Source organism: Acidicapsa borealis, assembly GCF_059115245.1.
This window is the reverse complement of the sequence record NZ_JCACNY010000001.1, coordinates 2070740-2186082: the sequence shown is the minus strand read 5'-3', so window position 1 is coordinate 2186082 and position 115343 is coordinate 2070740. Positions and strand designations below refer to the sequence as shown.

At 58.2% G+C, this 115343-nt stretch carries 104 protein-coding genes (2 of these 104 running past the window's edge); 48 read left to right on the top strand and 56 right to left on the bottom strand.

What is annotated here, in order from left to right:
• A protein-coding gene (locus AC5S27_RS09050) for a hypothetical protein (RefSeq protein ID WP_493934239.1) crosses the window boundary here: on the bottom strand, window positions 1-504 show its start. The gene continues 696 nt to the left of window position 1, outside the view; 504 of the gene's 1200 nt are visible here — the first part of the coding sequence; the start codon lies at window positions 502-504; its stop codon lies beyond the left edge, outside the window.
• A gap of 345 nt (window positions 505-849) precedes the next feature.
• Here AC5S27_RS09050 and AC5S27_RS09045 point away from each other — a divergent pair, with 345 nt between their 5' ends.
• The 3 genes from AC5S27_RS09045 (at window position 850) to pyrF (ending at window position 2954) form a co-directional block, all read left to right on the top strand.
• Complete coding sequence (locus AC5S27_RS09045) at window positions 850-1290, top strand: hypothetical protein (RefSeq protein WP_493934238.1); 441 nt, start codon at window positions 850-852, stop codon at window positions 1288-1290.
• 291 nt (window positions 1291-1581) lie between these two features.
• The gene (locus AC5S27_RS09040; RefSeq protein WP_493934237.1) at window positions 1582-2091 is read left to right on the top strand and encodes a septal ring lytic transglycosylase RlpA family protein; all 510 of its coding nucleotides are present in this window, start codon (window positions 1582-1584) and stop codon (window positions 2089-2091) included.
• 98 nt (window positions 2092-2189) lie between these two features.
• A complete protein-coding gene (gene pyrF / locus AC5S27_RS09035; protein ID WP_493934236.1) occupies window positions 2190-2954 on the top strand; it encodes an orotidine-5'-phosphate decarboxylase in 765 nt (254 codons plus the stop codon).
• Between the two features lie 40 nt (window positions 2955-2994).
• Here the strand turns inward: pyrF and AC5S27_RS09030 are convergent, their stop codons facing one another.
• On the bottom strand, window positions 2995-4488 hold the full coding sequence (locus tag AC5S27_RS09030; protein WP_493934235.1) for a sugar transferase: 1494 nt from the start codon (window positions 4486-4488) through the stop codon (window positions 2995-2997).
• 463 nt (window positions 4489-4951) lie between these two features.
• Between AC5S27_RS09030 and AC5S27_RS09025 the strand changes: the two genes are divergently transcribed.
• Window positions 4952-5425, top strand: coding sequence for a hypothetical protein (locus AC5S27_RS09025; RefSeq protein ID WP_493934234.1), 474 nt, complete (start codon window positions 4952-4954; stop codon window positions 5423-5425).
• A gap of 6 nt (window positions 5426-5431) precedes the next feature.
• Here the strand turns inward: AC5S27_RS09025 and priA are convergent, their stop codons facing one another.
• Window positions 5432-7912: a replication restart helicase PriA gene (gene priA / locus AC5S27_RS09020; protein WP_493934233.1), complete on the bottom strand. Its 2481-nt coding sequence runs from the start codon at window positions 7910-7912 to the stop codon at window positions 5432-5434.
• A 107-nt stretch (window positions 7913-8019) separates the two neighbouring features.
• Between priA and AC5S27_RS09015 the strand changes: the two genes are divergently transcribed.
• The 3 genes from AC5S27_RS09015 to AC5S27_RS09005 all read left to right on the top strand — a co-directional run bounded on the left by AC5S27_RS09015 (window position 8020) and on the right by AC5S27_RS09005 (window position 12520).
• Window positions 8020-8811: an ROK family protein gene (locus tag AC5S27_RS09015; protein WP_493934232.1), complete on the top strand. Its 792-nt coding sequence runs from the start codon at window positions 8020-8022 to the stop codon at window positions 8809-8811.
• Window positions 8812-8899: 88 nt separating this feature from the next.
• A complete protein-coding gene (locus tag AC5S27_RS09010) occupies window positions 8900-10672 on the top strand; it encodes a serine hydrolase domain-containing protein (RefSeq protein ID WP_493934231.1) in 1773 nt (590 codons plus the stop codon).
• A gap of 177 nt (window positions 10673-10849) precedes the next feature.
• On the top strand, window positions 10850-12520 hold the full coding sequence (locus tag AC5S27_RS09005) for a serine hydrolase domain-containing protein (protein ID WP_493934230.1): 1671 nt from the start codon (window positions 10850-10852) through the stop codon (window positions 12518-12520).
• Window positions 12521-12640: 120 nt separating this feature from the next.
• Here AC5S27_RS09005 and AC5S27_RS09000 read toward each other — a convergent pair whose 3' ends face one another.
• The 12 genes from AC5S27_RS09000 to AC5S27_RS08945 form a co-directional block, all read right to left on the bottom strand.
• Window positions 12641-13543 carry a uracil-DNA glycosylase gene (locus AC5S27_RS09000; protein WP_493934229.1) on the bottom strand — a complete coding sequence of 301 codons (903 nt, stop codon included), beginning with the start codon at window positions 13541-13543 and terminating at the stop codon, window positions 12641-12643.
• Window positions 13544-13552: 9 nt separating this feature from the next.
• Window positions 13553-14860, bottom strand: coding sequence for a bifunctional phosphopantothenoylcysteine decarboxylase/phosphopantothenate--cysteine ligase CoaBC (gene coaBC / locus AC5S27_RS08995; RefSeq protein ID WP_493934228.1), 1308 nt, complete (start codon window positions 14858-14860; stop codon window positions 13553-13555).
• Window positions 14861-14930: 70 nt separating this feature from the next.
• Window positions 14931-16706, bottom strand: a complete 1776-nt coding sequence (locus AC5S27_RS08990; protein WP_493934227.1) for a peptide-N4-asparagine amidase — start codon at window positions 16704-16706, stop codon at window positions 14931-14933.
• Between the two features lie 206 nt (window positions 16707-16912).
• The gene (gene rpoZ / locus AC5S27_RS08985; RefSeq protein WP_493934226.1) at window positions 16913-17161 is read right to left on the bottom strand and encodes a DNA-directed RNA polymerase subunit omega; all 249 of its coding nucleotides are present in this window, start codon (window positions 17159-17161) and stop codon (window positions 16913-16915) included.
• Window positions 17133-17897 carry a guanylate kinase gene (gmk, locus tag AC5S27_RS08980; protein WP_493934225.1) on the bottom strand — a complete coding sequence of 255 codons (765 nt, stop codon included), beginning with the start codon at window positions 17895-17897 and terminating at the stop codon, window positions 17133-17135. The genes rpoZ and gmk overlap by 29 nt, the downstream gene beginning before the upstream one ends.
• 56 nt (window positions 17898-17953) lie before the next feature.
• Window positions 17954-18919 (bottom strand): YicC/YloC family endoribonuclease, encoded by a 966-nt coding sequence (locus AC5S27_RS08975; protein WP_493934224.1) that lies wholly within the window; start codon window positions 18917-18919, stop codon window positions 17954-17956.
• 8 nt (window positions 18920-18927) lie between these two features.
• Window positions 18928-20802, bottom strand: a complete 1875-nt coding sequence (locus AC5S27_RS08970; RefSeq protein ID WP_493934223.1) for an ABC transporter ATP-binding protein — start codon at window positions 20800-20802, stop codon at window positions 18928-18930.
• 135 nt (window positions 20803-20937) lie between these two features.
• The gene (locus AC5S27_RS08965; protein ID WP_493934222.1) at window positions 20938-21360 is read right to left on the bottom strand and encodes a VanZ family protein; all 423 of its coding nucleotides are present in this window, start codon (window positions 21358-21360) and stop codon (window positions 20938-20940) included.
• A gap of 82 nt (window positions 21361-21442) precedes the next feature.
• Window positions 21443-22402 (bottom strand): RNase adapter RapZ, encoded by a 960-nt coding sequence (gene rapZ, locus AC5S27_RS08960; protein ID WP_493934221.1) that lies wholly within the window; start codon window positions 22400-22402, stop codon window positions 21443-21445.
• 68 nt (window positions 22403-22470) lie between these two features.
• A complete protein-coding gene (locus AC5S27_RS08955) occupies window positions 22471-23142 on the bottom strand; it encodes an HPF/RaiA family ribosome-associated protein (RefSeq protein ID WP_493934220.1) in 672 nt (223 codons plus the stop codon).
• 146 nt (window positions 23143-23288) lie between these two features.
• On the bottom strand, window positions 23289-23543 hold the full coding sequence (locus AC5S27_RS08950) for a hypothetical protein (protein ID WP_493934219.1): 255 nt from the start codon (window positions 23541-23543) through the stop codon (window positions 23289-23291).
• A gap of 88 nt (window positions 23544-23631) precedes the next feature.
• Window positions 23632-25425, bottom strand: a complete 1794-nt coding sequence (locus AC5S27_RS08945; RefSeq protein ID WP_493937292.1) for a sodium:solute symporter family protein — start codon at window positions 25423-25425, stop codon at window positions 23632-23634.
• A gap of 283 nt (window positions 25426-25708) precedes the next feature.
• Here AC5S27_RS08945 and mtnA point away from each other — a divergent pair, with 283 nt between their 5' ends.
• A complete protein-coding gene (gene mtnA, locus AC5S27_RS08940; protein WP_493934218.1) occupies window positions 25709-26758 on the top strand; it encodes an S-methyl-5-thioribose-1-phosphate isomerase in 1050 nt (349 codons plus the stop codon).
• 18 nt (window positions 26759-26776) lie between these two features.
• Here the strand turns inward: mtnA and AC5S27_RS08935 are convergent, their stop codons facing one another.
• Window positions 26777-31342, bottom strand: a complete 4566-nt coding sequence (locus tag AC5S27_RS08935; protein WP_493934217.1) for an MBG domain-containing protein — start codon at window positions 31340-31342, stop codon at window positions 26777-26779.
• A gap of 892 nt (window positions 31343-32234) precedes the next feature.
• Between AC5S27_RS08935 and mscL the strand changes: the two genes are divergently transcribed.
• Together mscL and AC5S27_RS08925 are read left to right on the top strand one after the other, a co-directional pair.
• Window positions 32235-32702: a large conductance mechanosensitive channel protein MscL gene (gene mscL / locus AC5S27_RS08930; RefSeq protein WP_493934216.1), complete on the top strand. Its 468-nt coding sequence runs from the start codon at window positions 32235-32237 to the stop codon at window positions 32700-32702.
• 225 nt (window positions 32703-32927) lie between these two features.
• Window positions 32928-33449, top strand: a complete 522-nt coding sequence (locus tag AC5S27_RS08925; RefSeq protein ID WP_493934215.1) for a cytochrome P460 family protein — start codon at window positions 32928-32930, stop codon at window positions 33447-33449.
• Between the two features lie 61 nt (window positions 33450-33510).
• On the opposite strand, the gene AC5S27_RS08920 is transcribed toward AC5S27_RS08925, so the two are convergent.
• Complete coding sequence (locus AC5S27_RS08920) at window positions 33511-34152, bottom strand: hypothetical protein (protein WP_493934214.1); 642 nt, start codon at window positions 34150-34152, stop codon at window positions 33511-33513.
• Between the two features lie 180 nt (window positions 34153-34332).
• Window positions 34333-35745 (bottom strand): MFS transporter, encoded by a 1413-nt coding sequence (locus tag AC5S27_RS08915; protein WP_493934213.1) that lies wholly within the window; start codon window positions 35743-35745, stop codon window positions 34333-34335.
• A gap of 87 nt (window positions 35746-35832) precedes the next feature.
• On the opposite strand from AC5S27_RS08915, the gene AC5S27_RS08910 reads away from it, so the two are divergent.
• Complete coding sequence (locus tag AC5S27_RS08910) at window positions 35833-36477, top strand: hypothetical protein (protein WP_493934212.1); 645 nt, start codon at window positions 35833-35835, stop codon at window positions 36475-36477.
• Window positions 36478-36608: 131 nt separating this feature from the next.
• The gene (locus AC5S27_RS08905; RefSeq protein ID WP_493934211.1) at window positions 36609-38762 is read left to right on the top strand and encodes a M28 family metallopeptidase; all 2154 of its coding nucleotides are present in this window, start codon (window positions 36609-36611) and stop codon (window positions 38760-38762) included.
• A gap of 106 nt (window positions 38763-38868) precedes the next feature.
• Here AC5S27_RS08905 and AC5S27_RS08900 read toward each other — a convergent pair whose 3' ends face one another.
• A complete protein-coding gene (locus AC5S27_RS08900; RefSeq protein WP_493934210.1) occupies window positions 38869-39165 on the bottom strand; it encodes a hypothetical protein in 297 nt (98 codons plus the stop codon).
• A 188-nt stretch (window positions 39166-39353) separates the two neighbouring features.
• On the opposite strand from AC5S27_RS08900, the gene AC5S27_RS08895 reads away from it, so the two are divergent.
• The 4 genes from AC5S27_RS08895 to AC5S27_RS08880 all read left to right on the top strand — a co-directional run bounded on the left by AC5S27_RS08895 (window position 39354) and on the right by AC5S27_RS08880 (window position 42453).
• The gene (locus tag AC5S27_RS08895; protein ID WP_493934209.1) at window positions 39354-39845 is read left to right on the top strand and encodes a cytochrome c maturation protein CcmE; all 492 of its coding nucleotides are present in this window, start codon (window positions 39354-39356) and stop codon (window positions 39843-39845) included.
• Between the two features lie 18 nt (window positions 39846-39863).
• Window positions 39864-40511: a heme ABC exporter ATP-binding protein CcmA gene (gene ccmA / locus AC5S27_RS08890; RefSeq protein WP_493934208.1), complete on the top strand. Its 648-nt coding sequence runs from the start codon at window positions 39864-39866 to the stop codon at window positions 40509-40511.
• Window positions 40512-40652: 141 nt separating this feature from the next.
• On the top strand, window positions 40653-41945 hold the full coding sequence (locus tag AC5S27_RS08885; RefSeq protein ID WP_493934207.1) for an alpha/beta hydrolase family protein: 1293 nt from the start codon (window positions 40653-40655) through the stop codon (window positions 41943-41945).
• Between the two features lie 7 nt (window positions 41946-41952).
• Window positions 41953-42453 carry an aminoacyl-tRNA deacylase gene (locus AC5S27_RS08880; RefSeq protein WP_493934206.1) on the top strand — a complete coding sequence of 167 codons (501 nt, stop codon included), beginning with the start codon at window positions 41953-41955 and terminating at the stop codon, window positions 42451-42453.
• A gap of 18 nt (window positions 42454-42471) precedes the next feature.
• On the opposite strand, the gene AC5S27_RS08875 is transcribed toward AC5S27_RS08880, so the two are convergent.
• Complete coding sequence (locus tag AC5S27_RS08875; RefSeq protein ID WP_493934205.1) at window positions 42472-43035, bottom strand: DinB family protein; 564 nt, start codon at window positions 43033-43035, stop codon at window positions 42472-42474.
• A gap of 72 nt (window positions 43036-43107) precedes the next feature.
• On the opposite strand from AC5S27_RS08875, the gene AC5S27_RS08870 reads away from it, so the two are divergent.
• Genes AC5S27_RS08870 through AC5S27_RS08860 form a run of 3 tightly spaced genes read left to right on the top strand, consistent with a single transcriptional unit; the run spans window position 43108 to window position 44740 of the window.
• On the top strand, window positions 43108-43821 hold the full coding sequence (locus AC5S27_RS08870; protein WP_493934204.1) for a heme exporter protein CcmB: 714 nt from the start codon (window positions 43108-43110) through the stop codon (window positions 43819-43821).
• 50 nt (window positions 43822-43871) lie between these two features.
• Entirely contained in the window at window positions 43872-44594 is a 723-nt protein-coding gene (locus AC5S27_RS08865) for a cytochrome c biogenesis protein (RefSeq protein WP_493934203.1), read from the top strand.
• A 20-nt stretch (window positions 44595-44614) separates the two neighbouring features.
• A complete protein-coding gene (locus AC5S27_RS08860) occupies window positions 44615-44740 on the top strand; it encodes a hypothetical protein (protein WP_493934202.1) in 126 nt (41 codons plus the stop codon).
• A 377-nt stretch (window positions 44741-45117) separates the two neighbouring features.
• Here the strand turns inward: AC5S27_RS08860 and AC5S27_RS08855 are convergent, their stop codons facing one another.
• Complete coding sequence (locus AC5S27_RS08855; protein WP_493934201.1) at window positions 45118-45690, bottom strand: response regulator; 573 nt, start codon at window positions 45688-45690, stop codon at window positions 45118-45120.
• A 96-nt stretch (window positions 45691-45786) separates the two neighbouring features.
• Complete coding sequence (locus AC5S27_RS08850) at window positions 45787-46470, bottom strand: Crp/Fnr family transcriptional regulator (RefSeq protein ID WP_493934200.1); 684 nt, start codon at window positions 46468-46470, stop codon at window positions 45787-45789.
• A gap of 1261 nt (window positions 46471-47731) precedes the next feature.
• Between AC5S27_RS08850 and aroF the strand changes: the two genes are divergently transcribed.
• Entirely contained in the window at window positions 47732-48787 is a 1056-nt protein-coding gene (aroF, locus tag AC5S27_RS08845) for a 3-deoxy-7-phosphoheptulonate synthase (protein ID WP_493934199.1), read from the top strand.
• Window positions 48784-49938, top strand: a complete 1155-nt coding sequence (locus AC5S27_RS08840) for a YncE family protein (RefSeq protein ID WP_493934198.1) — start codon at window positions 48784-48786, stop codon at window positions 49936-49938. Before aroF ends, AC5S27_RS08840 begins: the two co-directional genes overlap by 4 nt.
• Here AC5S27_RS08840 and AC5S27_RS08835 read toward each other — a convergent pair whose 3' ends face one another.
• Window positions 49939-50907 carry a YihY/virulence factor BrkB family protein gene (locus tag AC5S27_RS08835; RefSeq protein ID WP_493934197.1) on the bottom strand — a complete coding sequence of 323 codons (969 nt, stop codon included), beginning with the start codon at window positions 50905-50907 and terminating at the stop codon, window positions 49939-49941.
• Between the two features lie 317 nt (window positions 50908-51224).
• Between AC5S27_RS08835 and AC5S27_RS08830 the strand changes: the two genes are divergently transcribed.
• Window positions 51225-51431, top strand: a complete 207-nt coding sequence (locus AC5S27_RS08830) for a cold-shock protein (RefSeq protein ID WP_493934196.1) — start codon at window positions 51225-51227, stop codon at window positions 51429-51431.
• A gap of 63 nt (window positions 51432-51494) precedes the next feature.
• Here the strand turns inward: AC5S27_RS08830 and queG are convergent, their stop codons facing one another.
• Window positions 51495-52691 carry a tRNA epoxyqueuosine(34) reductase QueG gene (queG, locus tag AC5S27_RS08825; protein ID WP_493934195.1) on the bottom strand — a complete coding sequence of 399 codons (1197 nt, stop codon included), beginning with the start codon at window positions 52689-52691 and terminating at the stop codon, window positions 51495-51497.
• Window positions 52692-52766: 75 nt separating this feature from the next.
• Here queG and AC5S27_RS08820 point away from each other — a divergent pair, with 75 nt between their 5' ends.
• Window positions 52767-53147, top strand: a complete 381-nt coding sequence (locus tag AC5S27_RS08820) for an STAS domain-containing protein (protein WP_493934194.1) — start codon at window positions 52767-52769, stop codon at window positions 53145-53147.
• Here the strand turns inward: AC5S27_RS08820 and AC5S27_RS08815 are convergent.
• A complete protein-coding gene (locus AC5S27_RS08815; protein ID WP_493934193.1) occupies window positions 53132-54301 on the bottom strand; it encodes a VWA domain-containing protein in 1170 nt (389 codons plus the stop codon). The two genes, AC5S27_RS08820 and AC5S27_RS08815, sit on opposite strands and share 16 nt — an antisense overlap.
• A 186-nt stretch (window positions 54302-54487) precedes the next feature.
• On the opposite strand from AC5S27_RS08815, the gene AC5S27_RS08810 reads away from it, so the two are divergent.
• Complete coding sequence (locus AC5S27_RS08810) at window positions 54488-55042, top strand: hypothetical protein (RefSeq protein WP_493934192.1); 555 nt, start codon at window positions 54488-54490, stop codon at window positions 55040-55042.
• Window positions 55043-55046: 4 nt separating this feature from the next.
• On the opposite strand, the gene AC5S27_RS08805 is transcribed toward AC5S27_RS08810, so the two are convergent.
• Together AC5S27_RS08805 and AC5S27_RS08800 are read right to left on the bottom strand one after the other, a co-directional pair.
• Window positions 55047-56207 carry a glycosyltransferase family 2 protein gene (locus AC5S27_RS08805; RefSeq protein ID WP_493937291.1) on the bottom strand — a complete coding sequence of 387 codons (1161 nt, stop codon included), beginning with the start codon at window positions 56205-56207 and terminating at the stop codon, window positions 55047-55049.
• Between the two features lie 133 nt (window positions 56208-56340).
• Entirely contained in the window at window positions 56341-57168 is an 828-nt protein-coding gene (locus tag AC5S27_RS08800) for a hypothetical protein (protein ID WP_493934191.1), read from the bottom strand.
• Between the two features lie 109 nt (window positions 57169-57277).
• Here AC5S27_RS08800 and AC5S27_RS08795 point away from each other — a divergent pair, with 109 nt between their 5' ends.
• The 5 genes from AC5S27_RS08795 (at window position 57278) to AC5S27_RS08775 (ending at window position 60563) form a co-directional block, all read left to right on the top strand.
• On the top strand, window positions 57278-58360 hold the full coding sequence (locus AC5S27_RS08795) for a hypothetical protein (protein ID WP_493934190.1): 1083 nt from the start codon (window positions 57278-57280) through the stop codon (window positions 58358-58360).
• Window positions 58361-58394: 34 nt separating this feature from the next.
• The gene (locus AC5S27_RS08790; protein ID WP_493934189.1) at window positions 58395-58883 is read left to right on the top strand and encodes an NUDIX hydrolase; all 489 of its coding nucleotides are present in this window, start codon (window positions 58395-58397) and stop codon (window positions 58881-58883) included.
• Window positions 58867-59829, top strand: a complete 963-nt coding sequence (locus AC5S27_RS08785; RefSeq protein ID WP_493934188.1) for an alpha/beta fold hydrolase — start codon at window positions 58867-58869, stop codon at window positions 59827-59829. Before AC5S27_RS08790 ends, AC5S27_RS08785 begins: the two co-directional genes overlap by 17 nt.
• A gap of 66 nt (window positions 59830-59895) precedes the next feature.
• Window positions 59896-60144 (top strand): type II toxin-antitoxin system prevent-host-death family antitoxin, encoded by a 249-nt coding sequence (locus AC5S27_RS08780; RefSeq protein WP_493934187.1) that lies wholly within the window; start codon window positions 59896-59898, stop codon window positions 60142-60144.
• Window positions 60144-60563, top strand: coding sequence for a type II toxin-antitoxin system VapC family toxin (locus AC5S27_RS08775; RefSeq protein WP_493934186.1), 420 nt, complete (start codon window positions 60144-60146; stop codon window positions 60561-60563). The genes AC5S27_RS08780 and AC5S27_RS08775 overlap by 1 nt, the downstream gene beginning before the upstream one ends.
• Window positions 60564-60572: 9 nt before the next feature.
• Here AC5S27_RS08775 and AC5S27_RS08770 read toward each other — a convergent pair whose 3' ends face one another.
• From AC5S27_RS08770 to AC5S27_RS08755, 4 genes are all read right to left on the bottom strand, one after another.
• Window positions 60573-61163: a UbiX family flavin prenyltransferase gene (locus AC5S27_RS08770; RefSeq protein WP_493934185.1), complete on the bottom strand. Its 591-nt coding sequence runs from the start codon at window positions 61161-61163 to the stop codon at window positions 60573-60575.
• Window positions 61160-61717, bottom strand: a complete 558-nt coding sequence (locus tag AC5S27_RS08765; RefSeq protein WP_493934184.1) for a hypothetical protein — start codon at window positions 61715-61717, stop codon at window positions 61160-61162. Before AC5S27_RS08765 ends, AC5S27_RS08770 begins: the two co-directional genes overlap by 4 nt.
• Before the next feature lies 1 nt (window position 61718).
• A complete protein-coding gene (gene purB, locus AC5S27_RS08760; RefSeq protein ID WP_493934183.1) occupies window positions 61719-63029 on the bottom strand; it encodes an adenylosuccinate lyase in 1311 nt (436 codons plus the stop codon).
• Between the two features lie 77 nt (window positions 63030-63106).
• Window positions 63107-63367: a glutaredoxin family protein gene (locus tag AC5S27_RS08755; protein ID WP_493934182.1), complete on the bottom strand. Its 261-nt coding sequence runs from the start codon at window positions 63365-63367 to the stop codon at window positions 63107-63109.
• 47 nt (window positions 63368-63414) lie between these two features.
• Here AC5S27_RS08755 and AC5S27_RS08750 point away from each other — a divergent pair, with 47 nt between their 5' ends.
• Complete coding sequence (locus AC5S27_RS08750; protein WP_493934181.1) at window positions 63415-63900, top strand: cupin domain-containing protein; 486 nt, start codon at window positions 63415-63417, stop codon at window positions 63898-63900.
• Here AC5S27_RS08750 and tadA read toward each other — a convergent pair.
• The 3 genes from tadA to AC5S27_RS08735 are packed head-to-tail and all read right to left on the bottom strand — an operon-like array spanning window position 63887 to window position 66460.
• Window positions 63887-64405, bottom strand: a complete 519-nt coding sequence (tadA, locus tag AC5S27_RS08745) for a tRNA adenosine(34) deaminase TadA (RefSeq protein WP_493934180.1) — start codon at window positions 64403-64405, stop codon at window positions 63887-63889. The genes AC5S27_RS08750 and tadA overlap by 14 nt on opposite strands.
• 40 nt (window positions 64406-64445) lie before the next feature.
• Complete coding sequence (locus AC5S27_RS08740; RefSeq protein WP_493934179.1) at window positions 64446-65510, bottom strand: agmatine deiminase family protein; 1065 nt, start codon at window positions 65508-65510, stop codon at window positions 64446-64448.
• A 2-nt stretch (window positions 65511-65512) separates the two neighbouring features.
• Window positions 65513-66460, bottom strand: coding sequence for a carbon-nitrogen hydrolase (locus AC5S27_RS08735; protein WP_493934178.1), 948 nt, complete (start codon window positions 66458-66460; stop codon window positions 65513-65515).
• A gap of 283 nt (window positions 66461-66743) precedes the next feature.
• Here AC5S27_RS08735 and AC5S27_RS08730 point away from each other — a divergent pair, with 283 nt between their 5' ends.
• Together AC5S27_RS08730 and mdh are read left to right on the top strand one after the other, a co-directional pair.
• Window positions 66744-68159, top strand: a complete 1416-nt coding sequence (locus AC5S27_RS08730) for an NADP-dependent isocitrate dehydrogenase (RefSeq protein WP_493934177.1) — start codon at window positions 66744-66746, stop codon at window positions 68157-68159.
• Window positions 68160-68257: 98 nt separating this feature from the next.
• On the top strand, window positions 68258-69184 hold the full coding sequence (mdh, locus tag AC5S27_RS08725; protein ID WP_493934176.1) for a malate dehydrogenase: 927 nt from the start codon (window positions 68258-68260) through the stop codon (window positions 69182-69184).
• A gap of 88 nt (window positions 69185-69272) precedes the next feature.
• On the opposite strand, the gene AC5S27_RS08720 is transcribed toward mdh, so the two are convergent.
• From AC5S27_RS08720 to AC5S27_RS08695, 6 genes are all read right to left on the bottom strand, one after another.
• Window positions 69273-72536 carry a TonB-dependent receptor gene (locus tag AC5S27_RS08720; protein WP_493934175.1) on the bottom strand — a complete coding sequence of 1088 codons (3264 nt, stop codon included), beginning with the start codon at window positions 72534-72536 and terminating at the stop codon, window positions 69273-69275.
• A 198-nt stretch (window positions 72537-72734) separates the two neighbouring features.
• Complete coding sequence (locus tag AC5S27_RS08715; RefSeq protein WP_493934174.1) at window positions 72735-73265, bottom strand: peptidylprolyl isomerase; 531 nt, start codon at window positions 73263-73265, stop codon at window positions 72735-72737.
• An 86-nt stretch (window positions 73266-73351) separates the two neighbouring features.
• Window positions 73352-74164 carry a peptidylprolyl isomerase gene (locus AC5S27_RS08710; protein ID WP_493934173.1) on the bottom strand — a complete coding sequence of 271 codons (813 nt, stop codon included), beginning with the start codon at window positions 74162-74164 and terminating at the stop codon, window positions 73352-73354.
• A gap of 70 nt (window positions 74165-74234) precedes the next feature.
• Window positions 74235-75146, bottom strand: coding sequence for a sugar phosphate isomerase/epimerase family protein (locus AC5S27_RS08705; RefSeq protein ID WP_493934172.1), 912 nt, complete (start codon window positions 75144-75146; stop codon window positions 74235-74237).
• A 24-nt stretch (window positions 75147-75170) separates the two neighbouring features.
• Entirely contained in the window at window positions 75171-76742 is a 1572-nt protein-coding gene (locus AC5S27_RS08700; protein WP_493934171.1) for a GMC oxidoreductase, read from the bottom strand.
• A gap of 96 nt (window positions 76743-76838) precedes the next feature.
• Entirely contained in the window at window positions 76839-77585 is a 747-nt protein-coding gene (locus AC5S27_RS08695) for a gluconate 2-dehydrogenase subunit 3 family protein (RefSeq protein WP_493934170.1), read from the bottom strand.
• Window positions 77586-77995: 410 nt separating this feature from the next.
• Between AC5S27_RS08695 and AC5S27_RS08690 the strand changes: the two genes are divergently transcribed.
• Window positions 77996-80308 carry a protease pro-enzyme activation domain-containing protein gene (locus AC5S27_RS08690; protein ID WP_493934169.1) on the top strand — a complete coding sequence of 771 codons (2313 nt, stop codon included), beginning with the start codon at window positions 77996-77998 and terminating at the stop codon, window positions 80306-80308.
• Window positions 80309-80391: 83 nt separating this feature from the next.
• Here AC5S27_RS08690 and AC5S27_RS08685 read toward each other — a convergent pair whose 3' ends face one another.
• Window positions 80392-81045 (bottom strand): zinc-ribbon domain-containing protein, encoded by a 654-nt coding sequence (locus tag AC5S27_RS08685; protein WP_493934168.1) that lies wholly within the window; start codon window positions 81043-81045, stop codon window positions 80392-80394.
• A 166-nt stretch (window positions 81046-81211) separates the two neighbouring features.
• On the opposite strand from AC5S27_RS08685, the gene AC5S27_RS08680 reads away from it, so the two are divergent.
• Window positions 81212-81418: a hypothetical protein gene (locus AC5S27_RS08680; RefSeq protein WP_493934167.1), complete on the top strand. Its 207-nt coding sequence runs from the start codon at window positions 81212-81214 to the stop codon at window positions 81416-81418.
• 95 nt (window positions 81419-81513) lie between these two features.
• Here the strand turns inward: AC5S27_RS08680 and AC5S27_RS08675 are convergent, their stop codons facing one another.
• Window positions 81514-81711, bottom strand: coding sequence for a hypothetical protein (locus AC5S27_RS08675; protein WP_493934166.1), 198 nt, complete (start codon window positions 81709-81711; stop codon window positions 81514-81516).
• 233 nt (window positions 81712-81944) lie between these two features.
• Here AC5S27_RS08675 and AC5S27_RS08670 point away from each other — a divergent pair, with 233 nt between their 5' ends.
• Entirely contained in the window at window positions 81945-82631 is a 687-nt protein-coding gene (locus AC5S27_RS08670; protein WP_493934165.1) for a hypothetical protein, read from the top strand.
• Window positions 82632-82635: 4 nt separating this feature from the next.
• Here AC5S27_RS08670 and acs read toward each other — a convergent pair whose 3' ends face one another.
• The 3 genes from acs to AC5S27_RS08655 form a co-directional block, all read right to left on the bottom strand.
• Window positions 82636-84678 (bottom strand): acetate--CoA ligase, encoded by a 2043-nt coding sequence (gene acs, locus AC5S27_RS08665; RefSeq protein ID WP_493934164.1) that lies wholly within the window; start codon window positions 84676-84678, stop codon window positions 82636-82638.
• Between the two features lie 127 nt (window positions 84679-84805).
• Window positions 84806-85594: a hypothetical protein gene (locus AC5S27_RS08660; RefSeq protein WP_493934163.1), complete on the bottom strand. Its 789-nt coding sequence runs from the start codon at window positions 85592-85594 to the stop codon at window positions 84806-84808.
• Window positions 85595-85726: 132 nt separating this feature from the next.
• Entirely contained in the window at window positions 85727-86431 is a 705-nt protein-coding gene (locus AC5S27_RS08655; protein ID WP_493934162.1) for a hypothetical protein, read from the bottom strand.
• A 347-nt stretch (window positions 86432-86778) separates the two neighbouring features.
• Here AC5S27_RS08655 and serB point away from each other — a divergent pair, with 347 nt between their 5' ends.
• On the top strand, window positions 86779-87765 hold the full coding sequence (gene serB / locus AC5S27_RS08650) for a phosphoserine phosphatase SerB (RefSeq protein ID WP_493934161.1): 987 nt from the start codon (window positions 86779-86781) through the stop codon (window positions 87763-87765).
• A gap of 8 nt (window positions 87766-87773) precedes the next feature.
• On the opposite strand, the gene galE is transcribed toward serB, so the two are convergent.
• The gene (gene galE / locus AC5S27_RS08645; RefSeq protein WP_493934160.1) at window positions 87774-88799 is read right to left on the bottom strand and encodes a UDP-glucose 4-epimerase GalE; all 1026 of its coding nucleotides are present in this window, start codon (window positions 88797-88799) and stop codon (window positions 87774-87776) included.
• Window positions 88800-89335: 536 nt separating this feature from the next.
• Here galE and AC5S27_RS08640 point away from each other — a divergent pair.
• From AC5S27_RS08640 to AC5S27_RS08630, 3 genes are all read left to right on the top strand, one after another.
• Complete coding sequence (locus AC5S27_RS08640) at window positions 89336-90412, top strand: energy transducer TonB (protein WP_493934159.1); 1077 nt, start codon at window positions 89336-89338, stop codon at window positions 90410-90412.
• Window positions 90413-90544: 132 nt separating this feature from the next.
• Entirely contained in the window at window positions 90545-92287 is a 1743-nt protein-coding gene (locus AC5S27_RS08635; RefSeq protein ID WP_493934158.1) for a M48 family metalloprotease, read from the top strand.
• Between the two features lie 118 nt (window positions 92288-92405).
• Complete coding sequence (locus AC5S27_RS08630) at window positions 92406-92957, top strand: outer membrane protein (protein ID WP_493937290.1); 552 nt, start codon at window positions 92406-92408, stop codon at window positions 92955-92957.
• Between the two features lie 38 nt (window positions 92958-92995).
• Here the strand turns inward: AC5S27_RS08630 and AC5S27_RS08625 are convergent, their stop codons facing one another.
• Together AC5S27_RS08625 and AC5S27_RS08620 are read right to left on the bottom strand one after the other, a co-directional pair.
• Entirely contained in the window at window positions 92996-93394 is a 399-nt protein-coding gene (locus AC5S27_RS08625) for a protein-disulfide reductase DsbD domain-containing protein (RefSeq protein WP_493934157.1), read from the bottom strand.
• A 123-nt stretch (window positions 93395-93517) separates the two neighbouring features.
• Window positions 93518-94150, bottom strand: a complete 633-nt coding sequence (locus AC5S27_RS08620) for a TlpA family protein disulfide reductase (protein WP_493934156.1) — start codon at window positions 94148-94150, stop codon at window positions 93518-93520.
• Window positions 94151-94264: 114 nt separating this feature from the next.
• On the opposite strand from AC5S27_RS08620, the gene AC5S27_RS08615 reads away from it, so the two are divergent.
• From AC5S27_RS08615 to AC5S27_RS08595, 5 genes are all read left to right on the top strand, one after another.
• Window positions 94265-95266, top strand: coding sequence for a KpsF/GutQ family sugar-phosphate isomerase (locus AC5S27_RS08615; RefSeq protein ID WP_493934155.1), 1002 nt, complete (start codon window positions 94265-94267; stop codon window positions 95264-95266).
• Window positions 95267-95305: 39 nt separating this feature from the next.
• Window positions 95306-95860 carry a hypothetical protein gene (locus AC5S27_RS08610; protein ID WP_493934154.1) on the top strand — a complete coding sequence of 185 codons (555 nt, stop codon included), beginning with the start codon at window positions 95306-95308 and terminating at the stop codon, window positions 95858-95860.
• 70 nt (window positions 95861-95930) lie between these two features.
• Window positions 95931-97694: a proline--tRNA ligase gene (locus AC5S27_RS08605; RefSeq protein WP_493934153.1), complete on the top strand. Its 1764-nt coding sequence runs from the start codon at window positions 95931-95933 to the stop codon at window positions 97692-97694.
• A gap of 34 nt (window positions 97695-97728) precedes the next feature.
• The gene (locus AC5S27_RS08600; RefSeq protein WP_493934152.1) at window positions 97729-100134 is read left to right on the top strand and encodes a transglycosylase domain-containing protein; all 2406 of its coding nucleotides are present in this window, start codon (window positions 97729-97731) and stop codon (window positions 100132-100134) included.
• 105 nt (window positions 100135-100239) lie between these two features.
• Window positions 100240-100635, top strand: a complete 396-nt coding sequence (locus tag AC5S27_RS08595; protein ID WP_493934151.1) for a GlcG/HbpS family heme-binding protein — start codon at window positions 100240-100242, stop codon at window positions 100633-100635.
• Window positions 100636-100679: 44 nt separating this feature from the next.
• Here AC5S27_RS08595 and AC5S27_RS08590 read toward each other — a convergent pair whose 3' ends face one another.
• The 3 genes from AC5S27_RS08590 to AC5S27_RS08580 form a co-directional block, all read right to left on the bottom strand.
• On the bottom strand, window positions 100680-101375 hold the full coding sequence (locus AC5S27_RS08590; protein ID WP_493934150.1) for a GIY-YIG nuclease family protein: 696 nt from the start codon (window positions 101373-101375) through the stop codon (window positions 100680-100682).
• A gap of 118 nt (window positions 101376-101493) precedes the next feature.
• Entirely contained in the window at window positions 101494-102348 is an 855-nt protein-coding gene (locus AC5S27_RS08585; RefSeq protein WP_493934149.1) for a DNA-formamidopyrimidine glycosylase family protein, read from the bottom strand.
• 3 nt (window positions 102349-102351) lie between these two features.
• A complete protein-coding gene (locus tag AC5S27_RS08580) occupies window positions 102352-107514 on the bottom strand; it encodes an Lhr family helicase (protein ID WP_493934148.1) in 5163 nt (1720 codons plus the stop codon).
• Window positions 107515-107673: 159 nt separating this feature from the next.
• Between AC5S27_RS08580 and AC5S27_RS08575 the strand changes: the two genes are divergently transcribed.
• Window positions 107674-108180, top strand: a complete 507-nt coding sequence (locus AC5S27_RS08575) for a DinB family protein (RefSeq protein WP_493934147.1) — start codon at window positions 107674-107676, stop codon at window positions 108178-108180.
• A gap of 3 nt (window positions 108181-108183) precedes the next feature.
• Here AC5S27_RS08575 and AC5S27_RS08570 read toward each other — a convergent pair whose 3' ends face one another.
• From AC5S27_RS08570 to AC5S27_RS08550, 5 genes are read right to left on the bottom strand one after another with little or no spacing between them, the layout of a single operon-like run.
• Window positions 108184-109083, bottom strand: coding sequence for a CheR family methyltransferase (locus AC5S27_RS08570; protein ID WP_493934146.1), 900 nt, complete (start codon window positions 109081-109083; stop codon window positions 108184-108186).
• A 4-nt stretch (window positions 109084-109087) separates the two neighbouring features.
• Window positions 109088-110257, bottom strand: coding sequence for a protein-glutamate methylesterase/protein-glutamine glutaminase (locus tag AC5S27_RS08565; protein WP_493934145.1), 1170 nt, complete (start codon window positions 110255-110257; stop codon window positions 109088-109090).
• An 18-nt stretch (window positions 110258-110275) separates the two neighbouring features.
• The gene (locus AC5S27_RS08560) at window positions 110276-110644 is read right to left on the bottom strand and encodes a response regulator (RefSeq protein ID WP_493934144.1); all 369 of its coding nucleotides are present in this window, start codon (window positions 110642-110644) and stop codon (window positions 110276-110278) included.
• A 45-nt stretch (window positions 110645-110689) separates the two neighbouring features.
• Window positions 110690-111175: a chemotaxis protein CheW gene (locus AC5S27_RS08555; protein WP_493934143.1), complete on the bottom strand. Its 486-nt coding sequence runs from the start codon at window positions 111173-111175 to the stop codon at window positions 110690-110692.
• Window positions 111172-113463: a chemotaxis protein CheW gene (locus AC5S27_RS08550; protein ID WP_493934142.1), complete on the bottom strand. Its 2292-nt coding sequence runs from the start codon at window positions 113461-113463 to the stop codon at window positions 111172-111174. The genes AC5S27_RS08555 and AC5S27_RS08550 overlap by 4 nt, the downstream gene beginning before the upstream one ends.
• 223 nt (window positions 113464-113686) lie before the next feature.
• Here AC5S27_RS08550 and AC5S27_RS08545 point away from each other — a divergent pair, with 223 nt between their 5' ends.
• The 3 genes from AC5S27_RS08545 to AC5S27_RS08535 form a co-directional block, all read left to right on the top strand.
• Entirely contained in the window at window positions 113687-114112 is a 426-nt protein-coding gene (locus tag AC5S27_RS08545; protein WP_493934141.1) for a cytidine deaminase, read from the top strand.
• Between the two features lie 135 nt (window positions 114113-114247).
• A complete protein-coding gene (locus tag AC5S27_RS08540) occupies window positions 114248-114808 on the top strand; it encodes a GNAT family N-acetyltransferase (RefSeq protein WP_493934140.1) in 561 nt (186 codons plus the stop codon).
• 97 nt (window positions 114809-114905) lie between these two features.
• Window positions 114906-115343 carry the 5' end (the start) of a thymidine phosphorylase gene (locus AC5S27_RS08535; protein ID WP_493934139.1) on the top strand. The gene runs 954 nt beyond the window's last position, so the window shows 438 of its 1392 coding nt (coding positions 1-438); the start codon lies at window positions 114906-114908; the stop codon falls past the right edge of the window.

The following is a 115343-nucleotide window of genomic DNA, read 5'->3' as shown; positions in this document are numbered from 1 at the left end:
CTGAAGAGCGATGTGGAAGGCGGCGCTGAAGCTGCGCTCGACCATTGCCATGTAGGAAGAGCGGAGGCTCTTTGCCCAGCCGCGGGCATAGAGCGCGTCGACGTCGCGGCCGTTATGACTGAGGCGAGCATCTGCTTCGCGGACGGCCTGATCGGCGAGGGAGAAGATGCGGTCGCGGACAGCGGTGTCCTCCGGCATGGGGTGCTTGCCGGTGAGGAAGCCGTCGTTGGCGTAGAAGGTGGTGTCGAGGAGGTCCTGCCGGTAGAGTTCCTGGAAGACGCAGGCTTCGAGGAGGAAGGCTGTTGCGCCGGGGTCACCGGGATGGGCGGACTGAACCTTTTCGAGGATGGAGACGGCTGCGGGGTAGTCGAGGATGTAGAAGTGCTGGTAGGCCTCGCGTACTTGCGGATCCTGGTGCAACGGATAAGCGTGGACTGGATTCGGCTGAGCCTGGCTGGTTGCCGCTTGGCTTGCACAAGAAACTGTCAGCAGGGTGGCGGTCAACGCGACTGCGAAAATGAGCGCAATTGTCTGAAGGGTCGGACGACGTCTGCCTTCTGACCTACCTTCCAGATGAATTTGATTTCGAGCTTGCACTTTTTATGACCCCTTTTCCCATGTTTGAACGCTCTCATAAGCAGGGGTAAAAATCCCTGCGAAGAAAGATTGACTCCGAAAAGGAATCCAGCCTACGTTTGACGTTAATAGATGGCAGAGGGTGGTCTGTTTCAAAACGGACCACAATCGTTCCTTTTTGCCAGACAGTGAACCTGTCGGAAGGCGTAGGAAAAATTGACTCGCAAAGCCGTGAATTCGAAACCCACGACTCGCACTTACAGGAAAGGTCGTATGACGCGCTCCGAGACTCTGCTCATTCTCATTCGACAGGCCCATGCCAACGGCTTTGAGTTTCGCCGTTGGTATCAATCTAATATTTCCCCCGACTGGCCGGGAGCCGAAGAGGCTGTCGAGCTGCTTACCAACGAAGGCCGCTACTTTGCATTAATTTTTTCTCACGATTTTGCCCGCGCTTTCTGGAAGAAAGGGGCGCAGATGAACTTCATCGTTCCTTCGGCGACCTACTCCCGGATGAACGGCAAGGGTGAGGTAGTGACGATCAACCGGAAGCCGTTTACGCGGCGGACGATCAAGGCGGATGTGTGGAAATACCACCTGCGACAGATGGCGACGACGGAAGATCCGATGCGCTATCTGAAGAGGTTTTTGCCCACACACGAAGACCTGCAAAACCAGCATGAAGCAGCAGAGAGCTTCTCTGCGGCGGGCTGAGACTCAAAATTATTGCCTGGTTCTCTCCGGCGTGGATTCTCGATGGAGTTCCCGCCGGAGTTGTTCGAGTCTTTCCTGTTGCAGGATTAGGCAACATGCAAAGCTCCTCTGATCAAAGGACTTAGCTGGAAAGATACGGCTATTTACTTTCTTGCTAATACATACGATATAAATATCAGTGGAATCCTTTCCATAAAAAGCAGCCTTGATTTTTCTGTGCAAAACAGCCCATAAACGTTCTCAAATCTTTGACTTGACGCTAGGTACCCGTTATCCTTTGATGAGTCAACTATGCGGATATTCACATCATGCAATGCACACACTCGTAAACGCACTTTTACCACTGCTGCTCTTGCGGTATTGGTGACGGTAGCCGGTGTCGCGGCAAACGCTACCGCGACTTCGCATGAGCAAGCCGACCCTCACGCGCCGAAGGTGGCCAAGAAGTGGTTCCAGATCGGGAAGGCTTCGTGGTACGGCCGACGATTCCAGGGCCATCGCACGGCGAGCGGCGAAGCGTTCGATCTGCACATGCTGACATGCGCTCACCGCACGCTTCCGATTGGTACGCTGCTTCGGGTGACGAACCTGAGCAATCGCCGCTCTATTATGGTGCGCGTCAACGACCGCGGACCTATCGCACAAGGGTTGGTTGCTGATCTTTCGTTCGCTGCTGCTAAGTCTCTGGGATTTGGGGGCAAGGGCGAAACCCGTGTGAAGTTGGAACGCGTGGAAGGTGCTGAAGCCGCTCAGTTAAATTGGCCTAATCTGGGTCGTCCCGAGAGCTTTGCGTCCCGCTAATTCCCCGGCTGCCGTTCTCCCGGCGCGTTTTGCCGTTTGCCTATAAGCTGAACTTACGCTCGACTTGAACTAGAGTCGACGAGAGGATTCACGCCCCGATGACGACGCCTGATCCGAACCCAACCGCGCTCTCACCCTTTGAAATTGCCAAGCAGCACTTGATTGTGGCGCTGGATGTACCGACAGCGCATGCCGCTCTGGAGCTAGCGGGTCGACTCGAGGACCAGTGCAAGTGGTTCAAGGTGGGGTTGGAGCTGTATATCGCGGCGGGTCCGGCGATTGTCGAGATGCTGGTGAAGCGCGGCCATTCTGTCTTTCTTGACCTGAAATTACACGACATTCCAAACACAGTTGCCGCGGCGGTGCGGTCAGCCGGTGCGCTTGGGGCCGGGTTGCTGACGATTCATGCGTCGGGAGGACCGGCAATGCTGACCGCTGCCAGGGAAGCTGCGGCCTCTTTGGCGAACCCGCCGGAACTGCTTGCGGTGACGCTGCTGACCAGCATGGACCAGGCGCAGCTTTCTGCGGCTGGGGTGGAGCGTTCCCCGGCGGATCAGGTGGAGTTGCTGGCGAAGCTGGGATTAGCTTCAGGGATTCGCGGGTTTGTCTGCTCGCCGCAAGAGGTAGCCGCGCTGCGTGCGCTGACCGGGGCGGAGGGCGTGCTGGTGACGCCGGGCATTCGGCCATCAGGCGCGGATAAGGGCGATCAAGCCCGGATTGCTACGCCGACACAGGCAATCGATCATGGGGCAAGTTATCTTGTGGTTGGGCGGCCAATTACGCAGGCGGCGGACCCGGCGCTGGCTGCTGAGGCAATTTTATTCGAGATTGCCGAGGCGCTGGATGTAGCTTCAACACAATAAGTTGAGTTCGTTTCTTGCTTAACTCAACTTACTGGTTGAATTACATTGCGCCTTTGCCCCAGAGTACCGCGGGGACTGTGCCGATAAGTATCTTGATATCTAGCATGAGAGACCAGTTATCAATGTACTCCAGATCCTGACGAATCCAATTGGCGAAGTCGGTATTGTTACGGCCGCTCATCTGCCAGATGCAGGTAATGCCAGGCAGTACGCTGAAGCGGCGGAGTTGCGCTGAGTCTTCGATCTTGAGTACGTCGCGGACTGCGAGCGGGCGCGGGCCTACGAGCGACATATCGCCCATGAGCACGTTCCAGAGCTGAGGTAGCTCGTCAATCGAGGTCTTGCGCAGGAAGGCGCCTACCTTCGTGATGCGGGGGTCTTCCTTGATCTTGAAGACAGGGCCACCGAGCTCATTCTGATGCTCGAGTTGAGACTGAAGAACCTCTGCGTTAACGACCATGGTGCGCATCTTGAAAATGCGGAAGCGGCGGCGATGAAGGCCGTAGCGATCCTGCGAGAAAAAGACCGGGCCGTGGCTGGTGAGCTTGATCGCGATGCCTGCTGCGATGATGATGGGCAGAGTAAAGAGAAGCAGCCCGCCGGCGCCGATGATGTCGAAGGCGCGCTTGGCGTAGCGCGTGGAATCGTCGCGAACCATGCTGAGAATCGAGTAGTTCGAGCCGGTCTTGCGGCCTAGCTTGGCAATCGTCGTCTGGAAGAGATGGGATGAGTGGCGCACTTCCACGCCAAACTGTTCGCAGACCGCGATGACCTGCTGAATGGGTTCGTACATGGACTTGACTGGCAGCGAGCAGTAGACGACCGAGACTGGGTTCTCCTTGAGAAGTGTGTCCAGCAGATCCAGGCCACCGAGGTAGCGTTCGCGCATGGCGCCGTTGCCGACGAAGGCATCATCGAGGACGCCTACTACGTTGTAGACGGGGGAGTCGACCATCTCTTCAAAAGCTGCCTGACCGCCGCGCCCAGAGCCGATGATGAGGACTTCGCGCTTGGGAATGATGGTGTCGATGGAGACCCATCCGATAAAGCAGGCGACGGCGAGGATGACGAGATTGAAGAGCGAAGTTACGAGGAAGAAGGCAGAGTCAACCCGGAGCGCCTGTTCCCAATCGAGCTTAGCGAGCAGGCCCGGATAGATGACTAAAGCGCACAGTAATGCCGCGAGAAAGCTGGAGGCCATTTCCTTGTGCAGTAGTTCCTGGCTTGCGCCTCGGCCCCGACCGGTGACTGCGCGAGATACAAGAGTGACTGCGCCTAACATGCCGAGTTCGAGAAGACTTACTCTTGGGACATACCACCAGGCTGAACCGAGAAACATCAGGCCGGGATGCATTAGAAACCAATAGCCGCCGAGTACGATGGCCGGAGCGAGATCGCGAACCAAGCGGTAAATGCTGGTGTGCAGGGTGCCGATCTCCTGCAGATGCTGCTCGAGTTTTGTCCAGTCCAACTTATGCTTTTCAGCTTTGGCTGCAATCGTTCGGGGAGTTGCGTCGACTGTCCAGTTACCCATAGCCTCACTCACTTCCCTGGTATGCCCAGGGGATTCTCGTAGCGAACCATTACGAACCCGCATCCGACCAACCTATCGTGCTTCGTGTTTGCTCTTGAAGACAGGGATTTCCCGTTCGTTCCAGGAATATCCAATGAGGATCAGGAAGTCGATTGCGTTTTCGATTCCATTTACTCATCGGCTAAGGATAGGAAATATGAGACCCAACTAACATCCCCCGAAAGCCGTATCCGCCTGCAACCTTGCACTCAGGTCACTTCCCTCTTGAAGAGTCTGTACTGTTTTCAGACAGACGAATGTACACCCCAAAATACTTTTGTGGGAACAATTTCTGAAATGTGACGGGCCTTGAAGTGCCCACTGCGTGCCGTACCGAGCCCGCGCGCGATATCCGTGTCCAAAATGGGGCTGCAAATGGTTGCCTGAAGGACGAGGATGATGAGAAGGATTCGGAGGGTGTGCGATGGCAGCGACAGCGGTGGGACTTTTCGTGAGTTCTAGTGTCGCAGAGGCGGTGGTGGACGCTCTGCGCGCCCACGGCATGCCATCGCGGGGGATACGAACCATTGGGCAGGTGGCCAATTTCCCGATGCCGACGGCGTCGAGCACTCCAGGAAATGATCCCGCTGCAGGCCTAGCCAGGGATTTGCGGTCGATGGGCGCGACGGATCATGAAATCGAGGCGTACCTAGACGGGGTCCGGCGAGGAAATGTGCTGGTGCTCTCAACCGGAACACTGCAGCAGGCGGATGCTGCCTCGGCAATCATGAACCAGTTCACTGCACTTGAGGTCGAAGAGTACACGAACGCGTCTGGTGCAATTCGACCTGAGGGTAATGATGGGATTCACGCGGGGCTTTCGGATGGACACGCCGGCAATTTGAAGGCAGACCGAATGCAGGCGCGGGGTGACGGCGCGAAGCTGTTTTCCTGGTAAGTTCCGTTACATCAGACGCAAAGCGTCGACATCGACTACGAGGTTTCGACGGGGAATTCCCTGCTCTTCAGCGTGGACGAGCGCGCCGCGCAGGGCTGCGTTCAGGGACTGGCGCGACGCTGCTTTCAGGATCAGGTGGAAGCGGTAGACCTCTTTGATGCGGGCGATGGGGGCAGTACACGGGCCGAGGACGCGAACGCCTTCGGGGGCGGCTTTCTCGAACCATTTGCCTAGAATCGCGGACCAGCGAGCGGCTTCTTCCGTTTTCTTTGACGTGACGAGCAAGTTGGCTAGGACGCCGAAGGGTGGGTAGTGCATCCAGCGGCGGTACTTGAGTTCGCGCTCGACGAAGGTGCTGTAGTCGTGCGTCCGGGCGGCGAGGATGGCGTAGTGGTCAGGATGGTAGGTTTGGACGACGACGCGGCCTTTGAGTTCGCCCCGGCCGGCGCGGCCAGAGACCTGGGTCATGAGCTGGAAGACGCGCTCGGCGGCGCGGAAATCCGGCATCGACAGGGCGTGGTCGCAGCCTACGACGCCGACGAGCGTTACGCCGTGAACATCGTGGCCTTTGGCGATCATCTGAGTGCCGACGAGGAGGTTGATTTCGCCAGAATGGAGGCGGGCAAGCAGGCGCTCCATGTCATGGCGACCTCGGACGGTGTCGCGGTCCATGCGGCCGATGCGGGCGGTGGGGAAGATTTGCTGGAGCCGCTCTTCGCCCTGTTGCGAGCCGGCACCAAGGTAATAGAGGTGTTCGCTGTCGCACTTGGGACAGTGTTTCGGAACGGTGCGCCGGTAGCCGCAGTAGTGGCATTCGAGGCGCTGGCCTGCGGTGGCCATACCTTCTTCTGAGTCAACTGGTTTGTGGTGCGTCAGGGAGATGGCGCAGTTCACGCATTCCAGCTTTTCTCCACAGCTGCGGCACATGGCTACGAAAGAGTAACCGCGGCGGTTGAGGAGGATCATGGCCTGTTCGCCGCGGTCGAGGGCTGCCTGGGTTTCGGTGATGAGGAGGCGAGAGAAGATTTCTTCCTTGCCGGTCTGCTGGAACTCGGTGCGCATGTCGACCAATTCGACGATGGGGAGCGGGCGGTTGTTGACGCGCTCGGCCATGGTGATGCGCTGGTACTTCCCTGCTGCTGAGTTTTGCCAGCTTTCGAGCGAGGGAGTGGCGGAGCCGAGGACTACGGGGGCGTCGGCTAGCTTGGCGCGCATGACGGCGACATCGCGGGCGTTGTAGCGCGGGGTTTCTTCCTGCTTGTAGCTCTGATCGTGCTCTTCGTCGACGAGGATGAGGCCGAGATTGGGCACGGGAGCGAAGATGGCGGAGCGGGTGCCGACGACGATGGGCGCTTCTCCGCGGCGGATACGGTGCCACTGCTCGGAGCGCTCCTGCGGGGTGAGGGCGGAGTGCAGGAGTGCGACGCGGGTGCCGAAGGTGGCGTCGAGCTGCGCCGCGGCTGCGGGGGTGAGGCCAATCTCCGGCACGAGGAGGATGGCGCCCTGACCGCGGTCGAGGATGCGCTGCATGGCAGCGAGATAGACGGCGGTTTTGCCGGAGCCGGTTACGCCGTGGAGCAGGAAAGGCTGGAAGCCGGTGGCGGTGGTGATCGAGGCGAGGGCTTCCATCTGCGGCTCGTTGAGGGCGTGCTGCGGGTTGACGTGGCCGATGCTGCTGAGGCGGAAGCTGGCGGGGCGCTCGTCGATGCGGACGAGGCCGTGGCGGACGAGGGTTTGCAGGCTGCTGTTGGACGTACCTTTTTCGCGCAGGGCGACGAGCGGGAGTTCTCCGTTACAGGCGGCGAGTTCGGCGAGGATGGTCTGCTGCTGCGGGTTGAGCCTGGGCAGGCGGGCCTCGGGGATGAGGACGGCGAATTTCTCGATGCGGCGGGCGTCTCGCTCTTCGGTTTCGTTGACGCGGGCGATCCACTTCTTGCGAGTCATCGAGACGAGCTGTGCGACACTGGCGCCGGTGGCGGTGCGCAGCGGGCCTAGCTTTACTGGCTCGCCGTCGGCGAGGCGGTTGAGGACTTTTTGCTCGGTTTCCTGTTCGTCTGCTGAGAGTTTGCTGCGCTTATTGGGGGATGATTCGCCGTCATACGCGATGGCCAGGGCGTCGCGGCCTGCGTCGGTGATTTTGTAATACACGGTGCGGCGGACTTCCGCGGTGAGGGGGAGCATCCCGCGCAGGACTTCGCCAACGGGGGCGAGGTAATACTGGGCCATCCAGGAGGCAAGCGAAAGGAGTTGGGGTGAGAGGAGCGGCTCGGGGTCGAGGAGGGTTTCGATGGGCTTGGCTTCGAAATCGGTGGGAGGATTCGAGTGCAGCTCCATGACGACGCCGACGAGCTTTTCGTTGCGGAAGGGGACGATGACGCGCGCGCCGATCTGCGGCTCTTCTGCGGAGTCAAACATGCCGGAACCCACTGCGTAGGTGAAGGTGCGATCAAGTGGGATGGGCAGTGCGACTTCGCAGTAAGTGGGCATGACGGCCAGCTTCCAGTTTAGGGCAAGAGGCTTTGTTGAGCGGTCCCGGCTGATTGACCCGATCGTGGTTTCACAAAGGCGGCCTCTGCCTCTACAATTCAGTGCTGATGATGACTCCTTCAACCCAAAAGCCCAAGCCCTCGCGTAAGACAGCCGCTTCATCCACAGTTTCCACTACCGCCTCGAAGGCACCGGAGCGTATTACGCTGTCGGTGGATATCGGCGGGACAGGCATCAAGATGATGGTGTTGAACGGGGAGGGCCATCCGCTTACGGACCGAATGCGGGCGCTGACACCGGAAAATCCGACTCCGGATCGGGTGCTGAAGGTACTAGATGACCTGCGCGCGCAATTGCCGGATTTCGATCGGGTGTCTGTTGGCTTTCCCGGTGTGGTGAAGCATGGTGTGACGCTGGAGGCGCATAACCTTTCGCCGAAGTGGAGGGAGTATCCGCTGCAGGAGGCGATCACGCATCTCTGGAAGAAGCCTACGATTGTGGCGAATGACGCTTCGGTGCAGGGCTATGGGGCGATCTTCGGCAAGGGCGTTGAGCTTTGTCTTACGCTGGGGACCGGGTTGGGCTCTTCGCTCTTCACGAATGGGCATCTTTGCCCCGGGCTGGAGCTGGCGCATCATCCCTGGCGCAAGGGGAAGACGTACGAGGACTTCGTGGGGCTGCGCGGGTTTGAGAAGTACGGGAAAAAGAAATGGAACAAGCTGGTGCAGGAGGCGATTGCGCAGACTTCGCAGCTCTTCAACTGGGACTATCTACACCTGGGCGGTGGCAACGCGAAGCACATCAAGTTTGCGTTGGCGAAGAATGTGCGCATTGTGTCGAACGAAGAGGGGCTGCTTGGCGGCGTGGCGCTCTGGCGGAACGAACCGCAGCCCGAATAAAGAACTGAAATGTTTGTTGCATCCCCCTGGAGTGCTCGTGCGATGCTGGTGGCACGCATTGCCATGATTTTTTGTGCCGGGGGATTGGATGGAACTTTCTGCAATCAATCGTAGGGTCTTCTTGTTGCGTGCCGGGGCGATTGCCGCTGCTTCGCAAGTAATGGCTGTCTCTGGTTCTGCTGCTCTCGCGCGGCCTACGGCGAATGGCGGTGGGGTATTGGGCGCTGAGGCAGATTCGGTCGCGGGTGCCTTAGACGCCTTTGTGCCGAAGTATATTCAGGCTATGAATGCGCCCGGGCTGACGCTCGGATATACAGACAAGCATGGCGTCGGCAAGAGCAGTTGCTACGGGTTTTCGAATCTGGATAAGCATGAGGCCGTTGCGCCGGAGATGCTCTTCCAGATCGGGTCGATCTCGAAGTCGTTTCTTGCCGTGATCATGCTGCAGTTGCGAGAAGAGGGCAAGCTGGACTTTGACCGGCCGGTGCTGGAGTACATGCCCTGGCTGCCCATCGAGACTCCGTTCGGCACCGTCACTCTGCATCATATGTTGACGCATACGACCGGGCTGCCGGGGGATGGTGAGGTCTTCCCTTCGAACCCGACACGGCGTGCGCGGCAGAGCTGGAAGCCGGGGGAGCGATTCCACTACAGCAACTTCTGCTTTGACTCGATGGGCAAGCTGGTGAGCCTGCTGGAGAACCGGCCGTTTGGCGAGTGTTTACAGGCTCGCATTCTCGATCCTCTGGGGATGACGGCGACTTCGCCGCGGCTGAATGAGCTGATTCGTGCGCGTACCGCGGAGAGCTATACGCCGGAGTTGCGGGACCGGCCATTTCCGCGGCATGGGAAGCTGGCTTCCGCGCCGAAGATTGATTCGGATTCTTCGGCTGGTTCGATTGCTTCGACGCCAGACGATATGCGGAAGTACATGCAGATGTTGCTCAATCGTGGGCAGGGGCCGCACAAGCGAATTTTGAAGGACGAGAGCTTTGCGCTGATGTCGCATCCGCATGTCAAGGCGGAGGAGTTTGGGCCTACGGCTTCCTATGGGTACGGTATCGCTGTCGATACGCTTGATGGGCACACGATCCTGCGGCATACGGGCGGCATGGTTTCGTTCATGTCGGCGATGCATCTGGACATTGACGGTGGGTACGGGGCGTTTGCTTCGATCAACGCAATGCTTGGCTATCGGCCGAACCCGGTGGCGCAATTTGCAATTCAGTGTTTACGTGCGCAGGCGGAGTCGAAGCCGCTGCCAGCTGAACCGGCGCTCGATGATCCTTCGGTGGTGAAAGATCCTAGGCAGTACGAGGGTACTTACCATTCCGCGGATGGAAAGAGCTGCAAGGTGACTGCGGCGGATCACTCTATTTCGCTGAAGCTTGATGATCGAGACATTCCGCTGGAAGCTGCGGGTGGCGATCACTTTCTTGCTGCTCTGCCTGAGTATTCGCAGTTTGCATTTGTCTTTCACCGCGAGGATGCAAAGGCTGGTGAGACTGCGCCTAAGGATGGTGCCCCTGTTCCCATAGCCGAGTTGACGCATGGGGGACGGTGGTTTGCGCGCGCGGGTAAGCCTGCGGCAGTTGCGACCCCGGATCGATATGCAGCGTATGTCGGCATGTACAGCAGTGACAGTCCGTGGCTGGGCAACTTTCGCGTGGTGGCGCGCAAGGGGCAGCTTTGGATTGAGGGCGAGGTACCGTTGATCGAGATGGGCGAAGGGGTCTTTCGATTGGGTGACGAGCCTGACAGCCCGGAGACGATGGAGTTTTACCATATTGCCGGCGGATATGCTCACCTGGTGAAGATGGGTGGATCGGACTTCTGGCGGACCACGATCGAAACGATGTGATCGAAACGATGTGATCGAGACGATGTGATCGAAAGGATGTAAACAATTGATCGCGGAACCCGTTGTACTTGATAAGAACTTATGCCTTAAGACTGAACGATTCAGATAGAGTGCATGTGGGGTATCGTCATGAAGATAGCTCGGCTTGCTTTGAATGTATCCATTGGATGTTTCGGCTTGGCCAGAGTTGCCGCGGCACAGACGCCAGCTTCGTCGCTTTCACCGGAGATGGCCGCGAAGGTTGACCAGGTCTTCGCCAAGTGGAACCGCACAGATTCGCCAGGCTGTGCGCTCGGTGTCTATCAGGACGGCAAGATTATCTACAAGCATGGCTACGGCATGGCGAACCTGAATGACGATGTTGCCATTACGCCTGAGACGGTCTTTCATGTCGCGTCGATGTCGAAGCAGTTCACGGCGGCCTCGATCCTGTTGCTGGCACAGCAGGGCAAGCTCTTGATTGATGACGACGTACACAAGTACATCCCCGAGCTGCCCGACTTTGGCGAGAAGATCACGCTGCGCCAGATGATGCACCACACCAGCGGACTTCGCGATCAGTGGGCGTTGCTGGAACTGGCGGGTTGGCGCTATTCGCAGGATCTGATCACGGACGACGATGTGATGTCCGTGGTCACGCGGCAGAAGGAGTTGAACTTCAAGCCGGGTGAGAAATTCCTGTACAGCAATACTGGTTTCACTCTTTTGGCGATTGTGGTGAAGCGGGTGAGTGGGATGTCTTTCCGTGAGTTCACAACGAAGAATATCTTCGAGCCGCTGGGTATGACGCATACGCATTTTCGCGACGATCATGAAGAGGTGATCAAGCACGATGCGCTGGGCTATGGGCAGGACGGCGAGCATAAGCCGTGGCGCATGAACCTCACCAACTTCGACACGACCGGCGCTACGAGCCTGCATACGACGGTTGAAGATATGCAGCTTTGGGATGAGAATTTCTATCATCCGCGGGTAGGTGGAGCGGCGTTGATTGAGCAGATGCTGCATCAGGACAAGCTCAACAACGGCGAGTTACATGAGTACGCCATGGGGCTGGTGGTCGGCAAATACAAGGGCCTTCCCACGGTGGATCATAGCGGTGGCGATGCCGGGTATCGCTCGGACATGACACGCTTTCCAGAGCAGCATTTTTCGGCGACCGTGCTCTGCAATTCGGCGGATACAAATCCGCCGAAGCTGGTGCGCGAGGTGGCGGATGTCGTGCTGGCTAAGGACTTCAAGGCTGAGCCCGCGCGTGCGGCCAAGACTCCGGAGAATGCACCTGTAACACCGCCGACAGTTGCAGAGATGCATGCGATGGCGGGGACCTACTGGAGCAAGCCGGAGGACGACTTCAATATTTTTCAGGTGAAGGATGGCAAGCTGCAAATCGATACGGGGCTGAATGATTTCCATGAACTGAAGGCATTTGCGCCGGGCCATTTTCATGTTGCCGATGTGCCCTGGGGCAACGACATCGATTTTCACTTCATCGCGGCTGAAGGGGGCAAGGCGAAGGGCCTGGAGCAGAGTTTTGGTGATGGCAAGCCCGAGGTCTTCGAGCCGGTTGCGTCGTTTGAACCTAACGCGGCGCAGTTAACCGAGTTTGCAGGGGCTTACGTGAGCGAAGAGATCGATCCGGTCTATCGCGTGACTCTCAAGGATGGAAAGCTGTTCATGAATCGACTCAAGCATGAGCCGGATAGCCTCCGGCCGGTGATGCTGGATACATTTTCGGGTGACTTTGGCACAGTGCATTTCACTCGCGACACCAAGCACAAGGTAAATGGGTTTGTTCTGAACGCGGGACGCATTCAAAACTTCAAATTCATGCGGAAGGACAACTGATGTTTCGCATTGGCAGACCGAATACGCCGGGTCAGTGGATTGGCCACCTGGTCTTGGCGATAGTGGCGCTCTTTCTGATCTGGTGGCTGTTGCTGGTCTACGTTCACTGACCAGTGCTTGCTACTTTTTGGCCGGGAGTTCCAGGCCCAGTTCGCGCATGGCAATCTGCAGGTCGGCCCAGGCGTGCTTCTTCTGGTTGGGATCGCGCAGCAGGTAGGCAGGGTGGTAGGTCACGATGAGCTTGGTGCCGCGCAGTGGATGCACGGCGCCGCGCCATCCTGAGAGTGGGCGCTTCTCGCCGGTGAGGTAGGTGACGGCAGTCTGGCCGAGGGCGACGATGACCTTGGGGCGGACGACGTCGATCTGCTTGAACAGAAACGGCGAGCAGGTGAGGGCTTCGTCCGGCTCAGGGGTGCGGTTGGCAGGAGGGCGGCACTTGACGATGTTGGCTATGTAGACCTGTTCGCGCTTGATGCCCATGGCCTGGATCATGTTGTTGAGGAGCTGGCCGCCCCGGCCTACGAAGGGAATGCCGGAGGCGTCTTCGTCCGCGCCGGGACCCTCCCCGACGAACATGAGCTTGGCATTTGGGTCGCCGTCGCCGAAGACGAGCTTGGTGCGTCCTGCTGCGAGTGCGCAGCGGGTGCAGTCGCCGATCTCTTCGCGAATCAGCTTGAGCGCGGCGAAGTGCTGCTCGGGCGGGAGTGGTGGAGCTTGCGGCGGCGGGGCGGGAAAGGGCTTGCGGGTTGCGATTTCGGACTCCTGTGGCTGAAGATCGATATTGGGGAAAAAGCCGGGGGCTGCAGGTGGTTTCGGCACGGCATGATTCGCAGACATGTGTGGAGTTTGCGGAGCTGCCTGGGTTGTTGGGCGGGGCTGTGCCTGGACAGGCTCTGCCTGCTGGAGCGTCCACTCTGCGGGGTCGACTTCGCGCTGATACAGTTCGCCGATGCCGAGTTCGCGATAGAAGCGAACGCGGGCTCGCAAAGCTTCCTGTGCGGCGGTGTCGAGTGAGTTCGGCAAGCTGATTCCCTACTCGATGATAATCTGGCGGCGCGGTCCAGAGCCGGCTACGAACACTTCCTGCTCCGCCTGGCCTGTGGAATCTTCCTGATCCATGTTGGCCAGTTCTACCAGCAGCGATTGCGGGCGGCGCAGACTTACAACTTCGTCGAGAATGCGGTCGGCCATTTTGCGCTTGGACATTTCTGGCATGTCGATGGCGGTGGTGGCAGTGAGGAAAGTTGCGCCATTCTGGTCGGAGTCAAAGCCGATGCCTGCACGAGAGACATCATTGACGACGATCGCGTCTACGCCTTTGCGGAGGAGCTTGGCGCGGCCGTTTTCGAGGGGATTTTCCGTCTCCGCTGCGAAGCCGACGATGAGCTGGCCGGGTTTGCGCTGGCGGACGACTTCGGCGAGGATGTCTTCGGTCGGAAGAAACTCGACGGTCAGGGGGCCGGTGCGCTTGAGCTTTTGGCCGGCGACGATGCTGGGGCGGTAGTCGGCGACTGCGGCTGATTTGATGACTAGGGTGGCCTCCGGCATGCGGCTCAGGACGGCGTCGCGCATTTCGTCAGCGGTGGTGACCTTGACCAGTTCGCAGTGGGCTGGCGGGTAAAGCGCGGATGGGGCGGAGACGAGGATGACCTTGGCACCGCGGCTCTGGGCTGCTTCGGCGAGTGCATAGCCCATCTTGCCGCTGGAACGGTTGCCGAGGAAGCGGACGGGGTCGAGGGCTTCGCGGGTGCCTCCTGCGGTAATCAGGACTGTCTCACCGGCGAGGTCGTGACTACGACCGAGGGCGTTGAGGACGGCTGTGGCGATGTATTCGGGATCGGCCATGCGACCGGGTCCGACCATGCCGCAGGCGAGATGTCCGGAGTCGGGCTCGACGACGCGAACGCCACGCTGACGGAGGATTTCAAGATTGGCCTGGGTGGCAGGGTGGTCCCACATGTTTACGTTCATTGCGGGAGCGAGAACGACAGGCGCCAGGGTGGCCAGATACATGGTGGTGAGGAAGTCATCGGCTATGCCGTGGGCTAATTTTGCGATGGTATTGGCCGTGGCTGGGGCTATAACAAGCGCGTCAGCCCATTGGGCTTCAGCTATATGCTCGATGCTTGCGTCAGCGGATGCGGAATCGTCGCTGGCGGGCCAGAGGCTTGTGATGACTTTGTGGCCGGTGAGGGCGGCGAAGGTGAGCGGCTGGATAAATTGCTGGGCCGAGTCTGTCATCGTAACGCGGACTTCCAGAGCGTGGCGCTGCAGAGCGCGCACCAGTTCAGCGGCCTTGTATGCCGCGATTCCGCCAGAGACACCAACCATGACCTTCATAGAAGGATTGTAACGCGTAAACGAAATGCCCGGTCCTAAGAGGGTAAGAACCGGGCGTGGTTGCAAAGAGTTACTGCTTAGGCGCCGCGGATGGAGCGGTGCATCCGGCGCCATCGGTATAACCGGTGATACTCAGGTTCTTGGATGTAACGGAACGGCTGAAGCAATAGCCTGTGGAGTCATTGGTGAGGTAGTTCTGTGAACTGTTGCCGGCGTGACCGGTGAAGTTGAAGTTCGAGTCGTAGAAGAGGGTGTCAGTGGACTTCACTTCATTGCTGACATTCTGCACATAGGCATTGGGCGAGCTGATGGTCGTGCTGCTCCACTTCGCGGGAGGCGTGAAGGACTTGGCGGTGACGATGTACTTCTGGTCGGAGGTGTTGGCGACGGCAACTGAGCCGTCGTTCTTCACGACCTGGTCATAGACAAAGGTGAAGGGGTAGGAAAACAGCTGCTCGCTTACGACGGTCGTGCCATCGCCTGTGGTGGTGGTTGAGACGTTGCCTGAGGTTGACTGGGTCAGGGCTTGCTTATACTCAGACTGGTTGATGATGAAGCTCTGAGAGTTGGAGAAGTTGATCGTGTTATCGACCCTGGTATAGACGAAGCCGTGCGACGTGTGGACGGCGCCGTAGATCGAGTATTGCCTTCTCGAAGCCACGGTTACAGATCCGCCTACATTGCCGCTGTCGTCAGTACTGATCTTGTTCGTAATCACAGGAGTTGGCTCTGCGGCCAAGGTGTTCGACAGCACCAGGCCGGTAACTTGCGTTGCTCCTTTGTCGGTGTAGGCGAGTAGGGTGCCGGTGGCGGCGAAGTAGCTGTCCGCGTTGTAGACGCTAAGTGCGATGGTGTGCGGCTTGCCGTTGGATAGGGTGCCCGCGAACGGGGTCAGGTCGACGCGGTATGGCTTGAAATTGAGTGTCTGGACGCCAGGTATCGGCTCCCACAGGTATGGGTCGATGCCACCAGTGAAAACCCACGGATAGACGGGAGCTACTCCAGCGGGTGTGCCGTCGATGCTGATTTCTGTCTCGCGATAACCGGTACCTCCGCAGCTTTGCAACTCGGTGGCCAGGTCGTCCGGAACGCAGAGGTACCAGAATTCGTCGTTGGACTGGCTCTGGGCGATGACGTCAAGGTAGGCTCTCTCGACATTTTTCGGCAGATTGACTACCTGAGTCAGTTGACTGCCGGTGTCGTTCAGGGTGGCTGCACCGCCGTTGCCGGGTAAGCCGATGACGACATCGGGAGTCTTGGCTGACGGATAGGCATCCGAAGCCGGGAAGAAGACGAGAGTCGCCGTAGAGTAGATGATGCCATCGTAGGTGACACCGTCGTATACGCCGACAAAGTTGCCGAGGATTGCGGTGCCGTCCTGCGGTGTGGTGAACAGGGCGCTCAGGTCGGTTACGTCGCGCTCAACGTGCCAGTTCGGGCTAAGAGCGGACCGAGGTTCGGAGGTTGTGCCGAAGTAGATGTTTGCTCCGCCGAGGAAGAACTGCGCGGTGCGGTCATATTGCCGGCCCGCGGTGACGACGAAGTCAGCCTTGAAGACAACCTTTGACCATGGGCCGGGGCAGTTCTTGGGTGGTGTAAAGGTGAAGTTCTTGGTGTTAAAGTCGGCAAATTCCAGATTGCTGAAGAGGGTGACGCCGCACGGCGGAGTCTTAGGGCGAGGTACCGGGGGATCGGCGGTGTAGGTATTGCTGCGCCCGATGATGGGGTAGGGGGAAACGATGGGTACCTGGCCGTAGGCGATGGTTGCGAGGCCCAAACTCGCAAGGATGAGCGCGAAGCTGGCGAAGGCGGAACTGAGTCTGCCTGAGCGGGACAAGGTGTTCATGATTCGATTCCTCTGATTACCGACGGTGGGATTTTGGATGAACGTGCAGAGTTGTGCCAGAAAAGCACACGAGTGAGTGTGCGCACAAGCGCACACTCGTCGAGGCGACTGATCAACGGCGCAGGGATGTAAAGGAGCGGGCCGTCGGGCTTAACCGGCCTTTGTGCTTACAACGTTCTTGAAGCGGATGGGGAGTCCGCTTGCATTTAGACAGCGAGAATCGGAATGCCGGGGTCTTCGAGAGTGGGCTTTTCGGGTGGGGGACCGGTGTGGACGTAGGCGATCTTACCGGCGCGGATTTCTTCTACCGCGAGCCGGCAGGCCTTGTTGGAGAGACTGTGGATGAGCGGGCTGGCTCCGCTCTGGATCTGACGGGCGCGACGAGCGGCGACCATGACTTTGCGGTAGTTGGAGTCGAACTTGGTTTCAATCGGTAGGTTCGTTGTCGGTTCCATGATGATCTGCGTCCTCCAATAAACTGTACTGCTGTGGATGAGGCCCCGGAAGTATTCCAAATGCTTCAAGAACAGGTTGCAGTCTTTCACGGGAGTTCACTTCTCGACAGCCTTCTGCGATCTCGAAGTCTCGTCTTGTACGCTGGTCGATCGGCTTGCCTTCCTGCCGCATCCGCTCCACCACCACAACTGCTTCCAGTTGTGCGACGGCTCGTTCCAGTACGTCATTGACCAGAATATAACGATACTGGCTGTAATTCTCAATTTCCTTGCGGGCTTCGTTCAAACGGCGCTGGAGAACTGCCTCGTCTACGTAGCCTTCGGCGCGGCTGCGGTTGCGCAGGCGGGTGCGTAAGACCTTTGGAGTCGGGGGCATAACGAAGATGCTGACCGCTTCCGGGATACTCTTGCGGACCTGCTGCGCGCCTTGGACATCGATGTCGAGGAGCAGGTCGCGGCCGGCGGCGGTGGCTTCGTCGAGCGAGCGGCGAGCGGTGCCGTAGTAGTTGCCGAAGACTTCGGCGTATTCCAGGAATTCGCCGGCGGCGATCATGCGTTCGAACTCTTCGCGCGTGGTGAAGTGATATTCGCGGCCGGTTTGTTCGGAGCCGCGCGGCTGGCGCGTCGTCCAAGAAATAGAAAAATCGATGCCGCCGACCTGCGAACGCAGTGCATTCACCAGCGTGCTCTTGCCTGAACCTGACGGCGCCGAAATGATAAAAAGAATGCCTGCCACAATCCCCCGGTGTTTCTTTGTTCTCTTGTTATGGTGCTTGTTTTATTCGAAATGCCTTATTCGAGATTCATGATCTGCTCGCGGGCCTTTTCGATCTCGGCCTTCATGGCGAGTCCCAGTTCGGTGATCTGAGTTCCCTTACCTGCTACGCCTGCAGTCTTGGATAGCAGCGTGTTGGCTTCGCGATTCATCTCCTGCAGGAGAAAATCCAGTTTCTTGCCGGTTTCGCCGCCTGCGGAGAGAACATCGCGGAAGTGCTGGATGTGGGTTTCCATGCGAGCGATCTCTTCGGAGACGTCGCTGCGCTCGACGAGTACCGCTACCTCTTCGAGGATGCGCTGGCGGTTTACACCGAGGACTTCGCCGTTTGCGCCGACGGCGGATTCTAGTCGCTGCGTCAAGCGTTCCTGATAACGCTGTTCGATCTGCGGGCGAAGCTCTGTAACAGAGCGGACGGCTTCGGCGAGGCGGTCGAGCGTGGCGTGAAGGATGGCAGTGAGTGCGCTGCCCTCGCGCTGGCGCATGGTTTTCAGTTCGGCGATGAGTGGGACGACGGTTTCGAGAATGCTCGCGGAAAGCTGTGCGTAATCTTCTTCGCTGGAGCGGGGCTCGGCTTGCAGGACGCCGGGCATGCGCAGGATGACGTTTAGGTCGGGTTGACCCTGGAGTTCGAACTCTTCGGCGGCGGCCTGAAAGGCTTCTACATAGCTGGCGACTACGTCCCGGTTGAAGCCGCCGCGCTGCTGGGTGGTGCGCTCGACTTGCAGCGACAGCTCGATATGGCCGCGGAGAAGGTGTTCCTTCAGGATGCGGCGGAGGTCCATCTCTAGCGCATCGAAGGCAGTGCCGGAGGGCAGGCGCAGGTGCAGGTCGAGGAAGCGGTGGTTGACGCTCTTGAGCGCGAGAATGTAGCTGAGCTGCGGGGTGACTTCGACGGCGGTGCGCGCGAAGCCAGTCATGCTGGAGACCGAGCTCGAGACTTGCGCGGCGGCTGGCGCCGGGTTGCTGGGGGAGATGGTCATGGGGGTGGCTATCGTCCTGCCTCTATCGTAATTGGTGGTTCCGGTACGGTGGTTTCCAGAACCGTTTCGGGGACGTCGGCGAACTGAAGTGAGTAGAGACGCTGGTAGGTGGGTGAGGTGTTGAGCAGCTCGTCATGCGGGCCGATGGCGGTAATGCGGCCGTGTTCGAGAACTACCGTGCGTGTGGCCCTTCGGACTGTAGACAGGCGGTGGGCGATCACGACGACTGTGCGTCCCTGCATGAGGTTGCTGAGCGCGGCCTGGACTAGCGATTCGCTTTCGGCGTCGAGGGCGGACGTGGCTTCGTCGAGGATGAGGATGGGGGCGTTCTTGAGGATCGCGCGGGCGATGGCGATGCGCTGCTTTTCGCCGCCGGAGAGGCGCGTTCCTTTTTCGCCGATGATGGTGTCATAGCCCTGCGGCAGGCGCAAGATGAAGTCGTGGGCGAGGGCGTTTTTGGCGGCCTGCTCGACGAGTTCCTTCGCTGTTTCCGGCTGGCCGTAGGCAATGTTGTTGCGAACGGTGTCATTGAAGAGGATCGTTTCCTGCGTGACCTGGGCTACCTGTTTGCGGAGCGAGTCGAGCGTCAGCGAGCGGACGTCGAGGCCGTCGATGGTGATGCGTCCGCTGCTGACGTCGTAGAAGCGCGGGATGAGGTTGACCAACGTGCTCTTGCCGGCGCCGCTGGGACCGACGAGCGCGAGCATTTCGCCCTGGCGGACTTCTACGTTGATTTCATGGAGAATCTGGTGTTCGCCTTCTTCGGTGGAATAGGCGAATCCAACGTTTTCGAAAGCGATCTTCTTTTCGAACTTCTTCAGGACGTGGGCGCGCGGTTTTTCCTGGATGTCGTCTTCTACGTCGAGGAAATTGAAGATGCTAACCGACGCGCCGAGGGCTTGCTGGAAGCTGTTGTAGAACGAGGCGAATTTGCGGACCGGGTCGTACAGCTTGAAGAGCGCGATGATGAAGACGACGAAGGTGCCGAGGTCCATGCGGCCGGCTTTGATCTCATTGCGGCCGATGGCGAGCAGGAGCGCAACGGCGATGGAGCCGATGACGTCCATGAGCGGCGAGCTGATGGACTGAACGCGAACGCTGCGGAGGTTGGCGCGGAAGAGGCGGCGGGCGGCCTTGCGGAAACGGAGGATTTCCCAGACTTCGGTGGAAAAGGCTTTGACGATGCGGTTGCCGGTGATGGTTTCGTGAAGGATGTTCTGGATTTCGGCGACGCGGTCCTGGCCGGTGCGCGTTCGGACCCTGACTGACCGGCCGATGCGGCGCGCGGAACTGATGACGACTGGCACGAAGAGCAGGAGGGCCCAGCTCATTCGTCCGCCGAGCGCGATGACGGCGGCCATGGTGAAGATGAAGGTGAAGATTTGCTGAAGGAATTCGCCGAGGACGGCACTGACGGCGGTCTGGACGCGCTCCACGTCGTTGATGAGCGTGGAGAGGATGGTGCCGGTGGCATGCTTGTGGAAGAAGCTTGCCGAACTCTTCATGATGGTTTCGTATAGGTCGTTGCGCAGGTCGGTGATCATGCCGTAGCCGGCGTAATTGACCATGTACGTGCCGACGTAGTCGCAGATGCCTTTGAGCAGCGTGGAGGCGATTAGAGCGAAAGCTACGACGCCGAGGACGTTGTGGAAGTGCGATGGGACGATGCGCAGCAGGTCGAACTGGTAGGGCGGCGGGAGTTTGGGGAAGAGCGGAATGCTTTCGGTATGGGCCGAGGGATTCAGAACGGCGCTCAGAACCGGGCCGAGGATCAGGAGTCGCAGCGCCTCTAAAAGGCCAACGGCGGCGAGCAGGACCACTCCGAGCAGCGACTGGAGCCAGTACGGGGCTGCGTAGGCTGCCAGACGGAAGAATCGCTTCATGCCGCGCCGCCTGTTTCGCCGCGGTTAGGCGGGAGCGGTGCTGGCTGGGGCGGTGGGGTGTGCTGCATCTTGTAATTGTAGCTGGCGGGCGTTTGAATTTAGAGAACGGGGCGGATTGGCGGCAAGAGTCGAGGGTCAGGCGCTTTTTTTCGATGGCGTAATCAGAACGGCTAAGGTGGTGCCGGCGACTACGCCGATGGTATCGACGAGCACGTCTTTCCATTCGATTGGGTTGAGGAAAATGGCGTGTTCGCCGAATTCGATCAGGAAGCCGAAGAGGATGGCTCCAAGAGCAAAGAGGATTCGCCTGGTGCGCGTGGCGGGGATTCTGACTACAGTGAACGACACTGCAAAGAAGGCCAGCAGATGTCCCCAGGAATGCGCGTGAAAACGGCCCCTGGTATGAAGCATACGTTTGCCACTGCCGGGAAGAAAAGAGACTACCGCCACCCCGGCTATCACGAGGATGGCCAAAGCTGTTGAGAGGATTGCTCGCCTGCGGCGGGCGTAAATTTCCCGTCTGCGCCGGGCATGGTTGATGGCAGATTTTAGGCTCACGCTTTCATCGTAACCGCAACTGATTCTCCGGATGTCCCAAAAAGAACGCTGGCTGGTGCGGGCTGATCCGCTTCAAAGCGCCTTATCGCGGCATATCGCGGTGGACGGCTTTGACTTTGAAACCGGCTTTGCCGAGGCGTTTGGCCATCTCTTCCGCCATCATGACGGAGCGGTGCTGACCGCCGGTGCAGCCAAATGCGACCGTCAGATAGCTCTTCCCTTCCTTGATGTAGTGCGGGAGGAGGAAGAGCATCATTTCCGTGACCTTGGTCAGGAATTCGGTGGTTTGGGGGAAGCTGCGGACGAATTTCGCGACCTTGGGATTGCGGCCGGTGAGTTTGCGGAATTCTGGAACGAAGTGGGGGTTGGGCAGGAAGCGGACGTCGAAGACGAGATCGGCGTCGAGCGGAACGCCATTCTTGAAGCCGAAGCTCAGGCAGGAGACGAGGAGCTGGTTGCCGGGGGTCACATCGCCGTTTTGCGGGCCGAATTTCGCCTGCATATAGGCGCGCAGCTCATGGACATTGAAGCCGGAGCTGTCGACGATGAAGTCGGCGAGGTTGCGGACTTCGTCCAGAAGCTGGCGCTCGGAGGTGATGGAGCGAGCGACCATTTCTGACCGGCTGAGCGGGTGCGGGCGGCGCGTCTCGGAATAGCGGCGGACGAGGACGGCGTCGCTGGCGTCGAGGAAGACGACGCTGGTGGGTAGGGTTTTCTTGACTTTGAGCAGGATGGTGGGCAGACGTTCCAGGGTGGGGCCTTCGCGAACGTCGACCACGATGACTGCTTTGTTGATTTCCGGAGAGGTCTGGATCAGGGTGGCGAAATCGGGCAGCAGCTCGAGCGGCAGATTGTCGACAGCGTAGTAGCTCAGGTCTTCGAGCGCCTTGAGAGCCGAGCCTTTGCCAGACCCTGAAACACCGGTGATGATCACCAGTTCTTTCGAGCCTGACGGGGGCGATGTGTGCTTCTTCGTCAGGATTTTCGTGGACGGCTTCACCTGGCGGGCCGTTTTGTCGTTCGATTTTTCGGAACGGGGCATGGCCTCATCGTAACCCGGAACAGGTGCGATCAGGATGCCCCATTCGTAGCAGAGGTCACAGAGAGAGCCTACTCTGGGACTTCGACAATCTCCATCTTGCCGTCGCGGCGGCGGTGAAGTACGAAGAGGTCGCCTGCGGGGTTGCGAAAAATGAGCAGGTCGCGGTCGCGAAATTCGGCTTCTTTTACAGCTTCCTCCACGCGCATGGGACGGATCGCTACTGCATCTGCTGCGACGAGGATGTGCGGCTCGACCACGGCGGGCTTGCCAGGGAAGGAGTGCACTGTAATGGCAGCCTTGGTCTGCTTGCCCGGTGGACGGGCGATCGGCGGTTTGTGGCCGTTGCCGTTGAGATTGGCGTCGGGCTCTGCGGCAGCGGCTTCAATGGCTGCACGGCTGGTTTTTCTGGGTGCGCGCGCCTCTGCTGTTGGAACTACGCGCGGAAGGCGCTTCTTGGTACGTGCCTTTTCGCGGTAGCGATGGGCCTGGTGTTCGGCATGGGCGAGGGCCTCGCGGACAGCGGTTTCCTGGCTGTCCGACTCACCCTTTGCGATGATGCTGTGATGGCGGCTTTGCAGGGCTATTTCTACGATTTGCAGGTGCCGCTCAGCCCAGAATGTAAATTTCGCGGAAGTAATCTTGCCGAGCACAAGGGCGATGCGAACAATGCCCTCGGTGGCGCCGTCTTTCATTGCTTTGGAAATCTTGACCTGACGTGCGGTGAACTCAACGTCCATCATTCCTCCCAGGAACAGCGTTGGCCAGCCGTCAGCAACTCGCAGATTCGAACTGCTGCGCAAAGCTGGTTTGGCGATAGTAAACCCGCCGACCCCTCGGCGTCTGGCTGCTTGTTCCCAATTAGACTCGTCTGGCCGGAAAGAGGATTCTAGTGGCCGCGGCGGATTGTGCCTTCGGCGACTGGCGCGGGAGGCGCGCTATCGGCTTTTTTCTGGCCTAGGCGGCCAAGAGTAAACATGGCCGAACCGAAGACCAGGAGGACGATGCCCCAATCAAGATTGGCGTTCAGGCCGAGTGATTTTACGTACATCGGATCGCCCATCGTCGAAAGGCCAAAGACGGTAAGGATCAAGCCGACGAGCGTAAACATGAGGCCCATGGGAATGCGGAGATCGAGATTCATTGCGTGCTCCTTGAGTACCCAGTGTGAGTGTGAAGTGTGAGTGTGAAAGACAGACCACACTCACACTTCACACTCACACCGGCCTTTGTTAGCGGAAGATGACGTTCAGTGTCACAACCATGATGATCAGTACGACGGCCAGGGCTTCGGGACGGCGCCACCAGGGCAGGTGCCCCATCTCCGGCTTGGGTGTGAGCGAGTGGACGAGGCCGACCAGTTCCGACTCCGGCTTTGGCTTGCCGAAAAGGCTGACGACGATGGTCACAATGAAGTTGATGCAGAAAGCCCAGATGGCAGTCCAGAAGTTTTGCGCCATGTCGCTGGGATAGTGGTGGACAATGGCGATCCATCCGCCATGCATGCCGGGATGTGCTTCGAGGGGCAGCGTCATGCCGTGGTGGATGATCGCGGCACAGGTGCCGGAGATGAGGCCGATAAATGCGCCGTTGCCGGTGGCGCGCTTCCAGAACATACCCAGCAGGAAGGTCGCGAAGAGAGGCGCGTTCACGAAGGAGAACACCAGCTGCAGCGTGTCCATGATGTTGTTGAAGCCGGTCGCTGCGTAGGCCGTGGCCATCGATAAGAGAATGCCGCCGACTGTTGCCCAGCGACCCATAGCCAGGTAGTGGGCATCGCTCGCGCCCTTCTTGATGTACGACTGATAGAGGTCGTAGGTCCAAACGGTGTTGAAGGCGGTGACGTTGCCGGCCATGCCGCTCATGAAGCTGGCAAGCAGCGCTGTCAAGCCGAGGCCGAGGATGCCGGTTGGGAAGTAGTGCAGCAACATCGACGGGATGGCGAGGTCATAGTCGAGGAGTGGCTTGCCGCTGGCGTCCAGCATGATCTTACCGGTGAGCGGGTTGGTCTTGGCGGGAACGAGTCCCTGGCCCTTGCCTTCGGCTTCGGTGGGGACAGTAGTTTCGCGGTAGATGGCGCCGCTGGCGTCATGGCGCTCGATGGTGACCGGCTTCGGCGTGGTCGCGGCGATGGCGAGCAGGCCGGGCAGGATCACGAGGAATGGGAAGAACATCTTGGGGATGGCCGCGATGAGGGGAACGCGGCGCGCGTTCTCCTGCGTGTCGGTGGCCATGGCGGTCTGGATGACGAGGAAGTCTGTGCACCAGTAGCCGAAGCTGAGGACGAAGCCGAGGCCCATGGCCAGTCCGAAAACTTCAACGCCTAGCGGATTGGTATTGGCGTGGGTCATGCCCTGCCAGGAGTGCGTGTAGGCCGACGGTAGCGAGGCCTTAAGGCCGCTCCAACCACCCACGTTCTTGAGGCCGATGATGACCAGTGGAAGGAAGCCGGCGATGATGAGGAAGAACTGCAGGACTTCGTTATAAATGGCGCTGGTGAGGCCGCCCAGGAAGATGTATCCGAGGACGATGATAGCCGAGAGCAGGATGGAGAAGTGGAAGATCCAACCCAGGGGCAAACCGGCGGAGATGAAGAGGTAATCGAAGACATGCAGCGTCTGGATGAGCCGCGCCATGGCGTACATCGAGATGCCGGAGGAAAACACGGTCATTACGGCGAACGAGCAGGCATTGAGTGCGCGGGTCTTTTCATCGAAGCGAAGGCGGAGGAACTCTGGGACCGAACGCGCTTTAGATCCGTAGTAGAAAGGCATCATAAAGATGCCGACGAAGATCATCGCGGGGATGGCGCCGATCCAGTAGAAGTGGCTGGTGGCGATGCCGTACTTGGCGCCAGAAGCGCCCATGCCGATCACTTCCTGCGCGCCGAGGTTGGCACTGATGAAGGCCAGGCCGCAGATCCAGGCGGGCAAGGCGCGACCGGCCTGAAAGAAGTCCTTGCTGGTCTTCATGTAGCGCTTGAGGGCAAAGCCGATGCCCAGCACAAATACGAAGTACAGCAGCATGATGAGCCAGTCGACGGCAGTCAAATTTGTATGTGTCAAAGCGGAGACCCTCTACAGCGCGAAAGCACGCGCAGCCCTTCACTCTAACCAGAGAGCGGGCAGGTCGTCTACTGGAAAATGAAAACCTTTCCAAAAAGCCCATGAATATCTCCCCGTATGTGTTGTAACCACTGTATTGCGCGTCCTTTACAACGCGTTCATCTTAAAACTGTCGCGTCTCTTACAGGTTCCGTTATGGGCCGCCTCCGTATTCGGTCCTCCCAGCGTTTAAACTGGAAGAGCGATGATTCTTACCCTCGAATGGACCTCCGAAGGCGTCCGGTTTATTGACCAGACCAAGCTCCCACTGGAAGAAACTTATGTTCTGGCCACCAGCTACCAACAGGTTGCGGACGTGATTGTGACGATGGTGGTCCGCGGTGCGCCCGCCATCGGCGTTTCAGCCGCAATGGGAGTGGCTCTTGGCGCGAAGCAGACAAAAGCGACGACAACCGAGGAATTTGTACCTGAGTTCGAACAGATTTGCGCGCTACTCGCAGGAACCCGGCCGACGGCGGTCAATCTTTTCTGGGCAATCGACCGAATGAAAGCCATCTTCGCCGGACTGCACGCTGCTGGCGCAGACCTGCCGACGGTGCAACAGGCTTTGCTTGATGAAGCCTTCCGCATGTACGACCAGGACATTGCCGACTGCAAGGCTATTGGAGCCCATGGTGCGGACCTGATGCCCGACGAGGGCGGCGTCTTGACCCACTGCAACGCCGGCGCTCTGGCCACCTGCGGGTACGGAACGGCTCTCGGCGTAATTCGCGGTGCGGTAGAGAACGGGAAACAAATTCATGTCTATGCTGATGAGACGCGGCCATTCCTTCAAGGAGCACGCCTCACCGCGTGGGAATTGATGGCCGATGGGATTCCGACGACCGTGCTGTGTGACAACATGGCGGCTGTCCTCATGCGCCAGGGCAAGATTCAGGCCGTCGTGGTAGGAGCAGACCGCATAGCCGCCAATGGCGACGCCGCTAACAAGATCGGCACTTACTCCGTCGCAATTTTAGCCAAGGAGCATGGAATACCGTTCTATGTTGCCGCGCCATGGTCTACGATCGACCGCGCTACCACAACCGGCGATCTTATCCCGATAGAAGAGCGATCGTCAATCGAGGTGACACATCACGGAGGGAAGCAACTTACTCCTCACGGTGTGGGGATTTACAATCCGGCATTCGATGTGACGCCAGCAAAGTACATCACCGGCATCATCACGGAGCGAGGGGTGTTAAGCGCTCCCTATTCCGAATCACTTGAAGCAATGGAAGCAGTGGTCAGATAACTGTTACGGCTTGGTAGCCTATTGTGTCACTGTCATCTTCCCATTCGCTAAGGACAGGATGTAATTAGCAGCCGTAACGCTCCCAGCGACAATGGTTATGGGATAACTGCCTGCCTTCGATGCTGCGGATGCCGTGGTGGCGAGGACAGGGGCCCCCTTGAGGGCTGTGGAACTAGTGTCTCCATTCACAAACCCTGTTGCAGTCCAAGTCAAGGCAGGGACTGCACTACCTGCCTTCATTGATAAATTATTCGCGGTCAGAGTAAGGTTGGCCTTGTTTACAGTTGCGGTCCCATTCGCAAAGGTAAAACTATAATTCGCGGCGGTCAAAGTGCCAATCTGCATCTGAAACGAATACGTGCCGGCAGGAGACGCCTTTGAAACTGCATTCTCATACTGAGGCACGCCTGTAATCACAGACGTTGGATCGCCGTTGAGTAGCCCGCTGACACTATATGTCAATGGCGGCGTCTGTCCGCCGTAAGTCATGATGACCGCGTTGGGTGTAAGTACTAGAGGTGCCTTCGTCACCGTCAACTTGCCATTACTTGTTGAAAAGGTATAGTTCGTAGCCACCAGGTTGCCTACCGAAGCCGTAATTGCGTAGGTACCGACCACAGAAGCTTTCGTTGCTCCAGCGATCAATGTCGGCTGACCTGAAATGACAGTGGCTGTGTCACCGTTCATGAGCCCCGAAACAGTGTACGTCAACTTCGGAATATCAGCTCCGTAGGTCATGGATGCAGGATTTGCCTGCACAGTAAGGATGGCCTTATTCACGATAAGGGTTCCGTTGACAAAGGTAAATCCATACAGATCTGAAGTCAGACCTCCCGCACTGCAGAGAATCGCATATTTTCCAGCTGCCGAGGAGGAAGACGCCTGACTCGAACATGCAGGAGTGCCGTGCAACGAAGTCGCGTTATCCCCGTTGACGAATCCGGAATACTGCGGCACGATCGCTGGGACTGATCCGCCATAAGTCATGGACGCGGATGCTGCAGCCACCGCGAGTTGAGCCTTCCCCACTGCAAGATTTCCAGGCTGATAGGCGAAAGTGTAATTATTCGCCGCCAAAGAGCCTGATGAAACTACGAGTGCGAAGTTACCTGGCTTCGTGCTCGATGTCACTGCCGTTGTAAACGCGGGGGAGCCAGTCACAGCCGACGCTTGCGTATCGCTATATACGAAACCTGTCATCGAATAAGACGGCAAGGGTACCTTTCCACCGTATGACATCGTCATATCGTTCGCCTTCACCGTTAATAATGCCTTCGTAATTTGCAACGTTCCCTGAACAAAGCGGAAAGTATAGTTCGATGATTTCAAAGATCCCTGGGATATCGTGATTGCGTAGAGTCCGACGTTCGGAGACGACGAGCATTTCGCTGAAATAGAGGCAATTCCGCTTATTGCGTTGTCTGCTGAGTCCCCGGAAACGAAGCCGCTCACCGCATATGCAAAAGTTGGAAGGGCCGATCCATAGATCGCACTCTGATTGACGGCTGTAACTGCCAACACGGCGGGCTGGACGGATATAGCTCCGGCATTGAAAGAAAAGCTGTAATTGAGGGCGTTCAATGTGCCAAGCTTCGCTGTCACTGGATAAGTCCCAACCGGGGATTTCGCGTTTGCAACAGTGACTAATGCTGGCGCACCAGAGAGAGAAGCTGCGTTATCTCCATTGACAAATCCGCTCACGCTCCAAGATAGCGACGGCACTACGCAACCGTATGTCACAGACAATGATCCCGCTCTCACCTGTAGCACGGCTTTGTTTACCGTCAACGTGCCGGTCTTGAATACGAACGTATAGTTGACGGCAGACAAACTTCCCTGCGAGGCCACAAGGGTATACGTTCCCGCATTGATTGGACTGACCGCTTGCACGGATATGGCAGCCTGACCGGTTACAACCTGCGAGGCTGACTGACCAGCGACAAAGCCAACTATCGAATAGCCAAATGCCTGGGGAATAGATCCGTAAATGGCTGTTGCGTTCCCTGGAACTACGGACAGGACAGCAGGCGCAATGCGAAAGCTGATATTTACAGACTGCGCAGGGCCGTAACTGGAGTTACCCACCTGCGTAGCCTGGATAACGACTGTGCCTGCGCCAGTGATATTGATCCATCGTCCATCACTACTCAGCATTGCCGGACCACTCAGAATCTGATACCTGACCGAGAGGCCGGAGGATGCTGTAGCCGTAAGTGCGATCGGCGCTGCCCCAAATACAGTGTCTGAAATTTGAGGAAAGTTGATCGTCTGAACGAGTCTACTCATCCCCATTCCCTGAACGCTGAAGGATGTCCAAGTCTCAGGGCTTTGGTCAAAGCCTATGCCGACGGTAACCTCTTCGCTGATCTCTCCCCGTGCATTCAGTGGGACAAAATCAATTGGAAGCTGGCACGAGTTGCCAGGCAGAAGCGTTGTCGCTGATGTGCAGGCGGACGAAGCACCTGAGTCCTCGGGGAAGTCGGCGGGATAACTCAGGTCAAGCAGAGTCAAGGGCTGATTGCCTATGTTTTCAACCAAAGCTATCTGTGCACTATCAGCACTCATCGACCCAAGATAGGTGTTAGCGAAATTGATCGTTCCTGGCTGAGACAGGTTGAGTTTAACCACCTGGTTGTTGCCTGTATCAGCTACGTAAATATTCCCTTTTGCATCGATCGCCAGGCCACTGGGAGCATTGAACCCGCTGGCGACAGTTATCTGGGCACCAAAGCCTGAACCAGTCGAGGGAAGCATGACCAGCGCTCCGCTGGCAGCATCCAAGACGTACAGGTTTGAGTTGGCGTCGACGGCGATAGCTGACGGAAAGGAGACTCCTTTGAGTGGCAATATAATTTGGTCGAGATACTGTGTTCCCGACCATGGAATCTTGACCAGAGTGTTTTGGTAGGGCATTGTGAAGTACACGTTGCCGTTGGCATCTACAGCTATACCTACCGGAAATTTGCGATAATTTCCAAGGGACTTGGCCTCTGTATAGGTATTACAGGTCCATGAAACTTTGTCCAGATTATTGTCCAAGGTATCGGTAATGTAAAGATTACCAACACCATCCACGGTGACGCCCGACGGCCCGTAAAGACTGTTTGCTACTTTCATTTGGGGGCCGAACGAAGTACCTGTCCAGGGGAGTTTGACTACTTTGTCATTTCCATTTGAGACGATGTACAGGTTCCCTGCCCCATCCACCGTGATGCCCATGGGACTGCTCAGGCCCGTCACTGGCATGACACTCGCCAGGCCGTAACTACTTCCTGTCCAGGGTATCTCGACTACCCTGTTGTTCCCGGTGTCAGAGATAAACAAGTTGCCGCTTCCATCCACTGCCACCCCGGCGGGTCCGCTGAGTTGGGAGCCTAGCTGAGTTATAGTTGCGGGTAAGTATGCTGCCTGTGGAGCAATTCCAATTCCGGAAATATAAGCGGATGCAAGCGCGTTCCCTTGTCCGTCATACAATGTAATCGCTCCGCTTCGAAGTCCTGAAGCGAGAGGTGTAAAACCAACCTGAACCGAACAACTTGATGCCACTGAGTAGGTTTGAATTGTGCAAGTACTTCCACCTGCGTCTTTAAAGTCACGGCCAGATATCCCTTGGGAGAATATGCCCACTGCACCAACCGTCGTGCCGGAGGCGATACGAAAACTGTAGGTCTGGATTACTGGCGCGGCATTCAGATACGCCGGCATAAAGCCCACGCTAGGTGCAACTACTTCCTGGACCTGATTTGTTGCCCCATCTGCAACATAGAGACTACCGCTCCAATCGACGCCTACGGCCAATGGAGAGGCAAAGTTACTTCCTGCTGTCGTCACCGTATTGAATCGTTTGGCCCCACTATTCCAAGGGTCTTCTACGATCCGGCCTTCCCCGTTATCGGCGATATAGACGTTCCCGGACTTATCGACGGCGATGCTCATGGGAGCCATCAATGCCCGAGTCAGCAGCTGCTGGGTTGTATAGCCGGCTGGGGAGGCAGGTATCTTGATCGCGCGGTTGTTGCCGGTGTCAGCGACATACAGTGCAAGGGCAGCGTCCACAGCAACGCCCATTGGACTACTGAAGCCTGTAGCGAGGATGATTGGCGAGCCATAGCTAGTGCCAATGCGCGGCAACTGCACGATACGATTGTTGCCTGAGTCTGCAATATAAACGTTGTCCGCCGGATCCACGGCCACTCCAGCTGGGTTGCTTAGCGACGAGCCTAAGGTCACCGGTGATCCGTATCCGTTGGCCGTGACGGGCAGCATGACGATGCGGTTGTTGCCTGTGTCCGCCACAAAAACATTGCCACTCCAATCAGATGCCACGCCCCCAGGCGCTGAAAGTTCGCTCAGAATGACGGACGGGGTTCCAAAACCTGATGGCGTGGCCGGCACGCGTAGGAGAAGATTATTGACGCGGTCCGTGATGAAAACATTTCCCTTGCCATCGAGAGCGACACCTGACGGAGAGCCGATCGACGTGCTTGACACGTTGATCTGTGTACCGGCGAACGTGACCTGCGCTCGCCCTTCCGGCGCGAAGACACAGATTGCTATGCTGCATACATACGCCAGGATGCTCACTTCTGCCCCAGCAAACCGCTTCCATCGCCCTACTTCCAGACAACGTCGAATCATAGACGGCCTCGCGCCGACGGCGACAGTTCCGGGCACGCGCTGCTACCCCTTCCGCTCCGCAGCTGAATGATTTCTTTTGCTTGCCTCATCGACGGTTTCTAAGGTTGTCTTTAGCTCTTAATCTGTTAGAGGTGCTTACGCTCGACATGCTGACTGGAGCGGCCGGCATGGATCATCTAGTTGAATATGAAATACTTAGCAACTGATTAAAGGCCAAGAGCGGAGACGCCACTCCTCGGTAACATGACGGAAGTGTTGTTCTGGTCGCTGAGTTGGGGGGCGTAGATTGGTGATTTCTCATAGAAGTGGAACATGTGACCTCGAGATCGAGCAGGAGGATTTGGTGCTACGAACAAGCACAGGTTTCCCTACCGTCAGACCGAGTGTGTGACCTCGCAAAGTTCGCGTTAAGCTTCCGGGTGCCGTAAAGTTAGAGTCTGTGATGCGCCGTCTTGCCATCTTTCGCCTGCAAAGAAAGTCCCTCATTCGTGGAACTGTTCTGGCTCTTGCTTCCCTTTTGTTCAGTTTTCGACTCTCAGGTTTCCCCCAGGTTCATATTTGTGCATGGCTCGTCGTCCCGCTGCTGATTGCCTCTGCAGCCACGTGGGACACAGCGCGTTGCCTCCAGAAACGATGGAATTTTTACCATGGCGGAGTTCTGTTACTGCTGTACGTGGACTTGATGGTGCTGTTGATGATCTCCTTTCTTCTCCTGGCGCCCTTCTCAGGGGTACTGCTTTAATCGAGGAGAAAACGCCTCCTTCTTTGCTTCCCATGGGTCGCCTCAGCCTGTAGGATGGGCGAGCAAGACATCCCGGCTGCAAAGGAGAAGTGGTACATGCTCAAAGGGTTTAAGGACTTTATTCTTCGTGGGAACGTAGTCGATCTGGCCGTCGCTGTGATTATCGGTGCCGCATTCGGAGCGATCACAGCTTCTGTTACGGCGGATGTAATCACGCCGGTGATTTCCGCCCTGGTTGGCGCGCCCGACTTCTCCACGCTGGTGATCCACGTCCCTGTGCTGCATGCCGTTCCGCCGCCGCCCCATCCGCTTCCGGCGAATTACGTTGCTCCCGGCGAAATCCACATCGGTAAACTGCTTAACGCGTTGATCAACTTCGTGCTGGTCGCAGCCGCTGTCTATTTTGCGGTGATCGTTCCCATGCAGTACATGCTCAAGAAGTTTGCCGCACCTGCGCCTGCAGCTGCAGCGCCGGCAACCAAGGTTTGCCCGGAATGCCTGAGCGAGATTCCACTCGCTGCCAAGCGTTGCGCTCACTGTGTCCAAGTGCAACCAGCAGCCTGATTTCCTGTAGAAGTTACGGGAGGGGAACTTTGATTGTTCCCCTCCCGTAACTCTTGCAGACCGGAGGTTGTTTTGACCCTAAGAACAGTTGTGCTTAGTTTCCTCTCATTAACCTGCATCCTGGCATTCTGTCTGGCAGCTATTTCGCGAAAGCCTATCGCAGTCTCCGCATCCGTTCTTTCGAGACCTGCAACCTTACCAGAGCCATCATCTCCAGTTCCTTACGTGCTCGCCTACACCAAGGATGGTGACCTTGTGCCTCCGGTGGGTCAGTATCGGGAGTGGGTGTACCTTACCAGCGGCCTCGGCATGAGCTATGCAGCTGGTAATTCCGATGATGCTCCCTCGTTCGACAATGTCTTCGTCAATCCCGAAGCATATCGCAGCTTCCTCGCCAACGGCACCTGGCCGGATAAGACTGTGCTGGTGCTCGAAGGACGCAGATCGGGCAGCAAAAGTTCAATCAACAAGACAGGCCATTTTCAGAGCGGCGAGGTCTCGGGGATGGAAGTACATGTCAAGGATGAGGCTCGTTTTCCCGGCAAGTGGGCGTTCTTTGACGTTTCAAGCGAGACGAAGGCCACGCTGTTTCCGAAAACGGCGAACTGCTACTCGTGTCACGCTGAACACGCGGCGGTGGACACGACTTTCGTCCAGTTTTACCCAACGCTTTTGCCCGTTGCTCAGAAGAAGGGCACGCTCAGCTCCAATTATCTGAGGGAAATGGCAGCTGAGGCGAAAAAGTAATGACGCAAAACATGATGGGCCAGGGACAATCCCAGCCCATCATGTTTCGCGTGAGACAGAACTACTTGGCTAGCGTTGAAAGCTCCAGCCCGAAACCCTGGAACAGAATATAGAGGTAGCAGGCCAGGCTAAGCGCCGGTGGAAGCCAGAGTGCGAGGTGCTTGCGGATCAGGTACTTGACCACCTTCAAGTTTGGATTTTCTTCAGGAAGGTGGATCTCGCGGTCGCGCCGAGAAGCGATGCGCGCGGCGTTCAAGTTCAGTTCGGTCTTCAGGATCGCGAAGTGCGCTTTATTAGGAAACCGCATGATGCCGCGCAGCAAGTGATCGGAGTCGATGCGATACTCGCGGTCACGGTCAGCTTCCATGACGGCAAAGGCCAGAGCACGACGGGCTTCCAAGTCAAACTCAGGCGTCTGGAAGGCAACTGGAGCGACTTCGCGTGCCGGCAACGCAGGAAGTCCCGAAAGCCAGCGAAGATAGAAGGCGTTTGCTTTCAACGCGCCAATCCGTTCAGCGCGTGTTTCTTCATCCACGCTGAGGCCGGCCAAAATATCCGCTACACCAATTTCAGATGATCCTCGGTGATCTGCTTCTTCGCGCGCAAACTGCAATGCGCGTCTCGTTGCTTCTGTGTAACGCTCAAACAGCGACTGGCTGCTGGCGACTTTCCCCGTTAAAATCCCGGTTTCTGTGTGGCTCATTGTGTCCATCTGCCCCGTGTATTCCATATGCGTGCGCCTACCTTTAAAGAAATAAGATAACTGTGAGAAATTACCAATCCCACGATAGGCCTGTCAACACTCCACCAATGGGCCATTACCTGGGTAAGAGATCTCACAGAAACCGCGTCCCAGTTAGTGAAAAGCTATCTCAACCGGAGACTAATCGAGTTCTCGCAGGGAGTGGGAAAAGGCGAAGAAACTAAGGTAAGCGATGGAGGAGAGACCAGACATGGCCGCGAGCGCGTGGCCGGTCGGAATGTGTCGCGACAGCTCTCCGGCCAATAGGGCTCCGAGCGGCGGCAACCCCAGGAAAGCGGTTCCGTAGATGCTCATCACCCTGCCTCGCATGGCGTCCGAGGATAGATGCTGCATGGCGACGTTGACTGCGGAGATGGTCAGAATCATCAGGTAGCCCTCGAAGAACATACATACGAGGGAGAGCGCGAAACTCTGCGAATAGCAAAAGAGCACAACAATGGCCATGACCAGGGCCCCGCAGAAGGCGATAATTCTTCCCCGATGGCGCATCTTGCCCTGCCAGGCTACGGTGATCGCGCCCAGCACTGCGCCAGTGCCGGAACAGGCCAGCAGCAGGCCCAGACCGCTCTCGCCGACCTTGAGCTGGTTGCGCGCGAAGAAGGGGATGAAAGTCAGGAACGGAATGCTGAGAAAGCTCGAAATGGCGATCATCCAGGTGAGCACGTACATCTGCGGTATGCTACGGACATACTTGAATCCGGAGATGAGGCTGTCGTAAAGACCCTCGTGACGGACCAACACTTCTTCCGGGTAGCGGATCTTCATCAGCGAAAAGAGCACTGCCAGGAAGCTGAGACCATTGAGAAAGAAATTTCCGGCCATTCCGAAGACGACCATCGCGTATCCGCCGAGCGTAGGCCCGAGGATTCGAGACATATTAAACTGGGCAGAGTTGAGAGCGATAGCGTTGGTCAGGTCTTCGCGTTTCACCAGCCTTGGGACCATCGCCTGGTAGCTCGGATTATTGATTGCGAGTGCTGTGCCATTCAGGAAAGCCAGCACAGCTACACCCCAGACAGCGATGTGATGGAAATAAGTCAGCGCGGCCAGAATAAAGGCCAGCACCATCATTACCGTTTGAGTTGCCAACAGCAGCCGGCGCTTATCCACACGGTCGGCAATCACGCCTCCAAAAAGCATGAAGATGAGGAACGGTATCGCTCCGGTGAAGCCGACTACACCCAGCCAAAATGCGGAGTTGGTGAGGGTGAGGACCAGCCATCCCTGCGCAACGTTCTGCATCCAGGTGCCGATATTGGAAAGCAGGTTTCCCGAGATAAAAAGACGGTAGTTCTGATTACGCAGCGCGCGAACAACCGCCGGCCACTCTTCTTCTGGCTTGTCAGCTGCGCCACGCAAGACTTCGCCGGACAGCGCTCCTGGTGACTGCTCCATGCCGGCAACGTCGAGCGGCTCGCGCAGGCCGACGGAACTCTCTTGCTCAGAACCTTTCAGAACTCCCTCACGATGTGTCTCCTCGATCTTACGTGGGGATTCGTCGCAGCGTCCTCGATGCCGCGTTTCAATCCGCAAGAATTGCTCTCAAAAGCGAATCATTCGGAACAGTTCTGTCCAAGGCAGATCCACTCTTCTGCATCCAATCAAACTGGGAGAATTTTCATGCGAACGAACTCTGGAGTTGCTATTTCGGTAAGCGCTGCGCTCTGTATCGCTATGCTCGGTGCGGCGGGATGCCGCAAAACCAACGCTGTCGACAAGATGGCGTTTAAGTCTGCAATTAACGACTCTCTCAGCCCAATCCAAGAATGCGTATGGAGCACCGCGAAGAAATTTCCCGCGCAGGCTGACACTTCGAATGATGAACAGACGAAGGGCTACGATGCTCTGACCGATGCGGGATTTCTCGTCCGCAAATCTGCCGAGAAGAAGCGCTTTCTGATCGGTTCCAAACAGGTCAACGACTACGATCTATCCGACAAGGGCCGTTCCACCTGGATCGCCGACCCTTCACAGCCGGGATATGGCAACTTCTGCGTCGGGCACCGTGAAGTCACGACGATTGACAACTTTTCGCCGGCGGATAACCCGGACGCAACGCAGTTCCTCGTGAACTACCACTACGACATTGCCGGCGTTCCCGGTTGGGCGAAGACGGCCGAGATGCAGACTGCTTTCCCGAAGATTGCCGCCGATACGTCGGGTGCGCAGGCAGCTGCCGCCACCTTGGTCAAATCGAGCAATGGCTGGCAAGTTTCGACCCCTGCCGGCGTAGCTACTGGCGACGACAAACCCGTGCAGCCCTAACCACAACTGGCGCCGGGCGAAGCTATGGAGTAATCCTGCGTCGAGCCCGGCAGCCTTCCCGGTCATTCATCGTGATGTAATCTGGTCCTTCAGAACTCTTTGCACCCCGCTCAAAAAGAGGAAGGATCTTCATGCCCTTGCGCCCCGCCGCTGTAACCACTTCCCTGATACTGACGTTTTCCCTCTCACTGTCTCCCTCGATCGCACAAAGTCCTGCTCCAACGCAGGTTTTTGGTTACACCGACTTTACTGCGCAGGCGAAGATCGACGCCGAGTTTCTTGCCGTTCCTGACGCTAAGCTGGCCGGGCAGCATTTGAAGATTCTCACCGCGAAGCCTCATATTGCGAGCTCAAAGGAAGACTACGAAACGGCGCAGTACGTTGCCGCGAAGTTTAAAGCTGCGGGTCTCGAGACTGAGATCGTTCCCTATCGCGTCCTGCTCAACCAGCCGCGGAAAGTCAGCTTTGAAGCGACCTCGGATGCCGGAGCGGCGCTCGCCAAGGGTCCAACTCCGGAGCATGTCTCCAACGACCCTTTTCAAGATGACCCCCGCGTTGTTATGCCCTTCAATGGCTCTTCCGGTTCAGGAGATGTGACCGGCGAAGTGGTCTACGCCAACTACGGCCGGCTGGAGGATTTCCAACAGCTCGATGCGGATCACGTCGATCTCCACGGCAAGATTGTCCTGGTACGCTACGGGGCTAACTTCCGGGGCGTTAAGGTCTATCTGGCGGAGCAACGTGGCGCGGTCGGCGTCCTCATCTATTCCGATCCGCAGGACGATGGCTACTACAAGGGCGATGCCTATCCGAACGGCCCATGGCGACCGGAGACGGGCGTGCAGCGCGGCAGTGTGCAATATCTTTTTAAGTATCCGGGCGATCCTCAAACCCCCGGCGTCGCATCGACCATCGATCTGCCAGACTCCGCTCGCCAGAACCCGGCCCACACCGGAAACCAGCCCAACATTATCGCGGTGCCCATCAGCTACCACGATGCTGCGCCAATCCTCAAAGAACTTAAAGGACCAGCAGTACCCAAGGGCTGGCAAGGAGCTCTCCCTTTCAGTTACCACACGGGAGGAACCGCGGCGCAGACGGGGGTCAAGATTCACCTGATCTCCGACCAGGATTACCAGGTGCGGACGATCTGGGACGTCATTGGAAAAATTAAAGGAAGCGAGCAGCCCGACAATTGGGTTGTCGTTGGTAACCACCGCGATGCCTGGGTCTATGGCGCGGTCGATCCAAATAGCGGAACTGCGGCAATGCTCGAATCGGTGCACGGCTTTGGCACTCTGCTGAAGTCTGGTTGGAAGCCGAAGCGCACCATCGTCGTCGCCAGCTGGGATGCTGAAGAAGAAGGTCTGATCGGTTCGACAGAGTGGGTCGAGCAGCATGCCCAGACGCTGCAGAAGGCTGTCGCTTACTTCAATGTGGACGTTGCCGTCGCCGGTTCCGAGTTCGGTGCCGAAGCTGTGCCCTCGCTCAAGCAGTTTCTCCGCGAAGTCACCAAGGAAGTGTCCAGCCCGAAGGGCAGCACGGTTTATTTTCAGTGGAAGCAGGCTTCGATCGGAGCTGGTGGTCAAGGCGATGCCAACACCGGCCACATAACTCATGCAAACGCGGCCAGCGAAGACGTTCCGGTCGGCGATCTCGGCTCCGGTTCGGACTTCACTCCGTTCCTGCAGCATGTCGGCGTGCCCTCGACGGACATTGGCTCGCATGGCGACTATGGTGTATACCACTCCGTTTTTGACAACTATGCCTGGTTCACCATGAATGCCGACCCGAGCTTCGTGTATCTGCAGCAGATGGCGCGCATTCTTGGCCTGGAAGCTTTGCATATGGCGGATACCGACGTGCTTCCCTACGACTACGTGACGTACGGGAAGGAAATCGCAAGCTATTTGGATGGTGCGAAGGGCAAGGCCAGCGCCAAGTCGCTCGATTTCGGGCCTGCGCAGGCGGCGGTTGCTCGTTTTATCAAGGCCGCTGAAGCCGTTCACGTCAAGCAGGCGAGCCCCGGGGCAAACCCAGTCGAGCTTAATCAGACGCTGCGGGCCACGGAAGCCGCATTTATCGTCGATGCCGGCCTGCCTAACCGCCCTTGGTACAAGCACGACATCTACGCACCTGGCGAATATACGGGCTATGCTGCGGTCGTGGTTCCGGGCGTCAATGAGGCCCTGGACGCTAAGAACTCCGCACTTGCAGCGCATCAGTTGGTTACCCTGACGACCTCGCTTAACCAGGCCGCACAGACCCTCGAAGCTGCGAAATAAATCCGGGACATTTCAGTTCAGCCCCGTCCATGCAAATCGCACGGATGGGGCTTATTTCTTTCTAATCAAAGCAGTTATCCACATATCTATTCAAGCCTGTGCTCGGCTACAACTTAAGTGGTATTAATTCACAAAACTTTTTCTGGACACGGATCAAAAAAGATGGGAAAGTAACATTACTAAAGAACTCCAAAAGCGCTTGGCGGATGTTACCAAGGACTACCTTGATCGGTAGCCTGCTCAATGGAGCCGAATTGAGGTTTTGGATGCACGACTTTTTAATTGCCCTGGTCTTCGTTGCGATGGTTGCCGCTCCAGCAGTAATTGCTGCGTCGCCCAAAGCTGCAACCGAAGAAGAGCGATAAGTTTCTCCCGCGCAGATAGCGGGAACACGATGTTTCACCCTAAGGTTGGGCTTCCCTCCCCCGGATCTTCCAACCTTAGGCATTGATTTCACAACACTTTACTTCCCTCCCCCTGGCTGCATCAGAGCAAAACTCCGGTGTGGCCAGCCCTTTTTTCATCCCTGTCATATGAAAACCTCCCGCAGCGGTTGACCCTGCGCTTCGCGGCTCGTAGACTCATACCTAGATGAAGCTCACACCCCAGCAACTTCGGATCACCATCGCTTCAGTGATCGTGCTTGGCACCATCGGCTATCTGGCGGTTACCGGAGCTGCGGGCAGCAAGAGCTACTACGTTACAGTGCCCGAGATGCAGGCGATGGGCGACAAGGCCCACCACTCCAATCTGCGCGTTGAAGGCTACGTGAAGCCCAAGACCATTCAGCAGAACGGCGGCAACGTCGACTTCATCCTTACCGAGTTCGAAAGCCACAATCCCAAGGCTACTGGTCCCGCGCGTGCACTTCGCGTTGTATATCAGGGCACCGAGCCGCCGCCCGACACCTTCAAGGGTGACGCGCAGGCCCTGGCGATCGGCACCCTGGGACAGGACGGCGTGTTCCACGCCACGCAGCTTCAGGCCAAATGCGCCTCAAAGTACGCACCGGCTGCCAAGCCCGGCGAAACACCAGCCACCAAGGCAGCGAACGCACCCGCTACCTCCCGCCCCACAACGTAAGCAGTGCAGGTTCAGCCGGTGCTCGCACAGCTCAACTCAGTCTCTCGCCTCTTTGGATCCTTTGCAGCGTTGCGGCAGGTTTCCGTAGCCTTCGAGCCAGGCCAATGTTATGTGCTGCTCGGCGAAAACGGTGCGGGAAAATCGACCTTGTTGCGTATTCTTGCAGGACTTTTGCAGCCTTCCGCTGGAACGGTCACAGTTTTTGGCGACCAGCGGCCTATCTCGGCCAGGCATCGCATTGGCTACATGAGCCACGCACCGATGCTTTACGAAGAGCTGACCGGATTGGAAAATCTCAACTACTTCGGCAGTCTCTATAGCTCGGGGCAATGCCTTGCCGCTGACGAAGCGCTGCGCCAGGTAGGGCTGAACCCGGCGATGCCGCGCACGGTTGGGCAATATTCGCAGGGAATGCGCCAGCGCGCTTCCCTTGCCCGAGTGCTGTTTTCGCAGCCCGAGTTGCTGCTGCTCGACGAGCCATTCTCAAACATGGATGTGGAAAGCGTAAGCCAGATGATCCAGCTGCTTGCCAGGTTCAAATCGGAAAGCAGGACGATACTGCTCACGACCCACCAGCGGGAGTTGGCCGCTCCTATCGCCGATCAGATTCTCACCCTGAAAGCCGGACGTGTCCTTTCGCTCGAGGCGACGAGGACTGCTGGCTAGAGCCGGACATCCCTCCCAACTGCTATGCTTCCCGACGGCATTTCCCTTCAGTGAAATGCCCCGAGGAGCAGCATAACGATGTGGTCAAAGCGGTCGATACAGTTCAGCCTAACCCTTGCTTTCCTGGCTTTGTTCCATGCAATGCTATTGCCGGCCCAGCCTGACACCCGCGCCGACTACCCCGAACTCGCCCAGCGCGGCCCAAACCCAGTCGGCTTCCGCCAGATTGAGGTCATCGATCCGCACCGAATCGACTTTCTGCATTCAAATGTAGCTTCGGGCAAAATGACGCTCTATGACCGGCACATCTTCGTGACCGTTTGGTATCCCGCTTCGGGCGGTGACGCCAAGACGATTGCCCACTACGACCGCCATCCCGGCGCTGGTCCCGGCTCGCCCTACGCGGACTCAGCGCAGTTCCCGCAAACCGGACTGGCCATTCGCGATGCAGGTCCCAAAAAGGGCGGCGCACCCCTGGTTATCTTTTCCCACGGGTTCACCAACTGGGCGACCTACTTCGTCAGCACAGCAGAAATCCTCGCCTCGCGGGGCTACGTTGTAGCTTCTATCGATCATGACGACATTCCATTCAAAGAGGGTGCTCGCGCAGGGCTTGCATTTGCCGATACGGCATCGGGCCGCGCCCGCGATCAGCGCGCCGTCGCTGCAGAGTTGCGTAAACTCGCCAACGATCCGGCCTTCGTGCTCTCCGGCGCATACGATCCCGATAACCTGGCGCTCGTTGGCTACTCCATGGGTGGCTTCGGCCTGCTCGAAAGCGGCGGTGCCGGATACGATGCAAATGGTCCGCTCTTCAAGGCACTGCCGAAGGCGATCTTCGATGGGATCCTTGAGGAATCGGGGAAGGAGCCGGTCAAGCCGATCCCAGGCCTGAAGGCCATGGTACTGATGGCGCCTTGGGGAGGCCAGCCCGCGAATCGTGCCTGGTCCGCCGCCGGTCTCGCATCGATTAAGGTACCGACGCTCACGATCGATGGCGACAATGACGATATCGCCGGCTTTGACGAAGGCGTGCGATGGATTTACGACAGTCTCAAGTCCTCCGATCGCTACTTGCTGGTCTTTGAGAACGCCCGCCACAATATCGTCGGCGCCGACGCTCCGGCCGCCGCACAGGATTCTTTCGCGCTTATCGAGAAGTGGGATGAGCCGGTCTGGCGCAAGGATCGTATTCGCGCAATCGACGCGCATTTCGTCGTCGCCTTTCTCGACCGCTATCTGCGCAATGACACGTCGATGGACAGCTTTCTGAATCCGCCTACGCCACACTCGTCTGACGGCACATGGCCACTACAGCGAGGACAGAACGCGGACAACCAATATGGTGGCCACGATGCTGCCTCCGCAAACTACTGGAAGGGATTTCAGCGGCGCTGGGCTCTTGGCCTCGAACTGCGCCACGACAAGCCATAATGCTGATATGAAGACGAACGGCGCACGTTTCCTAGACTCCCTCGGCATCGCCTACTCATTGCGCGAATACGAAGTCGACCCTGAAGATTTGACCGCGATCTCAGTTGCGAAAAAGATCGGCATGCCTATCGAGCAGGTCTTTAAAACGCTGTTGACAACTGACGGTGCAGGAGGACACTTCTTCGCCGTCATTCCTGGCGATGCTGAACTCGACTTCAAGAAACTTGCCCGCGCCGCCAGAGTGCGAAAGACGGAGATGGTTTCGCTTAAAGAGGTGCAGCCGCTCACCGGCTACATCCGCGGAGGAGTGACCGTCTTCGGTGCGAGAAAAGCGTTCCCGGCATTTGCCGATGAGACGATCGAACTCTTTGACGAAATCAGCGTCTCCGCCGGAGTACGGGGGACGCAGCTCATCTTAGCTCCAGCTGATTACCTGCGCGCAGCCGAGGCCGTCGTCGCCGACCTGACCAAGGACAATATTCGCCTTGAAGAAAAGACCAATCATTAGCACCGAAATGGATTGCGGTTAGCTCTTTTGAGTTTCCCGAGCCCACTTTGTCCAATCCCAAAGACCGTTTGTCACTGCGGCGGGCAGCCGCTGGCCGAGTTCCCGCGCCAGTATCACGATCTGCCCTCGATGGTGTCCCTCATGAGCGATGAAATAGCCCAGAACATGGCCTATATCCAGGGGAAGATTGCGCCAGACATACGCCTTTGCCGGCGGAATGCTCCCGCCGTGTTCACAGCCAAACTCAAGCAACCGCGATATCCCCGCACTACTTTGCTCCAGGGCTGGAACTAGCTCCGCAGCCGTCACTTTGAACCGGTCCACGCGCTCCGGCACCGCGATGCCGAATTCCTTGCCCAGCGTCCTCGTCCAAGCGCACCGCGTGTTGTGGAGATGCGCGGCAATCATGCGGACCGTCTTTCGCGGCGAACCCGGCACTTTCGCATCCCACAAGTCGCCAGGCATCCCCTCGACAAGAAACGCCGTTACCCGCGCATTCGTGCGCCACGCGGCTAGAATCGAATCGCGCAGCAAGTCTGGCGAAGCGTCTTGCACGCTGCGCGAAGAAACAGCCTTCTTCATCCGGCGATTCTAGCGCGAATGGGATCTCTCCGCTGAACGCATCGCTTTGGCCATTTACCCTGAATACATCGAATGTCCAATGCTGTGACAACCCGTTCCGGAGACCTGAGTTGGCCCGCATTGGTCTGGACCCATCTGCGCAAGGATCTGCGCATTGAATGGCGCTCGCGCGAGGCCGTCAATTCGATGCTCTTCTTCGCGCTGCTGGTGGTCGTGCTCTTCAGCATGGCGTTTGACCCGACGGCTGCCACATCGCGCGAAATCGCCGGCGGTGTACTCTGCGTTGCGACGCTTTTTGCCAGCGTCTCGGCGCTGAACCAGGCGTGGGCGCGCGAGATCCGGCACCAGGTGCTGGACGCGTTGCGCATGACCCAGGGTGGCGGCTCTGCGATCTTCTTCGCCAAAGTGCTCGCGAATTTTCTCTTTGTCACTGTCGTTCAGGCCGTGCTAGGGCCCGTCTTCTTCGTCTTTTACAATCTCCACCCGCTGGGCGATGCCCGCCTGTTGGCGCTCGTCATACCCTTGGGAACATGGGCCCTTGTTTCGAACGGCACGTTTTTCGCGGCGCTCTCAATCCGGAGCCGCAACCGGGAACTACTGCTGCCGCTCATCCTCTTTCCGATTTTTCTGCCGGCACTATTGGCCATGGTTCTTTCGGTCAAGACCATCCTCACCGGAGATGCCAGTGACCCAGATCTGCTTTGGATCAAGCTCCTGGCCGGCTATGACATCATCTTCACCACAGTAAGCCTCATGCTTTTTGACGTCGTCCTACAGGCTGAGTAAGACGAACGAACGCGGGCGTAAACTAATGACAGCGTGATACGCAGGAAACTATGAAAAAGTTAATCTTTGGCCTCATTGCGATTTGCACGTTGGCGCTCATGGCGAAGGGTTTTTACCAAGCCATGTACGTCGCTCCTGCAGATGCCGCGCAGGGAGATGTTGGCCGGATCTTCTACTACCACGTGCCCCACGGCATGCTCTGCTACCTCTTCTTCTCCATCAACGTGGTCGCTTCGCTTTGCTACTTGTTTTGGCGGCGCGATTCGCCTGCCCGCGCGCTCGCCGCGGATGCATGGGCACTTGCCGGCGCCGAAGTGGGCGTCGTCTACTGCACGGTCGTGCTGGTTACCGGGCCGCTCTGGGGACGCCCCGTCTGGGGCATCTGGTGGACCTGGGACGCTCGCCTTACGACCACGCTGGTGCTCTGGCTGATCTACGTCAGCTACCTGCTGGCCCGCCGCTTTGCTTCGGGTTCGGATGTTCCGGCGTTAGCCGCCGTTCTCTCCATCTTCGGTGGGCTCGACATGCCCATCAATTACCTGGCGAACCGTCTTTGGCGGACGCAGCACCCATCTCCGGTCTTCGGAGGTGACCCAGATGCCGGGCTCAAAGACCCACAAATGCTGGCTGCCTTCGGATGGAACGTCCTAGCCTGGGCAGTATGGGGACTCGTCATTCTTGGCATTCGCGTCTATGTGCAGCGCCGCCAGCAGGCAATTGATGGAGCAGCCGCGGAAGCCGCACTCTCTGAAGAAACCTACATCGCTCATTAAACTGAAGTGGGAGTCTTGATATGGGACACAATTTTCTGGTAGCCGCCTACAGCGCCGTCTGGATTATCCAACTCGGCTATCTCTCGATCATTGCGGTGAAGTGGTTTGGGCAGCGCGGCAAACTGAAGCACCGGAGCCAAAAGTAACTTTTGCCGTTACTACCTACCACATAGCACGAAGGTGGGTACAAAGGTAACACTGATTTGATTACGGCGTCGTTCTTCGTGGTATTTAAGAATTTTCCAATCCATCCGATGATCAGGGTGTGGAGAGCTTCACACGAACTCCACCAGGAGCGTACGACAGTGCATGACTTGCTTATCGCCCTCGCGTTCATCGGAATGGTAGTCGCACCCGCAGTAGTCATGGCTAAGGCCAGCCCATCCGATGCCAAGCTCGACTGACTCCAGGTTCCGTCTGCGCATCACAGGCATCCCGCCGTATCGGCAAGACATGGCCAGTCGCGGCCAGTTCTGATCGCTGTTGCCGCGCGCTACCTGCCTCGGCAAGATAGGCTTGAAGGCTACACGCAAGTGGTCATCGACTCAACGACAGCATACTGAATCGCAGTTCCGCAATGCGCGCATCCCGTCTCCTCGACGAGCCCATGGCGCAGAAAAGTCTGCGGAAAAGCCCGCATACATTCCGGGCAGCCAATTAGTATCTCCCGCTTCTTAGCGGTATCCGAACGCATCGGCGGTATCCAGATGGGGGTCACCGTGCGGCAGCCGCGCAGGGCAGAGGCCTCGTGTGACACGCCATCTTGAAAATTCTTGAACAGGCCGGCTAGACCTGTTGTTTCTTCGTGGAATCCATCGGCTGCCACTGCATACGGAACCGTCTGGCCGCGGAATGCGCCGCTCATCGCAATGACGTAAATTGCGGGAAACTGGCGTCGCACCACGGACAACAATTCAAATCCCGACATGCCCGGCATATTCAGGTCGGAAAGCAGAATATCCGGGTTCAGTTCCCGGATCTGCTGCAACGCCGAAAAGCCATCTTCGGCAGTCCGCACTTCGTGCCCCATCGACAGGAAAATCTGGCACAAGGAAAAGCGTATTGCGTGGTCATCGTCAACAATCAGGAGCTTCACTGCCGATTCCAGCATAGGACCCCCTCCTAATCCGGTTTCGTTGGAAATTGACGCGAGTATGATCCCCTGCGGGATCGAGGGTCTGTGCAATCCGGCTCACGCTTCCTTGGCTAATTTCCTGATTTTCGAGATTTTCGCTGTTGTGGGGGATTTGTCAACTATGATGGGCCGGGCTGAATTTTCTTCTGGAAGCTGGTCCTTGAGGACCACATTGAGAAGGGTTTTGTTCACGCGAATGCGCCCGTTGTAATCGATGTACCCAAGTTTGCGAAAGCGATTCATGAAAAAGCTGACGCGCGAACGTGTCGTGCCGATCATCTCCGCCAGAGTCTCCTGGGTAATGTACGGAATCATGGGCTCGGGCTCGCCGGGTTGGCCAAAATCGGCCATCAGGAGTAGGGCACGCGCGAGGCGCCGTTCGCTTGAGTTGAAAAGCTGATCGATCAGATCGGCTTGCGTACGCAAGCTACGCGCAAGCATGAATTTTAGAAAGTATTCAGCAAACTCGTGCTCCTCGCGTAGGACACGCAGCATCTCCTCCCGATCGATGCGGAGCGTCGAGCAAGCGGTGATCGCCCGTGCGCTGGCCTTGCGCAGTCTGCCCACGCCGGAGAGAGATTCTTCTCCGACAAAATCGCCAGCACGCAGCAACGTGATCGTCGCTTCCTTGCCGCGTTTGGATACAACGGTAAGCCTGGCGCGCCCGGCGCGGATGAAGAATACGCTGTCCGCGTGGCTGCCTTGAGAGAACAGGAGATGCTTTGCCTTGACGAGAATCACTCTTCGTCCTATGCCTGTGGTAGACAGATATTCGGCTGATTTAAATGAAGCTTGCTTCGTTCCATCCACGAGCTGGCCCTTTATCGAAGGCAGCCCTGACCCTCTGGTAGCGGCGCGTCTGCGTCTTACAGTGAAGCTTCATGCATATCTAAGTCTGTGGTGCGTCTATTCATACCACCTAAGTACCTTCGCATCGACTCCAAAGTCACGTCTGAGCAGTCTAGCTCGTTAACTGGAGATGAAAGTAGATTTATCTATATTAAAATCAACAACTTATCTTATCAAAACACCGCGTGACAGCTATACAACCACCCTTAGCTTCTTTCGGCTATCGAGGAGTTGAAAGTGTGCCTATCTCTCGGCAGGTCTTATTCAGTTGGTCGTATTCATCCGTCACGTTACTCTAAGCATCCTCGCGGTTGTACATGCATCTCTGGTTGCCAGGCCGGGTTGCTAATCCCATCGCCCCTTCGTCCGCTCATCGACCCAAGCTCCGGTTTCCTTCGCGTGCCCCTTCCCGGCATCTGCTGCCTCGTCTCGAATGCCAATGGCCGATGGCCGAACAACGCTGCTCGCGCATCCTGACACATCATCCCGCTCCGCACATCAGCGACCTCCAACGCTCGCTCGGAAGCTTTGACCGCGAGCTTTCGATGACACCTAGGTGGTAACCACAGGTAACACTGTTTCGGTTTGGGACAGCGTCTTGGTGGTATTTCAACTTCAGAGTACTTCAGGCATTCTCATGTTGTGGACAGGTTCTGACGAGCCTGCACAGAGGAGAATCCCCCAATGCATGATCTTCTTATCGGCCTCACCTTCGTAGCCATGGTCATCACCCCAGCCATCGTTGCCGCATACTCAGGCTCTTCTGAGACCAACCCCGAATAAGCTCGCCGACGATTAGTGCAAACCGAGGAAGCAACCGCAGAACTCGGCTGCAACTTTCGTGTGAGTGGCACTACCACTGTCCAGATCAGGACAAAGTAATAGTGGTATTGGGTATCTACGTTACTTCAGGCATGATTACCACATGGACGGACTGAAGCGAAACAAAACAGTCCATACCAAGGAGCATCAACCCAATGCATGACCTTATGATCGGCGCCGCATTCATCCTCATGGTTCTCGCACCAGCAATCGTAGCCGCCTTTTCCGGTTCTTCCGAATCCCAGCCTGACTAGTTCAGTGCAACCGTTTTCACCGCTCCCATTGCCCGGATTCGCAGCAATCGTTACACTTGCTGTTTGAGGTTAAGGCCATGCTGGTAGTGATGAAAGCCCAGGCAACGCCGGAGCAAGTCCAGGCGGTTTGCGAATACATCGAGCAACTCGGATTCCGAGCCCACGCGCTTCCCGGCGCTCAACGCACAGCAATCGGCATCACCGGTAACCAAGGTGAAGTCGACCGCGGCAATATCGAAGAGCTCCCCGGCGTGGCGGAAGTCATCCGCGTCTCCAAAGCCTACAAACTGGCCAGCCGTGACTTGAAGCAGGAAGACACTATCATCCGCTTCCCCGGCACGGACGCCGTCATTGGCGGAGGCCAGAACGTCGCCATCGTTGCCGGCCCCTGCTCGATCGAAACCCGCGATCAGGCGTTCGCTATCGCCGACAAGGTTGCTGCTTCCGGCGCGCAGTTTTTCCGTGGAGGCGCATTCAAGCCGCGCACTTCGCCCTACGCCTTTCAGGGGCTGGGCGAAGAAGCGTTGCAGATCATGGCCGAGATCCGCGAACGCACCGGCATGCGCATCATTACCGAAGCTATCGACAACGAGAGCCTTGAACTCGTCGTCCAGTACGCCGACGTCATCCAAATCGGCGCACGCAACATGCAGAATTACTCCCTGCTGAAGAAAGCCGGACGCACACGCAAGCCCGTGCTGGTCAAGCGTGGCATGTCGGCGACGCTTGATGAGTTCCTGATGTCGGCCGAATACGTAATGAGTGAGGGCAATTACCAGGTTATCCTCTGCGAACGCGGCGTCCGCACCTTCGCCGACCATACCCGCAATACCCTCGACCTCAGCATCGTTCCCGCTGTCCAGCGCCTCAGCCACCTGCCCATCCTGGTTGACCCCAGCCACGGAACAGGAAAACGTAACAAGGTCGTGCCCATGGCCCGCGCAGCAGTCGCTGTCGGAGCCGACGGCATCATGGTCGAAGTGCACCATCAGCCGGAAAAGGCACTCTCCGACGGACCACAGTCGATCTATCCGGAGCAGTTCACGGAAATGATGGATCAGCTCGAGCAAATTGCGGCCGTGCTCCATCGCCAAGTTCCACGCGGTATTCATGTGGAAGCCCATACCGCGTGAATCAGCCTTCCACCAAACTTCTCGTTGGACTGGGTGCAAGCCTCGCGCTCGCGGGAATCTCCGCCTGCCGCAGCCACCACTTCCCACAGCATCCGGCCAACTACCGCGAATTCGCCTATGTTTCGAACGGCGGTAGCAACACCGTATCCATCTACGATGTTGTGAACATGCGCCTGGATCGCGAGCTCCAGGTTGGCAAGAATCCCAGCGGGGTCACGACCAACCCGAAGAGTAACGAGGTCTACGTCGTCAACTCCGGAAGCAGCTCTGAAAACGGATCCGTCTCGGTCATTGACAACGAGAACAACACTGTCGTTGCCACCATTCCGCTCCACGGGCAGCCCTATTTCCTCGATGTAGATGCAGCTGGGGAACGGGCCTACGTCGCCAATTCTGGATCGAACTCCGTCTCCATCCTTGATCTGAAGGCGCGCCGCGAAATCGCGGAGATCCGCACAGGCCAAGGCCCCGGTCTGGCCCGAATTTCACCCGACGGCAAGTCGCTTATTGTCACCAACCGCATCGGCAACAGCGTCACCATCATCGACCCGAAGTCGGGTCAGGTACGCAGGACCATTGATGGTTGCCCCGGCGCAACCGATGCGGTGATCCTGCCGGATTCCTCGAAAGCATTTGCAGCCTGCTCCGCCGGGCACCAGATCATGGCAATTTCCCTGGCAAACTCGGGCAATCGGCAGGATGCCCTGGAAGCCCTTCTTGATGTGGGTCATTCGCCGGTCCATCTTGCGCTTAAACCGGACGGTGGCGAACTCTTCGTCTCGAACTATGACTCAGACTCGATCTCTGAGGTCGTCACCGGCACCGATGATGTTGGCGGAGCGTACATGGTCGGCTCGCGTCCGGTCCGCGGCTTGGTAAGCGCCGACAATTCCCTGCTCTATGTCAGCAATTTCCGCTCGCAGGAACTGACGATTTACTCAATCGATGATGGCAAGCGAACCGGGACCATCCATATTGGAGATGGGCCTGACGCACTCGCTTTTTCCGCCGACGGCTTTCTACTCTTCGCAGTTGATGCGCGCTCCGGAGATGTTGCCGTGATCCGCACCGGCACCAATACGCTCTTCACTTTCCTGCCCACGGGTCGTCAGCCCAATGCGATTGCCCTAAAGGCTTTTGAACTCAAGTGATTATTTCTCTCGCGGCGACACATTCGCGGGATGCAGACTTTTATGGCGCATCGCGCTGAACTGTGCACCGGCGAAGAGCAACAGACCCGTGACATAAGCCCAAAGCAGTAGCCCAACAGACACCGAAAACGGTCCATAGAGAGCGCGCAGATCCAGCTTCGGCAGGAGAGCAACGAACAGATATTTCGCTCCTACCCACAGCAGTCCAGTCACCACAGAAACACGCAGCACCGGCCGCGGCGGCAGCTTGCGATTGGGCAGAAGCCAGTAGATCGAAAAGAAAAAGAGGATCGCCGCCACCGAGGTCGAAAGCGCCAGCCAAGATGCGCTTAGAAATCGAAACACAACGTTGTCGATATGGCCGAAGAGGACCATCGTCAACACCCAACGCTGACCGGCGTTGATGGCGATGCTCACCAGCCCGAGAAAGACCATCCACACCGCCAGCCCCAGTGCCACTAACTGATTCATGAGATAGTTGCGACTCACCGCAACACCCCACGAGCGGTTCAGCGCCACTTCGAGTGGCAGAAAAATCCCGGTGCACGACACCAGGATCATAAGCAGCGAGAACAGCCGCACTCCCTGCCGCGCAGCCACGACAGAGAGTGTGTGCGCAATCCAATCCTGATTGGAAGGCAGTAAGTACTCCACCATATCCCCAATCACATTCACCATCTCCTGCGAGTGGAAGAAGCTGTGTGCGATTGCGTAGAGCATCACGATAAACGGAATGAACGAGAGAATGGCGTTGGCCGAGACGCTGAAGGCGAACGTGTGAACTTCGCTGTCCAGCAGATACTTCAAGAGCACCCTACCATCGCGCCGCCACTGGAAACCATAGATCGGGAGCGGTCCTTCATCCGTCGCGCGAGCAGGCTGCGCTTCTGCCTTTACAACCTTCGTTGGAGTGGGCTGCCTTGGAGATAGAGGTTCCGCCTCAGTCTCGGATGATGAGATAGGTTTCATAGCGGTCGTTCCCCTTGATGTTACCAGAGGCTCTCGAATTCCCGCATGAACACTGAGGAAAATGCACAGAAGCGCGCTCACGCTGGCAGGCAACTCCCGTTTTTTCCCTTGCATTTTTAACCGAATCCTGACATAACCAGAGCACGGAAACCATCTGGGGCCACGATGTAAATACAGCTGAGACGTTATCACCTGTTCGCAGAATTCGCGTACAAAGCCTGCTCACTGGTGCGCCCGGCGGCCCATCATTCTCTACTTACTCATATCAACGAAACACATCCATAAGCGGCAGACACAACAAGCAAGGAGACTTCGGAGTGAAAGAACAAGGCGTCGTCAAGTGGTTTAACGGAGCTAAGGGTTACGGTTTCATTCAGCGGTCGACAGGCGAAGACGTATTTGTACATTTTTCTGCCATCCAGGCAGATGGATACCGCTCCTTGAACGAGGGGGAAGCGGTGGAGTTCGAGTTACAGCAGGGGCCGAAAGGCCTGAACGCAATTGAGGTTACCCGCTCCGCCTGAACTCCGGCAACCTGAGTAACGAGAACAGCTTCGCCTGCTCTCGAATCGGCTGCGTTTGCCACTCTACGGCCTGCGCTCCTGAATCTTGCGCATGGCCCAGCCTGCGGCATCGCGGAGGGCTCCCGTTCCCTCTGATCCCGCCTCATCAGGAACATCGTTCGCCCAACGTTCCAGCCAGGGTAAGAAGCGCGGAAGGCCGCTGTTGCCCATTGCAATCGCCACATTCCTTCGCAATCCGGCGAAGCCCGCCCGGCGCACCGGGGATCCATTGAAGTGCCGCTCGAAATCCGCCATCTCCAACCCGGCCAGCCACTCCAAGTCCGGATTCACCAGTTCTCCACGCATCGCTAAATCAGGCTCGGTCCCAATTGGAGCTTTGCGGTTCCACGGGCAGACATCCTGGCAGATATCGCAGCCGAAGACCTGCCGCCCCATCCCCTCACGTAATTCTTCTGATACCTCTCCGCGATGCTCGATCGTTAGATACGAGATGCAGCGCGTCGCATCCATTTGATACGGCGCAATGAGCGCCCCGGTCGGGCAGGCATCCAGGCAGCGGGTGCAACTGCCACAACGGTCTGGAACAGTCAGCGGGGCCTGATCCACCGATAGCTCCAGCGAAGTCACAAGCACTGCCAGAAAATTCCACGAGCCCAGTTTCGGATGAATAAGGCAGGTATTCTTCCCCGTCCAGCCCATACCGGCCGCTCGTGCAACCGAACGCTCCACTACCGGTCCAGTATCGACGTAAGCCCGGCTCTCGAACTCCCCAAAACTCTCGTGCATCGCCGCCTCGAGCATTCGCAACCGCTTCAACAGCACCTTGTGATAATCGCTGGGTCGAATCTTTCCCTTTTCGTCCCGGCGCCCTGACCACGCGTAGCGAGCTATCCAGCCAGCCTCAGCGGCTGCCGGTGCCGTCGAAAGTGGTGCATCCGCGTTATATCCGGCCAGGCAAACTACTACCGACCGCGCCCATGGAAACGGAACATCCACCCGGCCGCGAACCAGCGCATTCTCGTCGTTGCGCCGAGCCAGATAGGCCATGCTTCCTGCCCGGCCCGCATCGATAAACTCCTCAAAACGCTCGGCATCCCGCTCAACAGCGGAGTGCGGCAGCCCCACAATACCGGCATGCGTGAAGCTGGCTTCAAGCGCCAGCTCGCGAATCCTTTGCTGCATCAGCGGGCCATCGGAACGGGTTTTCGCATCCGAATGCGTCTGAGAGGAATCTAACGGGATGGAACCAGTGGTAGTCATCTTTACGTATTCAATCTCACGAACGGGATTTGCGGCGAAATGAACCCTGCCGCTGGTCCGTTCAGGAGGACAAGTATGACTCTATCGTCTTTTTCTAATTCAACATCGCCCGGAAGCCTGGTCGGTAGCGCAGTTGCTACTACTATTGCCATTGACTTTGAGTTGGTACGCGGCACCGAAGAGCAGATCGTCAACTCTCTCAAACCACGCGTTGCCTCGGAATCTGTGGCCTTGAACCTCGCTGGCGTGGAGCGCATCGACGCTGCCGGCATTGCCGCTCTCATCACGCTGTACTGCACGGCTGTCGAAGCAGGCACGGATTTCTCCGTTGTCTCGCCGTCGGCACACGTGCTTGAACTGCTCCGCATCGTCGGCCTCGAATCGATCCTCGTGGCCGATGGTCGGCCCCGCGGTGCCGAACGCACACGGCTGCACAGGACTCAGTTCGCGGCGTAATACCCTTCACGGGTGACGACGACAAGCTTCTCGTCTTTCGCTTTCAACGCAATCTTGTGGAAACCGTCAGAGTCGTCTTTGGTCGCGGGGTTATCCGGCGTATAGGTGAGGAGATATTGGCCGCGTAGTTCTGCGGTAATCTGGGCGTAGACTTCGTCGAAGCTGTCTCTCTTTTTCGCCTCGAAGAATACCCCACCGGTGCGCTCGGCAATCTTTTCCAGAATCTTTTTCCCATCGATCTTGGGCTCTTCGCCTCCGCCCGGCCTCTGTCCGCCACGACCGCCGCCTGGGTAGCCTCCTCCACCACCGGGATAACCGCCCCCGCCGCCGGGATACCCTCCGCCGCCGCGCCGCCCCTGCCCTAAGCCCGGCATACTACCGTGGTCTGACTCACCCTTGAAGTAGACCGTATACACCGAAACGTTGGCCTTTTCCGCCGCGTCGATCGCATCATTCATCGATTCCTTGCTGCCTCTATCCACGCCATCGGAAAGCACGATGAGCGCTTTCCGCCCTGGCTCCTTCATCATCAGCTCATTCGAGGCAAGGTAGATTGCGTCATACATCTGGGTGCCGCCGCCACGGCGACCGCCGCGACCGCCGCCTGAACCTCCGCGATCGCCGCCGCTCTGATCTCCGCTGTTCTGGCCACCCGATGAAGTCGTCATCTCGTCGAGCTCGTGGTGGAGCTTGCTCTTCGACGACGTAAAGTCCTGTAGCAACTCCACCTCGTGGTCAAAGTGCAGCAAGAAAGCCTTGTCCGCTGGCTGAGCGAGCATCTGGTCGACGAATTTCCCGGTAGCGGACCGCTCAGCCGGAAGTCCAGCCTCAAGACTGCGGCTCGTGTCGACCAAAAGCCCGATCCGGAACGGCAGATTGCTTTCCTTCGCAAAGCTTTTGATCGTCTGCGGACGCGAGTCCTCGGTCAAAATGAAATCGCTCGCCTTCAAATTGGGAACGACCTGGCCTTTCTTGTCTCGCACCGTCACCGGCAGAACGACTTCGCGCGCGTCTACCTTCAGCGTGGTGGCCGTGGCCGGAGTAGATTGTCCGCCTGTCTCTTGGGCATTCCCCGGAAGCGCAACACTGCACACCAACGCCGGGATGAGAAAAATCAAAGACGAATTACGCAAAGTTTGGAGACGAAAATTCAAGGATGTCATCATGGGTTTTGAGAGCAGACGAAAGAGTCAAATACGTCGTCTTTCGGTTAGACGAACGGCACACGAACAAGTTGACGCAATCGACTTCCAAGTCGCCTTCCCTTTCTCCCCCAATGGCGGTAGCCTGCTTGCATTCCTTCGGATTGCAGACTTCAAACGTTGCCGAGGAGCGAATCCATGCCTCATTCGCAGGTCCCGTGCAAGCCGTCCGTGTGGATCTGGCTCGTCATTTTTATGGTCGTACCCGCAACTCTTCCCGCAAGAGCAGCGAGGAAGCCGATCGCCTGCCTCACGGTTGCCCAGGCCGCCCAGCAGCCAAATCAGGACATCTGCGTTACCGCACACGTCTACGACGTAGTCGAGGCCAGCGACGGCACGCGCTTTCTTGACCTCTGCCCGCCGGATCAAGCTGACGCGGAGTGTCATTTCACCATCCTGAGCCTGCCTGCCGACCATGACGATATCGGCGACTTGCGCCGGTACCGCGACCAGGATGTGCAAGTCCGAGGGATCGTCCGCTCGACGCACGGCCGCATGGGAATCGTTCTGAGTCACCTGCGGCAGTTTAGCGGTGGTCCGGAAAAGTTCCGGCCCAACCCGAGGCTGGTACGCGGCTTCAACGGGCAGACCGACCGACCGCCGGTTCGGGATCCAAATCTAGCCCCGACCGGTCGTCACCGCAGCTTCATGGACCATAGAGATGAGGAGCCCCTACCTGCGGCAAAGAAATAGTCGCCTACCAGAACCGTCCAGAGTGCGCGCGCAGGTCTTTGAGTGAATAGAGCGTTCCGCGCCAGACTACTCCTCCGCGCCAAAGCGCCAGGACCATCGACCGAATCATGGCAAAGAGAAACAACCCAGCTGCGAATGGATACAAGATTACGTAACCCACCGGCACTCGCGTCACACGGTAGCTCGCGGCGTACACCAATGCAATCACCGCGAAGTTCGCCACTCCTCCTGCGCGCGCCCAGCCGCCTGTCGCAAGCCCCAACAGTGGCCAAACGATCTGGAAGGCAAGTCCTATGCATGATAGGACGGTCAGCGCCATGTTGTACCGATGCAGTGCGAACAGATTCTTCTCCAGATTTCGCACAACTCCCCAGGCGCCATTTGCCCAGCGCACAGAAACGAGCCCCGGCCCGAGTGCCACCCGCTGACGCAGCCCAGCACGCTTTACCATCCAGCCAAGTCTCAAATCTTCAAGCACTTCCATCTTTAAAGCTCGAAACCCTCCAAGCTTTTCATAAGCGCTTCGGCGAATCAGATTGAAGGCTCCCACTCCAATGAAGTCTTTCGCCTTCGAATCGTTTACCCGCCACAGTCGCATGGTCCAGGTAGTCAAGGCGTGCATCGCGCCATGCATCGCCGCCTCACCAGGCCTTCCAGTGATCCAGTCCGGCATCACGACCAGATGATCCGTATGCTCGGCTATCGCGTACTGGAATGCTCTCGCTAGAGTCTCCGGAGCAAACATGACATCGCCATCCGTAAATAAAATCCACTCTGCTTTGGCCAGAGAAGCGGCTTCGGCCAACGCATGTGGCTTGCCAAGCCATCCAGATGGAAGCCATTTAATATGAATAGTATCGAGAGACAAATCGAGATTTTTATTGACAACCTTGAGAGCCAGCTCCTCCATGCGGGCACCTGTTTCATCGACGGAGCGATCATTGACCGCTATGATCTGCAGTCGAATGCCTTTGGAGGCCAAGAGCGACCCTAAGGTGGCTCCGATTGAAGCCTCTTCGTTGCAGGCGGGCACAACGACCGTGAGCTGAGGATCATTCGCGGAAAGGCTTCGTAAGTCTTTGAAATCAAGTTTATTTAGGTCTGCTATAGAATCAAGGTGACACCACCATTGCAGTCCCTGCCAAAACCATCCAAACGCTAGCATCCAAACCGATGCTGCGAATCCCCAATGCCAGATTAGAGCGAGAGTCACCCTTAAAGTATCGCCCGAAGTAAGACAAAACGACCGATACTCCAGCTAGAAAGCTTGCAGCGGATGGAAATCCATCCAAGCGTAATTATTCGTTTGGAGGCGGAGCTCCCTCCGGAGGCTGCCCTTGCTGCTGTTGCTGTTGCATCTGCCGCTGCTGAATCTCCTGCAATATCTGCTGAGGAGTCTTACCCTGCTGCCCGGGTGGTTGTGGGACCATTCCAGGTGAGCGGTTTAAGTTCGGATCGATCGGTGGCAGCTCCGGCTGCTCCTGATCTTCCTGAGCATCGTCGTCCCCGCCTTGGTTTTGCTGACCGCCGTTCAGCTGCCCCTGCGGAGGGGCGCCGCGCCCGGTCTTAGCCGTCAGAACCAGTTCCCTGGGAGTTCCCTCGCCCTGGTCGCCGACCATCATTACGTTATATCCGGAGCCCTCCAGCAACTGGCCAAGGACCACCCGAGCGGAAGCCGGGCCGTAGCTCCCGTACACCCGCTGGTCACCATGAGGGGCTGTTCCGATGCCTTCCACCTTGACACCGGTGGCCATCGAAACGTCCTGGAGAATCTGCTTCAGGCTCGAGTTCGTGGCGGCAATGCTCAGATCACGACCATTCCAGCCTACTGATGCAGCTTGAGCCTTCGCGTTGGCCGGCCAATCCGGCGGCGGAGGATCCGGCGGTCGCGTCTCTACTACCGGCAGTGCCTCAGCCGCAGCCTTGGCCGCCTTGCGCTTGCCATGCGTGCGCTTGGAAACCGTTTGCGTGCCGGCCTTCGACGTGCCCGGCTTAGCCGCCGCGGGCAGTCCCGAGGTGGCCTGTCCGGCATTGGGTGCTTGTCCGGCCAGCGTAATACCGCCAGCCGCCAGAATCATCGCTAACGTCGCTACCCCGGTTTCCCGCAAAGCGGAAATGAATCTCATGGTCAATTCCCTGACTTGAAGCTAACCGCTAACCAAACACCCACTGTACTAGACTAACAAGAGTAGGGAAACGCTCGCTGTCAGGCATTCGAGCGCGGGAGCCGTACCGATGAATTTGCAGTTCGCGCCTTCAGAATCCGGGATTCAGCCGCTAGCCGGCACGCAATCTCACCCCAGACGCACCCTCGCTCTCATCGCGACCCTATTTGTGGCCGCAACCTGCTCTGCACTTGCTGTGAGTTGCACCACCCAGGGCGCAATGCAACCGGCTGATCGAGATGCCCTCGTGGCCGCTGCAGCGCCCATGGCCGCCAGCCTCGCCTCGCAGGACCTGAACGTACTCCAGTCTTCGCTCCTACCGTCGATCTCGGGTGAGTGGGACGGAATACGGACTGTCGCCCAAGGTGCAGCACCTCTCTTCAAAGGTGGAAATGTTCACTGGCGCAGCATCTATGTGCTCGACGCGACCGAACTGAAAGCTCCTGCAGACACAGAATTTTTCTGCACCAATACCGACAACACCCTGACTGTTACCGTCAATTTGCGCAGCCTCCCTCCAGGCCGCTACGGTCTGATGCTCGGTGACTCAACCAGTACGCCGCTTGCTGGTCAACTCGGCCTGATCCTCGCAACTGACTCGGCAGCATCGAATCAATGGAAGCTCGGTGGACTCTTTGTGCGCGAAGGTGCACTGGATGGCCACGACCCCGTCGCTTATTGGACTCAGGCCCGGTCCCTTGCCGCCAAGAAATCCGCATCGACGTCCTGGGCCGCCTGGTATAGCTACGACTTGGCCCGTTTGCTCGAACTACCTGTCGACTTCATATCAACCCCCAATCTCGAAAAGCTGAACAGGGAGCAGTCTCTGGTCGGTGCCAATCCCGCCGAATCCCTGCCCCTGACAATAGCCGGGAGCACTCAGCCTGAATCGGTCTCAGGCACCGGGAAGTCGTGGAAGATTACAAATCTGCATGTCGACACTACTCTGCACACGGCAGATCTCGGCATCACCTATGAGGGGACTGGCTTGACCGAACCTGTTGCCGCCAAGGCAGAGGCAGTCGCCGTTATGAGCGGCCTCCTCAAGTTGCATCCCGACCTCCGAGATAACTTCCACGGTCTGTGGGCCTACGCTGAAAAGGACGGCAAGCGGACCTACGCTATCGAAGTCGCCATGCGCGACATCCCGTAAATCCTCTGTGCAAAGTTGAGACAGGAGAACTGCTTTGACGCAACGGGAGTTTCCCTCCACCCCGCTCGTCGGTGTTGGCGCCGTCATCGTCGATTCCGCTGGCCGTGTCCTGCTTATTCAGCGGGGAACCGAGCCGATGAAAGGTCACTGGTCGCTTCCCGGCGGACTTGTTGACCTGGGTGAGAGCCTGCTTGAGGGTGTTCAGCGTGAAGTAACCGAAGAAACTGGGTTACTTGTCGCCCCTCAGGCAATCGTTGAGGTGGTAGATCGCATCTATAGAGAGAGTGGCGCTCAAGAAGACGGCAAATCGCGAGTCCGCTACCACTATGTTGTCGTTGATTATTGGTGTCGCGTCGTCGGTGGCCATTTGCAGTCATCATCGGACGCAGCCAATGTTGCCTGGGCGACCCGTGCCGAGTGGCATGATTCTAACCCTTTTTTGTTGGAGACCATCACTATGCAGGTAATTGAAAAAGGCTGGCGGATGGCTCAGGAAGCAGGCATCCATGGCGGCTTGGCCTAAATGGCTTTTGCGTTCTTCTCTGGCTTTCGGGCTCATTATCGCTATGGCCGGCTCGATGTTTGTAGTCAAGCCGACCTGGGTTTTTGACAAGATCCAACACATACAACTGATCGCTTCGGGTGTGGAGAGTCACACCGTCTGGGTGAACGGTTACCGCATCCACTATTACGTGCGAGGGCCAGTGAATGGCCAGCCCGTTGTGTTGGTGCATGGTCTGGGAGGACGCGGCGAGGATTGGGTCAAACTTGCCCCCTACCTGGAGAAATCTGGATTTCGCGTCTACACTCCCGATTTGCTCGGCTTCGGCCAGTCGGAAGAGCCGCGCAACGTGAACTATTCCATCGCGGAACAGGCGCGTGTGATCCGCTTTTTCCTGGATCGCCTCCATCTCCAGCAACCAGACCTGGTCGGCTGGTCCATGGGTGGCTGGATTGTTCAGAAAGTCGCTATCGACCACCCTGGGCGCGTTCGCCGCCTCGTATTAATGGACAGCGCAGGACTCCGGATGGCGCCGGGCCTTGATACGCGCCTGTTCACACCAACCACCCCAGACGAGTTAAGCCGCCTGAACGAATTCCTGACGCCCAATCCGCCCAAGATGCCCGGTTTCGTTGCGCAGGACATCCTCCGCGTCTCCGCCAATACATCCTGGGTGATCAAGCGCGCCCTGGCTTCCATGTTCTCGGCCAAGGACGTGACAGATGACGATTTGCCCAGCCTCAAGATGCCAGTGTTGATCCTCTGGGGCGATCAGGACCGGGTGACGCCTTTGACCGAAGGGCGCGCTATGCACAACCTCATCCCGCAGTCTCGTCTCGCGGTCGCCAAAGGCTGTGGGCACCTTGCCCCAGCTCAGTGCGCCGACCGTTTGGGACCGGAGATGGCCGCTTTCCTGCAAAGCAGCACGGGCCTGCCTGCAGGCGAGAGCCTCCTCGCCGAACGCTGAATCTGGATATCAATAGAAACGTACATAACGTACGCTCAATCATGTACATCGTGCTATATTTCATGCATGGAAGTGACAATCACTCAATTTCGTCGTGAGATATTCGACTTGGTCAATCAAGCCATGAGCGGAGTCGATGTTTGGATTACTCATAAGGGCAACCGGTTCAAGGTCGTTCCGGAGGGTAAGCCCGTTAGCCGATTAAGCCGGCTGACACCCATGGAAATCATGAAACCAGATTCCTCAGAAGAAGATGAGACGAGGATGAAGGAAGAAATGCGTGCGGCGTGGGAGAAGGATTGGGAAGATTTGTGATGACGTCCCATCTGCCCGTTCTCCCACCTCTAACTCTTCCGATTGCGTACCTGGATACGAATGTCGTTCTGTGGCTAACGCAGTCCAAGCTCGAGAGATTCAGTGACAGAGTCTTAGACATTCTGAACACGGCAGAACTTCTGCTCTCCCCTATGGTTCTGATCGAGCTCGAGTATCTATACGAAATTGGACGTACCAAGATTTCTTCCCGCGAAGTCCAAATCAAAATCGAATACGAACTCGATACCCGGGTGTGCGATTTACCCTTTGCAACTGTCGCTGGTGTGATGGTCGGTGAAAAGTGGACAAGGGATCCGTTTGATCGCATGATCGTGGCCCAAGCTAAAGCGAATGGGTTTGCCCACCTCATCACAGCAGATCGCGAGATCGCGAAAGTCTATCCTCGAACAATCTGGTAAGAACTTGCGCTACTCCCCGGGCTTCCAGACGTAAGCGTCTTTCTGCGGCAGACCTATATGCGCCAGCACTCGGCAGACAAATTGCCGCGCCATCTCCGTTGAATCGATGGGGCGATTGTAGAAAGCGGGAATGACCGGGAAGATGACGGCACCTGCATCCGAAGCGAGTTGCATATTACGAAGATGAATACGGTTGAAGGGCGTCTCCCGGACACACAAAATCAGCGGCCGGCGCTCCTTCAAGGTCACGTCCGCAGCCCGCGCAATCAGCGTATCCGCCATGCCGTTCGCAATGGAAGCCAGCGTCCCCATACTGCACGGCAGCACAATCATTCCGTTCGAGGGATAGCTCCCACTGGCAACCGACGCGCCAATATCGCTCTCGGAGAGCTGCACCGTCTTGGTCGCAGCGCATCCAAGTAGCTTTTCGACGAGATTGTTGCGCCCGCTGATCTGGAGTTCCTCAGCGAGAACTCGCAAAGAGTTCTCCGACGGCAGAAAATGCACTCGCGCCACTCGCTCATCGGCTTCCAGAGCTCGCAGCATCTCCTGCGCAAACACGCTGCCGGATGCCCCGGTCATGGCGAGAATCAGGTTCATGGCTTGATCTCACTTGTTCGTTTGCTTGTAGGCTTGTAGACCGACCCGTTGTACTTGAACTTCTGTCTTATCTCGAATGAAGCGCTGGACCAGAACGTTCGTATGTCATGATGACCGTTGGTGGCTTGCGAAAGGATTTCAACACTCAGAGCACCGGTAAAGAGCAATGCTGTAGCCTTATTTTCACGAACTCGCACAATCCAGAACCAGTCATTGTCTGCTCCCGCCATCGGTTTGCTTCCGACCGCGATGAAATCCTTTTCTTCCGCATCTCCCAGATCAACTGGTGCTACACGGAAGACTTTACGTTGAGATTCTCGATCAAGTTCGGTAAGTCTTGTGCCGATGAGTCTGGCTTCACGCGTCGCCAAGAGTGCATTCAAGATGATATCCGTCGGAGGATTAGCATCTTTGAACCCAGCGTTACCATCGTCCGGATAAAAGATAGCCAAAGGCTTACTGCCAGTGCGTGCGGGGCGCTGCTGTGCGCAAATTGACCTCGGTCCCCCGAAGCAGAGCAGCATTGCAGCGACGGCAATAAGAGTGCGCAGCATTCTACTCTCCCAAAACGCGTGCAAAGATCGCATCCACATTGCCCAACTGCCGAGTCATATCGAAAGTCTTCGCCAAATGCTCTTCCGAGAGCAAGGACGAGATTTCAGCATCCATCGCCACTTCGTCGCGGAAAACCAGATCTTCTTTCCACGAACGCATCGCATGTCCTTGCACCAGCCTGTAAGCATCCTCGCGCATCATGCCAGCCTCGGCCAGGTCCAGCAGCAACTGCCCCGAGAAGATCAGCCCGCCCGTGCTCTCGAGGTTGCGCAGCATCCGCGCCGGATAGACCAGAAGCTTGTCGATCAGGTTGGTCGTCTTCGCCAGCAGGTAGTGCGTCAGAATCGTCGAGTCCGGGAAGATGATCCGCTCCACAGACGAATGCGAAATATCCCGCTCATGCCACAGCGGAATGTTCTCAAATGCCGCCTGCGCATTCGACCGCAGAATACGCGCCAGCCCGCTAATCTGTTCGCTGGTAATCGGATTCTTCTTATGCGGCATTGCCGAAGAGCCCTTCTGCTTCTCGCTGAAGTACTCCTGCGCCTCACGTACCTCGGTCCGCTGCAGATGCCGGATTTCGGTCGCGATCTTGTCTAGGGTCGAGCCAATCAGCGCCAGTACCGAGATAAACGCGGCGTGCCGATCGCGTTGAATCACCTGCGTCGCCACCGGCGCCGGCTTCAATCCAAGCCGCGCGCAGATGAGCTCCTCATGGCGTGGGCTCAAATGGCCAAACGTGCCAACCGCTCCTGAAAGCTTACCCACGCGCATATCTTCCGCAGCCGCATCGAAGCGGACAAGATTGCGCTCCATCTCCGCAAACCAGTTCAGCAGCTTCAATCCAAAGGTCGTTGGCTCCGCGTGGATGCCGTGGGTGCGCCCGATGGTCGGCGTGTGCTTGAATTCGATCGCCCGCTTCTTCAGCACCTCAAGGAAGCCCACCAGCGCCACGCGAATCAGCCCGGAAGCTTCCTTCACCTGCAAGGCCTGTGCCGTATCCACAATGTCATTTGAAGTGAGCCCGTAGTGCAGCCAGCGGGACTCTGCATCGAGCCCTTGCGCCTTCAGCGACTCAGCGACAGCCGTAGTGAAGGCAATCACATCATGCTTCACCTCCGCTTCAATGGCTTGAATCCGCGCTACATCGAAGCTGGCCTTCTGCTCGATGGCCTCTGCGGCAGCAACGGGGATCACCCCGTCCTCAGCTAGCACAGTACTTGCCGCAGACTCCACACGGAGCCAGCAGCGATATTTGTTTTCCTCAGTCCAGATTCCGCCCATCGCAGGCAGCGTATAGCGCTCAATCAAGCAGGGTTCTCCCATGCGCCCACATCAGGCAGGCAACCCCTAATTGTAGCGGCTCAGCAGGATTCGGTGGCTATCAGTTACAACCTCGTGTTGATCCCGAACTTTGCATCCAGCTCGTCATACAGAATTCCGCGCCCCGGCTTGTATGGCTGGAACCACTCGCCGTCGAGCACCAGCTGCGGAATCGCCCGCTTACCCACATGCCTCAACACTTCATCGGAAGCCGACGGATCCGCCTCGATATCGATCTCAGTGAAGGCAATACCGTGCGCATCCAGATACCGCTTCGTTTCGCGGCAGTCACGGCACCAGGGGGCGGAGTACATGAGAACCTGCATGGCGCAATTCTACCCTGTCTGTAATGCGGCGCAGTACGATTAAGAACATGACCGCCGCAGAAATCAAGGCCCTGCTCGACCTCGAAGCCCACCCCTACGAAGGCGGCTTCTTCCGCCGCACCTATACGTCATCGTCCAAGGTTCAGCTCGAACGCGGCGAACGCGACAGCGGCACAGCCATCTACTACCTGCTCGAACCCGGCACCTTCAGCGAAATGCACGCCCTCAACTCCGATGAACTCTTCCACTTCTATCTCGGCGATCCGGTAGAAATGGTCCAGCTCTGGCCGGATGGAAGCACTCGCGTTGTGATCCTCGGCCCCGACCTCGCAGCAGGCCAGCAAGTGCAGCATCTGGTTCCAGCAGGGGTTTGGCAGGGCACAAAACTCATCGGCGACGGCAAAGTAGCACTGCTAGGCTGCTCCGTAGTCCCGGGCTTCGACCATGCCGATTACACCAGCGCAGGCTTCGCGGAACTCTCTGCAAAATGGCCGGCGCAAACCGAGCGCATCCGCCAGCTCACTCGGAGCTAAGCTGCTCCGCAGTCGCTTCTTCAATTCTGACTGGGATTTTGGATTGCTCCGCGCTCCCCTTGCGCCGCTCCCGAAAAAAAGCTCTTAGAAGCTCCGCAGACTCCTCGGCAAGCAACCCGGAATCCAGCTGCATCTGGTGATTCAGCCGGGGATGATTAATCACCGAAAGCACCGACCCCGCCGCCCCAGCCTTGGGATCGGCGGTGGCGTACACCACGCGGTCCACCCGCGCATGCACCAAGGCCCCGGCGCACATCGAGCAAGGCTCCAGGGTTACGTAGAGCGTACATCCACCCAGCCGGTGATTGCCCACCAATTGCCCAGCAGCCCGCAGGGCGACAACCTCCGCATGACCGGTCGGATCGTTATCCCGTAGCACTCGATTCTGCGCTCGCACGACGATCTGATCGCCGCGCACAATCACCGCTCCGACAGGCACTTCTCCTGCCTGTCCGGCGGCAATTGCTTCGTCCAGTGCCAGCTGTAGATAATCCAGATCGTTCATTGCTGGTTACTATTCTCGCATCCCTCTACATACAGGCAGACTAAGCAGGCTGCTGCTGCGTCATACAATGCAGCGTTCCCAGCCCCCACACCAAATCCACCGCATGAATCCCGATCACTTCACGGTCCGGGAAAAGCTCTGCCAGAATCCCCAGCGCGATGCGATCGTTGCGGTCATGGAAGGTGGGCACCAGCACAAGCTCGTTCGCAATATAGAAATTGGCATAGCTGGCCGGTAGCCGCTGACCGCGAAAGACCACCGGCTTCGGCAGCGGCAGCTCGACAATCGTCCACTGCCTGCCTTTCGGCGTCCGCGAAGCCTTTAACCGCGCCAGGTTGTCGGCAAGCACTGCGCGGTTATAGTCGCTGGCGTCTGGCTCAATCGCCGTGACAATCGTCGACTCACCCGCAAACCGGGTGATGTCGTCGACGTGCCCATGCGTATCATCACCGGCAATGCCATCGCCTAGCCAGATCACCTGATCGATACCCAGATATTCGCTGAAAGCAAGCTCCAGCTCCTCACGCGAAACTCCAGGATTCCGCTGCTGGACGGTGCTCAGCAGGCATTCTTCCGTGGTTAGCATCGTTCCGGCGCCGTTGACGTCAATACTGCCGCCCTCCAGCACCAGACGCTGCTTGCCGGCGACGGGTTGCCAGCGGTCCATCTTCAAAGACTTTGCTGCATGCGCCGGAACCTGGTCATCCAGCTTCCAGTCGTCATATTTCGCCCAGGCGTTGAACTTCCAATCGGTAATCGTGACTTTGCCCGCCGCATCTTTAACAAAAATCGGTCCTGAATCCCGTAGCCACACCCGGTCCGTAGCCCAGACGTGAAAGACAACATTGTCAAGATTCGCGCCAGCGCGCTTCAGAGCACTCTCCGCACGCCGTCGAACAGACTCGGTGCTCACGAGGATATTCACCCGCTCGCGGTAGGAAAGCAGCCGCACGATCTCGGCATACACCCAGGGAATGGCCGCGAACTTCCCCGGCCAGTCCGCCGGATTCTGCGGCCAGCCCAGCCAGGTCCCCTCATGCCGGTCCCACTCCGCAGGCATGCGGAAACCAAGCTCCCGCGGAGTTCTGTCCTTCAGAATGGCCATGGTTATTTCAACTCCGCCAGCACAGGCATCGGGTCCAGGAACCGCTGCGTGATCCCGCCATACGCATCAATGCGCCGGTCGCGTAGGAACGGCCAGTTCCGCCGCGTATCTTCGAGCAGCGTTGGATCGATCTCCGCAATGAGAATCTCCTCATCCGTATGCGAAGCCTTGGCGATGATCCGTCCAAACGGATCGGCCAGAAATGACCCGCCCCAGAACTCCAGCCCCTTGCCCTCGACCTTATTTCCCAGCACGTCACCCTCTTCGTGCCCCACGCGGTTTACACCCGCGACGTACACTCCGTTGGCAATCGCATGCCCGCGCTGGATCGTCTGCCACGCGTCATACTGCGCCTCGCCAAACTCTTCCTTCTCCGCCGGATGCCAGCCAATCGCTGTTGGGTAAAACAGCGTTTCCGCTCCCTGCAGCGCCGTCAGACGTGCACCTTCCGGATACCACTGGTCCCAGCAAACCAGCGTCCCGATGCGGCCAAACGCAGTATCAAGAGCCTGAAATCCGCGATCCCCCGGCGTAAAGTAGAACTTCTCGTAATACAGCGGATCGTCCGGAATGTGCATCTTGCGATACACGCTGGCAATGTTGCCGTCGGTATGAAACGTCACGGCGGTGTTGTGATACAGCCCCGCAGCGCGCCTCTCAAAGAGCGAAGCAATTACTACCGTCCGCGTCTCCCGCGCAACCTCTGCGATAGCAGCAGTGCTCGGCCCCGGAATCGCCTCTGCCAGATCAAAGAGCTTGATATCTTCCCGCTGGCAGAAATACTGCGCCTGAAAGAGTTCCGGCAGGCAGATCACCTGCGCGCCCTTCGCCGCCGCCTCACGCACCTTGTCGAGCGCATGCGCCAAATTCGCCGCCGGGTCCGCACCCATGCTCATCTGAATCAAACCGACCTTGTACTTACGCGACTTTGCGCCAGCTGCCTGTGACATTTCTCAATTTCTCCAATCGGCGACTGCGGTCTAACGGCTAATCAACCCTCGCTCCAAACCCTAAGTTTATCGCATGGGGATTTTGCAGGACCTCAAATTGGATGCGCCAACCGCAGGATTGATGCATCGTTCATAATTACTGGCGTTGAGGTGAGCCTACGCGCATTGCCACCTTCAATTTCAGAATGATAGCCTCTAGTTTCGGCTTCGCACGCGCACGTAAACCCCATCCAAAGCTGAAGAGAACGAATTCTGAACTGTCGAAAGGAACACAGGCACAGCAATGCAAACCACCTATAACGGATTGGCCCTACCCGCCGATGGCACCCCGATCGAATACTCCGATGGCAAGTTCACCGTTCCCGACAACCCGATCATCCCGTTCATCGAGGGCGACGGCACGGGCCGCGACATCTGGAAGGCGTCGCAGCGCGTTTTCGACGCAGCCGTGGAGAAGGCCTACGGTGGCAAGCGCGCCATCAAGTGGTTCGAAATCTTCGCCGGCGAGAAGGCTTATCGCCAATTCCAGACGTGGCTACCTGACGACAGCGTCAACGCCGCCCGCGACCTGCGCGTCTCCATCAAGGGACCTCTCACCACGCCCGTAGGCGGTGGCATCCGCTCGCTCAACGTGGCCCTGCGCCAGATCCTCGACCTGTACAGCTGCGTTCGCCCGGTCAAGTACTACAACGGCGTTCCCTCGCCCGTGAAGCACCCTGAGCGCTGCGACATCCTCCTGTATCGCGAAAACACCGAGGACGTCTACTCCGGCATCGAGTTCAAGCAGGGGTCCTCCGACGCAGCCAGGCTGATCGACTTCCTCAACAACGATCTGCTCCAGGAAAAGAGAAACGGCGGCGGCAAGAAGCAGGTTCGCCTCGACTCCGGCGTCGGCATCAAGCCGATTTCCATCTTTGGCACCAAGCGCCTCGTACGCGCTGCCATCAAGGGCGCGCTTGAAACCGGCCGCAAGACCGTCACCCTCGTCCACAAGGGCAACATCCAGAAGTTCACCGAAGGCGCCTTCCGCGAGTGGGGCTACGAAGTAGCCGTGCAGGAGTTCCGCGACCAGACCGTCACCGAACGCGAAAGCTGGATCCTCGGCAACGTCGAAGCCAACCCCAGCATCACGGTAGAAGAGAACGCCGCGCTCATCGAGCCAGGCATTGAATTCGGCACCGACGCCTTCCGCGAAGAGCTCTACGCCGAGGTGAAAGCCGTACTCGCTTCCATCGGCGAATCACACGGCGGCGGCAAGTGGAAGAGCAAGATTCTCGTCAACGACCGCATCGCGGACAGCATCTTCCAGCAGATCATCATCCGCCCGGAAGACTACAGCGTCCTTGCCACCTCAAACCTCAACGGCGATTACATCTCAGACGCTGCAGCAGCGCAGGTCGGCGGCCTCGGCATCGCCCCCGGAGCCAATATCGGCGACGGCTATGCGGTCTTCGAAGCTACTCACGGGACGGCTCCCAAGTACGCCGATAAGGACATGATCAACCCCGGATCGGTCATCCTGTCCGGCGTCATGCTGCTCGAGTTCATTGGCTGGAAAGAAGCCGCCAAGCTGGTCGAAGACTCGCTCGAAAAGACCATCACGCAGAAGACCGTAACCTACGACTTCGCCCGCCAGCTCGAAGGTGCAACGAAGGTCGGTACCAGCGAATTTGCCACGAAGATCATCGCGAACATGTAAGAACGAGTGTGAGTGTGGAGTGTGAGTGCGCAGCACATTCCGTTCATGCTTCTCACACTCACGCTTCACACTCACACTAGCTTTCAAGAAGGAGCACAATGCGCAAGAAAGTCAGCATCGTAGGCGCCGGCAACGTAGGCGCAACCGCAGCACACTGGATCGCGGCCAAGGAACTCGCCGACGTAGTCCTCATCGACATCGCCGAAGGCATTCCACAAGGCAAGGCTCTCGACCTGCTCGAAGCCATGCCCATCGAAAAGCGCGATGTCAGCGTCATCGGCGCGAACGATTACGCCGCCACAGCAAATTCCGATATCGTCGTTATCACCGCAGGCCTGCCTCGAAAGCCTGGCATGAGCCGCGATGACCTGCTGCACACCAACTACAAGATCATGTCTGACGTAGTCGCGAAGGTCGTAGCGCAATCGCCCGAGTCGATCCTCATCATCGTCTCAAACCCGCTCGACGCCATGGCCCAGGCCGCCTACAAGCAGTCCGGTTTCAACCGCGAGCGCGTTATCGGCATGGCCGGCATCCTCGACTCCGCCCGCTTCCGTACGTTCATCGCAGAAGAGCTCAAGGTCTCCGTTGAAAACGTCACCGCCTTCGTCCTTGGCGGCCACGGGGACACCATGGTTCCCCTGCCCCGCTACTCGACAGTCGCAGGCATTCCTATCACCGAACTGATCCCTGCCGATCGCCTAGCAGCAATCGTCCAGCGCACCCGCGACGGCGGCGCCGAAATCGTCAAGCACCTCAAGACCGGCTCAGCCTACTATGCGCCATCGGCAGCTGCAGTCGAGATGGTAGAAGCCATCCTCAAGGACAAGAAAAAGATCGTTCCCTGCGCCGTTTACCTGCAAGGCGAGTACGGCATCGATGGCTACTATATCGGCGTGCCCTGCAAGCTCGGAGCAGCCGGCCTCGAAGAGATCATCCAGATCAAACTCACCCCGGAAGAACAAGCCGAACTCAACAAGAGTGCAGCAGCCGTCAAGGAACTCTGCGCTGTCATAGGAGTTTAAGCAGGAAAGAACGAACGCATTCTCTAAGACGATAAAGGCTGCCCAATTCTCCCGGGCAGCCTTTGTTTTTGTCTTCCTGCATACCAGCTTATCGTTGAAATTTCAGGGCGAACTGAAAGATACGCGGTGCCTGAGCCTCAGTGATCTGGCCGAAAACGGGTGAGTTAATGTCGTCCACGGGCAGGATCAGGTTGACGTGGTTGGTGACGTTGAAGGCCTCGGCGCGGAATTGTACGTTTGCCCTTTCGCCAATCGCAAAGGTCTTGTTGAGCGATGCGTCCAGGCTACCGAATGCGGGGCCATCAATGCTGTTTCTCTGCTCATTGCCAAATTGTCCGGCGTTTGCCACCGGGTCAAGCCGTTGAAATGCTGAGCGAGAGATCCACTGCGATTTGGTATGGGGCGCTCCGCTGTTCGGATTCCCAACGACATTCGGCCGGTCACCGAACATTCCTGAAACTCCGGGGTGTGGGGCCTGCAGGGAGACATTGGCCGAGTCATAGACGGTAAACGGCGTGCTGGAGTTAATGGCAAGCAGAGCATTGAACTGCCAGCCATCGAGAAGCAGGCGCGTTGCGCCGGTTAAGTTGCGGGCAAAAGGAATCGCGTAGATCACGCTGCCGGCAAAACGGTGGCGCGAATCGAAAAGCGAGCGTCCGTATTCTGCTTTCAGGTCCTGGTTGTTCTGCGGGACATCGAGTTCTCCGAGATTGAGCCAGGGCGCCGGGCCGGACATATGAAGACTGGAGGAGTAGTCCAGGTCTTTGGAGAATGTATAGGCCAGCGTGTAGTTTAGGTTTGGCGTGCCGCGACGCGTGAGTGAGACCTGCCCTGAGTGGAAGGTTGAGTTGGCATTGCCTTCCACCAGCCCTGCTGTGCCCAGTGAGCATGTGCCAGAGGTCAGCGTGCAGCCGGAGTAGAGGCGGCGGCGGCCAGAGTTGGCCAGCGTGGCGCCCGGCTCATAGATCGCTGGGTTGGCCTCAACCAGGCGCGGCAGACGGGTTCCCTTCGCGCCGATGTATCCGATCGACAGTACCTGGCTCCCTAATGCCTGGTCGACCGTGAGATTCCAGTCCTGCGTGTACGGCGGCAGCAGCTTGCGGTCGATAGTGAAGGTGGAAGCAGGGAGAGCGAACTGGCCCGGCGTGAAGGGATTCGTCACGGTCGAGGTTGGATTGACGTAGTTGATCTTGCCGGTGAGGGTGCGAACCACGACCTGCGGCAGCGCGGCGCTGGCGGCACGCATCGGCATGCCGACACCGTTCAGAAGCTCATCGTAGAAAATTCCATAAGCTGACCGAATTACCGTCCGGCCGTTTCCGCGCGGATCCCAGGCAAAGCCGACGCGAGGCGCAAAGTCCTTCTTGAAGACTGGAGCGATGGTGTTGGGTACGCCGGCATCCCCAGGGAATAGCAGGCCCTTCGGAGCGGTTGGAATCGCGGTGGATTGCACACCGGGCGTAAAGGCCATTAGGCGATTGCGAATGTCGTTGAAGGGCGTCGTGATTTCGTAGCGCACACCGTAGTTCAGTGTCAGTTTTGGCCCAAGGCGGTATTCATCTTGAGCATAGGCGCCCAGCTCCCAGCCGCGCAGGGCGCGCGTGAAATCACCACCCGCCTGGGTGAAGATATCCGGCTTGCCGAGCAGGAAGTTGGCCAGGGAATTATTGGTATATCCCTGGACGGTGAAGGAGAATGCGCCGGAAGCGAAGTTGGCCTGATAACCGTTCAGCTGCGTACGGCGAAACTGCGCTCCGAAACTCGTGACGTGTTTGCCCTGCGTATGAGCGACGTTGGTGCTGACGGCGTAATCGTTCTGGAAGGTGTCACGCGGGTTGATAATCGGGTCACCCACATTGGAGTAGCCCTGCGTCATGATCAGCGGCGCGCCCGTCGCCGAAGCCCAGGTGGATGCGTATCCGAACCCGAACGCCTGGGGCGAGAAGCCCGAGTATCGCTTGTCGAGGATGATGTGGTCCTGGAAGAAGCTGACGTTGGCCGTCAGTACCGTGTGTACGGAAAACGTGTGCGTCTCGGTAAGGCCGCCCAGCTGCGAGTTGCTGGAGTAGCCAACCGGAAAGCCAGGAACGTCCGCGCCAAGCTCGGAGTACGGGCTGCGCAGATCGAGCGTCGAGTAGTGATAGCGCGCGCTGAGCACATCCGCGCCCCGGATCAGCCAGTCTGCCTTGATGCCACCTTGTTCGCTGGTGTAGCGGCTTGCGTTGGTGGTTTGCGCGAGATGTGGATTTTCCAAGGAATTCGGGACGGGAAAGAACGAGAGGTACTTGGCGGTAATTGGACTGATGCTGCCGGAGAGGTCGTCACCGTAGGGTGTTTTGGTGGCGTTGATGAGGATCGGCGCATCGGCTGAGAAGTCGCCATTGCGCTCGGCCAGAGTGGGTACAACGACTCCGTGGGTGATGTCCTGGATATCGCGCAGGCCCTCATAGTAAGCAAAGAAGTAAGCATGGTCGCGGACGATCGGACCGCCAGCTGTCACTCCAAACTGATTCTGTTTAAGCGATTCTTTTCGCGGAGCGAAGTAGTTATTGGCATCGAGCGCGTCGTTGCGGAAGAACTCGTACAGCGTTCCGTGAATTTCGTTTGTGCCCGAGCGCGTCACGATGGTGGTGATGCCGCCGTTGGTGCCGCCGAACTCGGCCGGAGCCGTAGTGGTAAGGATGCGGAACTCAGCCATCGCGTCGGCGGGCGGACGGAAGGCGTAGCCGCCGTCCATGCGGTTGATGTCGCGCATGCCATCGAGCAGAAACGTATTGGATTCGGGGCGCTGGCCATTGACTTCATAGTTCTGGCCAGAGCGCCGGAAATTGCCTTGCGTCATCAAGCCCGACGATGTCGGCCGGACTCCCGGCTGCAGAATGCCAAGTTGTGCGAAGTTGCGTCCGCTCATGGGCAGATCGGCAATTTCGCGCTCGCCGATCACTGCGCCTTGCGCGATCTCGTTGGTCTGGAGGCGAGCGGCCTGGGCTGTAACTTCTACGGTCTGCTGGGTAGAGGCGGGCGTTAGCTGAACGGCGATCTGCGACTGGTTGCCCACGTCGAGATGGATGTGGGCATCGACCCAAGTTGCAAATCCGGCGGAACGCACCTCAACGCGATAATCACCGATGAAGAGTTCCTGGAAGGAAAACTCGCCGCGGCTGTCGGTGCGCTGTGCATGTTGCTGCGCGGTTCCGATGGAGGTGATCACGACTTCTGCACCCGGCACTACGGCTTGAGTCGCATCCGTCACAACTCCACGCAAAGAAGCCGTCGCGCTCTGTCCCAAAGCCGCGTGAGCCAGCAAGAGAAACGCCGATGCAGCAACGAGACAAAATACCCTGAATTTCATCGAAAAACCCCCAAAATATGCCTGCAAACTGGCCAAGAGTACCATTGGCCGACGCGCGACCGCCTGAGCCTTTCGAGGGAGATACGTGTCCACCCTTGGATGGATAACAATGAAGCCGCTCTTGCCTGTGCACAAAAGGAAAGCGGCCTCTCTTCAAAAGAGAAGCCGCTCACGCATTCGAACAGATCCGAGTCTGGGTTAGGCGACGCGCTCGATCACAACCGACTCAAGCACAACCGGCTTGTGCGGCTTGTCCTGCGAGTTACGCGGCACCGCGGTAATCTTCTCCGCAACATCCTGCCCCTCGATCACTTCGCCAAAGATAGTGTGGTTGCCCGTCAACCAAAGCGTAGGCGCTGTCGTGATGAAGAACTGGCTGCCGTTCGTTCCAGGACCGGCGTTGGCCATCGCTAGTTTGCCTGGCTTGTCAAACTTGTGTGGCGAGCCCTTCGTCTCATCGCCAAAACGGTATCCTGGTCCGCCCATGCCAGAACCGGCCGGGTCACCGCCCTGGACCATGAAATTAGGAATCACGCGATGAAAGATTGTTCCGTCGTACAGCTTGTCCTTCGACTTCACGCCTGTAATCGGGTGCGTCCACTCCTTGTTTCCCTCTGCCAGATCGACAAAGTTTGCAACCGTAATCGGCGCTACATCGGGAAATAGACGAACCGTGATCTTGCCCTCGGTGGTATTGAAGATCGCATAAGTACCTGTGCTTAGTGCCATTGATTTACTCCTGAATTGCAATGGTTGAGTTACATGCCAGATAGTTCCGGCTGTAACGTGGGATAGGTAGGTCTCTGATCTTGCGACTACTGCTGCGGCGCCGCAGGCTTGGGACCGACCGGGCTCTCCGAAGCCGGACTTGCCGGACCGGCTGAAGGTCGCTGCGGAATCGGCGCACCTTCCTTCACAATCGTCACCTTGCGCAGAATCACCGGCTCCGCCGGTTTGTCATTCGCATCACGCTCTACACGGGCAATGGCCTTCACTACGGCGACGCTGTCCTCATCGCACTGGCCAAACAGCGTGTAGTGCTGATTCAGAGATTCATACGGAGCTTCGGTGATAAAGAACTGGCTTCCGTCTGTGTTCGGTCCGGAGTTCGCCATCGCGAGCCGTCCCGGCTTGTCGAAGTTCAGATCCGGATTGAACTCATCCTCGAACGAGAATCCCGGATCACCCATGCCCGTGCCCAGCGGATCGCCACCTTGAATCATGAATCCTGGAATCACGCGATGAAAGGTGGTGCCGTCATAGAACTTTTTGCCGTGCATTTTCTTGTGCGTTTCAGGATCGATCCAATCCTTCGTTCCCTCAGCCAGGCCGATAAAGTTGGCCACCGTCTTCGGTGCCTCATTTTGGTAGAACTGGCAGGTGATGCGCCCCATGGATGTATCCAGCACGGCAGTTGGCCCATTGGGATGAATCAGCGCGGCAGCCTGTGGCGCGGGTGAATCCGGCAACTCCTCCGCCGGCTTCGGCGTAGCTGGTGCCTGGGCGGGGTCGCCGATCGGCTTCGAGTCAGCATCGGGTTTCGGAGGAGTTGACTGCGATTGCGATGCAAGAACGCCGGCAGTCAAAGTAAAGGCAAGAACGAGCGATGTACGGAATGCAGATTTCATACTGTTTCCAAGGGTAAACCACCAGAGCATGCCCCGGCCAATCGCTTCCTGTCGACCGGCCGGGCAGAAGCTATCCGGCAACGGCGCCGATCTTCTTCATATAGTCGGCGTCCATCTTCAACGACTCCATCGGCGGCACGGTGAAAGCCTCCTGTTCGACAAAGCAATGGACAATGTTCGCCGACTTTGCCGCCTCGGCGAAGATCGGCCTGTAGTCAATGCTCCCCGTCCCGAGTTCAACAGGCACAGGCTCATTGGGAATAGGCTGCCCCGCAGGCAGCTTGAAATCCTTCACATGCAGCATCGCGACGCGCTTGCCGTGCTTTTTCAGCATTGCCACGGGATCGGAACCGCCAGCTATCACCCAACCACAATCCATCTCAAAGACGACCTTGGATGGATCGGTCAGCCGTAGCAGTTCTTCCCAAGGCACCACGCCATCTGTCTCTTTGAACTCCAGTTTGTGATTGTGATAGCCGAACTTCATCCCCGCCGCGTGGACCTTCTCGCCAAACTTGTTGAACTCGTCGGCATTCCAGCGCCAGTCATCCAGGCTCATGTCCTCCCAACCTGTCTTCTTGCTTGTCGGCGCGTGTCCCGGCGCGGCGCAGATGATGTACGAAACACCAAGTTCCTTATTGAACGCAAGAATCTCATCGAACTTTTCATGCAGCGGTCCAGAGGCGTAGTGGGCGCTCGCCAACTTCAACCCGGCGGCATCCAGAGCGGCCTTCACCTCGGCTGCGGAATGGTTGTAATACCCCGCCGACTCCACCTCACGAAAGCCCAGCCCGCCAATTTGCTTCAGCGTGCCCGCATAGTCTTTAGGTAATAGATCCCGCACCGAATAAAGCTGCAAACCGAGAGGCAATTTGAACTCCTTGCCCAATGCGATTGTGCCCTCAAGAAACGCCGAACCACACACCATTGCCGCCGCACCAGTCGCGCTAGCCTGCATAAACTCCCGCCGTGACTGCTTCATCGAATCTCCCCAATCCACTCGTTGTTAAACGTTGCCCTGCCGCATCTGCTCGGCAAGGTATTCAGAAGCACGCATCGACAGAGCAGAAATCGTAATCGTCGGATTCTGCCAGCCCGCACTGGTAAAAGCACTGCCATCCACCACAAAAAGATTCTTGCAATCGTGGCTCTGGTTCCACTTGTTCAGGACGCTCGTCTTGGGATCATTGCCCATCCGGCACGTGCCCACCTCGTGAATGCTGTATCCCGGCGGGTTGGGCTCGTAATTTTTCGCCAGTACTTCAAAGCCGGCAGCCTCCGCCAGTTCCGAAGCCGTGTCCGCGGCATCCTTCGCCATGTTGTACTCGTTTGATCCGTACTTGGTATCGATGTGTAGAGCTGGAATGCCCCAGGCGTCCACGACGTTCTTGTTGATGCGCACATGATTCTCATAGCGCGCAAGTACCTCACCCATAATCGTCATGCTCATCATGCTGCCGTGGTAACTTTTGAGCTTCTGCTGCAGTTCGGCACCATAGCTGGCAAAGTTCTTCGGATCCGCCCCGCCAGTACTGCTCCACACGTTCAACGCGTAGCCGCGGAGAAAGTCCTTCGCTTTGGTGTCAAGGTTACGGAAGCGAGGAACAATGGCGCTGCCATTCATCATCTCTGAAGTCGACTTGCCGTTGCGCGCTTCAGGCACAGAACACGTGATGCCCACACCATAAATCTGATCGGCAAGGTAGTGCCCCATCACTCCGCTCGAATTCGCAATCCCCGAATTGAGCAGCAGCCGTGTGCTCTCCAGAGTCCCGGCAGCCAGCACCACCACGCGCGCTTTCACCGACATCTCTCGCTTCGTCAGCCGGTCCACAAAGTGGACAGTGCTGACCTTGCCGGTGTTCTTATCGACACTGAGCTCTCGCACCACCACATTCGGAATCGCCCGCAGCTTACCTGTCTCGAATGCATCTGGAAGCAACAGGTTCAGCGAACTCGCCAGGTTGCCAAGACCAGCCGCCACACGCTGCTTGCCGAAGGCAATATTGCGTGTCTTACCCTGCGCCATCAGCCGCTTGATTGAAGTAGGAATTGGCGACTCGTCCAGGATGTAATTCCCGTCTGGCAGTTGCGGAAATCCATGCGGCGCACCATGGACGCGAAAGATCTTCTCTATCCGCGAGTAGTACGGCGAGAGCTCTGCATGATCGATAGGCCAGTCCTCGCCAAAACCATCGTGCGACTTACCCTTGAACTCGTAATCGCTCAGCCGAAAGCAAACCCGCGACCAGAACAGAGAGCGCCCGCCGAACAACCGCACACGTACCCAGTTGTAAGGCTGCTTCGCCTCGTAGGTGTAGGGTACTTCCTTCTCGTCTACCCAGGTATTCGCGTTAAACTCATCCGACTGGTAAACGCCCTTGAGACGCCCCGGCTCCATGAATCCCCGATAGGGCAGCGAATAGGCCGGCCGCAACTCTGTATCACGCGGCACATCCACCACAGGGCCAGCATTCAACATCAGGCACCTGATGCCCTTCTCCGTGAGGATCTTCGCTGCCGTTCCACCCGCATGACCTGATCCGATAATCACCACATCCACAACTTCTTCAGCCATGAGACCTCATCCCCACATAACTTCGCCAGTCTTGCCCATCGATAAACGATCCAGGAACTCCCGGCTGCAAAAGCGAGTCGCCGAATCCCCCCGGGGCTAATTCAAACGATGCCGCCCACTACGCCCGCGTGATGCCTCCGCTGCTTCATGCTTCAAATCAGGATCAACCGGATACCAGAAGAGATCCACAGTCGGTGGTTGCAGGCCTGCTTTACGCGCCACATCGGCCGTCGCCTGCGAATTCACTGTCGCGGTACGAATATCCAGGTGCGCCATACTCATGAAGTGCTCGTAAGGTTCCGTGGGAGGATGATCGTCCATCCACGCCCGCAACCACGGCTTGATCAGTTGGTCCGCCTGCTCGTCGGTGACCTTCGCGAAAGCCACGCCAAACCTGCCATGAGCTTCTTTTTCCAGGCGGTCCAGCCCCGACGTATACATCTGCTGCCGATCTGCCGGAGATACACCGATCAGAAAGTCCAGAAACTCTGCCGCACCCGCCTCAGCCGCGCCGGGATGGCCCTCACGTGCAGGTTCGAAAAGATCGCCCAACCTCCGCAACGTTGCAAACTGCACCTCATTGAAGAAATGCTGTTCGGATTCAGCTACTGCGTCCGCTGAAAGCGGAAGAACCGGCAACCCCTTGATCTCCTGCAGCCCACGCATCATGGGGATAGGCGCCGGAGCCACTGGAGCATTCGGCGAAACAGAGGGCTTCAGCGTCGGGGGTGAAGTCGGTGTCGGAGCTGGGGCCTGAGGCTTGGTAGCAGGCTCCTGTCCCAGTGCCGCCTTCGCGGAAACTCCCGCAGCCATGATCGCTTTGACAAAATCACGCCTTCGCATCGTTGGAACTCATCTCCCTCGTCGTCCTGATTCAGTGGAGTGGTATCGTTACCCGCCAGCCAGTATGTTGCCGCCCAGCAAGACTAATTGCCCCAGCCAATCCTTGTAAATGCATCTCTTCTGAGACACTGCACCCATTGACGGCACACAAACTTTATCGTTGGACGAAAGCACCAGACTGAAATTTAGCGTTACTTTTTCGCCTTGAACTTGAGATGCGGCGGAGAACATGCTCCAGAAATTTACTGCCAGTCAACATCGTTCTAGCTTAACGACTCGAGACAACTTTTCCTCCTAGCACGCAAAATTCGGTGCTAATCTACGGCAACTCCCTCAGTCGTCCGCCCCTTGCGCGCTAAGTGGACACATCCCCCAACCCCTCTAGGAAACCTCTGTCAGAAGGAGAACTCATGGTTCGGAGAATCGGTCTGTTCTTGCTGTCTCTTGTCGCGATTGTCTTTGTCGCGGTCATGCAGTCCCAGGCGCAATCCACCTTCACCCGCCACATTCGCGAAGTCACTCGCAACGGTGAAGCCCGCACCATCGGCCGCCTCCCTGGCGAGCAAATCATGAGCCTCGACCTTGTGCTTCCAATACGCGACCAGGCCGGGCTCGACCAGTTCCTCGAAGACCTCTACAACCCCAATAGCCCCGCCTACAAGCACTACCTCACACCACAGGAATTCACAGCAAGGTTCGGGCCAACTCAGGCACAGTACAACGCCGTCCTGGCCTTTGCCAAACGCAATGGACTCACGGTAACTGGCGGCAGCCGCGACGGCATGGAAGTCCAGGTCAAAGCTCCGGTATCTGCCGTGGAAGCCGCCTTCCACCTCAATATGCGTACCTACCAGCACCCCACCGAGAACCGTACCTTCTTTGCTCCCGATCGCGAGCCCGTCACCGACCTGCCCTTCACTCTCTGGCATGTCTCTGGCCTCGACAACTATTCGATCCCGCATCCCCTGTTGGTAAAGAAGGAGGACTACGCCAAGTCCCATGGCATCGCTGCCGACAAAGTCGTCTCCCACGCCACTACCGGCTCAGGACCATCTGCATCCTTCCTTGGCAGCGACATGCGCGCGGCCTACTACGGCAGCGGATCGCTAACCGGAGCAGGGCAGAATCTCGGTCTTTTTGAATACCTTGGCACCGACCTCGCTGACGTCACCACCTACTTCACCAATGTCCACCAGACCAACAACGTACCCATCACCCTTCTCTCCACCGACGGCACCAGCACCGCATGCGTCGACAGCCGCGCTGGCGGTAAATGCGATGATACCGAGCAGACTCTGGATATCACCCAAGCCATTGGAATGGCGCCTGGCCTCGCCAATCTCACTGTTTATGTAGGCTCAGTGGACACGGCCATTATCGCCGCCATGACCACCCACAGCCCCCTGCCCACGACCATTGGCTGCTCGTGGGGATGGACACCCGCCGATCCCAGCACGCTTGACCCGTACTTTCAGAAGATGGCTGCTCAGGGACAAAACTTCTTCGCCGCCTCCGGTGACAGCTCCACCTGGTCGTCCAGCAATGAGGCGTGGCCCGCGGACGATGCCTATGTCGTCTCGGTCGGTGGCACCGATCTCGTGACCACGGGGGCAGGCGGAGCATGGGCCTCGGAAACAGCATGGGTAGACTCCGGCGGCGGCATCTCGCCCGACAAGATCGCAATCCCTTCGTGGCAGGCGATCGGCGGGGTGATCAACTCGAGCAATAAAGGATCGACTACACTGCGCAACGGCCCCGACGTCTCCGCCAACGCAAACTTCAGCTTCTACGTCTGCGCCGACCAGACCACTTGCACTGCAAACTCCTACGGCGGCACCAGCTTTGCCGCACCCATGTGGGCAGGCTACATCGCTCTCGTTAACCAGCAACTTGTAGCCAATGGTCAGCCCACGATCGGCTTCATCAATCCCACCATCTACTCGCAGAACACTTCCGGCAGCTACGCGGCTGATTTCCACGACATCACGAGCGGTACGTCAGGCAGCTACTCGGCCGTAACTGGCTACGACCTCGTCACTGGCTGGGGCAGTCCCAACACAGGATTGATTGGCGCGCTCACCGGAGGTACCAGTCCAACGCCAGCATTTGCCATTGCCGCTTCGCCCACATCGCTGAGCGTCGCGGCCGGCAGCAGCGGCAGCTCAACCATCACTACGTCAGTTTCCGGCGGGTTCAACTCGGCCGTTGCCCTAACCGCAAGCGGAGCGCCCAGCGGCGTTACCGTCAGCTTCAGCCCGACCTCCATCGCTGCACCCGGCTCGGGTTCATCAACAGCGTCCTTCACGGTCGCATCCGGAACAGCGGCCGGCACGTACAGCATTACCATTACCGGCACGGGCGGCGGTATCACGCACTCAACGACCGTCTCGCTAACCGTGACGGGAGGCGTCGCACCCGGCTTCAGCATCTCCGCCTCGCCTACCGCCATCACCGTCGCCAGAAGCTCCAGCGGCACAGCGACGATCACCACCGCGATCACCGGCAGTTTCAGTTCCGCAATTTCGCTTTCCGCCTCGGGCCAGGGCTCCTCGCAGACCGTGACCTTCAGCCCCAGCTCCATTGCCTCACCGGGTAGCGGTAGCTCAACCATGAAGGTCACCGTTGGCCGTAACGCTACGGTCGGAACTCACACCATCACCATTACAGCAACCGGCGGCGGCATTACCCACACCACCACCGTTACGCTTACCGTTACGCGCTAACAAACGCAGTGAACCAACGCAATGAGGCCCGGACGCCATGTCCGGGCCTCATTCTCTATGCGAGGTCGTTCAGGAAACGCTCACTAGCTCTTCTTCGTGTGCACAATCGCGATCTGCGTCCTGCCATCGTTCTCTGAACTCTTAGAACTGATCGTGATCATCACGGAATCATTCTCGCTTTTCTTCAGCGTAAGGATCGCCGCCTCCGGCGTATCGATGGTCGCTACAGCGTTGCCATATTTTCCTTTGTAAAAATCCAGCACCTTCTCTTTCGAGTCGGAAGTAGTGAAAACCCCGGTCACCATCGATCCCTCTCCCAGATTCATCTTCATGCTGCCGTGCCCGCTGGCTGCACCGGGATAGACTTCTGCCCCCAGTTCATCCGCGCTGTAGCTCTCCGTCTGATCTGTCGAAATCGTCCCCGCCGGAGTCTCCACGGTGACTTTATCGCCATGGTCGTTCACATGAATCCCACGCGTCACACGCCAGAAGGTAAAAGTCAAAATGCAAGTGACCAGAATGCCAAGCCCCACGAAAACCCCGACCACAATGAGAATGATCTTGACTGCGCTATTGCCGGACCGAGGCGGCAAAGGCACTCCGACCGGCGGAGCGTACGTCTGGGTGTAGTCTGCTACGGGTGCGGTAGCGCTGGCTGCAACGGAAGTTCCACAAACTCCGCAAAACTGAGCTCCATCGGCTATGGCGCTCCCACACTTCCCACAAAAATTCGCCATAATCTTCTCCTCTTTGCTGGCTGAACCTGCCGGCTCGCGGATCTGGGCTCGCCTCTCGCGATTCGAGACACTATATCGCACTTCGCCTTGAACGCAATACGCATTCCTCCCGCCGGACCACCTAACCGCTCATTGCTGCATCGGAGTTGGGATGGAGGATGCCCCCATGAGCTATCCGAATGAGCCACTTGATCAAACCGAAGATGAGCTGGACGATTCCTTGCTGGACCCCGCAGAGGATGATCCCGAATTCGACGAAGACGATCCAAACGAAAACTCGGAAGACGAACTCGACATCATCAACGATGTGGATGATGAGCCGGACGACGAAGACATTCCTCAGGTAGACGCCATCGAAAGCGGCTCAAGATAGGGTCTCAAGCACAGTTCTCTCACAACAAAAAAGCGTGCAGGCTTATTTGGCCTGCACGCTTCTTTCATTGAATTTCCGGCATGTCTACCGACTTTCTACCGCGAGAGCGCCGAATACACCCCTGTACCGATTGACTTGGTGAGCAAACTGTACCCAGCCGTATTCGCTACCCAGGACAGAACACCAGGCTTGACCTTGCGGCCAGCCACCACCAACCCGGCCCCGATCAGTCCCCAGATCAGCACTGAAGGCCATGGGTTCTCCGCATCTTTTTCCACCAGAACATCCGACATATCTAATTCTCCCGTTCCAAAATGAATGCAATTCATAGAAAAGAATCACCCAAGGTGTTCCCTTCTGAAAGTAGGATGCAATCGAGCGCGCCAGCGTCGAGTCTCGTCTTAAGGAAACGTCTCTTTCCGCAGCATCTGAAGCCTCGCCACCCATTTCTTCGAGCGAAACATAAATATCCCACAGGCTTCCCTCTCGTGGAATAATTGCCGAACTCTTCTTTCCAGGGGAACGAATGATTGGTCTTGGAATGCCCTTACTGATGTGGGCTGGCGATCCAGCCAGACCGGCCTCCGGATCTGCGCTTGAAACGATCCTCAAGATTGCGCCGCTGCTCCCAGCGCTGCTGGCCTTCGGATACAAGTGGGCTTCCGAAAACGGGAGAGACCGGCGCCGTACAAATTTGATTGAACGTATGGCGACGCTCGCCAAGAACATCGCAGAGTTGCCACAACTACCCGGCGAAAGCGGCGACGCGACGACACGTGTTCGCGATGCATTTCAAGCCGAACTGGAAGGCTCTTACCACGAATTGGTCTTGCTGCAGGCACATGCGCCGCACCGGACGTTTGGCGTCTCTTCAGTGACGCTCGGGCTAAAGTCAGCCTTCCTTTTCTTTCGTCCGCGCGGGTTCAAGGCGTGGGTCCTTCACCTGGCCTTCTATGTCAGTCTTGTGCTGCTGGCGTTCCTGACCCTCGGCGTTGCCGTCGAAAAGAGCGCGAAACATACAGCTACAACCATTGCCCAGCAGGCCAAAGAGGTTGATGCAAGCGGCACTCAAAGCAAGGATGAGCCCATTTCGCCCGGCGTGATTATTGCTATCTACGTACTGTTCGGCACGCCCCCGGTCATCTTTCGCTATTTTGCGATGAAGATTCACCGGCGGCAGTGTGCGGCGATTTCGGGAGGCGATGCACTCTAAGCCTCTACTCGTCGCTTTCGCGAAGCTTTGCGATGACCTGGAAATCTTCGAGAGTGGTCGTGTCACCCTTGATTTCGCCGCTTGTTGCCAGTTCGCGGAGCAGGCGGCGCATGATTTTGCCGCTACGGGTCTTAGGCAGCGCGTCGGTGAAGCGGACGTCTTCGGGGCGCGCGAGGGATCCGATTTCCTTAGCGACCCACTTCTTGAGTTCGGCCTTGAGCGCTTCAAGCGCTGGAGCATCAGCGGCCAGTTCACGAGCCACGCCAGACTCAAGGCTGACAAACGCAACGATGGCCTGACCTTTGAGGTCGTCCGGACGACCGACGACCGCAGCCTCCGCAACTTTCGGATGCGCAACCAGCGCCGACTCCACTTCCATCGTGCCAAGCCGGTGTCCACTGACATTGAGCACGTCATCAACCCGGCCCATCAGCCAATAGTAGCCATCCGCATCCTTACGGGCGCCGTCGCCCGTGAAGTAGCAACCCTCCACATCGGACCAATAAGTCTGCTTGTATCGCTCCGCGTCACCGTAAATCGTACGCGCCATACTCGGCCAGGGCTTGCGAACCACCAGCAGCCCTCCAGAACCAGCTGGAACATCGTGCCCTTCACGCGTAACCACAGCGGGCTCAATGCCGAAGAAGGGACGCGTTGCCGATCCAGGCTTCGTCGGAACAGCCCCGGGAATCGGCGCGATGAGGATGGCGCCCGTCTCCGTCTGCCACCACGTATCGACGATAGGGCAGCGGCCCTGGCCGATCTTGTCGCGGTACCACATCCACGACTCGGGATTGATCGGCTCACCGACAGTGCCGAGCAGGCGCAGCGAGTCGAGCGAGTGCTTCTCGACATGCTCATTTCCCCACTTGATAAACGCGCGAATGGCGGTCGGCGCGGTATAGAAAATGGTCACCTGGTGGTCGTCGATGATGTGCCAGAAACGATCGAAGTCCGGGAAGTTTGGTGCGCCCTCGTACATGAGCACGGTTGCGCCGTTCTGCAACGGCCCATAGACGACATAGCTATGTCCTGTCACCCAGCCGATGTCCGCCGTGCACCAATAGACATCGTTCGCGTAATACGGATTCTGCAAATCAAAGACATACTTGGTCGTCAGGTAGGTTTGGACGCTATACCCGCCCGTAGTGTGGACCAGGCCTTTGGGCTTCCCCGTCGTGCCGCTGGTGTAAAGAATGTACAGCGGGTCTTCGCTGTCGAGCGGCTCGGCTTCGCACGTCGGAGACGCCGCAGCCACGAGGTCATGCCACCAGTGGTCGCGCCCTTCCTTCATCTGCACGGAACTGCCGCTACGCTTGAGTACCACGACGTGCTGAACGCTGGGCGTCGTTTCGACCGCTTCATCGACGGTCTTCTTCAGCTGAATTTCCGTACCGCGACGGTAGCTGGTGTCCTGGGTGAGGATGGCGACACACTGCGAGTCGTTGACGCGGTCAGCGATCGCATGTGCCGCAAAGCCGCCGAAGATCACCGAATGCACAGCGCCGATGCGCGCGCACGCCAGCAGCGCAATCGCCAGTTCCGGCGTCATGCCCATATAGACGGCAACTCGATCGCCCTTCTTGATGCCGAGTGCCTTGAGTGCGCTGGCAAACTTCTGCACCTCCACAAGCAACTCAGCGTAGGTGAGCTTGCGGACTTCAGCCTTACCATCCGTGACTGGCTCCCCTTCCCAAATAAGCGCTGTCTTGTGAGCGTTCGCGCCGAGAGCATGACGGTCGACGCAGTTGTAGCTCAGATTAGTCTTGCCCCCGACAAACCACTTGGCAACCGGTATCTGCCAGTCCAGCACCTTGCTCCACTTTTCGAACCAGTGCAACTCGGAAGCAGCCTTAGCCCAGAAAGTCTCCGGATCGGCTATCGACTCTGCATAGAGCGCCTCATACTCTGCGAGCGATTTGACATGCGCATGCGCGGCGAACTCCGCGGGGGGAGGAAAGACGCGGTCTTCGCGGAGAGAGGATTGCAGATCCTGGTTTGGGGAGTCCTGATTCGCAGGCGCGGCGGGGATAAAGCTGGAGGCCATCGAGTGTCCTTACGGAAAATGTGTTGACGCAGCGGAAATTCGCCGCGCTTCCTGTAAAAGACACGATAGATGGTGGTGGTTGGGGTGGGCAAGTTGCCGAGCATGAACGGCCCGTTACAAAAGATGGCTACGGGGTTTTCTGAGCGCCGGGTGCATTAGGATCGATGTCGATCTTATATTCGCTGTAGTCGATTTTCAGGGCAGTGTTGCCGAAGAGAAAGCTATGCGAATGCAGCTCAGCATACTTGGCCATCGAAAAACCCTGAATGCGGTCGTAATCGCGCTTCCCTGCCGTCTCTCCAGCAAAAACAGAGACGCTCTGCGCAGGTGAGCCTTCAAGATGAACGAGCGTATAGTCACCCGCGTCGAACCACCCCTTGCCGTTCAGCAGATAGCTCAACTTGCGACGCGCCTTCAGCGTGACGATAACGCAATCACGGCCATTCATCATGACCTTGCCTGGTAGCAGATGCATTTCATAATTCTCCGATGTGATCGCCACCTTGTCGTGGTTCTCGGCACGAGCCATCTCCTTTTCATTGGCCAGGATCTTCTCGATGACGATATTGCGGAGCATCGAGGAACCGGTTTGGGAAACCGGAGTATATTCCTTGCCACTCGTGCGGTTGTAGATTGTCTTAACTGTCACCTGGGCAGCCGGGCTGGGATCGCCATTACGGTAGATCGAATAAAGCTCCTTCACCGAATAGCCGGAGATATGGCTCGTTCGGAAGCGGACGGCGCCATCAATTCTCTGGATCACCTCGGACTCAGAGAGAGTGTGCGAATCGCCGCTGGGTCTCGCGGTCTGCGAAAAAACCCGAGCGGTAAGCAACAAGCAGCTTGCGGCAACGACGAGAGCCAGACCGGTCACAGAGCGCAATAGGTGAGTGATGCGCTCGTTGCATATCGACATGCCGCAAAAGCCTCCTGTGAATTTCAAACTTCGAGCGCCAACGAAAGTTTGGATGCACGGAACGCATCCATGGATTGAATCAAAATGGTCTGTGCTGGACATGACTACTGGCGTGGTTGCGCATCCCCCAGACTAAGGATTGCGTTGAATCTGGTACTCGGTGGATTCGATCTTGAGCACTGTGTCTCCCAGCAAGAAGCTGTGTGAGTGTGCCTCGGCGCGAATTGCCATGGGAACACCGTCGAACTTGGCATAGTCGCGCGCCACAGTACTGTCTCCGGCAAAGAAGGACGGGCTCTGAGCCGGCGTACCTTCGAGACGAACGACGCTGAAATCTGCGGCGTCCACCCAGGCCTTGCCATTAAAGAGGTGCTGGCTCTTGCGGCGCGCCTTGAGGCCAACGATGTAGCAATCATGACCATTCAACTGCACTTTGGTCGGGTCGACCATCATCTCATAATTTGTCGAATTTACCAGCACTGTCTCGCGAACGGCGGCGGCAGACATCTCTTTTTCACTCGCGATGATCTTCTCAATGACGGTGCTGCGCAGCAGACCCGAGCCGCTCTGCGACAGAGTTGTGAATGTCTTTCCGTTGCCCTGCTTATACACGGTCTGCACCGTCATCTCTGCGGAAGGATTCGCCTCGCCGTTGCGATAAATGGCGTAGTGCTCCTTGACCGTGTAACCCGCAATAGCCTGCTCGCGGCTGCGCACCGCGTTGTCGATGCCCTGAAGTATCTCGGCGCTGCCAGGTTCAGAACCTGGTCCCGGGCTGGCAGAGACTGGAAGCACGCCAATCAAAGTTGATGCAATCAGGAGGGAGAGCAGGAACATTCCGCTTTGGCGAGTCGCCGAGCGAAATAAAGCAGAAGAAATGGAGCAGGGAGTGAGGCCGATCATTCTATTTAGACTGCAAAGACCAGTCATTTGGATGCTGCTGATACAGAATTCTGGCTGTTTATGGCAATAGGAAAATGACATCGAAACTGAGAGGATTTTGCGAGGTGATTGGCAGAGACGACAGTACCTGACAAATGTACCGCCCGCGCTGGATTGTGGGCTGCACTTTCGCTCGTGATCCCCGACTTCCTCACGTTCGGCACGCAACGCCGACAAATCGAATTGCACCACCCGCTGGTAGGCTAAGTTTGGACTGCATCACAAGAGGGCGGGAAGAAACAATGCAGGATTTTGACAAACGCGACGATCGAGTCAAGACACTGGTCATCACCATAATAGGACGCAGCGATGTAGACCCAGTCTTTGGACCCGTCGTGGACGTGATCAAGGAGCAGGGATTTGAGTTCGACAAGATTGACCTGCTCTCAGGAGATACGGTACCGACCTTGGCTCGAGGAACAGCCTACAGCTGTGCTGAGGTCTGGGCCTATGGCTCCTGGGAGGACGACGACCAGGAGAACCGGATGCGCAAGGAGTTTGCCCGAATAGCCGAGGATCGCAGGGTGGATATCGCCTTCCAGCAGTTGCCCGGAAATTCTCCAGAGGAAAGAGTCAGGCCGAAACTTTTCTGCTTCGACATGGATTCGACCCTCATTCAGGGCGAGGTCATTGACGAGTTGGCAAAGCTGGCTGGCGCCGCTGATCAGGTAGTTGCGATCACCGCCTCGGCCATGCGAGGTGAAATCGAGTTTCAAGAGAGCTTCCGTCGCCGCGTCGGCCTGCTCTCAGGTTTGCCAGCCTCACGCGCCCACGAGTTGCTGGACCGGATTCCGCTGATGGAAGGTGCGGAGCGGCTGTTCCGCACTCTGCATGCGATCGGCGCAAAAACGGCGATTCTCTCCGGCGGTTTCACGTTCTTTGGAGCCTACCTCAAGCAGCGGCTGGGGGTAGATCACGTCTACGCCAACCATCTCGACATCGACAACGACGGGTTTGTGACCGGCAAAGTGCGCAGCAAGATCGTCGACGGAACACGCAAAGCGGAGTTGTTGGTCGAGATCGCAGCCAAAGAAGGCATCCCGTTGCACGAAGTGGTGGCCGTAGGCGACGGCGCAAATGACTTGCCTATGCTCCGGCTGGCAGGGATGGGGGTGGCCTTCCACGCCAAGCCGGTGGTGCGAGCAAGCGCACGATTTTCGATGACCCATGTGGGACTCGACGGTTTGCTCTACCTGCTCGGCATCCCCGACTGGGAGTGGATCAACTAAAGCAAACCTTATTTCGCGTGCCGCTTCTGGTGCCAGATCCAGGCCGTCTGAATGATCTCGTCGATTTCTGTGTAGTTTGGCTTCCAGCCCAGTTCGGAGATGGCCTTTTCGCTGCTCGCGATGAGAAATGCCGGATCGCCAGCTCGACGAGGTTGCAGTTCGACTGGAATGGGGTGGCCCGTAATCCGGCGGACTGAGTCGATCACTTCCTTAACAGTGAAGCCGGCTCCGTTGCCCAGGTTATAGACCAGTCGCTGCTCGGCAGCGCGCGGAGACTCCAAGGCATCCAGCGCGAGTAAATGCGCGTCTGCCAGGTCCGAAACATGGACATAATCCCGCACGCAAGTGCCGTCATGCGTCGGGTAATCATCGCCGAAAATCTTGATTGACTGACGACGCCCAAGAGCTACGTCAAGGATAAGAGGAATCAAGTGTGATTCCGGCTCGTGCGCCTCACCGCTGATGATGGTACCGCTTCCCTTGCCGCCTGCCTCGGGAGCTCCGGCGACATTGAAGTAGCGCAGAGATGCCGAGCGAAGACCGTGAATCTTGTGAAACCAGTTGAGCATGTACTCGACCAGCAACTTGGACTCACCGTAGGTATTCGTTGGCTTGAGGGTGGCGGTTTCTGGAATTGGCACGGTCTCCGGCTCCCCATAAACAGCCGCAGTAGAGCTGAAAACAAAGCGTTTAGGTCCAGCAGCCAGGACGCTCTCGAGCAATGCCAGCGTTGAGGCAGTGTTGCTTCGGAAATACACTTCAGGGTATTTCATTGACTCGCCGGCCTCGATCAATGCGGCGAAGTGGAGCACGCCGTCGAAAGGCGTACCGGAAGCAGTTGCGGCGCGGAAAAGCCCCTCAATTCGGGCGCGGTCCGCGATGTCGGTCTGGACAAAATCGACCCCGGTGGGCACCTGGCTGCGCTCGGAGTGGCAGAGGTTGTCAACAACCGTGACTTGGTGGCCCTGCTCCGCGAGGAGCCTCGCTGTTGTGCCGCCAACGTATCCTGCCCCGCCGGTAACCATGATCTTCATAAAAAAATGCCCTTTTTGCCGCAAGTTGATATAAATTTAGTCTATTACACAGGCTGGACAGGCTATCGGTTGACCACAAACTGTTCGAAGACCGTCGCATAGATGGCAAGCCGCAGCAGTAACCAAGAGTGCGCGTGGAGATCTGGGTCAATAAGTTGTTGCTAACTCGTTGATTTATCGGGGGAGAACAGGTTTCCAACGCTGAGGAGTACCGAATGAGTCGAAGAAGTGCGTCCAACTCGCAGGCGTCTTTCATGCGTCTAACTGAGGGATTCACGCGTTGACAGTCGGTCCACAACTCCAAAGCAGTGAACGATTCACGCCGTCGTCCGTCTTTTTGTTCAAGGAGCGCCGTCATCCGGTTCCGCCGAAGTCTTGGGGCCGTTACGTCTCTTCAGAGAGTTTTGGAACAAGAACCACTTGCTTTGATTGCACGGATTTTCCTCCCCCACAGGGCATCCGTCTAGGCCATTGCAACTCAGCCCGGCTTTCGCCGGTCAAACTGCGGACAGGTGCCGCGATCGAGGACTGAGAACATGCCATCGACCCCCTATGCTGGCCGTACACGATTTGGGCTGCTTCCGGAACCGGAACGAAATCCCGGGTCAGTCATTACCAGTTTTGTGCTGAACGGCACCATCATTGCGGCTGCCCTCTTTCTCGGCACTCTCGCCCACCACGAGATCGTCGCTAAGAAAACCGAGTTGACCTCCATCTCCTTCCCCGTCACCCCTCCCCCGGAGATCAAGGTGAAGGTGAAGATGCCTCCGCCGCCCAAAATGCCTCCGCCGCCGGAGCCCAAGCTGGTCAAGCTCGACCCTCCCAAGATCAACATGCCTCGGGTAGAACCCAAGCCTGAGATCAAACCGCTGCCGGTGATGAAGGAAGCTCCCGCGCTCCCAACCGTCGCCGCAGCCAAACCGGCAGTGGTTCTCGCGCCGCAGCCCAAGGCGGCTCTGCAGGCAGCTGCCCCGGCAGTGACCCCCCAGGCTCATCCTCAGGTTGCTCAGGTGCACTTCGGTGACCTGAATGGAGCCAAGGTCGATCCCAATGCGAATCGGCCCGCCACTGTCGCGGCTATCGGTAATCCCTATGGCGGCAACCAGGGACCTGCAGCAACTCCCCATGGCGTAGTTGGTTCCACTGGAATCGGCAACGGAATCAAGGCGGGCTCGAACGCCGGTTCTCAGGGTAAAGTGGCTTCAGTTGGCGCGCTCGGCGGAAACGGAACGGCTCAGCAGGGCGGATTCGGCGGCGGCACTCCGAAGGTCGGTTCTGCGGGACTGACTCCGGCAATCGCAGCAAACACCGGTCCGGCCCTGAAACCTGCCGTTACCGAACCGAAAACCACGCCACCAGTTCTCTTGAGCAGCACCAAGCCGGAATACACGGCAGAAGCAGCGCAGTTGAAGATTCAGGGGGATGTTGTACTTCGCGTCACGATTACGACCACGGGACAGGTGGTGGTTCGCGGTGTCATTCACGGATTGGGACACGGACTGGATGAATCGGCGATGCGCTCAGCGCCGACCTACAAGTTCCGTCCCGCAACGCAGAATGGACAGCCTGTGGACTTCACAACCAACATCATCATCAAGTTCCAGACCGCCTAGCAGTCCCGGGAACAAGCCGTTGGAACCAAAGCCCGGACCGTCACCCTTCGCACCGGCCAGCAGATCCAGGGCATCCAGAACGGGCAGAACAGACCGGGCAAGACAGAGAAGCACTCACCATAGGAGCATGACATGAAGTTTCGGAAAGTTTCCCTCCCCCTCCTGATGATCGTCCTGGGTTCATCCCTGGCCTACGCCAAAAAGGAACCGAAGTACGAAAAGGCGCACCAGCTCACCCCGGAACAGGCTGCTTTGGTGGAAAAAGCAATCGCCCGCGAGAAGGTGGTCATCAAGAACATCCAGGAGCGCACCCCGCTCGTCGAGATGTATATCCAGGACACCAAGCCCGATGTGAAGCTCTATGAGGTGCCTACCAACGACACCTACATGCTCAGCCGCGTCGACTTCCACAAGACCTTTACCGGTAAGCAGTACGCCGCACGCAGCTCCCAGAAGCATGGCTTCTTCAAGGGCTCGCTTGGCGCTCTGGCCAACATCGGAAAGGCGCTCCATCTCGACAAGGAAGCCTACAACGCCGACGGCTTTACGCAGATGATGTTCCTGGACCCCAGCGGCTTCGACCAGCAACATTATGTTTTCAGCTATGTCCGCCGTGAGTTCCTCGGTAGCGTCCGCACCTGGGAATTTGACGTGCAGCCCAAGGTCAAGGGCAACGGCCGCTTCGTTGGTCGCGTCTGGATCGAAGATCAGGACGGCAACGTAGTCCGCTTCAACGGCACCTACACGGAAAACACCAGCGAAGACAACACCAAAGAGTTCTTCCATTTCGACAGCTGGCGCATCAACATGCAGCCTGACCTCTGGCTGCCGGTCGCTGTCTACGTTGAAGAATCGCAGCGCATTGAAGGCGGCAAGACGATCGGCCTCCGCGGTCAGGTTCACTTCTGGGGCTACTCTCTTACCCTGCCGACCCGCGAAAGTGAAAACGTCTCGGTGCAGGTGGAAGGCGCTGTCGACCAGAGCGCAGATTCGCAGGACATGACCCCACTGCAGTCAACCCGCGCATGGGTATCTCAGGCTGAGAACAACGTTCTGGACCGCCTCGTGCAGGCCGGTCTTTTGGCTCCCGAGGGCGACTTCGAGAAAACTACTCTCGACCAGATCGTTATCAACCTGTCTGTTCCCAACAATCTAAACTTCCCTGACCCGGTGAAATGCCGCATCCTGCTGACCACTACGGTCGAGGCCACCACGGTCGGCAACACCATCCTCATCAGCAAGGGCTTGATCGATACGCTGCCCAACGAAGAAGCCTTCGCCTCGGTCATCGCCTTCGAGCTGGCGCACGTCGCCCTCGGTCACCACATCGATACCCGGTACGCCTTTAACGATCGCCTGCTCTTCCCCGACGAGTCGTCCTTCCAGCGCATCAAGATGAACCACTCTGACTCTGACAATACTGACGCGTCGAAGAAGGCTGTCGAGTACATGCAAGCCTCGATGTATAAGGACAAGATTCCCAACGCCGGTCTTTACTTTGCCCAGCTCGTCGAGCGCGGCAAAGCTCTCAAGCAGCTCAACACGCCGAAGCTGGGCGACTCCATGCTGAAGAGCGACGGGACTCCCTGGCTTGCCGAGTTGGCCAAGACGGCTCCCAAGCTGAACCAGGACGATACCACTCAGGTCGCGGCCTTCCCACTCAATAGCTGGCTCAAGACCGATCCGTGGGACGACAAGGAGCACACGCTGAACGCCAAGCGCTATGCCCCGATGAATGCCCGCGACAAGATGCCGTTCGAAGTGACGCCGATCTTCTACAAGCTACAGCGTTACGACGAGGCCCAGAAGGCTCCTGCTGCACCTCCAGCCAACGGCCAGGCGGCGCCACCTCCAGCTCCAACTGGCACCAACTAACCTCAGACAACCTGGAACATCGCAGCCGGGAAGCGCGGACCGCAAGGTCCCTCCGCTTCCCGGCTATACTTTTGAGAGTGGCCTGCTACCTACTCCCAGCCGCGGAATACGGACCTTGATGATTCGCAAATATCTCTTTCCTGCACTTTTTCTTTTCCTAGTCCTATTCGGTTTTGCATCCAGCCAGCTCCACGCACAGGTTGTTCCTTCAGCGACACGAAGCGGACTATCGTTGACCGCAGGCGGCATGGTCTCGGTTTTCAAGCCGGATTACGTGCCCAACAAGCTCGGCGGCGTTGGCGGCTATATCGATCTGAATATCTTCCACGGAATCGGAGTCGAAGCCGAAGGCCGCTGGCAACGCTTCAACGAGTTTGAAGGAATCAGCCAGGACAACTACCTGATCGGGCCGCGCTATCAGTTCCGCCATTTCTGGAAGGTACGCCCCTACGCCAAAGGCCTGGTCGGCTATACCAACATGAACTTCGGACCTAACGTAGGCACTGGCCGCTTCACCACGCTGGCCGTCGGCGGCGGCATCGATCTAAGTCTCTCCCGCCGGATCAGCGTGCGAGCCTTCGATGCCGAATATCAGTACTGGCCTGACTTCCTCGGCGGAGCACTCAGGCCCTATGGCGCCAGCGTCGGTATCGGGTACCGCATCTTCTAGTGTGAGTGTGAACCCGATTGCTGTTCAAACTCACATGGTCACTTCGCGATAACGTCAATCACCACCGGAATCGATCTCGGCGGCATGCACGTGCTGTTGTCACACGCTTGGTAGCGTAGAGTCGCTTCGACTAAGTGATCGCCTTTTTCCGCGACAAATTCAGCGTGGACGATGAACTCGCCCGTATAGACATTCAGCTTTTCTTTCGGGTCGACATCAAAAGCAAAGTCCCTGCCCGCTGGATAGTCGACCTTTGACAACGTAACGCCGGAATTGCCTGCCTTAGCGTCCGTCAGCTTCAAAGTCGTTGGTATCAAATCCTCAGTATGCGGCGCATGCGAATTGACATGCAGCCCGTCCGATACTCGAAAGTGAAGATCGACTTCCGCAGGCTTTCCCGCCGCAACAGTCACCTGCTCAGGAAAGAGATAGGTCACAGCAGCTTTGGCTCGCGTTGGGCTCGACTGCAGCCCTGGGAATGGCGTCTGCGCAGCTGAAGTCAGCTCATGTGAGCCAAGCACCGTCAGGGCAAGCACTACAAATGCCCTCAGCACAGGCACCTAGTTACCCGCCCCAAGTGCCTTGCGAATGTTCCCCTCAAGCTCGGCCTTCGAGTTTAGCCCAAATGAAGCAGCCACAATCGTCCCGCTGCGATCGATAAAGAATGAGGTCGGATACACTTCGGGATCACCGTAAGGCTTGCTGATGCTGTCGCCGTCCAGCAGAACCGGGTACGGAATCTGAAGTTGGGCAACGGACTTCTCAATTCCCGTTTTCTCCTTGGCCAGCAGGAACTTGTCTTCCTTATCCAGATCGTCGAACGAGATCCCAAGAATCTCGAATCCCTGTGAGGCATATTGCTTGCGCAGGTCAATCAGCCACGGAGTCTCAATCTTGCACGGCGCGCACCAGGTGGCCCAGAAGTTCAACTGCACAGCCTTGCCCTTGTAGCTGGCCAGCGATACCTTCTCGCCCTTGAGGTTGGTCAGCGTAAAGTTCGGTGCGGTCTTTCCCACCAGAGGCGAGACCATCCGTGCGACAGAAGCATTGTCAGGAACCAGCACCGCCTGCGACTCCCGAGCCTGCAGGATCGCAGCCTGTTGTTTGCGGTTCTGGTAATTTGCCCAACCTGCCAGCGACAGCATTCCGACCACCAGCACCACGACACATACAACAATCACATTGCGTTTCACGATCCGAGCACCCCACTTAATTGTAAGCCGTACGTTGATCAGCCAGCCATTGGATTGGTGGACGCCCTGTCCGGTTACAGAAATTGAGCACGAAACTGCTACCATCGGAAACGCATGGAGAGTGTTGATTCCAATAATCTGACCCCCGCGCAACTGGTCCGCACCGAGGCCGCGGCGCTGGAAGCACTTGCCGCGCGGCTTGACTCTGCGATGGCCGCCGACTTCGACCGCGCGGTTGAACTTGTGTTGCGATGCGGCGAAGGACGTGGCCGCGTGATCGTGACCGGCATGGGCAAGAGTGGCATCATCGCGCAGAAGATTGCTGCAACCCTCAGCTCTACCGGCAGCCCCGCGCTCTTTCTGCACCCAGCCGAAGCAGTCCACGGGGACCTCGGCGTGCTCATGTCGGGCGACCTCGTCATCGCCCTCTCCGCCAGCGGCGAAACCGAAGAGATCCTCCGCCTCCTCGCCACTCTCAAGCGCAAAGGCGACGCCCTCATCTCCTTTTGCTGCAACCCTGCCTCAACTCTCGCCCTAGCCAGCGACGTGGTTCTCGACGTCGGAGTTGAGCGCGAAGCCTGCGGCATGAGCGACTTCGGCCTCGCCCCCACTGCCTCCACCACCACGATGCTCGCCCTCGGCGACGCTCTAGCCATCGCGGTCTCTCTCCGCAAAGGCTTCCGCGCAGAAGACTTCGCAGACCTGCACCCCGGCGGCAAGCTCGGTAAGAAGCTCAAGCTGGTCCGCGACCTGATGCACTCCGGTGACGCCATCCCTACCGTCGAGCCGGGAACACAGATGACCCAGGTCATTTACGAGATGAGCCGCAAGAAATTAGGCCTAACCACTGTCCAGTCCGCTGGCAAGCTCCTCGGCGTAATCTCCGATGGCGATCTGCGCCGCCTCCTGGAAAAGCAAGGCGGCGCAGCCCTCGACCTCACTGCGGCCCAGGCCATGAATCCAACGCCGCGCACCATCTCCGCCGGAGAATTGGCCGCCAAAGCTCTCGCCGTACTGGAAGAAAAGAAGATCACGTCTCTGGTAGTCGTCGACGCGTCGAGCTGCGTAGAAGGCGTTCTACATCTTCACGACCTCTGGGGCATGGAACTGATTTAAGCCGTTAGCTGACAACGACATCAGAAAGAGAGAGGGCCCGTGGTTCCATCCAAACTGGCCGAGCCTGAGAATGCCGTCGCGAGACGGATAACGCCTCTTGTACAGCCGACGGGGCCGCGAGCCAAGGCTGCACGCAACGCGATCGCCTGGTCCACACTAGCCTTCGCAATCCTGCAGAGCGTTTGCACGTTTTTCGCAGCGGTCGACGGTCTCCGACTGGCTATCGGAATCAGCTCCCTCGCGTTCGCATCCGGAGTTTTCCACGCGATAGACCGCTTTCACGTGGACTGGCTGCGCGTTCCCATGATCACATTCGCCGTGGCAGGCTCACTCTTAAATCTGTTGGTTCTCTGGCAGGTGCGGCGGCTGCGAAGGAGACCGTCGTCGCAATGGCGGCAGCGACCCGCTACGCGACGCAAGCTGCGGGGCGAATCCATACAAGCACTGCTGGCCGTCTTGACGCTGATTCTGGTGTTCGTCGAAGAACGGCAGCACTTGATCTGGCAGAAGCACCTTAGCGCCACAAACCACGCCTGCAACGAACGACCAGCGAACCAACCGCTCATTCCGCAATCCTCTCCCCGGAACATTTAGAATTGTGGCTGCTGTCGATTGTTGTGCGCCGCGTCCTGAGTACCGGCGGGAAAGTTCTTTACCTACCTTTATGCATCGTTGGTCAAAACTATTCGTCCCCACCCTTCGCGAAGCACCCTCAGACGCTGAAGTAGCCAGCCACAAGTTCCTCCTTCGGGCAGGCTATATTCGCCAGCTCGGCGCCGGCATCTACAACTACCTGCCGCTCGGCCAGCGTGCGCTAAACAAGATCATCGCCATCGTCCGCGAAGAGATGGACACCATCGGCCAGGAATTCCTCCTCCCCGCCATCCATCCCAAGGAGATTTGGGAGCAGAGCGGCCGCTGGTCCGTCATGGGCGACAACATGTTCCGGCTCAAGGACCGCAAGGGCGCCGAACTTTGCCTCGGCATGACCCACGAAGAGATCATGACCGGCATCGCCCGCAGTGAACTCCGCAGCTACAAACAGCTGCCCCAGATCTGGTATCAGATCCAGAACAAGTTCCGCGACGAACCCCGGCCCAAATCCGGCCTTCTCCGTGTTCGCCAGTTCACCATGAAAGATAGCTACTCCTTCGACATCGACGCAGCCGGCCTCGACAAGAGCTTCGACCTGCACGACGCCGTCTACCGCAAAATCTTCACCCGCTGCGGACTCAAGTTCGTCGCCGTCGACGCCGACTCTGGCGCCATGGGCGGCACCAAGTCGCAGGAATTCATGGTCTACACCGAAGCCGGCGAGGACCTCATCGCCAGCTGCCCCGTCTGCGGCTACGCAGCGAACACCGAAAAAGCCATCTCCGTCCTCGCGCCCGTCACCGAGATGGAGCCCACCGGCGACGGACAGCCTGAGCTGGTACACACCCCTGGATGCGCCGCCATTTCCGACGTAGCCGAGTTCTTCAAAATCTCCCCAGCATCAGACATCAAGTGCGTCGCCTACATGGGGCTGCTTCGCGGAGCCAAAGGCAAACCTGACACCTGGCATGGTGTGGCGGCATTCCTGCGCGGCGACCACCAGGTCAACGAAACCAAGCTCATGTCCGCCGTCGGCGCAGCAGAACTGCGCACCATGAACGCCGAGGAACTTGAACGCTACCTTCACGGCCCCGCCGGTTACCTCGGCCCTGTCGGCCTGTCGCACGTCGCCAAGCCGCTCACGGAAGGCCTGACAGTCGTTATCGACAAGGGTCTCGAAGGCCGCAAGAACCTCGTCGCCGGAGCCAACAAGCTCGACTACCATCTCCGCAACGTCGTTCCCGGTCGCGACTTCACCTGGACTCTCGCTACTGACATCCGCACGGTCAACGAAGGCGAAGCCTGCCCGACTCCCGGCTGTGAGGGGCACCTGGTCGTCGGTAAAGCCGTCGAAATCGGCCACATCTTCAAGCTCGGCTACAAGTACACCGAGTCGATGGGCGCCAAGGTCCTTGACCCCAACGGCAAGGAAGTCACTCCCATCATGGGCAGCTACGGTATCGGCATCGAACGCATCCTCACCGCCGCCATCGAGCAGTCCCATGACGCCAACGGCTTCTGGCTGCAGCCCAGCATTGCTCCCTACACGGTCGTCGTCACCGTCACGAACGTCACCGACCCGCTGCTCAAAGAAACTGGCGAAACCCTTGCCGCTGACCTCGAAGCCGCAGGATTCGACGTCCTCCTGGATGACAGGGACGAGCGTGCCGGAGTCAAATTCAAAGACGCAGACCTGATCGGCATCCCCTACCGCATCAACGTCGGCAAGAAGACCGTCGACGGCAGGGTAGAACTCGTGACTCGCGCCGTTCCTGGGAGCGAAGAAGTGGCCATCGCAGAAGTAGTGACACGGCTCAAGGCGCTCCAGGCGTAATTCGCCGCATCAACAGTCCGCGGAGGCGGCATTCATGGCATTTCGAGTTCGGCTTCCCCAAAACGGACCGCGCAAAAAAGTAAGCCTCCTCGGCTGGGTTGTCCGCGGAGTTCTTGTCTGTATTGCAGCCGTCGCACTCATTGTGCTCACGGTCGGCGGCTACTACTACTACCGCTACTCCAGCATCGTGGACGAGCGGCTCAAGCAGCCGCTCTTCGCCACCACTGCCAAAATCTACGCCGCTCCCCGCGAAGTCCGTCCCGGCCAGAAACTAACCCTCACGGGCATCGTCAATGAACTCCGCTCCGGCGGATACACCGTCGACAGCGCAGCGAACCCGTCGCCACTCGGCACCTTTACCCTCAATCCAGAGGCCGTCACCATCCACCCCGGCCCGCAAAGCTTCCACTCGCCTGACAGCGCCACGATCCAGTTTGAAGACGGAACGGTTCGAGCCATCACCGACGATCACGGTCAGACCCTCTCCAGCTACGAACTCGAACCTCTACTCATCACCGGCCTCAGCGAAGACGCCAACCGCACCAAGCGCCGCCTCGTCACCTACGATGAGATTCCGCCGCACCTTGTCCAGGCAGTCCTCGCCATCGAAGACCGCCGCTTCTTCGAGCACAACGGCATCAACCTCTACCGCCTCGCCATCGCCGCCTCGCGCGACGTAACCTCAGGCCGCTACAAGGAAGGCAGCTCCACCCTCACCATGCAGCTTGCCCGCGGCTTTTTCCTCACGCCCGAGAAGAAGCTCAAGCGCAAGATGATCGAGATCGTAATCACCTTCCAGCTCGAACATCGCTTCACGAAGAAGCAGATCTTCGAGATGTACGCGAACCAGATCAACCTCGGGCAGCAGGGCAGCTTCGCCATCAACGGCTTCGGCGAAGCCTCCCAGGCCTACTTCGGCAAGGACGTGAAGCAGCTCACTCTGCCGCAGTGCGCCATGCTCGCCGGGATCATTCAGCGGCCCAACTACTTCAATCCGTTCCGCCATCCCGACCGCGTGCTCGAACGCCGCAACCTGGTTCTCGATTCGATGGTAGAAACCGGCGCCGTCACCAAGGAACAGGCCGAGAAAGCCAAGGCCGAACCGCTCCATCTCTCCAGTCAGAGCGTGGACGCCAGCGACGCACCCTACTTCGTCGATCTCGTCCGCGAGCAGCTCAACCAGAAGCTAGGCGAGCGTGATTTCAACCGCGAAGGCCTCCACATCTACACCTCGCTCGACCCCGATCTGCAGAAAGCAGCCACCAACGCCGTCGATGACTCGATGCACATTGTCGATGAACTGGTGGACAAATACCACGGCAAGAGCCACCCAGGCGAATCCGTGACCTATCCGCAGGTCGCTCTGGTTGCTCTCAATCCTCACACCGGCCAGGTCTTAGCCCTCGTCGGCGGACGTAGCTACGGCAGCAGCCAGCTCAACCACGCCGTGGCCAAGCGTCCCACCGGCTCCATCTTCAAGCCGTTCGTCTACGCGTCGGCCTTCAGCACTGCCATCTCCGGAACCACGCTGCCCGGCCACGACGAGCTTTTCTCTCCCATCTCCTTACTCAGCGATGAGCAAACGACCTATGAAGTCGGGGACCAGGAATATACTCCGCGCAACATGCACGGCTACCACGACGCCGTCACCGCCCGGTACGCCTTGCAGTGGTCACTCAATAACGCGACCATCGGTCTGGCTTCCCTGGTCGGCTTTGACAAAGTAGCCGCTCTGGCCCGTGACGCAGGCATAAAGTCCGCGCGCGGAACACCCGCGGTTGCGCTCGGCGCTTACGACGCGAGCCCCCTCGACATGGCCGGTGCCTGGACCATCTTCGCCAACGGCGGTGTCCACCTCGACCCCTGGATGCTCGGCAGCGTCCGCACCCCCTCCGGCGACGTCATCAACGACTACACCCCGACCTCCAAACAGGTCATTGATCCCCGCGTGGCCTACCTCACCACCGACATGTTGAAGAACGTCATCAACGCTGGTACCGGCTACGAAGTTCGCCGCCGCGGTTTCACCGCGCCCGCCGCAGGCAAGACCGGCTCCAGCCACGACGCATGGTTCGCCGGCTACACCAGCAACCTGCTCTGCATCGTCTGGGTCGGCAACGACGACTACACCAACATGGGCAAGATCCAGGGCTCCATGGCCGCCGCTCCCATCTGGGCCGACTTCATGAAGCGCGCCGTGGCACTGCCGCAGTACTCCGACACGCACGACTTCAACGTCCCCGAAGGCGTGCAGATGGTCCAGGTCGACAAAGCCACCAACCTGCCCGTAGACGAGGGCTGCCCGGCAACTCCAGCAACTTCCTATACCGCCGCCTTCCTGGACGGCACCGTGCCCGAAGCCACCTGCACTCACGGCCCTCCAGACAAACGCAACTTCCTCCAGAAAATCTTCGGCCTCGGCGGCGACAAGAAACCGTGACCACTGCGCTTTTTTGTTTGTCATTCCCGCAGGGAATCTGCTGTTGTACTTAAGCGACCGAATACGACCGCCACGCAACCACAAACCGCACCACCGGAGAACCCCATGATTACCCTGAAAGACGCCAAGCGCATCATCGAAGCAGCAGAAGCCAAAGCCACCGAAATCGGCCAGCCCATGAACATCGCCGTAGCCGACGCCGGCGGCAACCTCATCTCCCACGCTCGCATGGACGGAGCCTGGATCGGCTCGATCGATATCTCTATCAAGAAGGCCTACACCTCACGCGCTTTTGACATTGCCACAAAAGACCTCGCCACCCACTCGCAGTCCGGCGGCCAGTTCTTCGGCATCCACGCCAGCAACGACGGAAAAATCATGATCTTCGCCGGCGGCATCCCACTCAAGCAGCACGGCAAAGTCGTGGGCGCAATCGGCGTAAGCGGCGGCTCCGGCGATCAGGACCATGCAGTCGCAGAAGCCGGCGCAGCAGCCCTGTAATTTTGGATTCCCCGTACCACGAGTATAGGTGCGGGGAATTGCTATTAATAACTGACTTTCCGCTGCTTACCAAAACGCTCCATTCGAATATTCAGCAAATCGTTCGCAAAACTGCGAACCAACAAAGATTCAAGTTCATCAATCATTCCATCCACAACTTCATATGCGCTGAAATAAGCGGCTAGATCATGAAGCGGAACTGCATATTCAACGATCTGACGCGACTTTTCCTCTGAGGTCCGGTATTCAACTCTCTTTTCGGGGTGCCTTACGCGCTTTATCTTTTGAACGGGTCCACGATCTCTGTTGAAAGCAGACGTCATTTCTCGCCACAGACTCTGCACTTTGGCTTTGCCGGTATAAATGGCGCGACCGCGGCTATCGAAAAAAACATACACTCCGTTCTTATCTTCTAATTCCTTCTTTAGGCCAATTCGATATGGATGTTTGTCTTCAAAACTGAACAGCTCAAACTTAGCTCCCCGCTTCGATGCACACTTTTCTATCCGATAAAACTCCACAAGGGGTCGTATTGCCGTCCTTTGAAAATTCCTCGTCGCGGTGTCGGTTGCGCTTTCAATAAGACCAACTATCTGCCTTGCAGTAATTTTTGAACGGCTCCTCCAAGTTTGGATTGAAACTTCGTGGACGCCCAGCTTCGCCGCCAATGCACGATCCGTGTGGGCATTAAACTTTTTCTTTAAAGCTAGAATAATTTCTGCTCCGTCCAATTCATCCACCTTCATCATTCTGATGAGGTATTTATATCTAAAAAGCAGACGTCACACAAAGACTGACTGCGTATACAAAGACTTTCTTGAAACTATATATCGTGGTACTCGCTCTACGATCTGAAAGCTAGGTCGATCCATCAGCAAAACACAACGCCTGGCAATTTGGACACCAATAAGTACTCCGGGCATTCCGCCCCTGCAAACACCTCTGAATCGCCGTCCCACACCGTCGGCAATCCTCATTCTTCCGCCCATACACCCAGAGGCTAGCCCCGGGATCGGCATTGTTCGTAGTGCGCCGATGCCTCCCGCTGAACGTAACAATCAGATCCCCCGAGTCCTCAAGCACGTTCGCAGCCAGCAGCTTCTGCGCCATCGCCACAATCTCCTCAGGCTGCCCCTCCGATAGCGTATTAACCCGCCGAAACGGACTCAAACCCAGCAAGAAGCAAATCTCCGACTTGAAGACGTTCCCCACACCAGCCAGAACATCCTGCCGCAAAAGCGCATCCCCAAGTTCATCATCCCCTCTTGCCATCAGCCGCCGCACAGCAGCCTTCGCGTCGAAGGTGCCACTGAGCACATCATTCTCCGCCCGCGGAATCTTGCGATCTCGAACAAGCGTCTCAGCGGTATATATCTTCGCCAGCGGCACCCGAAAACCGACAGCCACAAAGTCGGAAGTCTCAATCACAATCCGCGCATTGCGCACCGATTCCTGCCAGGCCTCACCCGGCCGGTAAATATGCCAGCTACCGCTCATCAGCATATGTGTGGCAAGGATATTACCGCCGGACAGGTGAATCAGCAGCCACTTCCCGCGCGCTTCAATGAACTCGACAGTCTGTCCGACAAACGGCGTCTGGTCATCCGCAGCAGCAATCTGCGCATATTCGGTCCGAAAGGCCGTGACTGCCTTACCGACTAGAGCGCGTCCCAGCGCCCGGGCCGTCCGATAGATTGTGTCTCCCTCAGGCATGGCTCACACGCCCTTCCGCCCGAAGTTAGGATTGGTCAGCGCAGGCCGATTCAACGCAGCCTCCTGCGGCGACAGCCTCCCAGGATTCAGGCTCGAAGCATGCCCGCCAGCAGCCCCCGAGGGCGGCCGCGCCGGACGCCGCAAATGCACCCCCAACGGCCCCGGATGAAAACCAGCATCGTGCAGCGCATGCGCAAACGGATGCGCCCCCACGGCGATCCCATTCACCGTACTGATCAGGTAGCCGCTCTGGTGGCCCGTCTGATCCTGCTGCAACCGCGTCATCCCAAGTTCAGCCAAATACCGAGCCAGCCCATCCGCAACATGCGACCGCTCCGGTTCATCCGGCGGAAGGAAAACAAGAATGTTCGGATTCGCCCGCCGCAGCCACGCCACAAGCCGCCCACCGCAAAGCACCACCTGCGCATAAGCCGCCCGCGTCAGCGCCCTCGGAGCACTCTCGCTATCCTCCGCCTCTGCTGGCAACTCCGGCCATTTCAATGTCGATCCATAAGGATTCGCCGGGTCCGTAGCCGCCAGCAATACAAACTCCAGCTTCCCGCTCTCAGGAAGAAAAGGAGCATTCCGCAGCGAGCGCAGCAGATCCACAGCAGCCGGTAGCGCAAACTGCGTCGCTCCCACCCCTGCCACAAAGTATCCCCGCCGAATACGCCCACTCTCCTCCAGCGCCTTCAGCACCGGATAAATCGACGAAAACCCACCTGGAATATTCTCCGCAGCGGCACATTCCCGCAGCAGCACCCCATACCGGTTGAGCAGCTGTAGCGCCAGCGCGTGCGTAGCCTCAGTCGAACTCGGCGCAACCAGCGACTGCGCCCGATTCGCACTCTCCACCAGCGACCACCGCCCCTGCGCCGTCGCCGGTACCGTCCTCCGGCTGCGAAAATTCCCCTGCGGAGGCAGCTTCCGCGGCCCACGCGCCGCCTCAGGCCTGGCCGTGTAAGCCCGCAGCGGATGCAGTGAATCGTTCGTCACCAACCCGCGCCAGACCAGAGACCAAAGCGCATCCAGCGACTCGCCCGGATATCCCCCACCTACAGCCTCATGCATCTGCGTGAAGAAGCTCGCCCCACTCTGCTTCAGCTCCGCCAGCAGCTTTTCTTCCCTCTCCGTCATCGGCTGCGGATTCGGCCGAGGCACAGCCAGCAACGGCATCTTGTCCGCCAGGTACAGCGCAATTCGCCCATCCCGCTCGCCCAGCGGCTCGACACCGGTCCAGCTCACCTCGCCAGCAGCCACCAATGTATCCAGATCCGCAGGCGAATACCCCGCCAGTCGAGCCGGCAGAATACTGCTCTCGATTAAAGAAGCCGCCAGCGGCGCACCCTGCAGATTCTCGATCGTATCCAGCAGCGCATCCATCCCACGCCGCGGCGTCAGCAACCCCTGCCAGTGCGTCAGGAACCGCGCCAGCGTCTGCTGCTCCACCGGCTCCACTTCCTTGCGCAGCCGCGCCAGAGACTTGCGCCGGATGATCCGCAAAATCTCCTGGTCGCACCACTCGCGCGCCAACCCTCCAGGCCGGAACCCGCCCTCAACAATCCGGTTCTCCGTGCAAAGCTGGTTCAGCGTCTTCTCCGTCAGCGCCGGATCCAGCGCAAACCGCCCCGAAACCTCCTCCAGCGTGAACGGCCCATGCGTCCGCGCATATCGCCGGATCAGCTCCAGCACCGGCTGCGCCACCGTCGCCAGCAGAGCCACCGGCAACCCCGGCGGCAGCGGAACCCCAAGCCCATCCCGATACCGGGCCGCATCCTCAACCGCGATCACCCGCTTCTCCCCGGCAACACGAAGCTCCAGCAACCGCCGCGACCGGATCAGCCGGTCCACATGCTCCAGTACCCCAGGATCAGTCACCCGAAGCGCAATCTCCTCCCGCGACAAATCCCCAAGCCGCAGCACCAGGTCATTCAGCCCATCCGCCGACCGCGCCCGGAACGGATCGATCAAGCATTGCTGCTGCTCCTCCACCTCGGCTATCGCCTCCGAATCCAGCAGCTCCCGAAGATCCGCCTCGCCCAGCAACTCCCGTAGCTGATCCTGGTCAATCGTCAGCGCCTGCGCCCGGCGCTCCGCCAGCGGAGCATCCCCGTCATACAGGAAATTCGCTACATAACTGAACAGCAGAGAAGAGGCGAACGGCGAAGGCGTCCGCGTATCCACCACATGAATCCGCAACTGCCGCTGCTCAATCCCGCGCAGCGTCTCAATCAGCGCCGGCATATCAAACACATCGCGCAGACACTCGCGATACGCCTCCAGCAGCATCGGAAACGCCGGATACCGCGAAGCCACCGCCAGCAAGTCATAAGCCCGCTTCCTCTGCTGCCACAGCGGAGCCCGCCCATCCGCCCGCCGCCTCGGCAACAGCAGCGCCCGTCCCGCCGCCTCCCGGAACCGGCCAGCAAACAACGCCGTCGACCCCAGCTGACGCAGCACCAGATCCATCACCTCGGCGGACTCGACCATGATCCAGTCCACATTCGGCGCCTCATCCGAATCCGGAAACCGCAGCACAAACCCGTCATCTCCCCACAGCGTCTCCACATCCGGACCGCCCGCCGCCCGAATGCGCGCCGAAACTGCCATCGCCCAGGGAATATGTATCCGGCTCCCAAACGGCGTCAGCACGCAAACCCGCCAGTCCCCCAACTCATCCCGGCAGCGCTCTATCACGATGTTCCGGTCGTCGGAAACCTGCCCCGTAGCCTCCGCCTGGTCCGAAAGGAACCGCATCAGGTTCTCAGCCGCCCCAGGGTCAAGATCATGATCCGTCACCAGCCGGGTCAGCGCGGCAGGCAGCGGCATCGCCCGCAACTCGCGGACCATCGCCCCGATCCTCCGCCCAAACTCCAGCGGTCGCCCCGGCCCCTCGCCTTTCCAGAACGGCATCTTCCCCGGCTCACCCGGAGCGTGCGAGACCAGCACGCGATCATGCGTAATCTCGTCAATCCGCCAGGTAGTCGCCCCCAGGATGAAAGTCTCGCCCACACGAGACTCGAAAATCATCTCCTCATCGAGCTCACCCACGCGGACAGACTTCCCCTCGCTGTGCGAAAGAAAGACCCCATACAAGCCGCGATCCGGAATCGTCCCTGCATTCAGAATCGCCAGCCGTGTCGCTCCCTGCCGGGCGGTGAGAACGTTCCGCGTCCGGTCCCACGTCAGCCGCGGCCGCAGCTCAGCAAACTCATCCGACGGATAACGCCCAGAAAGCAAATCCAGCACACCCTCAAACGCATTCCGGGTAAGCCCGCCAAACGGCGCAGCCGACCGCACAATCCGGAACAGCTCGTCGAACGGGACTTCTGGACCAGCCTCAAGCTCCGCCTCAGCCGCCTCGGCTGCATCTTCCTCAACCTGCTCAAACTCAGCAAACAACCGGCTCCGCGCCGCCGAACCAGTCGTACCTGCCGCCCCAGCCTTCGGTTTTACAACGAGCTTTTTCTTCTTCTCCGGAGGCGGCAAACTCGGCGGATGCGCCACAATCGCCACAATCTGCTGGCAAAGCACATCCAGCGGGTTGCGCGGAAACCGCGTCGATTCAATATGCGACTGGTGCATCGACTGCGTCATCGCCGCGCACGCAATCAGGTCAGCCCGGTACTTGGGAAATAGAATCCCCTCGCTCACCGCCCCTACCGAATGCCCGGCTCGCCCGATCCGCTGCATGCCGCTGGCCACCGATGGCGGCGATTCAATTTGGATCACCAGATCGACGGCCCCCATATCGATGCCAAGCTCCAGCGTGCTTGTAGCCACAAGCCCTCGAAGCTTACCCGCCTTCAGCTGCTCCTCGATAATCAGCCGCTGCGGCGCCGCCAGCGAACCGTGATGCGCCCGCACCAGCGCTGGCTCTCCCTGCTCCTCTGCCAACTCATTCAGCGCCCCAGCCAGCCGCTCCGCCACCTGCCTGCTATTCACGAACAGAATCGTCGAAGTCCGCTCGCGAATAATCTCCAGCAACCGCGGATGAATCGCATTCCAGATGGAAACCCGCTTCGGCCCCTGGCTAGCCGGACCGGAAGGAATCTCCTCCTGCTGCCCCAGCCGAGCCATGTCCTCAACCGGCACCTCAATCCGCAGCTTCAACTGCTTCGGCGCACTGGCGTTCACAATCGTCACCGGCCGGTAGCGAATATTTGTCGTTTCAACAATGTCCGCCGACCACGATTCGGTCTCCTCCCGAGGCAGTAGCTCCGCAGCGACCCCAGCTTCCACAATAGAAAGCCTGTCCGGCTCGATGCCAGCCTCAGAACTCGGTCCCGGCAAATCAGCATCGGTCCGCGCAGAAGCCTCAACCGGCTCCGCCGAAATCCCATCGTCGGAAGCTTTATGAGAGGGCACGACTCCAGTCGTGCCGCGAACGCCCGCCATATTGAGATGAGCTTTAGCCCCTGAGGAACTCGAAGTCGGCCCCGAAACAGCAGGCACCTCAACCCCACCCAGAAACCGCGCCACTTCCTCTAGCGGCCGCTGCGTCGCCGAAAGCCCAATCCGCTGAATCCGCCGCTTCGTCAGCGCCTCCAGCCGCTCCAGCGTAAGCGCCATGTGCGCCCCGCGCTTTGTGGGCACCAGCGCATGAATCTCGTCGATGATCACCGTATCCACTGTCCGCAGCGACTCCGAAGACTGCGAAGTCAACAGCAGATACAGAGACTCCGGCGTAGTAATCAGAATCTCGGCAGGCGTCTTGCGAAACTTCGCCCGCTCCTTCTGCGAAGTATCCCCCGTCCGGATGCTGATCTCCGGATCATGAACCGGCACGCCCATCCGACGCGCCATGTTTGCAATCCCCGCCAGCGGCGAGCGCAAATTGCGCTCCACATCCACCGCCAGCGCTTTCAAGGGCGAAACATAGACAATGCGGCACCCCGCGCCCTGCGGCCTTTCCTGCAACATCAGCCTGTCCAGGCACCAGAGAAAAGCCGTCAGCGTCTTCCCAGTCCCCGTAGGAGCCAGGATCAGCGTGCTGTCTCCACGCGCAATCGCTGGCCAGCCGAGCCGCTGAGGCGCAGTCGGAGAGTCAAAAACCTCACGAAACCATCTCTCCGTAACCGGATGAAATCCGGCGAAAGGATTGTCAGGAGGAACATCGGCCAGGGGAAGAGCAGGCTCGGTCGAAATGGGTTTGCGGGGAGCCATGTCTCATCTCCAGCATAGCCCCAATCCCGTCATGAGCCGTGTGCACAATTTGACCCAATAACAATGCAGCAAGGCAATATCGCACCAGAACCGGCAGCTATAATTCTCGCGACCTCCGCCCCGGCGCGGGCGCATCCTGAACGAATACGAGGACAGACCATGACCCCGGCTATGACACCCGATCAAGCAAAAGCCATTGGCGACTTTCTCATCGCAGACCTGGAACATGAGATGCAAACGACTCTGAAAGTCATCGCTGCCGTCCCGCCCGATCGTCTCGACTTCCGGCCAGATGGCAAGGCAAGCACAGGCCTCGCCCTCATCCGCCACATACCCTTGGTCGATGAATGGTTTCTCACCGGAGTCGTCGATGGCAGTTTCGGAGCGCCACCCTGTCAAACCGACGAGTGCGGAATCATGAATCCGGCAGACGCCGCGGTATGCTACGAGCAAAAGATGAAAGCAATCATCGAACGCCTGCGCGGGCTATCCGGCGAACAACTGGCCGAGCCGCTCGACTTCTTCGGCGTAATGCAGCTGCCAGCTGTCAATTTCATTCAACTGACCATCAAGCACTCCATCCACCATCGCGGGCAATTGAGCACGTACCTGAGGTCCATGGGCGGCAAAGTACCCAATATCTACGGAACCAGCGGCGATAACTAGTCTTTAACTCGGCTGCCTGGCCCGGTAATAGCAAGTACCGCCGGCCAGGATCGGAGTCCAAAGCGAAGGGTCGGCCGGCTGTTCGCTCGACCCCAGAAAAAGCAGCCCGTCCGATGCCAGCAGCCGATGGATATTGGCCAGCAGCTTCTTCCGCGTCTCCTGCGAAAAATACAGCATTACGTTCCGCAGGAAGACCACGTCAAAGCGATCGGTGACCGGCGAGAACGGGAGCTGCGCCCCGCAGAGATTCGCCAGCCGGAAATTACACATCCGGCGGATCTCTGGCTTGACCGTCCAGTCCTCACCCTGATGGTCAAAGAATCGGACGATGTTGCGCGCCGGAAGACCCCGGTTCATCTCGATGCGGTGGTAGCTCCCGGCTTGGCACCGCTGTACAACCTCGCTGGCAATATCAGTTCCCTCAATCCGCACATTCCAACCCGCTAGCTGCGGAAAATGCCCAGCGACCAGCATCGCCATCGAGTAAGCCTCCTGTCCGGTTGAACAGGCAGCGCTCCAGAATCGCAGAGAACGGGTATTGCGGCGAGCTTCGATCAGCGATGGCAACAGTTCCGTGCGCAGCAGTTCAAACGGCCGTCCGTCCCGGAAGAAACTCGTCTCGTTAATGGTCATCGCCTCGGCGACAGCGCGTTCCAGTACCGGATCGCGTTTCAACTTAAGCAGTTGGACAAGCTCCTCGAGATGAGTCAGCCCCCGCGCGCGCAGCAGCTTGGCCAGCCGGGTTTCAAAGAGATAATCGCGCGACGAATCTAGTACATTCTGTGACTGCTCATAGACGAGCTGGCGCAGAAACGCGTAGTCGACGCTCGATCCAGCACCACTGCCGCTCGCGGTAGCCATGCTCGGCAGACTTGCCGGAGTGGGAAAGGGATTGGAGAGCATACCTTCAAACCGCCGATTCTCGAAGCTCAAGGGCCTCGCGTTGATTCCCTGAGGAGGCGTGCCCGGTCCCGGCCAGACGAAGAATTTCGGGCGCTATGATCTGCAGCGGCAGCACCCGCTGGGCGAGCCCGGCCTGCGCGACTGCTCCCGGCATCCCCCACACGGCACTGGTAGCTTCATCCTGAGCGATGATCACGCCGCCGTGCTCACGGATAAGCCTGCTGCCCGCGAGGCCGTCATAGCCCATGCCGGTCAGCACGACGCCAAGTACGCGCGATCCATAGACAGCGACAGCCGTGCGGAACAGCACGTCCGCAGCCGGCCGGCAGTGGTTCTCGGGCAGTTCCTGCGTCAGCCTGAGCAATGCCGAGCGATGATCAGCTGCCGCAACCTCCATATGCCAGTTCCCCCGGGCGATGTAAATCGTGCCGGGACGGACCGAATCACCGTTAGCGGCCTCGCGCACCCGCATCGGGCAACGGCCGTCCAGACGCTCCGCCAGCAGCTTTGTAAACAGCTCCGGCATGTGCTGAACGATCAGGACCGGCAACGGAAAGCTGGCCGGAATCGCCGGCAGCACAACATCGAGCGCCGCCGGCCCGCCGGTAGAGACTGCGATGACAACAACGGCCACATCCGCCGGCACAATGGCGGGTTGGGGGAGCAACACGGCACTCGATCGAAACGACTGAGAATTAGGCGGCGCAGACTTCAATCCCGTGGCTCGAAACGGAGCCGGATAGGCCGGGGACGGCATCGTATGAGACACCGGAGTTGCCGTCAGCGCCAGGATCTTGGGAATAAGATCGTGAGCCAGAGCCTGGGTGGCGGCTTCACGCGAACCTTGCCCAAAGGGTTTCGCTACATAGTCCGCTGCGCCAATCGCAAGAGCCTCGATGGTCACCTTCGCCCCACGCTGCGTAAGCGTACTGCACATGATCACCGGCACCTTTCGGTCCAGCAGCTTCATGTGCTTCAGAGTCGTTAGCCCGTCCATGACCGGCATCTCAACATCCAGCAATACGAGATCAGGCTTCAACGATTCCATCGCCCGCAGCGCCGAAGCTCCATCGCTCGCCGTTCCCGCTACTTCAAGGCGCGCGTCGGTCGCTAGCACGCTGCGCAACAGGCTACGCATCACCGAAGAGTCGTCGACAATCAGCACCCTTGCCATGCGCCCTTCAGACATCACTCAGACCTCAACCAGACCCAGCATGGCCAGCTTCTCAGTCAGCGCGTTGTCGTCGAACGGCTTCATCAGGTACTCATCAGCCCCGGCGTCGAGCGAGCGGAGAATGAAGTCATCCTCCGCCTCGGTAGTCACCATCATCACCTTCACCTCGGAGTAACCCTCAGCGCGCATGCTCTTCAGCATGTCCAGGCCATCCATCACCGGCATATTCCAGTCCACAAGCGCCAGATCAAAGGGATCTCCGTCATGCAAGTGCGTCAGCCCGGCACGCCCATCGGCAGCCTCTTCGCACTCGATGCCCTTCTCCTCCAGCAGCCCACGCAGAAAGTCCCGCACAAACCGCGAATCATCAACAATCAAGGCCCGCATCGAATCCCCCTAAACCAACTCTGGCTCTATTTCCCTATTCTTGCCTTAAGCCGCCAGCCGCATCGGATCCAGCCGCTCCGGATCGAGTACGACCAGCAAGGTCTCCTTGAGCTTGAATGCCCCCGCGAAGACTGCCCGGCGCCTCTCCTCGAGGATGGACGGGTTCGGCTCATGATCGGATCTGGCAACCGTGAGCACCTCACTGACCGAATCGACCAACAGCCCGAAGCAGCCGCCCGAGCTTTCGAGGACGAGGATATCCTGACGCCCTTCCTGATCCTGCATCCCAAGTAATTGGCGCAGGCTGACGGTGGTTAACACGTCCCCGCGATAGTGCACCAGCCCCCCGACAAAAGCGGGAGCGAGGGGCACCGCCTGTGGCCGCGCGCCGCCAACGATCTCCAAAATATGGGGGATCGGGATGCCAAAGAGGGTCTGACCCACTCGCACCGAGCACATCTCCAGCAGCGCGCTCTTGTGCGAATCCTCAACATCATGCTTCCGCAACGCCAGCTTATCTGTTGCGCTCATGCAACCGTCTCCTGAATCTCGCTCCAGACTGGGATATCCATGCGCTCGCCCGCATACTTCAGCGGCAACGAAACCACGGAAGCGAGATCAACAATGCCCGTCACTTGATCCTTGAGCAGCGTCACGCCAGAAGCCTGCTGGTGCGATCCCGCTTCAAACAGCTCACTGCCGTTGGCCACATCCAGCACATGATGAACGGCGACTCCCACTTGACGCTGCCCCTCACGGCAGACGACAACCGTCACCAGCGATGCGCGGTCATCTCCGCCCAGTACGTTGCCGGCATCGTCGATCGGCAGTAGTTGGCCGTCGAAGTTCAAAACCGGACGATAGCCCATGTATTCAACCCGAGAGAGAGGAATGCGTTCGATTCGCAGCACATCCTCCAGCGGAATCGCTGCGCGGCGTCCACCGGCTTCCACGATGAGATAGCGCAAACCTGTCGGCTCCTCATCCTGTTGCACCAGGGCTGCATCTTCGTCTTCGCCGCGCAAGGAGACGCCTGCACGCGCAGCAATCGATCCGGGGTCGAGGATCAGCGCCAGGTCTCCATTGCCCAGCACCGTCGCCCCGGAGTAAAGGCCGATCGACTTGAGAACCGGCGAAAGAGGCTTGACAACAATCTCCTCAGGATCAGCGAGACCATCGACGACCAGGCCAAAACGCCGGCCATCGGCGTCGAGTACCGCGATAAACAAATCCCGGTCATCACCGGCTTCAGCCAGTTGGCCGGAAGAGAGCATGCAATCGAGAAAAATCAATGGCAGCAGTTGCCCTCGAAGACGGTAGAGTGGCGCGCCCTCCATCCATTCGACGGCAACACCGACCCTCTCCGGCGGCACATGCACCAGCTCAGAAAGGGCACCCTGGGGAAGGGCAAAACTCTGTTTCAGACTCCGCACGATCAACGCCGGAATGATAGCCAGCGTCAGCGGGATTCGCAGCCGCAGCGTTGTGCCTTTCCCTGGACGGGAATCGATCTCGACCTTGCCGCCGATCTTCTCGACGTTCGTGCGCACCACGTCCATGCCCACCCCACGGCCGCTCACATGGGTAACAGCCTCAGCGGTCGAAAAGCCGGGAAGAAAGATCAGCTGCAGGAGCTCGCGTTCACTCAACTGAGCGGCGCGTTCGGCGGCAATGAGGCCTCGCTCGATTGCCTTGTTGCGGACCTTCTCGACACCAATCCCCGCGCCGTCATCCGACACCTCGATGATGACGTGACTCGATTCCTGGTAGGCCCGCAGCTTGAGCGTTCCCTCAGGATCCTTACCTGCGGCTTGGCGTATCTCCGGCGGCTCGATTCCGTGGTCCATCGAGTTGCGGACGGCATGGGTCAGAGGGTCTTTAATCGCTTCGAGCAGGCTCTTGTCCAGCTCCGTCTCCTGCCCTTCGAGCACCAGCCGCACCTTGCGATGGAGCGCCTGCGACAGATCGCGGATGATGCGCGGAAACTTCGAAAAGACATTCGAAACCGGCTGCATGCGCGCCTTCATCACCGACTCGCGCAAGTCCGCCGTCACCATGTCGAGGCGGCGGGAAAGAAGCGTAAGACCTGGGTCGAGCGACGTAGCCTGGAGAATCTGGTTGCGCGTCAATACCAGCTCGCCCACCAGGTTCATCATCCGGTTCAGCAGCATCACGTCCACGCGCAGCGTGCTTTCAGTCGCAGCCACCACCGCCTTGGCTTTGGCTGGCTCGGACGCGGCCCTGGGCTCATCGGGGGGAAGCAACACAGCTTCTGCAGGCCTAGGGGCTGGGCCTGTCTCCGGATAGGCGATGGCTGGGGGAAAGGGATGAGCGGCAGACTGAATGGAAGAACCCGACGAGGCCTCGATGCTAGGAATCCCATGCGTTACGACCGCAGCAGCGGCGGCAACGGATGCCTGCGGACGTTGCAACTCCTGCAGTTTCCCAATGAGCTCAGCGTCCCGCAGCGCATCTTGCCCCTCGCCCTCTTGTTCGCCTTCGTGGTTGGTCGATTCGATCGTTCTGAGAATCCCGCGCAGCGCATCCATCAGTTGAAGGAGTCCAGTGGTGATCAGCTGGTTGGCCGACAGCTTGCCGTCCCGCAACAACCCCAGCAGATTTTCCCCCGCGTGCGCCAGCCGTTCCAACCGCTTGAATCCAAGAAAACCGGTAGTGCCCTTGATCGTATGCACCGAACGGAAAATGTCGCCCAGCAATTCCTTATCTTGCGGCCTCTCTTCGAGGTCGGTCAGGCAGCGTTCCATCCGGTCCAGGCCCTCCTGGCTTTCAATCAGGAACTCACGCGTCAGTTCGTCCATAGTCCGTCCGTGGCCTGCTGTACTCGCCGTCTGGTAGCTGCTCTCCAGCACCTTATCGGTCGGTGTGGAACAAACTTGAGGCTAAAGCGTGAGGCTGCTGTGGAATTTTCAAGCCCAGGAACAAGGGGCGAGGTGCCCAAAGATTTGCGCAGCACCGCCCCTGCGGTTAGCCTGTAATTCCGGGCTCGGACAAAACCATGCCACGGCACGGGTTGCAACGAAGATGACAGAACCAGCCGATGTCCCAATGCAGCGCTTGATCGACGCCGCAATTGCCATCGCCGCACGCTCCTATTCGCCATACTCCGGTTTCCGCGTCGGCTCGGCGCTGCTCCTGACCAACGGCGAAATCGTGACTGGCACAAATGTCGAAAATGTAAGTTTCGGTCTCACCATCTGCGCCGAACGCTCCGCCCTCGTCAGTGCCATCGCCGCATTTGGACCTGAAATTCGCATTAAAGCAGTCGCAGTCGTAAATCTGAACGACGCCCCCAGCCCGCCCTGCGGCGCCTGCAGGCAAGTACTCGCCGAGTTCATCGAACCGGATGCTCCCATCAGCTTCCCGGCTGGCCGCAAAGGCGCGGTGGACCAGGTGACCATTCCCTTCAGCCAACTGATGCCCTACGCCTCCGACTTGCAACTCAAGTAGCCGGTCGTACCCGGACAATTGAGTGATAGCCATGGAAGAACTCCGGCACATGGCCGCCGAAGCAGCAGACTTATCCCGTCTTTATGCGGATCCGAGTTTACTTGGGTAAGAAGTGAGGATCAGGTCCAACGCAACGTGAGATCACGCGAACCAATCCTTGAAGCACGTTCCCAGACCGGGATTGCGGCCACCGTTGAGTCCGAGTGCCTGGTGCGACCTGCTACCACGTCGGACATGGCTGCTCTGACCGCCATCTATGCCCGCTTCGTCGAAACAACCACCGCGACCTTTGAAATCACGGCTCCGAATGAAGCAGAGATGCAGCTAAGACGGCAGGCTGTCCTTGACCGCAGCCTACCCTATCTGGTCGCGGAGCTCGAGGGATACATCGTCGGTTTCTGCTACGCCTCACAATTCCGTCCGCGCGAGGGCTATCGCTTCACCGTCGAAGACTCGATCTATGTGCGCCCCGACTGCATCGGTCACGGCGTGGGCAAGTTACTGCTGGGCGAGTTGATCGCGCAATGCACCGCGCGCGGCTGCCACTCAATGGTCGCCTGCATTTGCGGCGTCAACATCCCCTCAACAGCCCTTCACGCCTCACTAGGATTCAAGGAAGTGGGCCTGCTCCCCGAAGCCGGCAGCAAGTTCGGCGAATGGCTGCGCCTGCTCATCATGCAGCGGCCTCTGGCGTAACTCACAGTCAAGCGAAGGACACGCCGGTTCCCCGATTATGCGCTCCCGTCTCATGCGGTAATCTCAAGACGGAACCACATATAGAGGCCGCCCCAGAATGTCCCAGACAGAACCATTGCCCGGCACCGCTTCAACGCACGCACCCATCCACGCCATCGACCTCATCCGCAAGAAGCGCGACCACGGTACGCTAACCGAAGAAGAAATCCGCTTCCTCGTCCGCGGCGCAGCCAGCGAGAGCATCCCCGTGGAGCAGCTTGCAGCATGGCTCATGGCGGCATGGCTCAACGGCCTCGAATCCGATGAGATTCGCGCCCTCACCGTAGCCATGCGCGACTCCGGCGTAAAGTTCGACCCCTCCCGCCTTGGCAAGGTAGCCGTCGACAAGCACTCCACCGGCGGCGTAGGAGACAAGACCAGCTTCCTCGTAGCACCGCTGGCAGCCGCCTGCGGCGTAGCAGTTCCAATGATCTCTGGCCGAGCACTCGGTCACACCGGGGGAACTCTCGATAAGCTGGAAGCGATTCCCGGCTAC

Excerpts from the sequence above, each read along its gene's own strand:
- AC5S27_RS08720 (WP_493934175.1), bottom strand. The coding sequence starts at position 72,536 with ATGAAATTCAGGGTATTTTGTCTCGTTGCTGCATCGGCGTTTCTCTTG.
- AC5S27_RS08670 (WP_493934165.1), top strand. The coding sequence starts at position 81,945 with ATGATTGGTCTTGGAATGCCCTTACTGATGTGGGCTGGCGATCCAGCC.
- AC5S27_RS08755 (WP_493934182.1), bottom strand. The coding sequence starts at position 63,367 with ATGCAGGTTCTCATGTACTCCGCCCCCTGGTGCCGTGACTGCCGCGAA.
- AC5S27_RS08550 (WP_493934142.1), bottom strand. The coding sequence starts at position 113,463 with ATGGACGAACTGACGCGTGAGTTCCTGATTGAAAGCCAGGAGGGCCTG.
- AC5S27_RS08770 (WP_493934185.1), bottom strand. The coding sequence starts at position 61,163 with ATGAACCTGATTCTCGCCATGACCGGGGCATCCGGCAGCGTGTTTGCG.
- AC5S27_RS08895 (WP_493934209.1), top strand. The coding sequence starts at position 39,354 with ATGAAGCTCACACCCCAGCAACTTCGGATCACCATCGCTTCAGTGATC.
- AC5S27_RS08715 (WP_493934174.1), bottom strand. The coding sequence starts at position 73,265 with ATGGCACTAAGCACAGGTACTTATGCGATCTTCAATACCACCGAGGGC.
- AC5S27_RS08660 (WP_493934163.1), bottom strand. The coding sequence starts at position 85,594 with ATGTCGATATGCAACGAGCGCATCACTCACCTATTGCGCTCTGTGACC.
- mscL (WP_493934216.1), top strand. The coding sequence starts at position 32,235 with ATGCTCAAAGGGTTTAAGGACTTTATTCTTCGTGGGAACGTAGTCGAT.
- AC5S27_RS08635 (WP_493934158.1), top strand. The coding sequence starts at position 90,545 with ATGAAGTTTCGGAAAGTTTCCCTCCCCCTCCTGATGATCGTCCTGGGT.
- AC5S27_RS08990 (WP_493934227.1), bottom strand. The coding sequence starts at position 16,706 with ATGAACACCTTGTCCCGCTCAGGCAGACTCAGTTCCGCCTTCGCCAGC.
- AC5S27_RS08690 (WP_493934169.1), top strand. The coding sequence starts at position 77,996 with ATGGTTCGGAGAATCGGTCTGTTCTTGCTGTCTCTTGTCGCGATTGTC.
- AC5S27_RS08580 (WP_493934148.1), bottom strand. The coding sequence starts at position 107,514 with ATGGCTCCCCGCAAACCCATTTCGACCGAGCCTGCTCTTCCCCTGGCC.
- AC5S27_RS08570 (WP_493934146.1), bottom strand. The coding sequence starts at position 109,083 with ATGCTCTCCAATCCCTTTCCCACTCCGGCAAGTCTGCCGAGCATGGCT.
- AC5S27_RS08675 (WP_493934166.1), bottom strand. The coding sequence starts at position 81,711 with ATGTCGGATGTTCTGGTGGAAAAAGATGCGGAGAACCCATGGCCTTCA.
- AC5S27_RS08560 (WP_493934144.1), bottom strand. The coding sequence starts at position 110,644 with ATGCGGGCCTTGATTGTTGATGATTCGCGGTTTGTGCGGGACTTTCTG.
- acs (WP_493934164.1), bottom strand. The coding sequence starts at position 84,678 with ATGGCCTCCAGCTTTATCCCCGCCGCGCCTGCGAATCAGGACTCCCCA.
- AC5S27_RS08970 (WP_493934223.1), bottom strand. The coding sequence starts at position 20,802 with ATGAAGCGATTCTTCCGTCTGGCAGCCTACGCAGCCCCGTACTGGCTC.
- AC5S27_RS08875 (WP_493934205.1), bottom strand. The coding sequence starts at position 43,035 with ATGAAGAAGGCTGTTTCTTCGCGCAGCGTGCAAGACGCTTCGCCAGAC.
- AC5S27_RS08695 (WP_493934170.1), bottom strand. The coding sequence starts at position 77,585 with ATGCGAAGGCGTGATTTTGTCAAAGCGATCATGGCTGCGGGAGTTTCC.
- AC5S27_RS08775 (WP_493934186.1), top strand. The coding sequence starts at position 60,144 with ATGACGTCCCATCTGCCCGTTCTCCCACCTCTAACTCTTCCGATTGCG.
- rapZ (WP_493934221.1), bottom strand. The coding sequence starts at position 22,402 with ATGCCCCGTTCCGAAAAATCGAACGACAAAACGGCCCGCCAGGTGAAG.
- galE (WP_493934160.1), bottom strand. The coding sequence starts at position 88,799 with ATGAAGATCATGGTTACCGGCGGGGCAGGATACGTTGGCGGCACAACA.
- AC5S27_RS08805 (WP_493937291.1), bottom strand. The coding sequence starts at position 56,207 with ATGCTAGCGTTTGGATGGTTTTGGCAGGGACTGCAATGGTGGTGTCAC.
- AC5S27_RS08710 (WP_493934173.1), bottom strand. The coding sequence starts at position 74,164 with ATGAAATCTGCATTCCGTACATCGCTCGTTCTTGCCTTTACTTTGACT.
- AC5S27_RS08705 (WP_493934172.1), bottom strand. The coding sequence starts at position 75,146 with ATGAAGCAGTCACGGCGGGAGTTTATGCAGGCTAGCGCGACTGGTGCG.
- AC5S27_RS08730 (WP_493934177.1), top strand. The coding sequence starts at position 66,744 with ATGCAAACCACCTATAACGGATTGGCCCTACCCGCCGATGGCACCCCG.
- AC5S27_RS08860 (WP_493934202.1), top strand. The coding sequence starts at position 44,615 with ATGGGACACAATTTTCTGGTAGCCGCCTACAGCGCCGTCTGGATTATC.
- AC5S27_RS08835 (WP_493934197.1), bottom strand. The coding sequence starts at position 50,907 with ATGAAACCTATCTCATCATCCGAGACTGAGGCGGAACCTCTATCTCCA.
- AC5S27_RS08740 (WP_493934179.1), bottom strand. The coding sequence starts at position 65,510 with ATGGCCATTCTGAAGGACAGAACTCCGCGGGAGCTTGGTTTCCGCATG.
- tadA (WP_493934180.1), bottom strand. The coding sequence starts at position 64,405 with ATGAACGATCTGGATTATCTACAGCTGGCACTGGACGAAGCAATTGCC.
- AC5S27_RS08910 (WP_493934212.1), top strand. The coding sequence starts at position 35,833 with ATGCGAACGAACTCTGGAGTTGCTATTTCGGTAAGCGCTGCGCTCTGT.
- AC5S27_RS08870 (WP_493934204.1), top strand. The coding sequence starts at position 43,108 with ATGTCCAATGCTGTGACAACCCGTTCCGGAGACCTGAGTTGGCCCGCA.
- AC5S27_RS08700 (WP_493934171.1), bottom strand. The coding sequence starts at position 76,742 with ATGGCTGAAGAAGTTGTGGATGTGGTGATTATCGGATCAGGTCATGCG.
- AC5S27_RS08615 (WP_493934155.1), top strand. The coding sequence starts at position 94,265 with ATGGAGAGTGTTGATTCCAATAATCTGACCCCCGCGCAACTGGTCCGC.
- AC5S27_RS08950 (WP_493934219.1), bottom strand. The coding sequence starts at position 23,543 with ATGAATCTCGATCTCCGCATTCCCATGGGCCTCATGTTTACGCTCGTC.
- AC5S27_RS09015 (WP_493934232.1), top strand. The coding sequence starts at position 8,020 with ATGATGACTCCTTCAACCCAAAAGCCCAAGCCCTCGCGTAAGACAGCC.
- pyrF (WP_493934236.1), top strand. The coding sequence starts at position 2,190 with ATGACGACGCCTGATCCGAACCCAACCGCGCTCTCACCCTTTGAAATT.
- AC5S27_RS08555 (WP_493934143.1), bottom strand. The coding sequence starts at position 111,175 with ATGAGCGCAACAGATAAGCTGGCGTTGCGGAAGCATGATGTTGAGGAT.
- AC5S27_RS09045 (WP_493934238.1), top strand. The coding sequence starts at position 850 with ATGACGCGCTCCGAGACTCTGCTCATTCTCATTCGACAGGCCCATGCC.
- AC5S27_RS08880 (WP_493934206.1), top strand. The coding sequence starts at position 41,953 with ATGAAGACGAACGGCGCACGTTTCCTAGACTCCCTCGGCATCGCCTAC.
- coaBC (WP_493934228.1), bottom strand. The coding sequence starts at position 14,860 with ATGAAGGTCATGGTTGGTGTCTCTGGCGGAATCGCGGCATACAAGGCC.
- AC5S27_RS08600 (WP_493934152.1), top strand. The coding sequence starts at position 97,729 with ATGGCATTTCGAGTTCGGCTTCCCCAAAACGGACCGCGCAAAAAAGTA.
- mtnA (WP_493934218.1), top strand. The coding sequence starts at position 25,709 with ATGATTCTTACCCTCGAATGGACCTCCGAAGGCGTCCGGTTTATTGAC.
- AC5S27_RS09010 (WP_493934231.1), top strand. The coding sequence starts at position 8,900 with ATGGAACTTTCTGCAATCAATCGTAGGGTCTTCTTGTTGCGTGCCGGG.
- AC5S27_RS08800 (WP_493934191.1), bottom strand. The coding sequence starts at position 57,168 with ATGAGATTCATTTCCGCTTTGCGGGAAACCGGGGTAGCGACGTTAGCG.
- AC5S27_RS08750 (WP_493934181.1), top strand. The coding sequence starts at position 63,415 with ATGACCGCCGCAGAAATCAAGGCCCTGCTCGACCTCGAAGCCCACCCC.
- AC5S27_RS08585 (WP_493934149.1), bottom strand. The coding sequence starts at position 102,348 with ATGCCTGAGGGAGACACAATCTATCGGACGGCCCGGGCGCTGGGACGC.
- AC5S27_RS08595 (WP_493934151.1), top strand. The coding sequence starts at position 100,240 with ATGATTACCCTGAAAGACGCCAAGCGCATCATCGAAGCAGCAGAAGCC.
- AC5S27_RS08810 (WP_493934192.1), top strand. The coding sequence starts at position 54,488 with ATGCCTCATTCGCAGGTCCCGTGCAAGCCGTCCGTGTGGATCTGGCTC.
- AC5S27_RS08655 (WP_493934162.1), bottom strand. The coding sequence starts at position 86,431 with ATGTTCCTGCTCTCCCTCCTGATTGCATCAACTTTGATTGGCGTGCTT.
- AC5S27_RS08905 (WP_493934211.1), top strand. The coding sequence starts at position 36,609 with ATGCCCTTGCGCCCCGCCGCTGTAACCACTTCCCTGATACTGACGTTT.
- serB (WP_493934161.1), top strand. The coding sequence starts at position 86,779 with ATGCAGGATTTTGACAAACGCGACGATCGAGTCAAGACACTGGTCATC.
- AC5S27_RS08955 (WP_493934220.1), bottom strand. The coding sequence starts at position 23,142 with ATGATGGACGTTGAGTTCACCGCACGTCAGGTCAAGATTTCCAAAGCA.
- AC5S27_RS09030 (WP_493934235.1), bottom strand. The coding sequence starts at position 4,488 with ATGGGTAACTGGACAGTCGACGCAACTCCCCGAACGATTGCAGCCAAA.
- AC5S27_RS08640 (WP_493934159.1), top strand. The coding sequence starts at position 89,336 with ATGCCATCGACCCCCTATGCTGGCCGTACACGATTTGGGCTGCTTCCG.
- mdh (WP_493934176.1), top strand. The coding sequence starts at position 68,258 with ATGCGCAAGAAAGTCAGCATCGTAGGCGCCGGCAACGTAGGCGCAACC.
- AC5S27_RS08575 (WP_493934147.1), top strand. The coding sequence starts at position 107,674 with ATGACCCCGGCTATGACACCCGATCAAGCAAAAGCCATTGGCGACTTT.
- AC5S27_RS08785 (WP_493934188.1), top strand. The coding sequence starts at position 58,867 with ATGGCGGCTTGGCCTAAATGGCTTTTGCGTTCTTCTCTGGCTTTCGGG.
- AC5S27_RS08605 (WP_493934153.1), top strand. The coding sequence starts at position 95,931 with ATGCATCGTTGGTCAAAACTATTCGTCCCCACCCTTCGCGAAGCACCC.
- AC5S27_RS08795 (WP_493934190.1), top strand. The coding sequence starts at position 57,278 with ATGAATTTGCAGTTCGCGCCTTCAGAATCCGGGATTCAGCCGCTAGCC.
- AC5S27_RS08975 (WP_493934224.1), bottom strand. The coding sequence starts at position 18,919 with ATGACCATCTCCCCCAGCAACCCGGCGCCAGCCGCCGCGCAAGTCTCG.
- AC5S27_RS08865 (WP_493934203.1), top strand. The coding sequence starts at position 43,872 with ATGAAAAAGTTAATCTTTGGCCTCATTGCGATTTGCACGTTGGCGCTC.
- AC5S27_RS08945 (WP_493937292.1), bottom strand. The coding sequence starts at position 25,425 with ATGCTGCTGTACTTCGTATTTGTGCTGGGCATCGGCTTTGCCCTCAAG.
- AC5S27_RS09040 (WP_493934237.1), top strand. The coding sequence starts at position 1,582 with ATGCGGATATTCACATCATGCAATGCACACACTCGTAAACGCACTTTT.
- aroF (WP_493934199.1), top strand. The coding sequence starts at position 47,732 with ATGCTGGTAGTGATGAAAGCCCAGGCAACGCCGGAGCAAGTCCAGGCG.
- queG (WP_493934195.1), bottom strand. The coding sequence starts at position 52,691 with ATGACTACCACTGGTTCCATCCCGTTAGATTCCTCTCAGACGCATTCG.
- AC5S27_RS08765 (WP_493934184.1), bottom strand. The coding sequence starts at position 61,717 with ATGCTGCGCACTCTTATTGCCGTCGCTGCAATGCTGCTCTGCTTCGGG.
- AC5S27_RS09025 (WP_493934234.1), top strand. The coding sequence starts at position 4,952 with ATGGCAGCGACAGCGGTGGGACTTTTCGTGAGTTCTAGTGTCGCAGAG.
- AC5S27_RS08780 (WP_493934187.1), top strand. The coding sequence starts at position 59,896 with ATGGAAGTGACAATCACTCAATTTCGTCGTGAGATATTCGACTTGGTC.
- AC5S27_RS08545 (WP_493934141.1), top strand. The coding sequence starts at position 113,687 with ATGACAGAACCAGCCGATGTCCCAATGCAGCGCTTGATCGACGCCGCA.
- AC5S27_RS08920 (WP_493934214.1), bottom strand. The coding sequence starts at position 34,152 with ATGAGCCACACAGAAACCGGGATTTTAACGGGGAAAGTCGCCAGCAGC.
- AC5S27_RS08630 (WP_493937290.1), top strand. The coding sequence starts at position 92,406 with ATGATTCGCAAATATCTCTTTCCTGCACTTTTTCTTTTCCTAGTCCTA.
- AC5S27_RS08885 (WP_493934207.1), top strand. The coding sequence starts at position 40,653 with ATGCTATTGCCGGCCCAGCCTGACACCCGCGCCGACTACCCCGAACTC.
- AC5S27_RS08735 (WP_493934178.1), bottom strand. The coding sequence starts at position 66,460 with ATGTCACAGGCAGCTGGCGCAAAGTCGCGTAAGTACAAGGTCGGTTTG.
- AC5S27_RS08685 (WP_493934168.1), bottom strand. The coding sequence starts at position 81,045 with ATGGCGAATTTTTGTGGGAAGTGTGGGAGCGCCATAGCCGATGGAGCT.
- AC5S27_RS08680 (WP_493934167.1), top strand. The coding sequence starts at position 81,212 with ATGAGCTATCCGAATGAGCCACTTGATCAAACCGAAGATGAGCTGGAC.
- rpoZ (WP_493934226.1), bottom strand. The coding sequence starts at position 17,161 with ATGGAACCGACAACGAACCTACCGATTGAAACCAAGTTCGACTCCAAC.
- priA (WP_493934233.1), bottom strand. The coding sequence starts at position 7,912 with ATGCCCACTTACTGCGAAGTCGCACTGCCCATCCCACTTGATCGCACC.
- AC5S27_RS08565 (WP_493934145.1), bottom strand. The coding sequence starts at position 110,257 with ATGGCAAGGGTGCTGATTGTCGACGACTCTTCGGTGATGCGTAGCCTG.
- AC5S27_RS08820 (WP_493934194.1), top strand. The coding sequence starts at position 52,767 with ATGACTCTATCGTCTTTTTCTAATTCAACATCGCCCGGAAGCCTGGTC.